The organism is Zhongshania sp., from assembly GCF_047636175.1.
Lineage (GTDB): Bacteria > Pseudomonadota > Gammaproteobacteria > Pseudomonadales > Spongiibacteraceae > Spongiibacter.
Genome location: NZ_JBLIKC010000014.1, coordinates 1 through 105,376 on the forward strand (window position 1 = coordinate 1; position 105,376 = coordinate 105,376).

The 105,376-nt window shown below is 47.1% G+C and carries 84 protein-coding genes and 1 other RNA gene; 52 read left to right on the forward strand and 33 right to left on the reverse strand.

Annotated elements, in window-relative coordinates:
- A partial coding sequence (locus ACI955_RS09775; RefSeq protein WP_415243561.1) for a DUF418 domain-containing protein occupies positions 1-836 on the forward strand: 836 nt, incomplete at its 5' end.
- Positions 837-1,306: 470 nt separating this feature from the next.
- Here ACI955_RS09775 and ACI955_RS09780 read toward each other — a convergent pair.
- From ACI955_RS09780 to ACI955_RS09795, 4 genes are all read right to left on the reverse strand, one after another.
- Positions 1,307-2,542 (reverse strand): type II toxin-antitoxin system HipA family toxin, encoded by a 1,236-nt coding sequence (locus tag ACI955_RS09780; protein WP_415243562.1) that lies wholly within the window; start codon positions 2,540-2,542, stop codon positions 1,307-1,309.
- Positions 2,535-2,777, reverse strand: a complete 243-nt coding sequence (locus tag ACI955_RS09785; protein WP_415243563.1) for a helix-turn-helix domain-containing protein — start codon at positions 2,775-2,777, stop codon at positions 2,535-2,537. Before ACI955_RS09785 ends, ACI955_RS09780 begins: the two co-directional genes overlap by 8 nt.
- An 897-nt stretch (positions 2,778-3,674) precedes the next feature.
- Positions 3,675-3,971: a DUF4258 domain-containing protein gene (locus ACI955_RS09790; RefSeq protein ID WP_415243564.1), complete on the reverse strand. Its 297-nt coding sequence runs from the start codon at positions 3,969-3,971 to the stop codon at positions 3,675-3,677.
- Positions 3,968-4,876, reverse strand: coding sequence for a viperin family antiviral radical SAM protein (locus ACI955_RS09795; RefSeq protein ID WP_415243565.1), 909 nt, complete (start codon positions 4,874-4,876; stop codon positions 3,968-3,970). Before ACI955_RS09795 ends, ACI955_RS09790 begins: the two co-directional genes overlap by 4 nt.
- Positions 4,877-5,045: 169 nt before the next feature.
- Here ACI955_RS09795 and ACI955_RS09800 point away from each other — a divergent pair, with 169 nt between their 5' ends.
- A complete protein-coding gene (locus tag ACI955_RS09800; protein WP_415243566.1) occupies positions 5,046-7,829 on the forward strand; it encodes an ankyrin repeat domain-containing protein in 2,784 nt (927 codons plus the stop codon).
- 194 nt (positions 7,830-8,023) lie between these two features.
- Here the strand turns inward: ACI955_RS09800 and ACI955_RS09805 are convergent, their stop codons facing one another.
- Complete coding sequence (locus ACI955_RS09805; protein ID WP_415243567.1) at positions 8,024-8,236, reverse strand: Wadjet anti-phage system protein JetD domain-containing protein; 213 nt, start codon at positions 8,234-8,236, stop codon at positions 8,024-8,026.
- A gap of 554 nt (positions 8,237-8,790) precedes the next feature.
- On the opposite strand from ACI955_RS09805, the gene ACI955_RS09810 reads away from it, so the two are divergent.
- The 8 genes from ACI955_RS09810 (at position 8,791) to ACI955_RS09845 (ending at position 17,262) form a co-directional block, all read left to right on the forward strand.
- The gene (locus ACI955_RS09810) at positions 8,791-9,489 is read left to right on the forward strand and encodes a hypothetical protein (RefSeq protein WP_415243568.1); all 699 of its coding nucleotides are present in this window, start codon (positions 8,791-8,793) and stop codon (positions 9,487-9,489) included.
- A 126-nt stretch (positions 9,490-9,615) separates the two neighbouring features.
- Positions 9,616-10,704 carry a toll/interleukin-1 receptor domain-containing protein gene (locus ACI955_RS09815; protein ID WP_415243569.1) on the forward strand — a complete coding sequence of 363 codons (1,089 nt, stop codon included), beginning with the start codon at positions 9,616-9,618 and terminating at the stop codon, positions 10,702-10,704.
- Positions 10,705-11,661: 957 nt separating this feature from the next.
- A complete protein-coding gene (locus ACI955_RS09820; protein ID WP_415243570.1) occupies positions 11,662-11,943 on the forward strand; it encodes a hypothetical protein in 282 nt (93 codons plus the stop codon).
- A 3-nt stretch (positions 11,944-11,946) separates the two neighbouring features.
- The gene (locus ACI955_RS09825; RefSeq protein WP_415243571.1) at positions 11,947-13,398 is read left to right on the forward strand and encodes a DUF4041 domain-containing protein; all 1,452 of its coding nucleotides are present in this window, start codon (positions 11,947-11,949) and stop codon (positions 13,396-13,398) included.
- A 439-nt stretch (positions 13,399-13,837) separates the two neighbouring features.
- Positions 13,838-14,947, forward strand: a complete 1,110-nt coding sequence (locus ACI955_RS09830; RefSeq protein ID WP_415243572.1) for a class I SAM-dependent methyltransferase — start codon at positions 13,838-13,840, stop codon at positions 14,945-14,947.
- A 140-nt stretch (positions 14,948-15,087) separates the two neighbouring features.
- Positions 15,088-15,636, forward strand: a complete 549-nt coding sequence (locus ACI955_RS09835) for a hypothetical protein (protein WP_415243573.1) — start codon at positions 15,088-15,090, stop codon at positions 15,634-15,636.
- Positions 15,637-15,797: 161 nt separating this feature from the next.
- Entirely contained in the window at positions 15,798-16,277 is a 480-nt protein-coding gene (locus ACI955_RS09840; RefSeq protein ID WP_415243574.1) for a hypothetical protein, read from the forward strand.
- A gap of 133 nt (positions 16,278-16,410) precedes the next feature.
- Positions 16,411-17,262, forward strand: a complete 852-nt coding sequence (locus tag ACI955_RS09845; RefSeq protein WP_415243575.1) for a hypothetical protein — start codon at positions 16,411-16,413, stop codon at positions 17,260-17,262.
- A 385-nt stretch (positions 17,263-17,647) separates the two neighbouring features.
- Here ACI955_RS09845 and ACI955_RS09850 read toward each other — a convergent pair whose 3' ends face one another.
- The 8 genes from ACI955_RS09850 to ACI955_RS09885 all read right to left on the reverse strand — a co-directional run bounded on the left by ACI955_RS09850 (position 17,648) and on the right by ACI955_RS09885 (position 26,455).
- Entirely contained in the window at positions 17,648-18,466 is an 819-nt protein-coding gene (locus ACI955_RS09850; RefSeq protein WP_415243576.1) for a metallophosphoesterase, read from the reverse strand.
- Positions 18,467-18,498: 32 nt separating this feature from the next.
- Positions 18,499-18,912 carry a DUF6957 family protein gene (locus ACI955_RS09855; RefSeq protein WP_415243577.1) on the reverse strand — a complete coding sequence of 138 codons (414 nt, stop codon included), beginning with the start codon at positions 18,910-18,912 and terminating at the stop codon, positions 18,499-18,501.
- A 282-nt stretch (positions 18,913-19,194) separates the two neighbouring features.
- The gene (locus ACI955_RS09860) at positions 19,195-19,518 is read right to left on the reverse strand and encodes a hypothetical protein (RefSeq protein WP_415243578.1); all 324 of its coding nucleotides are present in this window, start codon (positions 19,516-19,518) and stop codon (positions 19,195-19,197) included.
- Positions 19,519-19,527: 9 nt separating this feature from the next.
- Complete coding sequence (locus ACI955_RS09865) at positions 19,528-21,666, reverse strand: TniQ family protein (protein WP_415243579.1); 2,139 nt, start codon at positions 21,664-21,666, stop codon at positions 19,528-19,530.
- A gap of 2 nt (positions 21,667-21,668) precedes the next feature.
- Positions 21,669-22,643 carry a TniB family NTP-binding protein gene (locus ACI955_RS09870; RefSeq protein ID WP_415243580.1) on the reverse strand — a complete coding sequence of 325 codons (975 nt, stop codon included), beginning with the start codon at positions 22,641-22,643 and terminating at the stop codon, positions 21,669-21,671.
- 10 nt (positions 22,644-22,653) lie between these two features.
- Positions 22,654-24,600, reverse strand: a complete 1,947-nt coding sequence (locus ACI955_RS09875) for a hypothetical protein (RefSeq protein ID WP_415243581.1) — start codon at positions 24,598-24,600, stop codon at positions 22,654-22,656.
- The gene (locus tag ACI955_RS09880) at positions 24,593-25,429 is read right to left on the reverse strand and encodes a hypothetical protein (RefSeq protein ID WP_415243582.1); all 837 of its coding nucleotides are present in this window, start codon (positions 25,427-25,429) and stop codon (positions 24,593-24,595) included. The genes ACI955_RS09875 and ACI955_RS09880 overlap by 8 nt, the downstream gene beginning before the upstream one ends.
- A gap of 396 nt (positions 25,430-25,825) precedes the next feature.
- Positions 25,826-26,455, reverse strand: coding sequence for a hypothetical protein (locus ACI955_RS09885; RefSeq protein WP_415243583.1), 630 nt, complete (start codon positions 26,453-26,455; stop codon positions 25,826-25,828).
- Positions 26,456-27,050: 595 nt separating this feature from the next.
- On the opposite strand from ACI955_RS09885, the gene ACI955_RS09890 reads away from it, so the two are divergent.
- The 6 genes from ACI955_RS09890 to ACI955_RS09915 all read left to right on the forward strand — a co-directional run bounded on the left by ACI955_RS09890 (position 27,051) and on the right by ACI955_RS09915 (position 34,402).
- Complete coding sequence (locus ACI955_RS09890; protein WP_415243584.1) at positions 27,051-27,689, forward strand: hypothetical protein; 639 nt, start codon at positions 27,051-27,053, stop codon at positions 27,687-27,689.
- 634 nt (positions 27,690-28,323) lie between these two features.
- Positions 28,324-29,478: a hypothetical protein gene (locus ACI955_RS09895; RefSeq protein WP_415243585.1), complete on the forward strand. Its 1,155-nt coding sequence runs from the start codon at positions 28,324-28,326 to the stop codon at positions 29,476-29,478.
- 685 nt (positions 29,479-30,163) lie between these two features.
- Positions 30,164-30,544 (forward strand): hypothetical protein, encoded by a 381-nt coding sequence (locus ACI955_RS09900; RefSeq protein WP_415243586.1) that lies wholly within the window; start codon positions 30,164-30,166, stop codon positions 30,542-30,544.
- A gap of 166 nt (positions 30,545-30,710) precedes the next feature.
- Entirely contained in the window at positions 30,711-31,445 is a 735-nt protein-coding gene (locus tag ACI955_RS09905) for a hypothetical protein (RefSeq protein WP_415243587.1), read from the forward strand.
- Between the two features lie 184 nt (positions 31,446-31,629).
- Positions 31,630-33,276, forward strand: coding sequence for an ATP-dependent nuclease (locus ACI955_RS09910; RefSeq protein ID WP_415243588.1), 1,647 nt, complete (start codon positions 31,630-31,632; stop codon positions 33,274-33,276).
- On the forward strand, positions 33,263-34,402 hold the full coding sequence (locus tag ACI955_RS09915) for a UvrD-helicase domain-containing protein (protein ID WP_415243589.1): 1,140 nt from the start codon (positions 33,263-33,265) through the stop codon (positions 34,400-34,402). Before ACI955_RS09910 ends, ACI955_RS09915 begins: the two co-directional genes overlap by 14 nt.
- Positions 34,403-35,190: 788 nt before the next feature.
- Here the strand turns inward: ACI955_RS09915 and ACI955_RS09920 are convergent.
- On the reverse strand, positions 35,191-35,838 hold the full coding sequence (locus tag ACI955_RS09920; RefSeq protein ID WP_415243590.1) for a hypothetical protein: 648 nt from the start codon (positions 35,836-35,838) through the stop codon (positions 35,191-35,193).
- 271 nt (positions 35,839-36,109) lie between these two features.
- The gene (locus ACI955_RS09925; RefSeq protein ID WP_415243591.1) at positions 36,110-36,484 is read right to left on the reverse strand and encodes a hypothetical protein; all 375 of its coding nucleotides are present in this window, start codon (positions 36,482-36,484) and stop codon (positions 36,110-36,112) included.
- Between the two features lie 831 nt (positions 36,485-37,315).
- Here ACI955_RS09925 and ACI955_RS09930 point away from each other — a divergent pair.
- The 5 genes from ACI955_RS09930 to ACI955_RS09950 are packed head-to-tail and all read left to right on the forward strand — an operon-like array spanning position 37,316 to position 47,554.
- The gene (locus ACI955_RS09930) at positions 37,316-39,988 is read left to right on the forward strand and encodes a hypothetical protein (protein WP_415243592.1); all 2,673 of its coding nucleotides are present in this window, start codon (positions 37,316-37,318) and stop codon (positions 39,986-39,988) included.
- A gap of 22 nt (positions 39,989-40,010) precedes the next feature.
- A complete protein-coding gene (locus tag ACI955_RS09935) occupies positions 40,011-41,009 on the forward strand; it encodes a hypothetical protein (protein WP_415243593.1) in 999 nt (332 codons plus the stop codon).
- 39 nt (positions 41,010-41,048) lie between these two features.
- On the forward strand, positions 41,049-44,315 hold the full coding sequence (locus ACI955_RS09940) for a hypothetical protein (RefSeq protein WP_415243594.1): 3,267 nt from the start codon (positions 41,049-41,051) through the stop codon (positions 44,313-44,315).
- On the forward strand, positions 44,312-44,818 hold the full coding sequence (locus ACI955_RS09945; protein WP_415243595.1) for a hypothetical protein: 507 nt from the start codon (positions 44,312-44,314) through the stop codon (positions 44,816-44,818). The genes ACI955_RS09940 and ACI955_RS09945 overlap by 4 nt, the downstream gene beginning before the upstream one ends.
- A 12-nt stretch (positions 44,819-44,830) precedes the next feature.
- On the forward strand, positions 44,831-47,554 hold the full coding sequence (locus ACI955_RS09950; protein WP_415243596.1) for a DEAD/DEAH box helicase: 2,724 nt from the start codon (positions 44,831-44,833) through the stop codon (positions 47,552-47,554).
- 222 nt (positions 47,555-47,776) lie between these two features.
- Here the strand turns inward: ACI955_RS09950 and ACI955_RS09955 are convergent, their stop codons facing one another.
- The 6 genes from ACI955_RS09955 to ACI955_RS09980 all read right to left on the reverse strand — a co-directional run bounded on the left by ACI955_RS09955 (position 47,777) and on the right by ACI955_RS09980 (position 57,304).
- On the reverse strand, positions 47,777-49,015 hold the full coding sequence (locus ACI955_RS09955; protein ID WP_415243597.1) for a ribonucleotide-diphosphate reductase subunit beta: 1,239 nt from the start codon (positions 49,013-49,015) through the stop codon (positions 47,777-47,779).
- A 100-nt stretch (positions 49,016-49,115) separates the two neighbouring features.
- Positions 49,116-52,010 carry a ribonucleoside-diphosphate reductase subunit alpha gene (locus tag ACI955_RS09960; RefSeq protein WP_415243598.1) on the reverse strand — a complete coding sequence of 965 codons (2,895 nt, stop codon included), beginning with the start codon at positions 52,008-52,010 and terminating at the stop codon, positions 49,116-49,118.
- Between the two features lie 413 nt (positions 52,011-52,423).
- Positions 52,424-53,485 carry an ABC transporter ATP-binding protein gene (locus ACI955_RS09965; RefSeq protein WP_415243599.1) on the reverse strand — a complete coding sequence of 354 codons (1,062 nt, stop codon included), beginning with the start codon at positions 53,483-53,485 and terminating at the stop codon, positions 52,424-52,426.
- A gap of 262 nt (positions 53,486-53,747) precedes the next feature.
- On the reverse strand, positions 53,748-54,662 hold the full coding sequence (argF, locus tag ACI955_RS09970; protein WP_415243600.1) for an ornithine carbamoyltransferase: 915 nt from the start codon (positions 54,660-54,662) through the stop codon (positions 53,748-53,750).
- A gap of 27 nt (positions 54,663-54,689) precedes the next feature.
- Positions 54,690-55,880, reverse strand: a complete 1,191-nt coding sequence (locus ACI955_RS09975; RefSeq protein ID WP_415243601.1) for an aspartate aminotransferase family protein — start codon at positions 55,878-55,880, stop codon at positions 54,690-54,692.
- Positions 55,881-56,143: 263 nt separating this feature from the next.
- Positions 56,144-57,304, reverse strand: a complete 1,161-nt coding sequence (locus tag ACI955_RS09980; protein ID WP_415243602.1) for an iron-containing alcohol dehydrogenase — start codon at positions 57,302-57,304, stop codon at positions 56,144-56,146.
- A gap of 231 nt (positions 57,305-57,535) precedes the next feature.
- On the opposite strand from ACI955_RS09980, the gene ACI955_RS09985 reads away from it, so the two are divergent.
- The 7 genes from ACI955_RS09985 to ACI955_RS10015 all read left to right on the forward strand — a co-directional run bounded on the left by ACI955_RS09985 (position 57,536) and on the right by ACI955_RS10015 (position 64,631).
- Positions 57,536-59,932 (forward strand): TonB-dependent receptor, encoded by a 2,397-nt coding sequence (locus ACI955_RS09985; protein WP_415243603.1) that lies wholly within the window; start codon positions 57,536-57,538, stop codon positions 59,930-59,932.
- Positions 59,933-59,995: 63 nt separating this feature from the next.
- The gene (locus ACI955_RS09990; RefSeq protein WP_415243604.1) at positions 59,996-61,603 is read left to right on the forward strand and encodes a hydantoinase B/oxoprolinase family protein; all 1,608 of its coding nucleotides are present in this window, start codon (positions 59,996-59,998) and stop codon (positions 61,601-61,603) included.
- A gap of 113 nt (positions 61,604-61,716) precedes the next feature.
- Positions 61,717-62,049: a Grx4 family monothiol glutaredoxin gene (gene grxD / locus ACI955_RS09995; RefSeq protein ID WP_415243605.1), complete on the forward strand. Its 333-nt coding sequence runs from the start codon at positions 61,717-61,719 to the stop codon at positions 62,047-62,049.
- Between the two features lie 234 nt (positions 62,050-62,283).
- Positions 62,284-62,742, forward strand: coding sequence for a hotdog fold domain-containing protein (locus ACI955_RS10000; protein WP_415243606.1), 459 nt, complete (start codon positions 62,284-62,286; stop codon positions 62,740-62,742).
- Positions 62,743-63,041: 299 nt separating this feature from the next.
- Positions 63,042-63,221, forward strand: coding sequence for a helix-turn-helix domain-containing protein (locus ACI955_RS10005; protein ID WP_415243607.1), 180 nt, complete (start codon positions 63,042-63,044; stop codon positions 63,219-63,221).
- A gap of 23 nt (positions 63,222-63,244) precedes the next feature.
- Positions 63,245-63,949 (forward strand): pirin family protein, encoded by a 705-nt coding sequence (locus ACI955_RS10010; protein WP_415243608.1) that lies wholly within the window; start codon positions 63,245-63,247, stop codon positions 63,947-63,949.
- Between the two features lie 97 nt (positions 63,950-64,046).
- Positions 64,047-64,631, forward strand: a complete 585-nt coding sequence (locus ACI955_RS10015; protein ID WP_415243609.1) for a nitroreductase family protein — start codon at positions 64,047-64,049, stop codon at positions 64,629-64,631.
- A gap of 235 nt (positions 64,632-64,866) precedes the next feature.
- Here ACI955_RS10015 and ACI955_RS10020 read toward each other — a convergent pair whose 3' ends face one another.
- The 4 genes from ACI955_RS10020 to ACI955_RS10035 form a co-directional block, all read right to left on the reverse strand.
- Positions 64,867-66,051: a hypothetical protein gene (locus ACI955_RS10020; RefSeq protein WP_415243610.1), complete on the reverse strand. Its 1,185-nt coding sequence runs from the start codon at positions 66,049-66,051 to the stop codon at positions 64,867-64,869.
- Between the two features lie 260 nt (positions 66,052-66,311).
- On the reverse strand, positions 66,312-66,686 hold the full coding sequence (locus ACI955_RS10025) for a hypothetical protein (RefSeq protein WP_415243611.1): 375 nt from the start codon (positions 66,684-66,686) through the stop codon (positions 66,312-66,314).
- A gap of 3 nt (positions 66,687-66,689) precedes the next feature.
- A complete protein-coding gene (locus tag ACI955_RS10030; RefSeq protein ID WP_415243612.1) occupies positions 66,690-68,906 on the reverse strand; it encodes a peptidase M19 in 2,217 nt (738 codons plus the stop codon).
- A 247-nt stretch (positions 68,907-69,153) separates the two neighbouring features.
- Entirely contained in the window at positions 69,154-69,612 is a 459-nt protein-coding gene (locus ACI955_RS10035; RefSeq protein WP_415243613.1) for a MarR family winged helix-turn-helix transcriptional regulator, read from the reverse strand.
- Positions 69,613-69,733: 121 nt separating this feature from the next.
- On the opposite strand from ACI955_RS10035, the gene ACI955_RS10040 reads away from it, so the two are divergent.
- The 8 genes from ACI955_RS10040 (at position 69,734) to ACI955_RS10075 (ending at position 79,340) form a co-directional block, all read left to right on the forward strand.
- Entirely contained in the window at positions 69,734-70,183 is a 450-nt protein-coding gene (locus ACI955_RS10040; protein ID WP_415243614.1) for a DUF1499 domain-containing protein, read from the forward strand.
- 30 nt (positions 70,184-70,213) lie between these two features.
- Positions 70,214-71,620, forward strand: coding sequence for a dihydrolipoyl dehydrogenase family protein (locus tag ACI955_RS10045; protein ID WP_415243615.1), 1,407 nt, complete (start codon positions 70,214-70,216; stop codon positions 71,618-71,620).
- A 69-nt stretch (positions 71,621-71,689) separates the two neighbouring features.
- Complete coding sequence (locus ACI955_RS10050; RefSeq protein WP_415243616.1) at positions 71,690-72,664, forward strand: zinc-dependent alcohol dehydrogenase family protein; 975 nt, start codon at positions 71,690-71,692, stop codon at positions 72,662-72,664.
- A gap of 134 nt (positions 72,665-72,798) precedes the next feature.
- Positions 72,799-74,601, forward strand: a complete 1,803-nt coding sequence (locus ACI955_RS10055) for an arylsulfatase (protein ID WP_415243617.1) — start codon at positions 72,799-72,801, stop codon at positions 74,599-74,601.
- A gap of 1 nt (position 74,602) precedes the next feature.
- Positions 74,603-75,922, forward strand: coding sequence for a hypothetical protein (locus ACI955_RS10060; protein ID WP_415243618.1), 1,320 nt, complete (start codon positions 74,603-74,605; stop codon positions 75,920-75,922).
- 712 nt (positions 75,923-76,634) lie between these two features.
- Positions 76,635-77,870 (forward strand): iron-containing alcohol dehydrogenase, encoded by a 1,236-nt coding sequence (locus tag ACI955_RS10065; RefSeq protein ID WP_415243619.1) that lies wholly within the window; start codon positions 76,635-76,637, stop codon positions 77,868-77,870.
- A 290-nt stretch (positions 77,871-78,160) separates the two neighbouring features.
- Positions 78,161-78,424, forward strand: a complete 264-nt coding sequence (locus tag ACI955_RS10070; protein WP_415243620.1) for a DUF4124 domain-containing protein — start codon at positions 78,161-78,163, stop codon at positions 78,422-78,424.
- Between the two features lie 187 nt (positions 78,425-78,611).
- Positions 78,612-79,340, forward strand: a complete 729-nt coding sequence (locus tag ACI955_RS10075; protein WP_415243621.1) for an NYN domain-containing protein — start codon at positions 78,612-78,614, stop codon at positions 79,338-79,340.
- Between the two features lie 134 nt (positions 79,341-79,474).
- Here the strand turns inward: ACI955_RS10075 and ssrA are convergent.
- Positions 79,475-79,836: a transfer-messenger RNA gene (gene ssrA, locus ACI955_RS10080) on the reverse strand.
- A gap of 52 nt (positions 79,837-79,888) precedes the next feature.
- Complete coding sequence (locus tag ACI955_RS10085; RefSeq protein ID WP_415243622.1) at positions 79,889-81,388, reverse strand: exopolyphosphatase; 1,500 nt, start codon at positions 81,386-81,388, stop codon at positions 79,889-79,891.
- A 144-nt stretch (positions 81,389-81,532) separates the two neighbouring features.
- Between ACI955_RS10085 and ppk1 the strand changes: the two genes are divergently transcribed.
- The gene (ppk1, locus tag ACI955_RS10090; protein ID WP_415243623.1) at positions 81,533-83,692 is read left to right on the forward strand and encodes a polyphosphate kinase 1; all 2,160 of its coding nucleotides are present in this window, start codon (positions 81,533-81,535) and stop codon (positions 83,690-83,692) included.
- A 9-nt stretch (positions 83,693-83,701) separates the two neighbouring features.
- Here the strand turns inward: ppk1 and ACI955_RS10095 are convergent, their stop codons facing one another.
- From ACI955_RS10095 to smpB, 3 genes are read right to left on the reverse strand one after another with little or no spacing between them, the layout of a single operon-like run.
- Entirely contained in the window at positions 83,702-84,325 is a 624-nt protein-coding gene (locus ACI955_RS10095) for a class I SAM-dependent methyltransferase (RefSeq protein WP_415243624.1), read from the reverse strand.
- A 33-nt stretch (positions 84,326-84,358) separates the two neighbouring features.
- Complete coding sequence (locus tag ACI955_RS10100; protein WP_415243625.1) at positions 84,359-84,856, reverse strand: SixA phosphatase family protein; 498 nt, start codon at positions 84,854-84,856, stop codon at positions 84,359-84,361.
- Positions 84,857-84,879: 23 nt separating this feature from the next.
- Entirely contained in the window at positions 84,880-85,356 is a 477-nt protein-coding gene (smpB, locus tag ACI955_RS10105) for an SsrA-binding protein SmpB (protein ID WP_415243626.1), read from the reverse strand.
- Between the two features lie 88 nt (positions 85,357-85,444).
- Between smpB and ACI955_RS10110 the strand changes: the two genes are divergently transcribed.
- The 3 genes from ACI955_RS10110 to ACI955_RS10120 are packed head-to-tail and all read left to right on the forward strand — an operon-like array spanning position 85,445 to position 87,597.
- Positions 85,445-86,815 carry a sodium-dependent transporter gene (locus ACI955_RS10110; RefSeq protein WP_415243627.1) on the forward strand — a complete coding sequence of 457 codons (1,371 nt, stop codon included), beginning with the start codon at positions 85,445-85,447 and terminating at the stop codon, positions 86,813-86,815.
- Between the two features lie 40 nt (positions 86,816-86,855).
- The gene (locus ACI955_RS10115; protein ID WP_415243628.1) at positions 86,856-87,290 is read left to right on the forward strand and encodes a type II toxin-antitoxin system RatA family toxin; all 435 of its coding nucleotides are present in this window, start codon (positions 86,856-86,858) and stop codon (positions 87,288-87,290) included.
- Positions 87,271-87,597 carry an RnfH family protein gene (locus ACI955_RS10120; protein ID WP_415243629.1) on the forward strand — a complete coding sequence of 109 codons (327 nt, stop codon included), beginning with the start codon at positions 87,271-87,273 and terminating at the stop codon, positions 87,595-87,597. The genes ACI955_RS10115 and ACI955_RS10120 overlap by 20 nt, the downstream gene beginning before the upstream one ends.
- Here ACI955_RS10120 and ACI955_RS10125 read toward each other — a convergent pair whose 3' ends face one another.
- Positions 87,598-87,981 carry an outer membrane protein assembly factor BamE gene (locus tag ACI955_RS10125; protein ID WP_415243630.1) on the reverse strand — a complete coding sequence of 128 codons (384 nt, stop codon included), beginning with the start codon at positions 87,979-87,981 and terminating at the stop codon, positions 87,598-87,600.
- Between the two features lie 75 nt (positions 87,982-88,056).
- Here ACI955_RS10125 and fur point away from each other — a divergent pair, with 75 nt between their 5' ends.
- The gene (fur, locus tag ACI955_RS10130) at positions 88,057-88,476 is read left to right on the forward strand and encodes a ferric iron uptake transcriptional regulator (protein ID WP_415243631.1); all 420 of its coding nucleotides are present in this window, start codon (positions 88,057-88,059) and stop codon (positions 88,474-88,476) included.
- A 67-nt stretch (positions 88,477-88,543) separates the two neighbouring features.
- Here the strand turns inward: fur and recN are convergent, their stop codons facing one another.
- Positions 88,544-90,211: a DNA repair protein RecN gene (gene recN, locus ACI955_RS10135; protein WP_415243632.1), complete on the reverse strand. Its 1,668-nt coding sequence runs from the start codon at positions 90,209-90,211 to the stop codon at positions 88,544-88,546.
- Positions 90,212-90,401: 190 nt separating this feature from the next.
- Here recN and grpE point away from each other — a divergent pair, with 190 nt between their 5' ends.
- The 8 genes from grpE to greA all read left to right on the forward strand — a co-directional run bounded on the left by grpE (position 90,402) and on the right by greA (position 101,959).
- Positions 90,402-90,980 carry a nucleotide exchange factor GrpE gene (grpE, locus tag ACI955_RS10140; protein ID WP_415243633.1) on the forward strand — a complete coding sequence of 193 codons (579 nt, stop codon included), beginning with the start codon at positions 90,402-90,404 and terminating at the stop codon, positions 90,978-90,980.
- A gap of 124 nt (positions 90,981-91,104) precedes the next feature.
- Complete coding sequence (dnaK, locus tag ACI955_RS10145) at positions 91,105-93,030, forward strand: molecular chaperone DnaK (protein ID WP_415243634.1); 1,926 nt, start codon at positions 91,105-91,107, stop codon at positions 93,028-93,030.
- Positions 93,031-93,218: 188 nt separating this feature from the next.
- Positions 93,219-94,346, forward strand: a complete 1,128-nt coding sequence (dnaJ, locus tag ACI955_RS10150) for a molecular chaperone DnaJ (protein ID WP_415243635.1) — start codon at positions 93,219-93,221, stop codon at positions 94,344-94,346.
- Between the two features lie 135 nt (positions 94,347-94,481).
- Positions 94,482-95,888 carry a YihY/virulence factor BrkB family protein gene (locus tag ACI955_RS10155; RefSeq protein ID WP_415243636.1) on the forward strand — a complete coding sequence of 469 codons (1,407 nt, stop codon included), beginning with the start codon at positions 94,482-94,484 and terminating at the stop codon, positions 95,886-95,888.
- A 15-nt stretch (positions 95,889-95,903) separates the two neighbouring features.
- Positions 95,904-96,710 (forward strand): 4-hydroxy-tetrahydrodipicolinate reductase, encoded by an 807-nt coding sequence (dapB, locus tag ACI955_RS10160; protein WP_415243637.1) that lies wholly within the window; start codon positions 95,904-95,906, stop codon positions 96,708-96,710.
- A 278-nt stretch (positions 96,711-96,988) separates the two neighbouring features.
- Entirely contained in the window at positions 96,989-98,128 is a 1,140-nt protein-coding gene (gene carA / locus ACI955_RS10165) for a glutamine-hydrolyzing carbamoyl-phosphate synthase small subunit (RefSeq protein WP_415243638.1), read from the forward strand.
- A 130-nt stretch (positions 98,129-98,258) separates the two neighbouring features.
- The gene (gene carB, locus ACI955_RS10170) at positions 98,259-101,480 is read left to right on the forward strand and encodes a carbamoyl-phosphate synthase large subunit (RefSeq protein ID WP_415243639.1); all 3,222 of its coding nucleotides are present in this window, start codon (positions 98,259-98,261) and stop codon (positions 101,478-101,480) included.
- Positions 101,477-101,959, forward strand: a complete 483-nt coding sequence (gene greA, locus ACI955_RS10175) for a transcription elongation factor GreA (protein WP_415243640.1) — start codon at positions 101,477-101,479, stop codon at positions 101,957-101,959. The genes carB and greA overlap by 4 nt, the downstream gene beginning before the upstream one ends.
- Positions 101,960-101,971: 12 nt before the next feature.
- On the opposite strand, the gene ACI955_RS10180 is transcribed toward greA, so the two are convergent.
- Positions 101,972-102,280 (reverse strand): YhbY family RNA-binding protein, encoded by a 309-nt coding sequence (locus ACI955_RS10180; protein WP_415243641.1) that lies wholly within the window; start codon positions 102,278-102,280, stop codon positions 101,972-101,974.
- Positions 102,281-102,371: 91 nt separating this feature from the next.
- Between ACI955_RS10180 and rlmE the strand changes: the two genes are divergently transcribed.
- From rlmE to ACI955_RS10195, 3 genes are all read left to right on the forward strand, one after another.
- The gene (gene rlmE / locus ACI955_RS10185; protein WP_415243642.1) at positions 102,372-102,995 is read left to right on the forward strand and encodes a 23S rRNA (uridine(2552)-2'-O)-methyltransferase RlmE; all 624 of its coding nucleotides are present in this window, start codon (positions 102,372-102,374) and stop codon (positions 102,993-102,995) included.
- 113 nt (positions 102,996-103,108) lie between these two features.
- On the forward strand, positions 103,109-105,067 hold the full coding sequence (gene ftsH / locus ACI955_RS10190; RefSeq protein WP_415243644.1) for an ATP-dependent zinc metalloprotease FtsH: 1,959 nt from the start codon (positions 103,109-103,111) through the stop codon (positions 105,065-105,067).
- A 7-nt stretch (positions 105,068-105,074) separates the two neighbouring features.
- A partial coding sequence (locus tag ACI955_RS10195) for a dihydropteroate synthase (protein ID WP_415243643.1) occupies positions 105,075-105,376 on the forward strand: 302 nt, incomplete at its 3' end.

Genomic DNA, 105,376 nt, shown 5'->3' on the forward strand with positions numbered 1-105,376 from the left:
CACTTATAAAACGCGGGCTATTACTGATTGCGATCGGTCTTGTATTCACGCCAATATGGGAAGCTGATATCCTCCATTTTTATGGGTTTTATTTTTTAATAGCTGCTGCCATATTTACAGTTAACGAAAAATACTTGTTAGTTATCTCGGCGATTATCATGCTGATATTCCCAGCTTTAATGCTGTTTCTAAATTATGAGCAGAACTGGAATTGGTCAATATTAACCTATGAAAACTTTTGGTCATTTGATGGAATGATTAGGCACATAGTATTTAACGGCTTCCATCCCGTCTTTCCCTGGGCTGCCTTTTTGATATTTGGGATGTGGCTGGGGAGGCAGGATTTATCTCAAAGTTTGATTAGAAACAAGTTGCTTGCTGGGTCACTTATTACTTTGTTTGTCACCGAATGTGGTTTTTATTTGATAAGAGTAACTATTGGAGACGGTAGTGTGCTTGAAATGACATCCGAAGATGTGACATTTCTATTTTCAACATCGATTATACCGCCATTGCCTCAATACATAATCTCTGCTGGTAGCTCCGCCGTTGTTGTGCTGGTTGCTTGCTTATATTTTTCAGAGAGATTTTCTGAAAGTAATATCAACAAGTGGCTGTACCAAACGGGACAATTGTCTTTGACCTTGTATGTTGCTCACGTCATTATTGGTATGGGTATTCTTGAGTCTATCGGTCGGTTAGAAAACCAGACAATAAACTTCTCACTACTTAGCGCATTGATATTTTGTGTTTGCGGGATAGTTTTTAGTGTTGTATGGCTGAAGTTTTTTAAAACTGGGCCGTTAGAATCGATCTTCCGTAAAGTTGCAGGCTAACAAAGCATTGCAGCGGATAAGCGGCTGAATGCGGCGTTAAGGTCGTAGATAGATATACGACTTTCATCAAAATACGTATTTTGGACCGTCCGCTTTTTACCAATATCGGCCCGTGGGAATTAAAAGCAGAAATATTGGTAATACGTTGATATTTAAAAAAAAGGCCGCTAATTAGCGGCCTTTTTTGTTGCTTAGAATATTTTCTCTAGCGATACTTCGGGGCAACTGTAAGTTGACCGTTGACGTCTTGCTCTGTGCTAACAAAATCAATGAGTTAGCGGTTTATTGCCAAGCTAAAATCACTATTTATGACACTTGAAAAGCAATCTCTTTGCTAACACACTGTTAAATATAACTTTTTGTCAGTTATGAAGCTAGCTATGATCTGTCAGCTGCAAGCCCTATTGGCCTATAAGGCATTAAACGAAAATGGGGAAACTGCTTAGGGGCGTCAAAGTAGTGGATATATTTTATATCGAAAGTAGGCGTTTTATTGCAGAGTAATCTGAATCGCTGACTTTGCACTCTGCCGCGAAATTCTCCCATTGCTGAATGGCATCCATAATCTGTTCAGCTATGTTTTTTACCGTGGTTTTGTCTAAACCGAATACTTTTCCTTGGTTAATGGCCTCGCTGGGTTTTGGCGGATAAGGCGAGTATTGATAGCCAGCAACATGATATGCGCCGGTTGTTAGGCTGGGCACTAAGTCGTATGCGGGCGATAAGCGATAACCGCTGCCATCATTGATCATTGAAAAATTGCGTTCGTGATCGTCGGTATTATTGATCGCTCGATTAAACAGCATTTGTCGCAACAGCTGCTTGGCATCCTCGCGAAAATCGACACTGTGTGATTGCAGTAGCTTATGAACGTCGTCATAACGAAATACACCCGCGTCGTCCCGCTGGTAAGCGTCCTTACGTAAACCGTTTATAGAAATAAGATGGCGCCGATTTGATTCAGAAATATCAAAGCGTTGCAGTAACAGCACATCACGGCCGGTTATATCCTCAATCAGTTCGCCGCCATAAACGTTAATTCCCGCCGCTTTTGCCATCTTAAGACAGGCTAGCTCAACGCGAGCGACGTTGAATTGATCACTTCCTAGCCGGTTAAATTTGGCAAGAAAAGCGTCGTCACCACGATAGATCAGTGATTTTGGGCGGGCACCGCCAGCTCCTGATCCTTCGTTGGCGAGATAAATTAAATCGAGAGATTCGTGTGGGATTTCCTCGAATGACAAGGTGTCGATTTGGTGGGCAATTTTTTCTGCTTGAGCGAGCTCTCCCCAGGCGATACCTAATTGGTACAGCGGCCGTTCGTTGTTTGCGGTGAGCTCTAGAGCGCCAATCCGGCTGCGACGTAAGGCGTTTAAGCAAGCAATAGCGCTGTTGGCGTTCATCTTCTCGCCGGTTTGTTTTAGCGCTACATAACTTAATACTCGGCGCCCCCATGTATCGGGTAAATAATCGTCAAGGAATGCGGGGATGCCGCCGCGGCATTCTATAGCGCGCTCTTTGGGTGTCAGCGGCAAGCAGATCGGGTCAATGGCGATGGCGCCGGGCAGCTCAAGGTATTCAGGTCGGTATCGAAAACCGACTCGCTCAACATGCCCGCGATCTTCCACGATCACAACGTCGGCGGCCTGAGTTCGCCCAGTGCTCGGCAGGTCTATATGTAGTGCATAGCGGGCTTTATCAATCATCGAATAAGGACGTCGGCATGACAAATAACAGGTTGAACTGATCCTCTAGGCCCAGCACTCTCGCAGCTTCATGGTAGTTGCCGAGTGACACCGACAATTTACCCTGCTCCATCTTGACGAGCGTTGACACGCTTACGCCAATGCGTGGTGCAAAACCGCGCACACCATCCTTAGGAAAGCGCTCTTTGCGGGCCGCGCATAGGCGCTTGCCGAGTTCGGGTAGTGTGTCAGTCATGTTGTATTATAGTAGAATAAATAGTCAGTAATTAAGTTAATGTTGTAAAATAATAGAACATATTTTGGCTGAGAACAAGTTCTTAGTACTTCTCCGCGGGGCAGGTATCAACTGTGGATAAAGCAATGAGTTGTAACGTGTCTAATTGCACTGAGCGTAGAGCCAGTTATCGTTAATATTTGCAGGATGGGAAGACCCACCTCAAGGCTAAGTACGGGCAAGTTGTTGATTCCCACTTAATACTGACCCAGGATTTGCATCAGTAAATGATGAGCTGAGAGTAGTGCTTTCGCTTGCTTACTAAATACTTGTAGGCAGATAACAGGGTCAGTCTAACTTGCAAATATTTGGTTTAAATGGCTCCAATGTAGATTTACATTCCAAATTGACCAACCAGCTGTACGGGAAGGTGGTCCACCGTTATAACCTTAAGTCATTGAACGCCCCGTCCCTTCAGAGCGTTGAAGTGGGTTTTGTTGACCAGAGCAGTTTGTCCTCTTTGCCAATTCCGGACAATGTAAATAAAAAAGGCCGCTAATTAGCGGCCTTCGGGATCATCACTAGTGACAAAATGTCGCTCTCTAGTGAGAATTGCCGGCCCGCAGTATCGCTAGAGGTGAAACCTCGTCTCCCAGCCTGCGTGCGTTTCCGGCGGTTATACCGTTAGAGAATCCACTGTTATACCATTAGACAGAATACCGTGATAAAAAACAACAAGTTACGGGCGTGTCGCTAACGGCAAAAATAGCTAATATCAGCTAAACAAAAACACCCAGAGTCTAATTAGGCTCTGGGTTTGTGTGCCGTTGAATAGCGTAATCTTCTGCAATTACTTCCCATTTTGCAAGACATACCGGTTGGGCACTTGATTGGTCTGCTTAAGGCCGGGATGAACAATTACCTATTACGCTTGAAGTGTTTTAACTTGCGAGCAACTGTTACAATTGTGTCATTGGCTGCAACACAATAGTAATCAGATACCTCCTGTAGTATTTTTTCCCCGATATCATTTCCATAGTCCTGAATGAGTTTTTTCTTCGACCGCGTTGAAAAGTAGTAACACTCCTTCCCTTGGTGAAAATCTATTTCACCATACTCCAGCAGAGTATCCACAGTGAATTGGCTTATGCATCGTTGCCGCATCCGTTTTTCAGCGTGATAGCTTATAATCAAGTTACCTGCACAGAGTTTCATGCGATAACCTCCTTGTACCGGCTTAGGAACTTCTCCGGCGAAAAGTTAATTTCTTTCAGTGCGCTAATGGCTCCTGTGTCAATGATCGATGAGCTATATATGTAGCCCTTTCCTGAGCTATCAGGTGAATTTTGAAAAAACCTGCCTAGAGGGTCAATCATAATATAAGACTCAGACATCTCATCATTGTCTTCCGCACGCATGATCTCTTTAAGGCTAGAGTGTTTGTTTATAAATTCATTGAACTGACGGTCTGAAATAGCTAAGTCAGAATTAATGACGGGAAGCATTTTTAATACTTTCCAACGGTCTGGATTGAGGAGTTTTACTATTCCAGACATGTCGTCTAGATAGTTGACGCTATTAACTACCGTATTTAGCTTGAGGCGCATCTTTGGGTTAATTTTTCGGCCGGAATTAATGATTCTATGGAGATCGTCGACTATTAGTTGTTGCCCCTTATGATCGGATCTGCCGATGATGCGATTATTGTCAGTATTATCAGAGTCACAACTTAAGCCTAACAGCACCAATTTGGATGCGATTTTATCCATTAGCTCATTACTTAGCAGGCTCCCGTTACTGATGAGTGAAACGCTCATGCCTAGCTCTAGAGCCGATTCGGCAATAAATAAAACCTGATTTGGGTAAAGTAAGGGTTCACCGCCAGCAATATTTAGCCGGATTGATGACCATCGCATATAAGGGGTTAATATATTGCTGCTTTCTGGCTTGAGACTGTCGTACAGTTCTTTAAGTAGTTGTTTTGTCTGTTGTTTGTTGTGGATAAGTTCCTTTTGTCGAGACTTGCACCAGTGGGCATAGCAATACTGGCATGAGTAGTTGCAGGCTTCAGTTATGTGCCAATTAATAACTAGCTCGGTGGTGGGTATAATTGTATTCATTTGGGGTTCCTCTAAGTTAGTTCAAAGAGTTTCCCCACTTACGTCGCTGGTTTGTATGAATTGGACTTGCTACCCCCTCTCCACTTCTATCTGAGGGGCATTCATATTTCAGTGAATGATATGAACGTCCATGGCATATTCACCATAATCCAACAAGGGAGCAATTTAGATGGCCCAAGTGCCTACCTTTGAACAAGTTGTGCTTGCGGTTAGCAGTTGCCTTTTAGGATCGAAAATTGCCACCAAGAAGAAGAATAAGCTAAATGGGGTAATGGGAGGCGTTGAAGAGCATGTGGAACAGGTGCGGCTTATCCTTGGTGAAATATTAGATTTCCTTGAGCTGGATGAGCTTGAGACACTAGATGTCATTAAAAATATCGTTGAGTTTGGGTCTTTTAATGATGCGGTTCGCCAGAAGGTATGGACTTATGGGGCGGACGTGAGGCAAGTGCTCTGGTATACGGCGGGATACATATATATGCCTGGTCTTGGTCGAAGGGTTGCTTTTTGGCAGCTTGAACAGCCTTTGGATATAGGGATGCCAGGCGGCCATTTCTGGTATCTGCCAGAAGTACAGAAAGTAGACGATCAGCCAGTGCTGAAAATGCCTGTTGCACAAGTGGTTGAGTGGTTGCTAGATCTTCTTGGTGAGTCGATCACAACGATTACGACAGAGTTGGGCGGCGGAATAGTTGCAGGCGAGAACTTCGGCAGAGAATCCGGAGTCGAGGTTGAAAGCATGCAGCGGACTTTACATTTATGGTTGAACGGCCAAACTCCTACTGTAAAAACGATTAACAAGTACTTTCCGGATTCGACAAAATTGAAATTTTTGGGTGCGCTAAAGATTGATGAATCTGGCGAGCTCAATGAGAGGTTTCAACAAGCTAGAGATTTTGTGCTGAAAAAGAAGATTACTGTTAAGGAGATGGCGCTCCAGATACCTATTTCAGAGATTGCCATAATTGAAAATATTTTAAACTCTCCGATTGATGCTATAGATTGCACGCTTAAAGAGCGCTTTTTGAATCTGCTTAAAGATAGATATTCCGCCCCTACGCTACAGACTATTAGACGGCGTCTGTTGATTGCGCGAGCAGTGCAGGATGGGTATCGCAGTTTAGTTACTGCGCTTCTGGGGAGTGATTTTGATTATAAATGCGCAGATCAGAATGAAAATAAAGTGCTGCAGCTTATAGCAATTTTCCGACAAAGCCATAACCTAACGATTCAGGCTTTTGAAATAGACCCAAGTACTATCGGTGAAGAGGAGGCTTTCTCTATTTTAATACCGGAGTTATACCGGTCGAGTGTTTTTTCATCGGTTGATCCATCGCAGCGTGATAATTCTATTGATTACATGGCAGAGTTACTAACTCGTGACTTTTTGCAAATGAGCTTCAGCGAAAATTTACCAATGCTGGTTCATAAAGATGGAGAGGACTTGAGGGTTATAGCTGAAGAAAAAAAGAAGTTTATTGAGCAGTGGAAATATGAAGAGAATGAAGCCACATTATTAGAAGATCGGCTTAGAAGAAAGTCGCCATGGCGAGTGCTGCAGCCAGTCACGAATTATTGGCTAATAGGTAGAATGATCAATATACCGTCACTGCCTTATAAGGCGCGTTTTTCAGCGTCTAGAAGAATGTATGAGTTGGCGTCAAACCCTTTGGAAAAAACGAATTCCATTTGCGTTCAGTTAGCTCTTATTTTGCATAATGACGACAGGAAAAAACAAAGTAAAGATAGTAAGGACTTGGTTGAGGATTTGTTGATTGAAGCGAAAGCAACTGAGGGCTATAGAGTTTTGGAAGCGCCTTTATTAAATTATGAGGCAAAGCATCTTCTTTCTATGAATGATTTTAGTGGTGCAAGGAAAAAATTTGACGAAGCTTTACAAGCATGCGCGACTAGAAACTTTGGATCTGTTCATGGGGAGATCGCACGAGATGCGCTTGCCCTTGTAATAGGTTATCAAGATGTTGGGTACCATCTAAAAAACTACCAACACTATTATCGAAACATGATTTCTGCGGGTTGCATAGAACTGAGATCTATTCATATTCCACCCATGGAGGACGTTGCGGTTGAAATGGGGGAATACTTTTGGGACGATTTATACAAGCCATACCCAGGCCAAGAAAAACTAACTGGGGCCGTGCGTATGGACGCTGACTTTGTAAAGGAAGGAATAAAGTATTCACTGCAAGGTGATTGGAATGGTTTTTCTAAATGGCTAAAAAATAATAAGAAGAACAGTGGGAAAACGCTCAGGCACTCTCGGGGTGGCACTATTCTAGGTCTGTGGCAAAAAAACCTTTATACATGGGAAGATGATTTTAGAGCTATTTCTACCCTACAGTCAGCTTCTTCTGAAAAGGTTGAGGCTGTGATTAGAAATTTAAGGCATAGCTTACATGAAATTATTAAAGAATGGCCTAGATCCGTATCACGGGCTGATTATAAAGGACAGACACCGCTAATGATGGCAGCAAACAGGGGAGACCATCACTCACTAATCAAACTTATGGAGGGTAAGGCCGACCTTTCTGCGCAAGATTATAATGGACGCACAGTTCTGCATGCGGCTATTGCTAGTGGTGACGATCAGTGCGTAGAGGCAATTCTTTCTCATCCTGAGGTTGAGAAGTTATATGGATTGAAAGCCATAGATGGCTCGTCTTGCTTGCATACGGCTGTCCGACTTGGAAATTTAGGGTTCGTTACTAAATTGGTTTCTAAATGTCCACGGCTCTTGTTTGAACACGATAATAATGGAAGAAGGCCAGTTGATCTGGCTGTTTTGATATCGACTGATAAATCCTGCTATGAAAGTCTTGCGACTAATTTACGCCGTGAGAAGCGGCTGCATGGCTCTCACTCAGACTACGCAAGAGTTTCAGCGTTTCTGGGAAATGTAATGTCGAATTTTATATCTGAAAATATTCAATAAGGTATCTGTGGAATGATCAGAGTTTACTTGCGAAAATCGCCAATATCAGTCAAACAAAAATCCAGAATCTAGTTAGGCTCTGGGTGTTTAATTGCATTGAATTTTCAGCCATTCCAAGAAGATATTTGCACGATAGACTGATCATCTGCATTGTTTATTTCTTGTCTTGCGAATTCAGGTGCAGTAGCTAACTGTTAGTGGTCGTTGATCCATTGTTGGATGCTGGAGTTGATGTGATCCTGTGAAATCCTCTCCTGTTCCAGCCGGCGTTTTTCGTTTGGTTGTTCGAGCATATATCGGAACAATTTCATCTCTTCGGAGGATAGGTTTTCTGGTTCAGCTTCACAGGAGCGCTTCTCGGCTACCACCGCCCACGAAAAAGTATCGAGAGTCTCTCGATTCATCATACACGAATGGGGTCAGGTCTGTGATTTATGATTTAGGCAGCGTAGTGGCAAAGTGAATTTGGTCATGTGATTAAAGGTGAGATGATCGCCTCTACAACAACACAGACGCTTAATAACTGGCTGTATAAAAATCAATAACCTTCAGTGTATTAGGTGTTTTTGACCGTCCGCTTATTACCAGTCCAGGACATGCGGCATGAACAGCTATTACGAAAGGCTCCTGCGTCACAGTAGTGGTCAGTCGCTGAATAGCGCTGAGTACTTGGGGAAGTCCAGTCAAACTCGTATTCAGCAGCATTGCGCTCACTAATCCCGATATGATTCACTTAAGTAATTGATTTTTATTTAGAAGTGATTATGATCAGAGCCAAGGGATTCCATATCAAATGCAGGATGCACGCAGATGAAAAAACCATCTCAGGCTTGCTATCACTCTGATTTAAATAGAATTATCCTGCTTAATCATCTCAAGGCTTAGACTCGCTATGTTAACGGGTTATAAAGCGCAACGCATTAGAATTTACTGTTATGCGCCCAAAGGAACATAGAGAGCTATGAACGATATATTACAAATTATAGGCTCAGTAGCTTCTATATTAGGGGTGCCTTTAGCCGTTTACCTTTACCTGAAAAGTCAGGTTCAAAAGTATGCAACGGTACGAAGAGAAATTGTTAAACGCCTTTCTCATCAAATCGGAGAAGGTAGAACTGTTGGGTTGTTCGAACTAAATGCTGTAATAGATTCATTGGTTAGGGAGAATAGATTACGCTTGGGTGCTATAACCGGAAACTCTGTAATTGAAGATTTAATTGCAGAAACAGTGTCTTCACCATTGCTTGATAGTGGTAGAAAAGAACAGCTAATTACCGAGTTATCAGAAGTGCATTCTATGGGGAAAGTGTTTCATGCTATTCAAAGCGATAACTCTATCTTTGAAAAGTTCTTACAGCATCTAAAGGTTGAGTCGGGGAGCGTAGATGAAACCGAAAAAATCAGAGAAGTGATTAAAAACACAACTAACAAATCGAGCGAGACCTCAAAGACACCAGAATTATTTGGAGCAATTGCCAGCATCATTGCACTTGTAACTGCTACGCTTTCTGTTGCTGGAATTACGGAAGGTCCGAATATTCTACCCAAAATATTAGATAGCAATCTCATAACTAGTATCTCGCTAGGTGTTGCTGGATCAGTGTTAGCGGCTGTTTTGGTTGCCGTAATATCTAAAATAAACACAGATAAAAAGGCATAACAAAATCATCAATTTGACCGCCTACGCTTCGCTTCAGTCGGCAAATTATGGTGGCGTTAGGCTGAATAATGGAAAACTCGAAGTCCTACGAATACAATTTGGATTGCACCGATTTGAGACCGCATAATGACAAGCAAGTATATTATTCCATCAAAGATAATTATTTATCTCAAACGAATTGCCACGGAATATCAGACGACGGGGCAGGATTTACAGGCGCGGGTTGTAAATTCATCAGTCATCTTCGTTCATGAAGAAATCGGTTATGATAACTGGAATGGCGGCATGGATGGGCATGACGTAATTTTATTTTTACCTCCTGAGATTTTCGGCGAAGTAACGCTGGCCAGAAAGAGTGACTTTGAGTCTGACCTACTTTCAAAACTTAGGCTGTGTTGTCAATCCATCGAAAACGAATTTATTCATGCAGTTAGATTTGAGGATGAAGATCAAAATGATCCTCATTTTCAAAATGCCATATCAATACATGATCGCCCCCAAATCAACCCAAATACTTTGTCTATTTGGAATCCTGATCATGTCAGGTTATTTATAAGCCACAGAGACGTTCATAAAGGCGAAGCAAAAGCTCTTGCCAATTCCTTAGAGGAATATGGTGTTTCTTCCTTTGTAGCACATGACACGATTGAGCCAATGAGTACATGGCAAAATGAAATTGTCAAAGGCTTAGAAACAATGGAAATTATGCTAGTTTATTTAACCGAAGATTTTCATGAAAGCGTATGGACAAATCAGGAAGTGGGCTTTGCTCTTGGACGTAATATTCCCGTTATCTCTCTTAAGCTTGGTGCAACTGATCCGAGGGGATTTATAGGAGAGCGACAAGCACTGAAAAATAATCCGCATGATACGCTGCAAACAGCACTAGATATATACAATGTGATTGCAGAAAAGCTAGGTAATAAACACCGTTTGCAAACAGCGATGATAAACGCATTTTGTGTTTCCCCTGATTTTGCAGAAACAAAAAAGCGATTTGACCGCATGAACAGAGTTGTCGAGACGTTAACCGATGATGAAGTTACGGTGATAACAAAAGCCTTTCATGAAAATAGCCAGCTATACAATGCGGGGCATTTGGTCAGCCGCAATAACAGGCTCATTCGGTTTCTTAACCGTGTATCAGATAAAGCTTATGAAAGGTCAGGGAGAGATATAAGTCCAATACGCATTGATGATGAAACGCCATTCTAGGAGAGATTAAAAGTATCATGGGTGTTTCTAGTATCTCAAATAAATGCCTAACAAAACGTGTCAGTCGGACAGTTTGTTTCGTGGCTATATTTTTTGCTTACCGCTTATGCGAGCACAAACAGCCTCTGCACTGTGCGTTGAGGCTATAGAAAAACCTACCAACTTCCATCAGTTTCGGTTTTTTAACTGTCTGCTTTTTACCAATTGTAGCCCTTCGTTCGATAGCTAAGCATTAGTCACAAGCGCATCAAATAACAAGTTCTTAATGCCGTCAATTGAAGAGCGCCTCTTTTTTTTGCCTTTGCTATACCGGTGAGGTTATCGGCAGATAGCCGCACGGCCTTTGCAATTTGTGGGGTTGTTTAGGTCTTGGTAATCGGGCGGGGGTTTATTAACTCGTAGAAATTTAATAAAAAAGCCGCGATATGCGGCTTTTTTATTAATTAAGAATATTTTCTCTAGTGATAGAATATTCTCTCTAGCGATACTTCGGGGATGCCCGAAGTATCGCTAGAGGTCAAACCTCGTCTCCCAGCCTGCAAGCGTTTCCGGCGGTCGTACCATTAGAGAATCCACTGATATACCGTTAGACAGAATACCGTGATAAAAATCAATAAGTTACGGACGTGTAGCAAACTGCAAAAATAGCCAATATCAGCCAAACAAAAATATCCAGAGTCTAGTTACGCTCTGGGTTTGTGTGGCCGCCGATAGTCTAATCTTCCGCAATTACTTCCCTTTTTGCAAGACCTACCGTTTGGTGCTTAATCCATGAAAAGCCGGCGTTTTTGCCATCAATCAGTCTGCACCTCAATCATGACCTTGATGAATGGAGATCAGTCTGTGGGAGCATATCCTATGCTTCCAGAGTTGGAACTACCTTTGTATGGGGGAGATTCATGCTAATGTTAGATTTAAGGGAATGCTTAGAATAAACACTCGAAATGGAATCGAACGATGGCAAGGCGATCGAGCGGATTAAAGACCGCGTTCAAGGTAATTAAAGCAATAGACCGAGCAGCCAAGCAGTCCGATCGCGACCGTCAACGCCGAGAGCGTGAGCGGGACAGAGCTGAAAAGGCTGCTGCGCGACAAGAACTGCAGAGGGACAGGCAGAATGCTCGAGCAGAAGCGCAAGCGTTAAAAGATGAGTTCCAAACAGCTCAGGAAATCTACGAAGATCGCGTAGTGGAGCGTCGTATAGTCAAAGAAGAAGTCATTAATCAATATATGAGGTGATGCATGGATAGCCAAATTATCTTAGTCGCGGCGGTCGTCTATTTTGTCTCTGTTGCAATGGCATACTTTCTTACCAAGCGCAGTTCAGATAAAAAAATACAACATTTCAAATCTTTGCGGGAGGCTATCAAAGAAACCCTCGAAAAGAAGAAAAAGTCAGATGTGATTCTTGCTGCTGTTACAGAAAAGCTTGAGACGGCTAAGGCTTCATACCGACATATAGATTCTCAGACCAAAGATTTGCAGGAGTTGCGAGCTAATGCGGGTTCAATAACAAAGCAGCTAGAAATAGACTCTGGAAAATTGCGTGATATCAGCGCGAAGATAGAAGATGGGCAAGGAGCGTTGACTAAAAAGGAGTCGGATTTACAAGCGGTCATGTCAAAAATTGATTTGTACTCAAGGGTGGACGAATTCGTCGAGTATGGCCATTTCGAAAACCCTGATTATCTGTATGAAACGAGTGAGCGCTTCGCTGCTGAAATTAAGTTAATGCGGGATAGGCAAAAAGAGCTAATCAAAGACAGCAGCGCATTTGTTCAGGAAGGAGAAGTTTCACTGACGGGCGATAAGAAGATAGATAAGAAAATTATTGACGGGCAGATGAAGATGATCATGAGAACTTTCAATATCGAAGCCGACCAGCTCATTGGGAAAGTGTCGCCATCAAATATGGATCGGACTCTCGGTAGGATAGAAAAGCTTGCAAATGATCTGGAAAAGCTCGTTGCGTCACTGCGGTGTGGTATCAGTATAGAATATGTGACTTCTAAATATGAAGAGTGCGGTATCCAATACCAATACACGCTTAAGAAGAGGGATGAACAAGAAGAGCAAAAATTAATCCGAGAGCAAATGCGTGAAGAGGCCCGTGCAGAGAAGGATTACCGGGATGCATTGGCAGCAGCAGAAAAAGAAGAGCGTATGTATGAAGGGCTGTTGGAAAAAGCGCGTGAAGAGCTCACTAAGGTAAATGACGAAGAGCGAGCGATCGCATTGATCAAAATTGCGGAGTTAGAGTCGCAGCTGGCTGAAGCCCAGGCTAAGGAGGCGAGGGCTAAAAGTCTCGCACAACAAACGCGTCGTGGTCACGTCTACGTTATTAGTAATGTCGGGTCGTTTGGTGAAAATGTTTATAAGATAGGTATGACTAGGCGACTTGATCCCATGGATCGAGTTAAAGAGCTTGGTGATGCAAGCGTCCCTTTTTCGTTTGATGTTCATGCAATCATTTTTACTGATGACGCCCCTGCATTAGAGACTGCACTACACCGAGAGTTTAGCCACTTTCGGGTAAATGCTGTAAATGTCCGAAAAGAGTTTTTTCGTGTCAATCTCGGAAAAATTCGCGATGCCGTCGATCGCTTAGGCGATGATGAGGTGGAATTTCGAACGACAATTGCGGCAGAGGAATACTATGAGACTCTAAGGCTTCGAGAGCGAAGTGTCGCATAGGGATACGGAAGGATTTGTGGCCCTTGGTGTCCGCTTTTTTACCAGACTAGATCAGGGCATACCGCATGAAAAGCTAGTACGAAAGGCTCCTGTGTCACAAGAGCGGTCAGTCGCTATTTCCGCGCTATCGAGGCATGTGAACAAGAGAACACTTCCCATTAACACATTCGGAAATCACTTAACCCATTGAAATTTATAAAAAACGCGATATGATCAAGGGAAAGGAATATTTGGCAGAAATAAAAGGAATTAGTCTTCGTTTGACTGGCACTCGCTAATAGCTAGGCCGTCATCTCATTGAATTCCCTGATATTTTTTAATCCATACTGAAGCTCCAACTTTAATAAGGGGGCCGAAGTGATAGAGGGGCGCGAGTCTTTATAACTAACTGTTAGAGTTTTAAACGGGTTAGAGTATTGAATAGAAAAAAGGTTAAGTTATGAGTTTTAAGTCAGTAGGAAGCTTTAAGCGAGTTGATGCACCTCCGCAATTAATAAACAGCATATTTTTAATTCTGTTTATCCTCACTGTATCACCTTACATCAGTGGCGTAGATTTTGGGGTTGTAAAAATTCCCACTTTGTCAGCGACAATTGAGTCTATATTGAAATGGTTAGGGCCTTTGCTTTCTATATTTTTTATATTTATGTTCATCCCTATTTGGAAAACAAGTGATAAATTTGACAAGTTAACTACCCTTATTATGGGTGAAAGTTCTAAATATGTTCTTCAAAGTACTCCAGATATAATTATTAACGAAATTCAAAAAAATGGTTTAAATATTTCAGAAACTTGTATTTCTTATGGCTTTAATGTTAATGACCTGAAAAAAAGGCTGTCAACTTTGAATGAAGATATTCCTATTTCAAAAATTATTGATTGCGTAGAGAAAGCAAGAGCTATTGCCTTTACCTCAAAATATGCAGAACCCAAAGAGGATGAAAAATTAGTTCCCGTCAAAGAGTTGAACGTAGAGGGTTGCCAAGATTGGAATATGTACCTCATCGACTTTTTGAAACGGCTGGGCGTTTCAGATTACACAAAGCTTAAAACTATTGATGTCGGTATAGGTAATGCATGGGCATCTAAGCGATTTCATGAAGACATACATGATATTACTGGGGTAGATGTCTCAGAAAAAGCTTTAGATTATGCAAGAACAAAATTACCTCATTCAAAGTTAGTTATTGGGTCAGCTGAAGATCTGAATTCAATAAGTTCATTTTCTGTTGATCTTTATATTTCTTTAAGAACTTACCAGTCAACTTTATTTGATATTAAGCAATCTATTCATGAAGCATACAGAGTATTAACTAAAGGTGGTGCTATAGCAGTGTCAATACCAACTATGTTCCTAGTTAAGGGAGACGATGGACAAATTACTGGAGTGCTGAATGGATTAATCCCCTCAGGTTCTAAGGAGCCAAGCATAGAGTATGCTCTCGAGATAGCAGATAGAATAAAATGGTATTTTGATCTTCTAGGTTTTCATAATTCTGAAATATACAGAGCCTCCCCATTTGAAATATTTATTGGTGCAAGAAAATAAAACTCTAACAAGACGCTTAAACGGAACTAAAACAGTTGCTTAGGTTTCGCTTCGCTACACATTATAACCAACTATTTTAGTCCGCGTAGCGTGGCGTTATGCAACTAAACGATAATTATTTGATTACTAAGAGTTTTAATATGAAAAGGATTTTAGGTCTCGCACTGGTAGCAGTGATTCAGGGTTGTGCAAATCAATCAGTAACCACAGAAACGTTAGTGGAAGAGTCGTGTATAGGTACTACAGCTATCAGTAGTGAATTAAGTGATAAATTGAAGTCAATCCAAGACTCATCGCTGCTTGCTCAAACTCTCGGAGAGCCGTTACAAGGCAAGTTGTGTCAAGGTGCTGTATATCAAAACACACAAGATGTGACTCTATATCGAGCGTGGAATAGTACAAATCCTAATAGCCAATTTGGTGAATGGTGGGCATTTGAATTACCCTCGGGTAAGACAGCGGATTATAGGAAGAACTATGAGATTTGCTATCAATGGTCACCCTTGGATAAGCTATCGAAGTGCACATTGAAAGCTGGAACCAAAGTAGTCGTAGGTAATGGTCAAAGTGCTCAATGTTCAGAGTATTTAACCTATCCGGTATCGGAAGTGCAGCAAATATTCATTGCAGATTCAGTTAATTCAGTCGCTGATTGTCAGGTCTATGATAGCGTAATTTCTTGGGAATAAGATTCTACCTTGAGTCGCTGTATAACAAAGCGTTCAAGAGGGATTCGCAACGCATAGCATTTTTGTTATGCGTTGATTTTATTAGTTTTTCGTGCAGTGCGGTGGCTTCGTAGTTACGTTGCTCACCCCTTAACGCGGCGTTATATGCAAAGGAAAAGTTTATGCAAGATCCAATAGTTAATGTGTATCAGGGCGATTATTTAGTGGGTTATGGAATGCCTACAGTAATTATTACTGCTGATACAGCTCCGAGCGAAGAGCTAAAAAGTGAGTTTTTTGTATTTGTAGAAGGAGAAAGCTCTTTCTTTCGCGGAGGACAGATTTCGATAAAAACAAACGGCGCACCTGAGCATGTAATTAGCTCAACTTTAAGTACTGCAGTAGATGAGGCACTGATGCAGGCAAATAGAGTTATATCTTTTGCGCAGCATGAATATTTCACGAAACATAAGAACGAGTATTGGCTAAGGTCAAATATTTTTTTGACTCAAGTTGATAAATCTAAAATATTTAGTGTATGGCGAACAGGAAAGTTTGAAAAAAACATTCAAGATATAAAATCCAAGACTACCAGTGCCTCTTTAAAAGCCTACTTGGAGCTTGTAACTGCTCTAGAAATTAGTGAATACAAGGAATTCTAAGTTTGCATATAACAAGCGCCACCAGTCCGACATTTATTCCGGTGCTTGTTTTGTGCTACCGCTACGCTATAACACAAAACAATCCCCTCCATAAATTCGGCTGTGGCGAGCGTTATGTGTATTAGGAGATATCGTGGATCAAGATAAAATATTTGCTTTTGTTTTAATGCCGTTTGATAAAGCATTTGATGATACGTACAAAATGGGAATCAAGGAGACTGCCGCACAATTAGATATTGATGCAGAGCGAGTTGATGAACAAATATTTCAGGAAGGAATGCTAGAACGTATATACCGGCAAATAGAAGTTGCGGATATCATTATTGCTGATATGTCAGGTCAAAATCCAAATGTCTTTTATGAAGTAGGGTATGCGCATGCCCAAGAAAAAATATGCATTCTTCTGACTAGAGATGCAGATGATATACCTTTTGACTTAAAGCATCATAGGCATATCGTTTATGGTGACTCAATAACAAACCTTCGATCAACCCTTACCGATGAGCTGGTATGGGCAAAAAAACAAATTGAGAACGAGCGAGAAAGTCATATAAAAGTTAATTTAAAAAGATTGTATGGCTCACTCGATACAAGTAAATATAGTGCTAGAGGCACCGTTAATTTTGAAATTGATTTATTAAATGAATCGAACAAGACCTCCGCAGAAATAGAAGCAGTATATTTTTATACAACTAAAAAATGGGCTTTGATGCAAGACGAGAAAGAATGTCCGTCCACGGAATCCGATATTACCGACTTTGAGCTTCGCCATTTTTTGACTCCACCAATAAGAAAACTACATAAAAATTCATGGGCACAACTAAAATTCAAAAGTAGTAAGCTATTAGCATTCTCGCCAAAAGGCGAAGAAATCAAGGATAGTTACAAAGTGGCGGGTAGAAGCATTGTGCGTTTGGTAACTTCTGAAGGCAATTTTGATTATGAAATTTCAATTGACACAACATGTGATGAATTTCCGTTTTAGAAAACACATAATAAGAACCCAAAGTAGGCCTGCGGCGGGACGCGCATAAGACGCGCGCCCCTTTGCTTGGCGTTGAGGCTGTAGAAGAACATGCAACCTTGCATCTAGGGCACTGTTTTGACTGTCCGCTTTTTACCAGAAGGCGACCGCCACGTCGTTCATCGCATGCGATCGCTACAGATTTCTTGGGATCTATGCGAAAGCCCTGTACGGGGCGATTATCAAGATTTGAAGTCTGATGCCCCTCTTTTGCGGGCTTCTTGTGGCTGGTTTGCTTAGAAAATACAGGGAAAGCTGTTCAGTATTCTGGCCTGCTTAACTTCTATTTTGAGTATCAGTTAAAAATAGAGTGATTACCCGATCCCTGACGGTATTTGGCATTGCATTAAATAATTTCGATAAGCAGGTTTTTGTTGAAGTCGTTGATCTCGTTACTTGGGTAGTATCCGTAAGGGTTGCAAACAACATGAGTTCCAAAAACTTCGTAGTCAAAAGTCCAATGAGTGTGACCGTGAATCCATAAATCGATATCGTATTTTTCCAATATGTCCGATAAGTCTGATGCGAAGCAGGCGTTTACCGGGCCGGTTCCAATGTACATCCGGTGAACGGAGTTTATGTGCGGTGCGTGGTGAGTGACGACTATTGTTGGGCCGTCATGGGGTTTTGAGAGTTCCCTTTCCAACCACTCTCTAGATCGGTAATGCACTTTTTGCGCATCCTCTGCCATAAAGAACCTGCGACGCGGCCCGCCGGCTATTGTTGTAATAACGCGATGATCCATAAGTAGGCCGTTGGCGTCTGATATAGCCTGCTGTTCATCGTGCTCGAGACGGTAGTCCGTCCATAACGTCGTACCAAGTATTCGAATATTTTTGTAGTCGTAGCGGTCATTGTTCAGAAATGTGACATGCTGACTTTCCTTAGCGTGCCGACGTAGCGCGAGCTCAGTTTCTTCGATATTGCGTCGATAATACTCATGGTTTCCAGCGACGTAGACCGCTGGCTTTCCAAACTTGTCCACCCAATCAATGCCATCAACGCCTTCCATGGTATCACCGGCGACGATGATTAAATCCGTTTCGTCTGGCGGGGTGAAATCAATTGCTTCTACGTCACTGTGTAAGTAATGCGCACGAACATCTAAATGCTGATCACTGTGTATCCAAATCGATGTCGATTGATTGTGCTTTGTCTTCATCATGGCTACTCGGAATTTCTCAGGGAGTGTGTTTTCTAAGAGATGTCCGTATTTTCTGGGTAAACAAGGACGCTTTCAGAATCATCAATTTTTAGCCCTTTTGCGTCTGACAGTAGCAGTATTGTTTTACCTACCTCAAGGTCATAGCGCTCCGGTTTTGCCGTTGACATTCGACCAGGGCCAGTTAGCTTATAAATAGTATTCTTTGTTTCAATAAGAAGACTTTCCTCATCAAAATTGGCGATGATAGTTGTTTGCATTGCATCCCCTGGCTTCCAACGCAGTAGTTTGTCTTCTACTACTTGGCCTGTAACAATTTCTGCTGAAAAATTTGGGTCTTCGGCCCGCTTTTGCTCAAGGAAATCTTTCGGAAGATGCTCTGTAAAGATATGCCGGCACCAACACTCTATAGTTCCGCCAAAGGGCTTCATATTGTCAGATTCGGTCATTAGTGTTCTCACATGGAGCCGGCTGTTAATTGATGAGTTTTAGGTTTTAGTGTTTTATGTAGTTCTAATTATTTACCTACTATTTGTGTGATTACCTTACAGAGTTAATTTCAATGTCGCAAGGTATATATAAATTAAGTCTTGTTAAATCAATGGTTTACGGTATAATAAATATCACGACTAAATATTTTAGTATGAATAAATATTGCTAGTAAGTTCTTAATAACTAGAGGTAAATTGGCTTTATCGGTGTGTAAAGTGCCGGCATATTTATGCATTCACCTACCGATATGTAGGCAATCGGTTCGCACTTTCCTCGGCGGCTTCTATCAGTCTGTCCACGCCATCGCTGCCACCATCATAATGAATCGACAAATATCCCCGCTTAGATTTGAGGTCGCGGAAAACAGGCGCATCAGTAGGGTCATCCCTACATAACGCGTCGATATCATTGAGCAGGCGTTCAATGATGTCGATCCATGCATCGTCGATATAAATGCCGGCGTAGAGAATTTCATCCGTAACGCTATGGCGCCACGAGAGGTATTCTGGGTAGGTATTACGAAGTTCAGCAATACGCTGGTCAATATTGTTTTTGTTTGTCATGGCTATTTCCTATTTGGCTTCTACCAAGTCATTGTTAGGTAAGCCACGGGCCGGCTTATTGGTTGCTAAGGTCTGAGTTGATTGGATTGGTGGGGTAAACATTTCGACGTCAGAACGATGAAAAAGGTGCAGGTTCTGTAGGGCATCTGTATCGGAGGCCGGCAGCGCATTTAAATGTCCAAGTTTGCGCCAGTTGTGAATATTGTGACGGTTGCATTGTAAGTAAGACGCCGCAACCTCCGCACACCAGTATGTCGCGCAATGTCGCAATACATAGTCAGCATTTTCGGGTTCGAGTAATTGATGGTCATGTAGCGTAATAATCGCATCTTTAAGTAGTAAGTTGACGCGCCTGATCAGCTTTAGACGACTCAGACCTGATTTCTCTGAAAGTGTTGAAATTGGAATCAGCCTATCAATGTATAGTTTGGCTTTGAGTACTGATGACTTATCAAAATGTCGTTGCGTGGCTACGCCATTGTCGTCAAGCTCGACTTCGACGAGCGGTGTAATCCGCGTTAGGTACTTTAGTTGCTGTTGCGGAAAACCTAGCGCTTTCTCGACATAGCTGGCAATTACCGTAGTCGCACTGGCGTCACTTTTGGGCCCCGACTTTCGTCCTGTATCGGAATAGTTTTGTGTAATCGCCTGTAATTGAAAGATAGAAACGTCTTTTACGTCCTCAGTTGCAAAGAAGTAAATCGTTGTGCCGTCGATCTGCGGGCCAGAGATAGGATGAATACCCATATACTTTAGTTTTGCTTTCAGTACTTTCTCTGAAGTCTTGAGACCTTTGGAGAGCATGCCAGCTGTGACGTATTTCTTTCGAAATACGTCTAGGTCGGCGCATCTGTATAGGTATCTGTTGAATTGTTGGCGCTGTGGAAGAGCGCTGATAAGCTTTGCTTCTCGAGCTGAGGTTAATGCTGCGCCGTATAAGCCGCAATAGCCTGTGGCTTGCTTGTGCGTCATTGTTGATGACGGCATGCTTTCATCCCTAGCTGGGCAATGATTGATGCAAATATCAGAAAGCCCGTTTAGGTCTTCAAGACCCCGGGTGACGTTGTATTTGCCGATTAGGATATCGTCTACCCAGTCTGCAATAGATCGCCCGGTTCTAGCATGGAGTTCACGCAAACTAGTGCTAGGTTCATCAGTTGATACCGCAGAGCTCTGAGTTAGTACTCCGAATACCGCTTCAATCTCAGATAGCGCAAACTGAAATTTACCGCGATCGATCGCTTTGCTTGAGAAATATTGCTCGCGTAGTGCTTCCATGCTTTTGGGCGTGCAGCCCAATGCAAATCGCATCTCGTAATTTGTGAGTGCAAATCCTTCTGGTAGCGGCCGTGGCGTGACGCTTTTGTGGCTGTGAACGATCTCGCGCATGATATCCGCCGGAACATAAGCCATATTTCCAAGCGTCTTAACGATTGGAGCAAGAATGACCGCGTGCGGTAAAGCCGAGTGATAGCGCTGAAAGCCAGCCAATGCGAGGGATAATGGTTTGCTTTCCTTTCTGATCAGCGCTAATGCGACGGTTTTTGCGTGATTGAGTCCGTAACGATCTTCCAGCAATGTGGTGAGGCGCGTTAGTCGCGACAGCCCCTTGGAGTCTTGCTTGCTTACAAGCTCTTCAATGGCTTCGCAATATTCAATGTCTTCTGTAGATGCCGACTTTTGCTCTGTCAGCGCTTCAAAGCATTTACAGTGGTTCAGGTTGGGGCGTGACCAAGTAATCCGCTGAGAGCACGTTTGGCAGCGCGTTAAGAGCTGCAGTTTGTGTCGCGTGCAGGTATTAACGCAAAGCAAATCATGGATAGCAGGGAGATAGCCCTCTTCTGCGCAGATCGGGCAGACTTTAGCCGATCTCGAGTTGAACCAATTACGGTTATTTCGACAAACTGCGAGGGATACCAGAAATGCGCTTTGATGCCAGTTTGATAGGTCAGCAACATTATCAAGAATCTCAGTATCGCCGCGATAGCATTTGCTAAGCAGGGACGCTAAGTCCCGCGCAGGAAAGCCATAAAGCTTTAGGATATGGATCGGTTGCTCGAAATGAGCTCCGGAAAACCGAAGAAGGATACTGCCGGGGCTTTCTCCTGGTCTAGCCCGCGGGATAGACGTTGTATGATTAATATCCATAATCATACGTGATCCTCCATAGATTCGTATTTGATCATGAGCCCGGATAAATCCTCCGGTAATACCTTGAATGCCTCGGTTGAAGGTTTAATTAATGGGAATGGCGCTCGGTAGCGCTTGAGGACTTTTAAGCAATCGTCTATATCGAAGGTGGTTTTCGTGGAGCCTGATTTCTCCTGATCTTTGATATATTGTGCTAAGAAATCATAAATACACCCAATACGGCCACCCGAAACGATAAACAAGCGCTGAGTAAATTCCAGTCTATCGATGCTTTTGCAAAGCGTGCGACCGGTCACTACTTGTAAATTCTCTAGCATTCCTTCGCTTGTCCGATAGAACAGCGTTTGATCGTGGATAGGTGAGTCCATAATTTTGAGGTGATGACTGGTTTTCACCCGTCGACTCATGTCATCCGCCGCGTACACAAAATCCTCGTAGCAAGGGGTTCCCATTAGAATTAGGGGGATCTTAATTGCGTCAGCTAGGCTTCTGATAAATGACACGACTGATTTAACGCCGCTTCGGTTCGAATTGTTTAGAAATTCTTGAGCTTCGTCGATAGCAAGTGCTACCGCCCCAACATCCTTTAGCGCTTCGATGGCTTTTCTTTTGAGATAAGCTGCATTAGCAGAGGTAGTAGTCGACTTGCCTGCAGCGTGACACAAGCTATCGACCACCTTCCTAACCGAACAATTTTCTTCCGCGGAGATAGTGGGTACGGGGATGATAAGTCTATTCGCGTCATTATCTTTTTTAATGTACGAAGGGTTTCGTGCTTGTAGGTCAAGGAGAAGAGTCGACTTACCAAGCCCTGGGTGAGCAAAAAACGTCACGATATATGCATTCTGTAATTTCGGGGATAGCTTGAGCAGATCATCAAGCAGTTCTTCCCCCTCTGAGAAGTCAGGGTGCAGTACTCGTCGATTTTCAAACTCAACGAGCATGTCTAAATTTAAAATTTTAGATGAGGTCATGATAACTTCCTTATCGAGTTTTGAATGGGTGCGAAATAGGCTCGCTTTGCGAACTTGAATCTTCCTGCGGCGCGGATTCCTCCGGGATGGCTTCGGCTAGCATATTCATGCGATAGAGATCACTCTCGGTGAAATCTCGGCGACGCTTAGCTGTTTTTCCGTCAATTTTTTCCATGATTTTCGCGGCGTCCTCGCGGAGTTTTCGGTAAAAAATACCTAGCATCATTCGTGATTTGGCTTTGTCTTGATAAGATTCGTTAAAGTCCTCAAACATTTCACAAATCCGCTGGTGGTCGTCGAGACAGAGATCATCTTGGTAAGCAGGGTTGACTGCATACCCTGGAATTTTATTGTGCGGATCAAGTGGGTGGGCAAGGTAGATCATGCCTAGATTTGTAGGGTCGATAAAAATTTTGGCTTGGCGCTTCTGTCCTCTTAGTGTTTTGTCGAGAGTGCTCGAATTGGGTGACTTCCACTGAATACCAAATGCCGTCACTTTTCCGTCATTAATACAACGATCAAGCGAAATTAATCCCAATGAAGTCGCAAATTCTGGTGTGATCGTTTCGGGGAGGTGAAGTCGATCTTCTAATGCTAAATCCCAGCGTTGGTATGGCGTCATATTATGAATTCCTGAGTGGGGTAGGTTATGGTAGATTTCGATGTATTCCTCAACACGACTTCGGAGTGTGGCCAAATCGTATACGGGGTGTTTTTCGGATGCGTACGGCCTGTCTTGGCCTAGTTTCCCAAAAGTTGTTCCACCCATCAGGTGGAATAAGCGCGATTCCATTGAACTGAAATTCGATTCAATGAATGCTTGGTGGTTTGGGTAGTGCGGTGCTCCAGGTTGTAGATCGAAGCCGATATCAGACGAAAGTTGCGAAATAACACTGTTGCAGTGTTCTGACCCGTTGTCATGATAGATGGTAATGGCAATGGTGCGGCGCGCGCTGACATGCTCAGTAGCGGACATCAAAATGACTTTAGATACCGCTAGAGATGAAGGTGGCGATAAGGAAATATACCAACCCGTAATTACTCGTGTGTATACATCAATAAGAACGGTTAGCCATGGTCGATAGCCCATTTTAACGCCATCTACCTTAATGTGGACGTTGATACGAGTAGAGTCGACTTGCATCACTCCGCCGATGATTTCCGGAAACTCGGTAGCGCCACCGTTCGAAATACTTTTTCTGTGCTGCTCTGAATTGCAGCGAGACTTTGATTCTTGGTACCCGTCGTAGGCTTTTACTGCCCGGTAGTACGTCATTCGGGAAGGCATCTTCCTTTCAACTTGGCGGGGGGTTAAATTAGGCCATTCTTCTTGAAATCGTAAAGTCAGCTCTACATACTCAGATGCGACAGAGGAACAGGCTCGAGAGTTGTGGATATCTCGAATGGTCTCTTCCATGATCTCGCGTTTACGTTCATCTAGCCGTGGTTTTCGCGAGTTTTGCCTGTGATCGATTACGAGTAGTTTCGTATTGTTGGAGCGCTCAACGTGTTCCCGTTGCCAGGTTTTAGCTGCTTCGTATTGCGGTGCTTCTGGCGGTGTGAATCCGCGTTTATGTGCTTTTGCACAATACTGCTTTGTGATTTCGTGGATAGCTTCCATCTGGATTAATTTCGCAGTGCCGTAGATAAACGTCTTTAAATCGCGGGCGATTGCTTTGCGGTATTGGTAGTAGAAGCGTTCTTGCGCTGATGAATCAGCGATACGAAGTTCGATCGTTTGCTCATTTAAGGGTTTGTTCATCAGCGCTACTTGTCCGATTTCGAACATACGTTCTAGCAGAGCTGGACTGCGAGTCACGACCTGACTTCCGTCAATTTGAATGAGGCGAATTTGAGTTTGCTTGCCCGTCGGCATGCGATCGATTGCGAAAATGGTGCCTGTTTCCCACCGGATACGATCTCCGACGCGCAAGTTATTTACCGTAGGATTAATCATGAGTGTTCTCCAGTTTGATGCGAAAGTCGCTACCGTATGCGGTTTTGTGGTCGACAGAAATTTGTCCGGTATAGAGCCCATAAGCAGTGCCCCACTTAACTGTTTTTGCTGGTAAATGTGTAAAAGCGTCTAGATACGCTTCGCCGCCCACCGAAAGCAGCGCTTCTTTTAGCGATTTGGTTGCACGCTTTAATACTTTGGGGTCGCGATTTAAACAGCTGTAAAGTCGAATAATATTTGAGCTTTTCGGCTCTACTTTCAGATCGACTTCCGTGTATGTTTTGAGTACAAACCCGTGATCGAGAAAAGCCCGCTTTCGCGTCTCGACAAGTAGCTTGTACTTAGCGCTATTTAGCGCGGCTTCATTCTTTACATCGACGGCGTACGGCTTCCCGAAATGGGGGTAGCAAGCAAAGTCCATTGTGAATTGACCAAGTCCGAGGTATCCCTCGAAGTCGACGATAAAGGGTTGCGCGAGTGTCTTTTCGATTTTGGCGTCGAGCTCGCACTGCTTTAGGAAAATGGGTTCGAGTGAGCCCTCTACCGTAACCACATGGCTGAAGCTATCGTCACAAAGGTCTCTAATTCGCTGGGTTGGAATCGTCGTAGACTTGGAGCGACTCCAGCAAGTCTTCGGAACACGTACTTGCGGCGTTCGTGCGGCGATCCGGAATCCCTTTGCTAAGTCCCTAATACTGAAAACACGCTCGTTGGCGTCAGCAATTAAGCGCAACGCCTCGTCTAAGCGCCGTTGTGGTTTTAGATCCCAGATTGAGGTCTTTGTACTTTCTTTAGGCCGAGCGGGCCCATTAGATGTAATTTTAGTCATCATCGACGTCCTTTAGGTTGGGCGCCGAGGTGTCTAGGCGCCGTTTTAGTTCATTTGAGCTATTTTTCGATTCATCTTCGTATTCGCATCGGCTTCCTCTCTAAGTTTTAAAACAGTTGTTATTTCCTGATCGGAACAGCAGTTCTTTGCGACAGGGTCATATTTCCTCATTCAGTTGAAATCGTGGGCTACTGATTAAGATAGACGATAATTCAACAGAATCAAGGTTAAGTCATTGATATTAAAGGAGTTAATTAACGGTATAATAATTCAACACCTCCCCTATACATCCTTTAACCATCCTTAGCGGGAAACCGGACAAATGTTTTTCAGAAATATTGATTACTTCACGTCTGACGTTTCTTGAGAAAATTTTGCTGAGACGCATGGCGTATTTCATGCCGTTTTCCTCAGCACTTTAGGTGGGGATTTAAAGTGGGTGTAAATCTGAATGACTTTGCAGCGTGAGGTCTGCGCTGAAAAGTTGTCTTCAGTGAACGCTTTGAGCTCATAGCCAACGTCTTTAAACGCCTGCTTGCGAGCCTCAAAGAATGGCGCGCATGTCCGGGTTGTTAAGGCGGTTTTTTCACTGACGTCAACTACCCAAGGTTTGCTGCGATATGGGTAGCAGACGAAACTGGGGATGTAACTCCCAAGTCCTAGATACCCCTCGAAATCCACAATAAACGGCTGAGCCAAGACCTTAAGAATTAAGATGTCCTGCTCGCACTGCTTGAGAAAAAGTGGTTTCAGATTGTTCTCAATAATCCTTGGGTGATTAGAGGCAAATTCAGTTAAATCACGAACGCGATGACTCGGTGTAATCGGCGATTTGGTTCTTGCTTGGGGTGTCAAACTGGCGTCTTTGAACGCTTTCTTAAGTTCGGTGAATGAGTAAATCGCAAGCTTTCTGCCACACACAGATTTTGTGGGCCTTGCCGATTCGGCAATGGCCCGGCGCAGCTTTTCACTTGGGCGATAGATTTCTTGGGCACGAGCTGGTCTTGATGATGGCTTTTTAAGCATCGTCGGCGTCCTTATGGTTGTAGGTTGGGCGCCGAGGGTGTCTAGGCGCCTAGTTACTCTTCATCTGTGTTCAATGGCGTATTCGCATGGTGGTCTCCCGAATTCGTAATCTGCTCATATTTTGTTCACTTATTGATCGATATCATTTCCTTAGTGGGTGACTACTAAGGGTGTGTGGAGCTGTTTAAAAAACTTAACTACCTGATTTAAAATAATATTTAGTTGTTGTCATAATATTCCCTATGCTTTTCCTACTACCTTTAACTATCCATAAGGCAAAACCGGACAAAATTTTTCGTTTTATATTTGAATCATCAGTTCCGTTCTTTGATCACTGTTCGTGCCTGTGCCCGGTACGTACAGACGTATAACCAGCAAAGACCAAAAACCGGACAACATTTGTGATCAAATTTTTGTCCCGTTACCTGCATCAACGCCCGCTCTAAGAGGGTGCGTATTGACCTTGCCTTTGTTCTCTAACCATCCAGAGTTAAAAACCGGACAAACTTGTTGTAAAAAATTAGTGTTATTGCTTGAGTGGGGTAGTATGTCGCCAAGTCACTATTTGATAACGCGTGAGAACAGGAGTCAGGAATTGGATAAGGAAAGGCAGGCGCGGGTTAAAGAGTTAACGGCTCTTGTTACAAAAGTAGCCATTTCGGACAAGATGAAAGAAAAAAGCACAAGCACGGTAAGCTACAAACTGGGTGGATTTTTCAAAGGAAATGAGCTCGTTGAGATTGAAGAAGATGCGTTCGGTAGGTGTATTGCGCTTTTGCTCGGAAGTATTCAACGTAGTTCGATGGAGCGTCTAAGTCAGCTTTTTTCTACGGATGATCCAGATAAGGAAATGCGGCAATACATTAACAGGAGCGTGACTAATTATTGTAATTCTCGGTTGCGCAGGTGGTCGTTGGAAACTGAGGAAGGAAAATATGGCTACGCCGCCCGATTCACCGTCCCATCTGTGGACTCAAATCAGGCTGAGAGCCTAACTGGCGAAGATATATGGGATGAATTTAGCTCCACGAAATTTAGCAGTGATAAGATCGAGCTTGATGCAATTATTCAGCGGATGCTTAATTCTGGCATAAGTGAAGAGGATATGGGGTATGTCGAGGCCCGGTATCGGGGTGTTACGTGGGAGGAACTTGCTGCGAAGCCTGGCGAAAAACCTGATAAATATAGAAAGCGGGTGCGACGAATCTTTGACAAGTTGGCAGCGGGTTTCTAGGGTGTAAATATTATCTTCGATTTGATGATTGCGCGACGCAATGGAATGTATTAAATAAATTATTAGTCGTCAAAGGAATGAAATGAACGAGTCGCCCCTTGTGTGCCAAAAATGTAAACTTGAGAAATGTTTGACCGAGATGGACAGACCTTGTCTTCGCTGCTGCTGGAATGTCTTCGAGATCGGCTTCCACGACACAGACGACACGCCCACCGATCATGCATCGGGCGCAGGAATCAACCGATACTCAGGTCGGCAGGCTCCCGTTTTCGACACGCGGGAGGACGTCCCTTTTCAAGAAGCGCAGCGGCTGGTTGAGCTCGTGCACAATAGCGGTCAGTCGCCGAATTTCTAATCATCAACTTAAACACTCAAGAAAATAGGCTATCTGCCGGGCTAAAAACGCATTTCCCGCCTTGAGCGCCAGTGGTTAAGAACCCCAAATGCATACTGTATCTGTACCTTTAAGCGATGTGAATAGTAGAGTCATCTCAATTAACACATTGGCGAGTTTTTTAACTCATTGAAATTTATAAAAAACTCGATATGATCAAGGGGCCAAAGTGATAGAGCGCGCCAGTCGTTATAATGAATTGTTAGTCATCAAATAATTTGAAATACTGAGAGAATGAGAATGGAAAGCGAATCTCTAAATGACTCACTTAAAGAAATTGACCGAATAGTAACGCAAGCAGATAAATACGTAAGCGAACTCAAAGAAACTCTACAAGGAACAAAGGTCACTGCTAAAATTCAAGAACACATACAAAAATTTGATGCTCGATATAACGATTATATAAAAGCATTGGAGTCTGGAGCTGATTATGATCGACTTATAACGTCAGCCTCCCATTTAGCTACATATTTGAATGCAATATGGCTTGGCTTAAAAAATAGTTCATCTATAGATAACAATGTCAAAAAGAATATTGATAGGCTATCTGCATTGTCTAAATCACTAAAGATGTGTATTGAGGGCCTTGAAGTAATATTTACACAGTCTGATAGCAATGGAGGTGATAACCCTAAAAATCCCTCAAATCTGAAATCTTCAAACGCCCGCGATCAATTTAACAATGTCAAGATGCTACTGAACCAACTCAAAGACTCTGAAGATCGGCATGAAAAAAGACAATCGGCTCTATCCAAAAGGTTAGAGAGCATTGAATCTTCACTAGACACGATGGAAGGAGATATTAAGTCGCGACTAGAGACAGTAGATTCACTGTATTCTAGTGCTATAGAAGAGCTCGATAAGAAACAAAAAGGTGTAGACGGCCTACTGGGAACTATTTCAGCGAGTGTTATTGCTGGTGACTACGACATGAGTGCAACCTCAGAGAAGAACATAGCGGACTGGCTGCGGTGGGGGTCTTTAGGGTGCATGGTTGTTATTGCAGTAGCTGTTGGTTTTTCTTTATATGAAACAACAACTGATGCTTTTAAATGGGAAAATTCACTTTTCCGCTTAGTTTTTACGGTTCTTTTGTCTGTTCCTGCTGCATATTTAGCGCGCGAATCCGCAAAGCATCGTCAACAGCAGTATACCCACCTGCAAACGTCACTAGACTTAAAGGCTATTACTCCTTATTTGGCCTCACTACCTATTGAGGAGCAGCATAGACTTAAATCAGAAATTGCTAATAGACTGTTTGCTCCAAAAAGTTACTCATCAGGCACTAACGATGCATACCCAATAAATATTCAAGAAATACTAATGAAATTACTAGATAAAGTAGACTTCAAATCCAATAGTAAGCCAGAATCTGGTGCCAGTAAAAATGGCTAATAAGGCGTTAAAGCGTCGTTCCAACGCAAAAAGACGCGGCGCCACTGGGCAGCCAAAGTGTCAGATTTTTGTGAATTCGCTACGAAAATTATCGCCCAAAAACCTCTGCCACTTTGTCTGCTGCTTAACTTGGCGTTATTAGTCAAGGAGGAGCGACGCATGGTGTTCTGGTCAACAAAACCGGACACATTATTTTTCTGATTTCTCATACTGAACCAGCGATAGATCATTGTTCGATGAATGCAGTTGATTCAGGTTGTAGTATTTGACTCCTGCGTCACAATTGCGGTCAGTCGCTTTGCTTAAGGAATCAAGAAAAGAGGCGGTCAGCCATGCTTAAAGCGCCTTTCTCGCCTCCAGTTTCGCTGGTTAAACATCCGGTATATCTGCTAATTCAGCGCCGTCAAGGCGTGTGAACAATAGAGTCATTACCACTCTCGTCTCTGGCCCGATACTTAATGCATTGAAATTCATAAAAAATGCGATATGATCAGAAAAAGGATATTTGAAAAAATAAAGTAAATTTGTATTCGTTCGACCGGTGATCGCTAATAGTGGAGCTCCCACTTCATTGAATTTACCTATATTTGCTTCAATCAATGCTGAAGACTTTTCTTTGTTAAGGGTGCCAAAGAGATATAAGGCGCAAGTCTTCTGAATAAACTGTTAGGCATGAGAGGTGATTATGCCGAAAACTCGGAAATCCATACCCCAAGAATTTTTTGATTACGCCGATCGTATTAATGCTCTTGATTATGAAGGCTTTGCTGGAGAGGTAATAGACGCTGAGACTGTGATCGAGGCTTTTTTGGATTCGATACGTCGGACTAGTACTGAGCTTCCACCTCGTAATGAGCTAGCAATGGCTTGTATGTGTCTCGCTATCTCAACCCGACAAGAGGATATTGTTAAAGGGTCATGGGATGTTGTACGGAAGCTCTCAAATGAAGAAATTGGTGTTTCCTATTACTCAATCGCGCCGACAATTGAGGAAATGCATAAAGCGGCCGTCTATTCTTGGGAGCAGCAATTGAAGCCTTGCGATAATTACGACGTACCGTTTTGACCAGACCAGACCAGACCAGTTTCGAGTTGTTTCCTAATAAGCCAGGCACGGCGACGTCTACTACATTTTAGATACACATACATTTCGTAGCCGCGCATCCTGGCGGAGTTATAACTTAATACTATCGTAGAAGAAATATATGAATTCGAGATTGTCAGGGTATCAATTGCTCCAGTTAAAAAATTCAGTTGTTGCCGATTTTGATGCTTCTAATTGGAGAGAACTAGGTGCGCTAACAAATAAACTTGATGAAGTTGAGGGGCATGACCGGTTGCTAAGGAGCTTAAGTTGGAAGGATCCAGATTATGAAGGATTAGCGCTAACTTTTATTCGAAAAATGATTGGCTCTAACGACGAAAATCTTTCTTTAGTTCAAGACTATATTTCAAAGAAATGTAAGATTTCAGGCGAAGATATCTCTAGTGAACAATCTGATAGCAAGAAGGTAATATTTAGTCCTAGTATTTTTAATGTCCCATCAGATCCGGTGGATTCAAACTTGGTTTCAGTAATGATGCCTTTTTCTACAAATTTATCACCTGTGTATAGCTCTATTCAGTTAGCTGCAACTAACGCGGGATTGACCTGCACTAGAGCTGACGACATATGGGATCACTCGACGGTTATTCAGGATATATTTTCTTTAATATTTCGTTCTTTTATTGTGGTTTGTGACTTTACTGGAAAGAACCCCAATGTTTTCTATGAGGCAGGTATAGCTCATACTCTTGGTAAACACGTAATCCCGATTACTCAAGTCGAGCAAGATGTGCCTTTTGATTTACAGCATCATAGATACATAAAATACCTAAATAATACAGAGGGTGTAGGAGTTTTGAAGTCAGCCTTGGAGTCACGTTTCTTGACTCTATCTCAAAAAAGAAATCCAAAATGGTTATAACAAGCCCGTCAATTACGGGAGCGTGATGTCTTTCTAGAGAGCGGCGTTTGTCCGAAGGAGAGATTTTTAAGTTCAGAGTCTTGTCAAATACTGCTTTTCTTATCGCCGTAGTGCCTGTTTTTAATTGAGTTGAGAGTTTGTGGAACACGCGATTAGATAAAGTGCCAACGGAAAAGGAAGTGATGTGGTTATTGATAAGATAGTTATAGATAATTTTAAAGGGTTTAATGGATGCTTTACACTGCCATTAAATAGTGGTCTAAATATTATAGTTGGTGACAATGAGGCTGGGAAATCCACCATCCTTGAAGCTATCAATCTAGCCCTCACAGGTCTGTATAATGGACGTTATTTACGAAATGAATTAAGCCAGTATTTGTTTAACAATATTGCAGTCGAAGAATATTTAGCTAGCCTTGCAACGAATAAACCCTTACTTCCGCCAAGTATACTAATAGAGCTATATCTCAAGGGAGAGGAAAGACCGTTTTTAAAAGGAACTAAAAATACAAGTGGTCTTGATTGTAGCGGTGTATTTTTAAAAGTTGAGTTTGATGATTCATACAAGCCTGTTTATGAAGAACTTATTAAATCTGGTGATCTAAAAACTCTTCCGATTGAGTATTACCATATTGTTTGGAAAGGATTTTCAAGAGATCCAATTACTGCAAGGAATATCCCTCTAAAATCTGCTTTCATCGACTCATCAAGCACCAAGTTTTCTAATGGCTCCGATGCCTATATCAACAGAATTGTAAAAGAGCTTTTAACTTTAGAAGAAATAGTCAATATATCTCAGTCACACAGAGAGATGAAAGAAAGCTTTATGGACAATCAGTCCATTCAAGCAATAAATAATAAGCTAACCACCGCCTCAAAGGTGACAGACAAAAAAGTCACTATATCAGTCGACCTGTCATCCAGAAATGCTTGGGAGAGTAGTTTAACTACCTACATCGAAGACATACCATTTCATTATGTAGGTAAAGGTGAGCAAAGCATTATAAAAACAAATCTAGCTCTAGCGCACAATAAATCCAAAGAAGCCAATGTGATCCTGTTAGAGGAACCTGAGAATCATCTGTCTCACAGTAAGTTAAATCAATTAATTATGTTGGTTAAAGATAGTTGTACTGAAAAGCAAATTATCGTGACAACTCATAGTAGTTTTGTAGCAAATAAACTAGGACTGAACTGTCTTACTTTGCTAAATGATAGAAAAGCTGTGCAAATGAATGGTTTGTCCCTGGCAACAAAAGCATTCTTTGAAAAAATACAGGGGTATGACACTCTCAGGCTAATTTTATGTGATAAAGCAATTTTGGTTGAAGGCGACTCTGACGAGCTTGTTGTTCAAAAAGCTTATATGGCTGCTAATGGCGGGAGATTGCCCATTGAAGACCGCGTTGATGTGATTTCTGTTGGAGTGTCATTTTTACGGTTCCTTGAGATAGCTGAGAAGATATCTCAAAGGGTTTGTGTTGTCACAGACAATGACGGAGATATCGGCGCTCTCTTGAAAAAATATAAAGCCTATTTAGGCGACAATGCGAAGCCTGAAATAACAATACATTATGATGACGTGGTTGATGCTGGGGAGTTGATGATTGGAGATAGCAAATTCAACTACAACACCCTTGAGCCAAAATTTCTAAAAGCAAATGGGCTTGACCTGACGAAAGAAATACTAGGTGTTGAATATGCTTGTATTGATGACCTTCACAGGTACATGAAGTCAAACAAAACAGATTGTGCATTAAAGATTTATGACAGCGCTAAAGAAATAACTTACCCCGGCTACATTATTGAGGCTATTTATGATGGCGAATGATTTAATCATAGCCTCTGCTGGATCGGGCAAGACGACCGCTCTTGTTAAAAAAGCAATCGGAAAAGCCAATGCTGGTGAGACAGTGCTTATCACCACTTTCACAGAAGCTTGTGAAGCGGAAATAAAAAATAAACTGGTTGAAAATAGTAATGGCTATATTTCTGACAATATTACAATTCAGACTTGGTTTTCTTTTCTAATCAAACACGGAGCTAAGCCTTATCAAGATTATGTCATTGATAATGAGATTACAGGTTTAATTCTAGTAAGCGGTAAATCAGGTTTACGACATGAAACAGAAGGCGGAAAAAAGTTTTATTGGGGTGAAGCTAAAAACCTCTATGAGTTCTATTTTTCGAAAAGCGGAAAAATATACTCCGACAAGTTAGCTAAGTTTGTAATTCGGTGTAACAAAGATTCAGGTGGGAAAGTTATTGAGAGATTGTCACAATGTTTTGACAATATCTTTATTGACGAAGTCCAAGACTTGGCTGGGTTCGACTTAGAAATACTGAAATATCTATTCACTTGTCAGTCAAATATATTGCTAGTTGGCGACCCTCGACAAGCAACTTACTCTACCAATAATGCGCAAAAACACTCAAAATTCAGAAAGTCCGAGATAGTTAATTTCTTTTCCGACGACACTATCAATATAGACACGGACGATAAACTATTGACGGTTAATCATCGTTGCTCACCACAGATATGTGAATATTCAAATACACTTTATCCTGAATTGCCAAAATCTACATCAGGAAACGACACTGTGACAGGTCACGATGGAATCATTATCATTGATAAACTCAATGTCGACTCATATCTGGAAGAATACCAACCGGTACAGCTTAGGTACTCTATTAAGACGCCGGTAAATACAGACTACCCTGTATACACCTTTGGTAAATCAAAAGGGTTAACTTTTGATAGAGTCTTAATCTATCCTACTGGGCCTATATTTAATTGGCTGGTAAGCTCAGAAAATGGACTTAAAGGAATATCAAGAGCTGGGTTCTATGTGGCGCTTACGAGAGCAAGGTTTAGTGTAGGTGTTGTTCTCGAGTCAAAGCAATACAATGAGATCAAAGGTATTTCCGTGTATCGAAACAGGTATTATCAGAAATAGTAAGGGAGCAACCACATAAAAAATCAATGCACTCGGGCTTGGTATGGCTGTCACATTTGTTGTCCCAAAAAATACGCCAACTCCACCAGTCCAGTGATTGAGGCTTTATGTTTTAGAAGAAGGTCAGCTTTGATTTTCGCTATTTTAGTAGCTAGCCCCGAAAAGCATAATCGTATTGATCCTGACCATTTGAACCCACAACCAGACTTGGACATGCGGTATGAAAGGCTGTTGCGTCATGTGGATTCAAATGGTCAACGCAACACTCTAATCTGTAGAAGCAGAACAGGAGTGTCGTCCATGAAACAAAGAAAACGAATCTACTACTCAGAAGTGCAGAAAGCCGAAATGTGGGATCGCTGGCAAAGGGGTGATTCTATGCACGCTATAGCCAGAGCGTTTGATTAGAAAAGTACCCTTCATATTTTTCGCGATAGTCGCCGGAGTGTGCGGTGTTAATTTAGGCTTAATACGGATCAGAACAACGGCCATCACTGCTTGTATGTGATCTCTGGATTTTGGTGGAGCTAAGGGTAAGGCCAGTAATGTTTTCATGCTCTCTTTGCAGGGCGATTCTCAAGGTTCTAAATCAGATTCCCCACTTTTGCTTAACCCCTTGGTAATTAGCTGTCTTTTTTTGTTGTTTAGAACATTTTCTTTACTGCTAAAATATTCTCTCTAGCGCAAACTTGGGTTTGCGTCGCGACTTCCCATTTCAAGTACGGGCTCATGCCATTCAGACCCGTGTGGGGCTGGTGATGATAAACGTCGATATATTCCTCGATAAGCTAGTGAAGCTCATTTAGGGAATAAACCGGATACTTCTCCGCTTGATAGGGTCGGTTTTGGCCTAGTTTGCCAAAAGTGGTGCCACCCATTAGGTGGAAGCACCGTTTTTCCATCGAGTCGAAATTAGACTCTACGACGGCATAGTGATTGGGGTAATAGGGCGCGCCGGGTTGCAAGTCAAAGCATAATTCCGAAGCGATATGACGAACAGCGCTGTTGCTGTTTTCAGAGCCATTGTCATGCTGCAGAACGATAGGGATAACCCGCGTTGCTTGGGGATCGTCAGCGCACGACATGAGAATCGCACTAATCGTCGATGACGAAATTGGCAGATTTAAAGATAAGCGCCAACCAGTCATAACCCTTGTGCACACATCAATGAGAATGGTTAGCCATGGACGGATACTCGTATTAACGCCATCCACCTTGACGAAAACGTTCAGGTTGGTGGCGTCAATTTGCATTGCTCCGCCGATGATCTCGGGATGTTTCAGTTTGCCTCCGTGGGTGGAGGACTTGCGGTGCTGGGTGGTGCTGGATCGAGCTTTGGATCTCTGGTAGGTATCATATTCCTTCACCCTGCTTACGTAGGTGGTGAAGTGCGGAATAATGCGATCAGCTTGTGTTGTGGTAAGTTCGGGGTGCAATAGCTCCTGGCATCGAAGGCGAAATTCCCCGTATTCTGATGTAGCCGTCGGGTTAGCCTTGGAGTTGTGAAGCTCCCTGATTGTTGATTCCATTAAGACTTCATACTGCTCATTGATTCGTTTTTTACGCGGATTGCCGCGGTCGTCGATAATGAGCAGTTTTGAGCTGTGTGTTCCCTTCTCTTTGGTCTTCCTTTGCCATGCTTTCGCAGTTTCGTAGGTGCATGTTTGGCGGTGTTAGATTACGCTTGGCCGCCTTGCGGGCGAACTCCTACGTAATATCTCTGACGACGCTCATTTGCAGTGCCTTTGGAGCGCCTCTCACAAAAGGGTCAATTTCGCGGCCGACGGTTTTACGGTACCGGTAGTCAAAGCGAGTGTCTTCAGATGCATCGCCGAGGCGCAGTTCGATATTTTGCTCAGTTAGCGGAGGGTCGAGTAGAGACGCTTCACTGCATGTGAGCATCCTCGCAAGCTGATCTGGGCTGCAATGAGTGACTTCGTTGCCGTCAATTTGCATCAGTCGGATCATTGTTTGCTGACCTGTTGGAATGCGGTCGATGGCGTACATTCGGCCATTACGCCAACGAATTCGGTCGCGAACGCTAAGCATGTCTACTGGTGATGGGAAGTTTGTATTAGTCATTGTAATTCTCCATTGAGATGACGAAATTACTCCCGAAGGGAGTCGAGTGATCCGCAAAAAAACGTCCGGTATATAAGCCGTAGGCTGTACCTCGTTGAACGGTCTGCGGGGGAATGAGAGTGAAAGCACGAAGCGGTGCTTCCCCTCCAAAGGCGATCAATGCGTCTTCAACGATTGATGCCGTTTTTTTGAGAACTTTTGTTTCGGATTCCAGGTGGGCGTATAGTTGAAAAATATTCGCGCACACGGGCTGTGATTTGATGTGTTCTTCGGTGAAGGTCTTGAGTTGTTTGCACGCTAATTTATGTGTGAATTCGGGTGTTCTCCGTGTGAAAAATTACCAATAAATAGCAGATTAGATCTGCATTTATTTTCCAACGGATACCGCTTATCACTCCAAAATAAAGTCTCCCACACGCAGAATGCGGAAGTGGAATTCGCAAATTGACGCCAAGATGGTGGTCAAATTGAGAGTTAGGGGTGGGGATTGAGCAAAGTGTATGCGTAATTTTTTGATAGGTTTGATGCTAAAATCCGCCATTGTTAACCTGTTGTTTTAGTTAGTAATAAATTGTAGTGTGGTTCATCAGTATTCGCTGCTTTTGTAGGTGTATTGAGTTAGCGGTTTGTCGGTATCGGGTAGCCTTTGTCCCATCATATTTGCGTAACCCTGATCTGCTTAATTGCGATCGGGTGGTCTGGTGGTAATGAGGCAGACTTTACTATTCAGTTAAGCAAATATATGCACGTTAGTGTGTACGTTGTGGCGATTATAAGCAGCGTTGCACTCTAATAAAGCAAATGTCAGGCACAAATAGGGAATGTTAATCCATGCTTGGACTTCAATTACGAGAAGAATTTAGCGGGAAGCGATTGAGCGGCACAATGATTGAGCTGCACAACCGTAAGGGAACGGGAGCGCTTGATAAATCTGCAAGCGATTTCCTGAAAATTACCTACCCTTCCATAGATATGCTTAAAACTGTCGAAGCAGTGCAGGCTGGGCGCGCCGAGCCTGTTGTTATTATAGGTGCTCGGGGACAAGGTAAATCTCACTTGATGGCAGCGCTTTCGCACATGCATCAAGACCCGACGGCTACCAAAAATTGGTTAAGCGATTGGGCCGCGAGGCTAGATAACCCTGCGATAGCTGATCTTGAATTGCAATACGGTATGCATGTCATTACTGAAAGCCTTCACTTGCAGAACTATAAATATCTGTGGGATGTGCTGTTCGAGAACCACCCACACGGCACATTTGCACGGGGTAAATGGGCTGGGGGCGGTGAAAATAAAACCGAAGTCCCAAGTTTTGACTTGATCCTTGAAATGGCTGAAAAGCAGCCTTTCGTGCTTATTCTTGATGAGTTTCAAACGTGGTTCGAGGGGCTGACGAATACCAAGCAGTACCCTTGGCGTAACTGGGCATTTAACTTCATTCAAATCCTTTCTGAAATCTCCGAAAGATACCCTGAATTACTCACGCTGGTTGTTTCAGTGCGTGAAGGCGGCTCAGATGCGGCTCAACAGATATTCCGGGTAAACCCCGTACGCATCGATTTCAAAGGGCCGGAGGCGAAGCGAGATCGGCAGCGTCTACTTCTCTACCGCATCTTTGAAAATCGCATGAATATTTCAGATGTGGATGTTCATGGACTAATTCATACCCACATCGAAGAATCTTTACGCTTAAACCATATTTCTGGATCGGAGCATGAGAAGCATCGCGCTGAATACGTGGAGGCTTGGCCATACTCCCCAAAGCTCTTACGATTGCTCGACGACCAGATTCTTATTGCTACGGCAACTCAGGAAACCCGCGACCTACTGCGAATTCTGGTTGATGTGTTTAAGGCTGCGGGAGACAGTGCGTCCATTTTGACAGCCGCTGACTTTAAGTTAACGAGCGAAAAGGCGGGTGTTACCTCGTTACTTGATTCGGTGGCAAATCAATTGCTTCGTGATTTGCGAGAAAATGCCCTTCGGAATTTGGAGGCAGTGCAAAACGGAGTGTCACAAGAACAGGTTCCTCATTTGGAGGCGATTCTCTCGGCGTTATGGCTTAGATCCATGTCCCTGGAAAATCGTGCCGGAGCGGAGCCTGCTGAATTACAGCTCGATATCACCGACGTCGTTGCCATTGATGACAATCAGTTTTCCGCAGAATTAGCGATCATTGAGGACAATAGTTTCAATATTCATCGCCAAGCTAATCGGCTTGTCTTTAAAAATGAGGTCAACCCTCAGGCAAAGCTCTTGGCGCATGCCAGAAACGAAAAGCTTTTCCAGAACGACGAAGATGTGGATCACCTTGCGAAAGAAATTCGCTACGCCTTAGTTGGCGAAAACAGTCAAGCAAACCTTTATCGAACGATCGTTTTAAAAAAGCTCTGGAGAACAAACCCTTGGGCAGAAGTTGAGGAAAGGGATTTACCCATTAACTGGGATAACCGTATCCCCGTTGTTATATTGCCAAAAGCCAGCGTCGATAATAAAGAGCTCGGCGAATGGGTAAAAAATTACGTACCTAAATCACGAAATACGGTTCGCTTTCTGGTTCCTCGGGCTGGGACGGACGATGTCTTTTTTGATAAGTCGCTACTTGTTTTAGCCCGTGCAGTTTATCTGGCGAGTGATTGGAAAAACTCCGAGCGAGAGTACACACCGCTTCATTTAAGGTATCAAAAGGAGCTACGTGAGCAGCTTCAATCGCGCTTTGACCGCTTTGCGATCTTGGTCGTTTGGAATTTTGCAGACTCTTCGCAATGTGAGTTTGAGATCTCGCAGCACGGTGCCGAAGGAGACAAAATTCTCGATAAAGTCGATAAGAAAATTCGCACTGAGTTGTTCATTCCTGAAGATTTCAATGAAATGCTTATCGATGCAGCGACTGCCAGTCGTAGTGTATCGGATTTAATTGAACAGCTTAAAGAGCCGGCGCCAAAAGGAGCTGAAAGCATTCCATGGTTGGGAGAAACTGAAGTAAAAGAGCGGATTGGACGGGCTTGTGCAGATGGGAAGATTGCAATCAACTCGAAAGGTAGTTTGTACGAGAAGAAGCCCGCAGAGCCAACTGAGGATGCTTGGCTGCGGGTTCGAGGAAAATTAGGCACGGGAAAGGAGCTGCAAGAAGCCACGCTGCATTTACCGGGTGGGTCTGTTGGCTCTGGTGGCGCTATCCCTATCGAGTCTGTGGTTCCAGGGGCTATATCCGGGCCGGTAACGACCGGAGTTACTGGTGGTGGAAAAAGTTTAACTCCGCATCCTGGCTCTTTGTTTGGTGGCTCAGATTCCGTCGCTAGGGTGCGTCACAGTGCTGAGAATACGTCGACACTGAGTTTGCTTGGCAAATTGGAGCAATGGGGCATTAATAAAGGCAGTAAAGTTTCTGAGGTGAAACTGTCAACTGTTCAGCTAACTGGAGCGCAACTGGAGCAATTGCTTAAGCATTTACCTGAAGGCGTTACATATACATTGGATTTAGAAAAAGAGCAGCAATCGTAATACCAAAAACGGAAGGTAGCACATGGATAAGTCACTGATTGCCGATATGCATAAACTACCAGCTTCAGAGGTATGGCCCAAGGTGTTTTCAGCGCTATGGCCGATATTTTCTCCGGCGATACGGAAGGATTTGGCGGACGCTAAAACCAATGAGCGAGATCGCGCGATTAAGCCATTAGATGATGTTTTAGCGGGTAGTGCGTGGGGTTTGTGGGCCGAGTTTGAAAGCTCAGCTCCGAAAACCGTTCGCGCGCTCAAGGAGTTTTGGCTTCGTCAGACGACACCTAAAGCGATACTTATTCTTGACGCCCTGTCACTTCGAGAAGTTCCTTGGATACTTGAGGGGGCTCAGCAGCGCGGTTATAGTATTCATGTTGCGGGCGCGACGGCGTCCGAAATACCTGGCGATACTACCCCTTTCGCAAAAGCCTTAGGTTTTGGTCAGCGTACCAAATTGCAAAATAATGCGGGTAAGAGCACTGCATTTCCGGATGCATTTACCGAATCCACTGATTTACCTTGGCAAGATTGTGCCAGTTTAATAAAAGCGGATTCGAATATTATATTTTGGCATCATTGGCCTGATACGCGGATGCATCATCTTGCGGACAAGGGCGATGGTTATAAAATCTTAGCAAAAGAAGCCGCTGAGATACTAACCGGTGATGATTTTTGGGGCTTTGTTGATAAATTGGCTACCGGGCGTCGTTTGGTAATAACTGCTGATCACGGCTACTCGAACACTGCTTTATTCCCGGATATATATCCACTGGATCAAAAAGAATATTTGAAAGAACAGTTTAAGTCTGGCCGAAATCAAAAGCTAAAAAACGACGCAGTTAATCAACACTGGGTGCCGCCATTGGCGCAGTCGTTGAATACAACGCATGGTAATTGGAATCTCGTATTGGGCCGAAAAAAATGGCGTAGCCAAGGTGGGTACCCCAGCTTAGCTCACGGCGGTCTCAGCTTGCTTGAAGTAGCTGTGCCATATATTGAATTGTCAAAAACGAATGTTTAATGGTGAGAGTTCCTCATCCTTTCTTGGATAAAATACCTCATGGCACTAGCAAAGAAAACCAAAGCTGAAATTACTGAAGAATTAGTTGCCGAAGCCGTTGGCGCGGGCAAAAAAGCGCATTTAGAAACGGTCGATTTCTCCGATCCAAATCGCCCACTCACCTGTCTTGAAGTGGACTTCCCAATTATCCCCATCAATCAGATTGCTCAGATAGAGGGTAATGCAGGAAAGCCGATTTACCAAATGTCGAAGTGGTGGGCGCGCCGTCGCTCAAGTGTGTTTCGCTCAATGTTGATAGCTGCTGCAACGAAAGCTCCTGATGAGCCTTCGGAGGCTGCTAAATTGGTTTGGGAAAATTACTATGCCAATCATCAGGATAATGAAGGTTTTAAAAAGTTAAAAGTAGCTGATGTATTTATGGGCGGTGGAACAACACTGGTGGAAGGCGCCCGTCTTGGCATGCAAATGACAGGTAATGATTTAAGTCCGGTAGCATGGTTAGTGGTGAAGAATGAATTGGCGGATGTTGATTTAGATGAGATTAATAAACTTTTTGATCACGTTGAAAAAGAAGTAAAGCCACAGATAATGCCCTTTTATGCATGTGATGGGCCGAACGGTGAAAAAGGTAGGTGGACAAAGGTTTCAACTGGAATGGTCATGGGTAAAGACTTTGACCCATTGATGTTATCTCCTGAAGACAGGAATGATTTCGAATATCTCGGCCCTGAAGTGATTTATACTTTCTGGGCGAAGCACGGGCCGTGTTCAGGAGCAAACTGTGGTCATCGTACACCCTTGCTTAGCTCACCAGTAGTAGCTGTTAAAACGCTTTCGGTTAAAAGTTGGCAAGGTGTTGAGTGTCAAGCATGCAAAAAAGTGTTTGATATCGAACGTTACGAAGCACGTATGGCCCCGGATGTGCCTCTAGTGGTAAGTGAATCAGAGCAACCTTATGCAATTATGGATGATGCAGGTGTATATCAATGCCCGCATTGCGATAAAGAGCACTGTGATGAAGCTGCTGCGCGGAAGGGGGAGTCTTCTCGCTTACTCAAAAAAAGTAGTAAAAATAAAAAAGTGGAATTGACGCTTTTAGCACATCCGGAATGGCTTAAAGGTTCACCAGAGAGCGATGAATTCGGGATGTTGGGTGGAACATCGCTTAGCAGTGTAGATGCTACTCAGCGTTGGAATACCTTGAGGACAAAGACTCTAAAGCTGATTGAGGTTCGAGGAGTGTTACCGCAAAAAATTATCTGTCCAGATTCGGGGGAAATAATAGATACAGCTGAAGGTACAATACCTAGAAAATCGAAATTTACATGCCAAGAGAGTACATGTGGTCGCCAGCAGGATGTGCTTGATAGTATTAGAAATTCAAAACAAACGGGCCCTATGGCCTCTTACGTATTACAGTGCTATTCGCCGCTCAGAGGAACAACAGGGGCGCCCTACAATGGACGATACTTTGCACCAGCGGACATGAATTCAGCTAAAAGGCAGAACCTTTCGGTATCGGAATGGGAGGAAAGGAAAAACTCCGATTTAAAAGGTTATTGGCCTGACTCTGAGCTGCCATACGGGTTTATGACTCATCATTTGCAGGGTGGCGTACCGAATCATGGATTTACTCATTGGAATACGATGTTTAATCCAATGCAGCTTTTAATCCACGCCCAAATTCTTAAAGCGATAGATACATCACATGGATTTAGCGAAACCAGTAAGGAAATTGTGCTAGGTGCTTTTCAGCAGTATTTACGTAACCAGAATATGTTTTGTTTTTGGAATACAAAAGCAGACAAGATGGAACCAATGTTCAGCAATAATAACTATCATCCGAAATCAACAGTAATTGAAAATGCAGTTTTTGCTAATTTAGGAAGAGGTAATTGGGCTTCGTGCAGAGCAAATACACTTAAAGGTTTGGCGTGGTGCAAGACCCCGTGGGAAACCGTGTCTAATCAGATGTTGGAGAATATATCGCCAGATTTTGGCAAGCTTGTTAGCGGTAAAAGTTCCAAAGCCCTTGCTAAGGATCCAGTGCTGCCGGGAACTTTAGTTACATGTGGGTCATCAACCGAATTAACGCAATATACAGATCAATCATATGATCTAGTTATTACCGACCCGCCCTTCGGCGGTTTACTGCATTATGCGGAATTGGCTGATTTCTTTTACGTTTGGTTGCGGATACTGTTAAAAGACAAATATCCTGATATTTATGGTGGGGAATATACGCCGAAGACTTTGGAGGCAGTCTCGAACAAGGCGCGTCATCCGGATGATCCGGATGCGTTTTATAAACGCCTTTTGACGGAGTGCTGGCGTGAAGCGAATCGCTTACTGAAACCCGGTGGTATATTGGCATTTACTTTCCACCATAGTGAAGATGAACCATGGGTTGATGTATTGGAGAGCCTTTTTGATGCAGGATACTATTTGGAGGCAACTTATCCTATTCGAAGTGATGAAACTAAAGGTAAAGGTGAATTCGGTTCTAAGACCATTGAGTATGACATTATTCATGTTTGTCGAAAAAGGGTTGATGAACCTAAAAAAATTAGCTGGGCTCGATTACGTCGCAAAATTTTAGCTGATGTGCGCCAATTGCAGCAAATGTTAGAACATCATCAGTCTGAAGGTTTACCAATAGCTGATATTGAAGTTATTAAACGTGGGAAGGCGCTTGAGTATTTTTCACGTCATTACGGCCAAGTATACGTCGAGGAAGGACGGGAATTCACAGTGAATGAAGCATTGGTCGGTATTAATCAAATTTTAGATGACCAGTCAGAATCGGAATCGGGCGGTACGCCGGTGCTGTGTGAGCCAAATACTAGGCAGTTTTTACGAATTTTTGCAAAACAAGCCTTAGTTGAGCGAGATCAGATGCAAAAATTTCTACGTGGAAGTGGTATAGGGCCGTCGACCTTTGTCTCTTTAGGCTGGGCAACTGAAACGGCGCGTCCCAAAGCGTTTCACTGGCGTTCGCCAATAGAGGTATCGCAGGAAAGAATGGCTAGTAGTCGCTCGGTTAGTCGTGACTTTGATCAGGCTATGCTGTTGGTTGGTGCATGTTATGCGGACAGTGGAATCAATACTAAAAAGATACTTGATGGCGAATTTAAGCCTCACCCCGCCTTGGGTCATTTACTTGATTGGCTTCAACATAACGGTGCAGACAGCGCTATGCGACAAGCTAGTACTATTGCTCGTCAGCTTTATACCCGCTGGGAAGCAGATCATCAGGCAGTCGTGCAGCAGCAAATCGCTCTATTTGGCATGGAGGATGAGATGTGAGTGGTGTGCTAACGGATGATAAATGGAAGCGTCGAGGTGTCTCGGTGCTTTGGTGTGGAAATACGTTGGCTAAATTAAAGGCCGCAAATCGAGTGGTTAGCTTGCGCCAGTTTGTGGGCTTTTACGAAGCAGGTTGGCCCGAGGATATGCCATTACTTAATGACGATGGTTTGTATGTTGCAGGATTGGACGTAGCTGTGGATGCATTGTCACCGGAGGATGCCATCGAATGGCTGGAGTCTGAGATATACGAAATGATCTATGATTTTCAAAATCATGCGGAGGCTGCATTAGTTTTTTGGATGCCAGACTCGGGCCGGTGGAAAGAGGATGTTTTTAGCAATAGTTATCAATGGTGCTTGGCGGGGAAATATGATGCGCAGTTGTTTCCGTTGGGAAATTGTATTTGGAATGGCGCTCAAAAAGACGTCCGTCGTATAGAGTCTCCCGTGGCAGGAAAAAATAATGAATGGCTTGGGTTGTACCTTGAAAGGATTAGCTAGTAGGGATTGCGCATGAATTTTCAACCCGGTGAGCGCGTTAGGCACCTTGAGTTTGGGCAAGGCGTCGTCATATCGCTTGCTGGTGGTTATGCACGAGTTTTTTTCCCGCTAGGTGAGCGACAAGTTCCGATTAGCACCTTGGTGGAAGCGCTTAGTCATAATGAACGCGTCGTAGCAAATATCAGTTATGGAGTGGATAGTGCGGTCAAGGCATGGCTATCTTGGAAGGCTCATGAACTGCCCTTACAGGATACTGCAAGTTCGCTAACCTCGGCCAAAATCGATCTTCTACCTCATCAGGTAGTGTTAACTCACCGTATTGCCTGCGCTAGCCCTCGCCGATTTTTAATTGCGGATGAAGTGGGGCTAGGAAAAACTATTGAAACGGCTCTTGTCCTCCGAGAATTGGCGAGCCGCGGAGAGTTGAATCGTGCATTGATGATTGTGCCGGCTGGGTTGGTTAATAATTGGCACAGGGAACTCAATGAAGTCTTTAATCTGAATTTTGAAGTATTTGGCCGGGAGGGTGATGTCAGTGATCGGCGCAGCAATGCCTTTGCTAAGCATAATTTGCTGATAGCCAGTATCGACACCTTAAAGCGGCCTGTAAGAATTAAAAAGCTACAGGAGGCGCCGCGTTGGGATTTAGTTGTATTTGATGAAGCTCATCATTGTACTGCTAATAAGCAGGGTGGGAAAACGCGAAAGACTCAAAATTACAAGCTCGCCGAAGCGCTTCGAGATCATACTCGAGATATGATTCTACTTACGGCCACGCCGCATCAAGGCGATCATTTTCGGTTCTGGAAGCTGATAGATTTATTGGATCCAACCCTTTTCTCTAATGAGATGGAAATGCTGGAGGAACGTCATAGATTAAACCCTTATATATTTAGGCGCACTAAGGCAGATGCTTGTAAAGCAGATGGTTCCACCCTTTTCGCGCGGCGTTGGGTGCATACCGAGGCGTTTACCATGTCGGATGGTGAGCGAGAGTTTTATCAGGCCCTCAACGAGTATCTGCGTGATGGTTTTGCTTTAGCCAAAAAGCAAGGCGGAAAAGGCACCGCGTTGGGTTTTGTGATGACTATTTTCCAGAAAATCGCTGCCTCTAGTTTTGCGGCTGTTCATCGTACTTTGCGTCGTCGGTTGCTGGCGCTGACAGTGCATGAGGGCTTGATGCATGATGAAAATTTGGATATCGATGCGCGAGATATGGCTTTTCATGAAGCTTGTGAGCAAATACGTCAGGAATACGGGCTTGGTAAGGATCGGTTTGACGAGCTAGAAGTAGACCGGATACTAAATGACATCAAGCGCCGGCTGTTGAAAAAAATCAGTGAAGAGCAGCTTGCTGTTGCGTCTGATGCCTTCTCGGATGAGTTGGAAATAGCTGCCGCTGAAGATGCGGCTATGGATGCCGTTGCGTATGCGCTGCCGGAAGAACGCTTTCGGATTAAAGAATTATTGATGTTATTCCCTGCCGCTCGAGAAACGAAAGTAGATAAATTGATTGGCGCATTGGGAGTACTTTGGCAGCAAAATTCCAAAGAGCGGATTGTTATCTTTGCAACTTATCTAGGCACCGTCGAGATGCTAGGTGAGCAAATTGAAAAGGCGTACCCTGGGCAGGGAGTTGTAGTGCTGAAAGGTGGAGACCATGGCGCTAAGCTCGCCGCTGAGCGGCGATTTAAGCAGGCAAACGGGCCTAGAGTGATGATATGTACTGCTGCTGGACGGGAGGGAATAAACCTTCAGCATGCTCGCATACTTTTTAATTTCGACTTGCCTTGGAACCCGATGGATATGGAACAGCGTATTGGCCGAATTCATCGCTATGGTCAAACAGACACCGCTCAGGTTTATAACTTGGTACTCGGTGACACAATCGAGGGCCGTATTTTCTTATTGCTGGATGAAAAATTAGAAGAAATAGTAAAAGCTCTCGGTAAGGTTGATGAAAAAGGAGTTGTCGAGGAGGATCTGCGTTCTCAAATTTTAGGGCAGCTTTCTGAACAGATAAACTATCAGCAGTTATACTCACAGGCATTGCAAGACCCAGAACTAAAGCGAACCAAGCTAGAGCTAGAGGCTGCAATGGATAATGCTAAGCATGCGAAAGATGCCGTTTTTGAACTATTTCAAGATTTAGACGGTTTCAGTCTAGATGAATATGCGCCGCTGGCAAACACACAAGAGTCGATGGATGACTTGGTGAGATTTTTGCAAAAGGCGCTTCCTTATCAGGGCGAAGAAATAGAGGTAAGGGGTGGCAAACAATTTGCTTTGATCAAAGGTGGCGTGGAGCAGATGCTATTTACTACTGACCGGGATGAGGCTACTAATTCAGAAAAGTTGCATCTAATTGGTTTGGATCATCCAGCAATATCAGAATTGTTGGATCAATATCGAAACCTTGAACCTGAATTACTAGGTTTCAGCTCGGATGAAATTGGGGGCGGTGAATCTATTTCGATTTGGCAAGTTAGGGCTGAGAATGAAAAAGGACATTCAGTACATTCGGTAATGAAGCTTGCAGTTGATATAGATGGGAATCGATTGCCGCACCTTGAGAAGAAAATTGATGGCATATTTCAGTCAAGTTCTCGTAAAGCTGTGTCAGTAATTGATGTCCATAAGATTGAAGCGGTTTTAGAGCGTGAATTACATCACCGTAATATAGTAAAGCCTGAGCAAGCATATTCTGCCAAGTTGATTGGAATTGCTTGTGGGTGATGTGTATGCGGTGGGCCAGCCAAATCTGGAAGTGTATTTCCTCTAATCTCTTATTGGTGTAATTTCTATGGAAAGTGTTGATTTTGCGCCTAGGCTACTTTTTTAACTTATTGAAAAATATAATAAAAAAGCCGCGATATGCGGCTTTTTTATTAATTAAGAATATTTTCTCTAGTGATAGAATATTCTCTCTAGCGATACTTCGGGGGATGACAGCCTAAGCTACCAGCTCAATGCCCCACCGGTTTGATATTCAATCACTCGCGTTTCAAAGAAGTTCTTCTCTTTACGCAAATCCATGATTTCGCTCATCCATGGGAATGGGTTTTGCGAGCCGGGGAATTGTTCTTTAAGACCGAGCTGGCACAGACGACGGTTGGCAATGAACTGGAGATATTCTTCCATCATGCCAGCGTTCATGCCGAGTACACCGCGTGGCATTGAATCTATGGCGTATTCGATTTCTAGCTGCATGCCCTCAAGTATCATTTGGGTTACTTCGCCTTGGAACTTTTCGCTCCAGAGGTGTGGGTTTTCCAGTTTGATCTGATTGATCATGTCGATGCCAAAGTTCAGGTGCATAGACTCGTCGCGGAGTATGTACTGGAACTGTTCAGCAATGCCGGTCATCTTGTTGCGACGGCCCATAGACAGTATTTGGGTGAAGCCACAGTAGAAGAAGATGCCTTCGGTGACGGCATAGAAGCCGATCAGGTTACGCAGCAGTTCTTGGTCTGTTTCTGGGGTGCCGGTGTGGAAGTTCGGGTCGCCCAAGGCTTTGGTGTGCTGCAGGCTCCACGCCGCTTTTTTAGCGATAGAGGGCAGCTCGCGGTACATATTGAAGACTTCGGCCTCGTCCATGCCCAGTGACTCTACACAATACTGGTAGGCGTGGGTGTGAATGGCTTCTTCAAAGGCTTGACGCAGCAGGTACTGACGACACTCTGGGTTGGTAATATGGCGATAGACTGCCAGTACCAGGTTGTTGGCAACGAGTGAGTCGGCGGTTGAGAAGTAACCTAGTGAACGCATGATGATGCGGCGTTCGTCGTCGGTCAGACCTTCTGGATTTTTCCAGCAGGCGATATCGGCGGTCATATTAACTTCTTGCGGCATCCAGTGGTTGGCGCAGCCGTCGAGATATTTCTGCCAAGCCCAGTCGTATTTAAACGGCACTAGCTGGTTTAGATCGAGATGGCAGTTGATGATGCGCTTATCTTCTACGCGTAAACGCGCGGCGCCCATGTCTAGCTCTTCTAAGCCTGCTGCAAGGTCTAGTTTGGAGATGGCAGTATTGGCTTTATCGAGCACAGATTGATCGGCAGTGCTAAGCACTTCTTCGTTGTTTATGGTGGTTAGTGCCGCACTAACAACTGGCTCGGCTACTTTTGGTTCTTGTGGTTTTGCAACCGGCATAGTGGCAGGCGCTTCGTCTGTATCGAACTCGTCCCAACTTAGCATTTTGTAACCTCAATATTTCTAGTGTATTTCAGCGCTAATGTATGAGCACTGTAGATCTTGCTAGCGCCCTTACTCGTTATAGAGGGGGCGCCAATTTTGCCTATTGGCAGGCTTCGCAATCTGGCTCGTCAATTGAGCAGGCATTTGGTACTGGCGCTGCTTCTGGTTGAGCGGCAGACGCGGTGGCGGCTGCTTTGGGTGCTGCTTGCGACGACACCTTATTCATTGAGCCTTGAGAAACCGTTGATTTCTCAGTGGAGCTGGCGGCCAGTGCGCGGAGGTAGTAAGTGGTTTTTAGGCCACGGTACCATGCCATGCGATAGGTGATGTCGAGCTTTTTGCCCGATGCGCCAGCTATGTATAGGTTCAATGATTGAGCTTGGTCTAACCACTTTTGACGGCGGCTTGCGGCGTCGACTAACCAGCGCGGCTCTACTTCAAACGCGGTGGCATACAGTGCTTTAAGATCATCTGGAACACGGTCGATTTTACTGACCGAGCCCTCGTAGTATTTCAGGTCGTTGACCATAACCGCGTCCCAAAGACCGCGTGCCTTCAGGTCTCTAAGAAGGTAGGGATTAACGACGGTGAATTCGCCTGACAGATTCGATTTCACGTACAGGTTCTGATACGTGGGTTCGATAGACTGTGACACGCCAGTGATGTTGGCGATGGTGGCGGTGGGCGCAATTGCCATGACGTTAGAGTTACGCATACCCTGCGCTTTTACAACGGCGCGTAGGCTGTTCCAGTCTAGCGTTTGGCTTTGGTCCACTTCAATGTAGTCGGCACCGCGCTGGTCGATAAGCAGTTGCACAGAGTCGATAGGCAGAATGCCACGGCTCCATAACGATCCTTCATAGCTCTGGTAAGAGCCGCGTTCCACTGCCAAGTCGCTTGACGATTTGATGGCGTAGTAGCTGATGGCTTCCATTGAGCGGTCGGCAAATTCCACGGCTTCGTCAGACGAGTAGGGAATGTGCTGCTTGTATAGTGCGTCTTGGAAACCCATCAAACCCAGACCGACAGGACGGTGTTTGAAGTTGGAGTTCTTGGCCTGTGGCACGCTGTAATAGTTAATATCGATAACATTATCTAACATACGTACAGCAGTGGTAACGGTTTTCTCTAGTTTGACTAAATCTAAGCCATTCTCACCGATATGTTGGGCAAGGTTAACCGAGCCCAGGTTGCAGACTGCGATTTCATCTTTGCTAGTGTTCAGGGTGATTTCTGTGCACAAGTTTGATGAGTGAACCACGCCGACGTGTTGCTGTGGGCTGCGCAGGTTGCACGGATCTTTAAAGGTGATCCATGGGTGGCCTGTTTCAAATAACATAGACAGAATTTTGCGCCACAGATCGGCCGCTTTTACGCGCTTAAATAATTTTAAGTCGCCGCTGCGGGTCATCGCTTCGTATTCTTCAAAGCGGGTCTCAAAGGCTTTGCCGTACAGATCATGCAGATCTGGCACATTATTGGGTGAGAACAACGTCCACTCACCGTCTTGGAAAACCCGCTTCATGAACAAATCAGGAATCCAGTTGGCGGTGTTCATGTCGTGGGTACGACGACGGTCATCACCAGTGTTTTTACGCAATTCGAGGAATTCTTCAACGTCGATGTGCCAGCTCTCTAAATAAGCACATACCGCGCCTTTGCGTTTGCCGCCTTGGTTTACGGCAACAGCGGTGTCGTTAACCACTTTCAGAAAGGGTACAACACCTTGCGATTTACCATTGGTGCCCTTGATGTAAGCGCCTAGGCCGCGAACGGGTGTCCAGTCGTTACCCAAGCCGCCGGCATATTTAGACAGCATGGCGTTGTCTTGAATGGCGCCGTAAATACCGTGTAGATCATCTGGCACGGTAGTGAGGTAGCAAGACGACAGCTGTGGGCGCAGGGTGCCGGCGTTGAATAGCGTCGGTGTAGAGCTCATGTAGTCGAAGGAGCTGAGCAGGTCGTAGAACTCGATGGCGCGGGCATTGCGATTTTCTTCGTTCATTGCCAAGCCCATAGCAACACGCATAAAGAAGATCTGTGGCAATTCAATACGCACTTCATTGCTGTGAATAAAGTAGCGGTCATACAAGGTTTGCAGGCCCAAATAATGGAACTGCATGTCGCGCTCTGGCTTGATGGCAGCGGCTAATGCAGCCACGTCGTATTCAGACTCTAGGCGTGGATCTAACAGCTCTAGCTCAGCGCCTTTGCGCAAATAAATAGGCAGCGCTTGGGGGTAGTAAATGGTCATGTCGTGCTGAGTTGCGCTCTTGGCAACACCTAAGAAGGTTAGTGATTCAGCACGTAATTTGTCTAACAGCAGGCGGGCGGTGACCAAGCTGTAGTTGTGTTCTTGTTCAACCATGGCGCGGGCGGTGATGACCAGCGAGGTGTTGACCTCATCTTCTGGTACGCCGTTGTACAAGCTTTTCAGGGCTTCTTTTTGAACGGCGGCAGCCGAGACATCTTTCAGGCCTTCGCAGGCTTCTTGAACGATGAATTCTAGGCGACCTAAATCGAGTGGCGATTCGCTGCCATCGGCGTGCTTAACACGAATGCTGGGGTGAACATTTTCGCCAGTAGGGGCCAGTTGACGGCGTTCTTCGGTGCGGGCCGCGCGATACAAAACATAGCCGCGGGCGATTTTGTGTTCGCCGCTGCGCATTAAAGCCAGCTCAACTTGGTCTTGAATGTCTTCAATGTGCATTGTGCCGCCAGAGGGCATGCGGCGCTTGAACGTGGCGCTGACTTGATCGGTCAGTTTGGCAACGGTTTCATGAATGCGGGTAGAGGCGGCGGCATTGCCACCTTCTACTGCTAAAAAGGCCTTGGTGATAGCGACACTGATTTTGTCGTCGGTGTAAGCCACTACCGAACCGTTGCGTTTAATAACTCGCAATTGACCTGGCGCGGTGGCTTTTAGCTCAGTGTCATTATTGTTTTGTGGGGGAACGCCACTGGCATTGGTGCTGCTGTCTTGTTGGGTTTGCATGATATCTCCGGGCCCTTGCTGATGTCCTTGAAACTGCGCTGCGGCAATCTTTTTACGTAGCCTCTTTTTTTATCACCCGATGGTGGGTAGAGGGTTTGATTATGAGCTGCAATAACTTTGAAACGGGGTTTCAATGTGGATTGGTCATCCATTGTTATTTTGTCGGGCCAAAACCCTATATATGGGGTTTAGCTAAAGCTGGGATACAAGATAATGCGGTTTGCCTAAGTTGGCAAGCACTAGATGCTGTGTGTTTTCTGTGGATAAAGTGTCGATAAGTGGTGTGTAAAAGGTGTGCAAGCTGGCAGGCGCCCGCGACACGTGGGTTTCAGCTAGAGTGGGGGTTGCCACTGAGCTACCGCTGGTTAGTAGACGGATTGTGAATAAAAACGGTTTTTTTATACTCGAAAAAATTACGCGCTACCCTGTAGTAATTCTTCGCGGCTGAAGGCGATGAGGTGGTCGGCTTCGGTGTTGATTTGTACGGTTTCATTTATGGCGTAATTACGGTGGCTTGGCAGTAGTGCTTCCACGCGACTGCCCGTGGGCAGGCTTAATGTATAGAGGGTGGCGCTGCCGGAGAATACCTTTTCTACGACGGTGGCGGTAATGCCGCCAAAATCACTGAGCACAATATCGTCGGGTCGCAGTAGGATCTCAACCGGGGTGCCTGGTGGCCAGCGGTAGGCGCGATTTCCCATTAGGGTGCCAAACTCGGTGGTGACGGTGTTAGTTTCGCTGCCGATGACTCCGGGTAAAAAGCAGCCTTCGCCGATAAAGTCTGCAACGGAGCGATTACAGGGTTCGTGATAGAGGTTGAAGGGAATGTCCCACTGTTGCAGTTTGCCGCCATGGAGCAGGCCAATGTGGTCGCTAAAGGCAAAGGCTTCCTGTTGGTCGTGGGTCACTAATATGGCGCTGATACGAAGCTCTTTGAGTATGTCGCGCACTTCAAGGCTGAGGCGCTTGCGCAGCTCAGTATCTAAATTTGAGAAGGGTTCATCTAATAGCAGTAGATCTGGGCTCGGGGCTAGGGCTCGCGCCAGAGCCACGCGCTGTTGCTGTCCGCCAGATAATTCGTGTGGGTAGCGGTGGGCAACACCTTCTAGTCTCACCAGTTCCAGCAAGCGTTTTACGGTGCCGTTTTGCTCGCGATCATTTTGTTTGCGCAGGCCAAAGCGAATATTTTCCTTAACGCTAAGATGGGGGAATAAGGCGTAGTCTTGAAACACCATGCCAATATTACGCTGTTCGGGACCGACTAATTTACCGGGCTTGCTCAGGCAGTGATTGCGCAAAATAACCTTGCCGTGCGTCAGTGGCTGAAAGCCGGCTATGGCCCTAAGAATAGTGGTTTTACCGCAGCCGCTGGGGCCGAGTAAGCTACAAATGTCGCCATCATTGACGTGAAAGCTCACCTTATCGACGACGATATCGCTTTGATACTGGCATTGAATTTCTTGAACTTGCAGCAATGTAAGGGCCTTGATAGTGAGGTCAGTGGCTATGGCTAGCCGATAGCTTAAGCGATATTACAGTGGTTGTGCATGCTAAAGCTTATCATTTCTATTCGCAAAATGGCGGGATTTTCTTGTGCGAAGCCAGTAGAGTTTGGGGCTGGGGCGCTAGTTTTGATGCAACTTGGGTGCGGCTTAGCTCCGGTAAGTGTTGGCTTTAGAAAAGGTATCGGCAAACCATCCAGAGAATGAGACCAGGTGGATTGCCGCCAGCGCGGACTTAGGCTGCCGCGTGATTAAGTAAGAATTCGAGCAGGGCTTTTTGGGCGTGCAGGCGATTCTCGGCTTCATCCCAAATAACGGTGTTGGGATCGTCCATTAAGTCTGCACTGATTTCCTCGCCGCGCTTGGCGGGCAGGCAGTGCATATACAGTGCGTCGGGGTTGGCTAAATCTACAAGCGTGCGATTGAGCTGGTAGCCAGAGAGCTTGCGACGGCGCTCAGCTTTTTCTTCTTCTTGGCCCATAGACGCCCACACGTCTGTCACTAGAAGGTCTGAGTTGCGAGCAGCATCTATGGGGTCACGCACTATTTCAACGTGGTCACCGGCGGCGGCGACTAGGTCGGCGCGGGGTTCAAAGCCCTCTGGGCAGGCAATCATTAATTTAAAGTCGAGCATCATGGCGGCTTTGATATAGGACTGGCACATATTGTTGCCGTCGCCAATCCAAGCCACTTGTTTGCCCTTCATGTTGCCGCGATGTTCAACAAAGGTTTGAATGTCGGCCAGTAACTGGCAGGGGTGGTAGTCGTCGGTTAGAGCGTTAATAACCGGCACGCTGGAGTTAGCCGCAAAGCGTTCAATGATTTCGTGCTTAGAGGTGCGGATCATGACGATATCGCACATTGACGAAATAACCTTGCCGCTGTCTTCGATCGGCTCGCCGCGGCCGAGCTGGGTGTCGCGTGGCGAGAGGAAAATCGCGTGGCCACCCAAATGCGCCATACCGGCTTCGAAGGAAATACGTGTACGGGTAGAGGCCTTTTCAAACACCATGCCTAAAACGTAATTAGGAAACTGAACGCTGGTTTTGCGGGCTTTATGCTCTTTTTTGAGTTCGATGGCGCGCTGAATTAGCTGCTCCAGTTCGGCTGTACTCAAATCCGTGAGAGTTAAAAAATGTCTTAAGGCCATTCGGCTACCTATACTGCTGAACCGGCGTCACGCCGCGCTGCTCTGCTCTGCCCACGCTAAAATAAGCGGGCAAAGAATAGAGAGCAATTCATCAATTTCCTGTTGGTTAATAATTAGTGGTGGTAGTAAGCGTACCACCCGCTCTGACGTTACGTTGATCAGTAGACCTTTCTCCAGCGCTTGACCAACAAGTGCGGCGCAGGGGGTAGTTAACTCTATGCCAACCATAAAGCCTTGGCCGCGCACTTCTTTCACGTGCGGCGCGTTGGCGAGCTGTTTTTTAAGACCGTCGATTAAATAGCGGCCGTTTTCGGCAATCTGATCCATCATATTGTTGCTGGTCAATGTGTTGACCACCGCGAGCCCTGCGGCGCAAACCAAGGGGTTGCCGCCAAACGTTGAGCCGTGATTGCCAGGCTGAAATAACGACGCGGCTTTACCGCGGGCGAGGCAGGCGCCAATAGGGACGCCGTTACCTAAACCTTTTGCCGTAATTACCACGTCGGGCATGATGCTACTGTGTTGATAAGCAAAATATTTGCCGGTACGGCCATTGCCGCTTTGTACTTCGTCTAGCATTAGCAGCCAGTCGTATTTGTCACACAGTGCCCGAAGCTGGGAAAGATATTCTGGTGGCAAGGTGTGAATGCCGCCTTCGCCTTGAATGGGCTCAATTAAAACGGCGACAACGCTACTGTTGTTGTGGGCGATAGTTTCCAGCGCCTCAATATCGCCAAACGGCGCGCGGATAAAGCCTCGTACAAGGGGTTCAAAGCCCACTTGAATTTTACGGTTGCTAGATGCGGTTAGCGTTGCCAGAGTCCGGCCATGAAAGGCTTGCTCCATCACCACAACATGGGGGATTTCAATATTGCGATTATGACCATGCTTACGAGCGAGCTTGATAGCTGCTTCGTTAGCCTCGGCGCCAGAGTTTGCGAAAAACACATTGTCCATGCCGCTGGCGGCGCACAGAGCTTCTGCCAACTGCTGTTGTTTTTCCACGGAGTATAAATTGGAGGTGTGCAAAAGCTGGCCGGCCTGCGTTTGAATCGCTTCGGTGACGGCGGGATGTGAGTGACCCAATGCATTTACGCCAATGCCACTAATGCTATCTAGGTAGCGTTTACCGTCGGTATCGAACAGGCGCACACCTTCACCCCGGACAAAAGTGACCGGTAGACGTCCATAGGTGTTCATTATAGCCGGGTGAGCCATCAATAGATCTCCGTGCGCTGCAATATCACTAAAGTGCGATAACGACGCAAAAAAACAGTACAAAGGATTTAAAACGCAAAAGGGCAGCTAGAGCCGCCCAGACAGACCCTCAATAATATAAGGAACGCCGCTCGAATTCTAGGCCTTGGGGTGGGAAAAGCGCCTATCGCGATAATTTCTGTTCGCAAGATTTAGCTCACTGTTCAGCCCCAGCATTAAAGGCCAGAGGTCAGAGAGATGTTAATAACAGCTGGAGCGACGACTTAGTTGCCCCAAACAGTGTCATACAGCGCGGTGATTTGCTCGGCATTTGGAATAAGTGGGTTGTTTGCTGGTGAGCCGGAGCCTAGTGCTTGCTGCGCCATAGTGGGTATGGCCTGCTGCCATTGGGCCTTGCTAATACCAAAACTGGCGGGTGTGGGCACCTGTAAATCACTGCACAGTTGGCGCAGTGCGATGATCAGTTTTTGATTTGCCACCTCGTCGCTATCGCTGCTGTTGGCGAATTGCATGGTGCGGGCGCAGCAGGCATAGCGTGCCGGCGCGCCGCTAATTGACCACGCGGTAATGTCGGGCAGCAGCATAGCGTTGCTCATACCGTGGGGCACATGAAACAGCGCGCCAATGGGCCGACTCATACCGTGAATAAGAGTGACTGATGCGTTTGAGAATGCAATGCCGCCTTGGGTTGCGGCCAGCATCATGGCTTCTCTCGCTTCGCGATTATCGGGTTCTTGGCATGCGGTGCGTAAATGTTTGGCGATGGCTGCCATGGAAGCCAGCGCGATAGTGTCGGTAAAGGGGTTGGCGTGGCGGCTCACATAGGCTTCCAGTGCATGACAGAGGCTATCGATACCGGTGTCGGCTGTTAGCCTTAAGGGCATGGTCATGGTGAGTTCAAAATCTACTAATGCCGCCACCGGCATAAGGCCGAGGCCCATGCACAGCATTTTCTCTTGGGTTTCGGTGTCGGTGATCACGGCCGCGCGGGTGGCTTCTGAGCCGGTGCCAGCGGTGGTGGGAATGGCAATAATAGGAAGGCCATCATCCAGGGTTTGCGGCACTTTATAGCAGCGTATTGCCTGATCGCGGTTTGCCATGGCGGCAATGGCTTTGGCGGTGTCTATGGAACTGCCGCCACCTAGGGCGACGACGCAGTCGTGTTGTCCCTGTTTCAATACCGTCAATCCCGCAGCAATGGCGTCTGTGGTTGGGTCGGGCACCACACCGGTAAAGCGATTGTGAGTGAAGCCTTTTTCATTGAGCTGGGCCTCTAAGTTGTCTAGCCAGCCCAGACTGACAATAAAGTCATCGCTTATCAAAAGAGGGTCTTTCAGGCCGAGTTCGTCTAGCACCTCGGGCAGCAGGCGGCTGACGCCAGCGCCAATACGCAGTATTCGAGGTAGGTTGATGTTGGCTGACATAGTCGGATTCTCTTTTTAATTAGTAGGATAGTTAAGCTTGAGTCGCTGCAAAATACAAATCGGGCCTTAATTGCCGAAAACGTATGCATTAATTCGGTGCTTTATCCGTCTGATCTGTTATATAGGAGTGGCACTATTTCGGAACGCTGTTTGGTTTTGGCTTGTGATGTCGGCGTTCAGGCTGTGTGAATCAACATATTTAAGAAGAAAAACAAAAACAGGGAGCAGGCAATGATAAGTAAACCCAAGTTCAAATGTACTTTGCTCGGGATTTCGGTGGCGATGAGTTTTGCTGTTAGTGCGCCGCTTAGCCAAGCAGAGTCTAGCCGTGTTATTGAAGAAGTGCTGGTTACCGCGCGTAAGCAGTCTGAGACCTTGCAAGATGTACCGTTCTCTGTTGCGGCAATGACCGAGGACAAGTTGCAGCGAAGTGGCGCAACAGATATCGAGTCCATGGCCGCGAATGTGGCGGGCATTACAATTCAGAACCTTGGTCCGGGTCAGAGTCAGGTCTCTATTCGCGGCATTTCGGCAGGGCAAATTGTTCGTGACCAACCAGGCGTAAAAGAGCAGGTTGGTGTGTATATGGATGAGTCAGTGATTTCGATGTCGCTGTTCACGCCTGACTTGGATTTTTACGATATGAATCGCGTAGAAGTGTTGCGCGGACCGCAGGGAACCTTGTTTGGTTCGGGTTCCTTGTCTGGGACAATCCGTTATATCACCCAGCAGCCTAATTTTGATGGCGTTAGCGGTTCTATTCAGGGCGATGCAGAAACCATTAGTCACGGCAGCGATGGAGGCAGCTTGAAAGCGCATTTAAACGTGCCCTTGAGCGATAAGGTCGCCCTGCGTATGGTGCGTTATTATCAGGAATTCGGCGGATTTATTGACGCCTTGCAGCCCGACGGCAGTGTCAATGAAGACGTAAATGAAGGCGTGCGCGAAGGTGGGCGTTTGGCGGTGTTGTTTCAGCCAAACGATGCTTTGAGTATTACCCCGAAGGTGGTGTTTCAAAAAATTGATATAGACGGCTTCAACCGTGAGGACGACTACCACCTTTTAGCTAACCCCTACACCACTACTCGTCCGGCAATAACTTTGGGTGATTATGAGCAGTACACTCAATTAGAGGAGAGTTTTGAGGACGATTTCGCGCTGTTCGATCTCACCGTGAATTACGATTTTAACGACCAATTGAGCTTGACCTCTGTGAGCTCTTACACCGATCGCGATGTATTGGTGGTTAGGGACGCAACCGCCCTGAACTCCAGTATTACTGGTGGTTCCTACGGCGAGGCCCCCTCAGTCTATTTGCTGGACGCGCCCTTATACGATCGAACCTCGGCAGAGGTGCTTACCCAAGAGTTCCGTTTGAGCGGTTTCGACGGCCCGATGCAGTGGGTTGCCGGGGTGTTTTATAGTGAAGTGGAACGGCACTATAGCCAGTCTTTACTTGTTGACGGCTTTGAAGCCAGCAATCCCCAGAACCCGGATCTCTCGGGCTCAACAGCAGGCCAGAGGGCGAGCACGGATGAGCTTTACTACTCTGATATTCCCTATCAATTGGATCAATATGCGATCTTTGGTGAGGTGTCTTATGACCTAACTGATAAAACCATGTTGGTGGTGGGCGCGCGCTATTTTGATTATGAAGAAACCCGCGTGCTTAGCTTTGACGGGATCTACACGGCGGCGATTATCGACGACCGCAGTGTGGTGAGTTCTAACGGAGTTTCGCCGCGTGTTATTGTGCGCCATGCTTTTAACGACAATGTCATGTTAAATGCTCAGGTGTCCCAGGGCTTTCGCTTAGGCGGCAATAACGACCCACTTAACGTGCCACTGTGTAGCTCGACCAATAATGACGAGCAAATTTACGGCAACAACCGAGACTTTGATGACGAGACCGTTACCAATTATGAAGTTGGCGCAAAAACCAATTTCATGGGCGGCGCAGGTACGTTTAATGTTTCGGCCTTCCATGCCCAAATCAAAGATCTGCAAGTTACCGTCGATGCCGGCTCGTGTTCTTCGCGCTTAATTTACAACGCAGATGAAGCTCACAGCAGTGGTGTTGAGATGGAACTGTTCATGCGGCCACTGAGCAATCTGGAGTTTGGCTTGTCGGCGAGCTTTGTGGAAGCCGAGCTGGACTCCGATGTGGAGTCAGAGGGTTCAGTGTTGGCGGTTGTCGGCGGTCAAGATGGCGATGATTTGCCGACTGCACCGGGCTTTGAACTCGCGGCATCGGTGACCTATTACTTCCCCGTTTTTAATAGCTGGGAAGGTTTTGCCAATGCGACCTATCAAAATGTGGGTGAGCGCTATACCAAGATCTCTGACCAAAATAATAATGGTCAGGGCGTGGCGACCTTGTATCCCAATGTAGGTGGTCCGCTAACTCAGGCGACTTATGGTTATGACCGAGAGATGGATAGCTACGAAATTGTGAACCTGCGCTTGGGTGTTCGTAACGAAAACTGGGATACTGCGCTGTTTGTTCGCAATGCGACCAATGAAAAGGCGGAGCTGTCAATTGATACCGAACGCGGCGGTAATGCGCGGGTTGGTCATCATGTTAATCAACCGCGTACCATTGGTCTGAGTGCGCGCTACAGTTTCTAACGCCACTGTTTGCTTTTTTTGTTGACGGCCCTTCGGGGCCGTTTTTGTTTGTGGATGATTGGTATGTTTGGGAATATTCGTGATAATGAGATCTTTTTGCCGCGCTGGAATTCCATTATGGACGCATCACCTACTGAGCTCGATGCCGTTAAACTCGGTTTGTTTGTTAGCCGCCTAGAGTCGGTATGTGAAGAGATGGGCGCAGTCCTGCAGCGCGCGGCGTTCTCGCCAAATATAAAAGACCGCTTGGATTTCTCCTGTGCCATTTTTGATGCCCGCGGCGAGCTGTGCGCGCAGGCTGCGCATATTCCTGTGCACCTTGGCAGTATGGCCTATGCGATGGCAGACATCGTCAGCGCCTGCGAGTGGCATGCGGGTGATATGGTCGTCGTTAATGACCCCTTTCTTGGTGGCACGCATTTGCCCGACGTTACCGTGATTGCCCCCGTTTTTGGTGACGAGGGCGACTTGCTGGCGTTTGTAGTAAACCGCGCCCACCATGCCGACATTGGCTCATCCACGCCGGGTTCTATGCCCTTGTCGCAACATCTTGATGAAGAGGGCGTGGTTATTCCGCCGAGCTACTTGGTGCGCAATGGCGTATTAGATTATGGGCTTTTGAATAGCTGGTTTGGCGAAGGCCAACACGGCGACTTTATTGCTCAAGTCAGTGCCAATCGCAGTGGCTTGTTGCGACTAATTGAGGTGATTTCGGCGCTGCCGCTGCCTTTTGGCGCCGCGGTAAATCAAGTTCAGAATTACGCCGAGGGCATTGCTCGGCGGCGTTTGGCAGAGTTGCCACACGGCCGGTATCACTTTACGGATTACATGGATGACGATGGCTTTGGCAATAGTCATCTTGCCATCGCCGTTAGTATTGAGCTCGGGGCTGGCGGTGTTGTCGTCGATTTTGCCGGCACCTCGGCGCAGGTCGCCGGCAATATTAACTGCCCGTTATCGGTGGCGGCCGCTGCGGTGTATTACGTGTTTCGCTGTTTAATGCCCGATGAAGTGCCGGTGTGTATGGGCTTGTTTCGGCCGATAACATTATCGGCCCCGGAAGGCTGCTTAGTGAATGCGCAGCGCCCGGCCGCAGTGGCGGCGGGCAACGTGGAAACGTCAATGCGGATTACTGATGCAGTGCTGGGCGCTTTGGCGCAGGCGGTTCCCGAACTCATTCCCGCCGCTAGTCAGGGCAGTATGAATAATGTTGCGATGGGCGGTGTGCTGAATGCCTTAAACGAGCATGAGGTCTGGAATTACTACGAGACAATCGCCGGCGGAATGGGTGCGCACGCCAACGGCCATGGCCTGAGTGCGGTGCAGAGCCATATGACCAACACCCTAAATACCCCGATAGAAAGTTTGGAAATGCACTACCCCTTAAGAGTGCGGCGCTATGCTGTGCGCACTCACTCAGGGGGCGGCGGTCGGTATTGCGGCGGCGAGGGCGTGGTGCGTGAATTTGAGTTTTTGGCACCCACCCAATTCACCTTGCTCACCGAACGCCGGTCCTTAGCGCCCTGGGGCCTTGCCGGTGGCGATGCTGCTGCGCCGGGCCGAAACCTCTTTAATGGTGAGGGTCTGCCGGCCAAGGTTAGTATGCGCGCCGGTAGCGGCGATGTTTTAACCATTGAAACACCCGGTGGCGGCGGCTGGGGAAAGGTTTAAAAATAGGCGGACATTACTTTTGCAGCTGATATTGCTAGAATGGCTGCAACATTCCCCGGATAAGCGCCACCCTAATCAGGCCTTATCAACGTTATCAGACCAGCAGGTGATCCATGGACACTATCGAAGCAATCAAGCAGCAAATTTCATCTAACCCTATTATCCTTTATATGAAAGGTTCTCCTAGCCAACCTCAGTGTGGTTTTTCTGCTCGTACGTCGCAGGCCCTAATGGAATGTGGCGAGCGTTTTGCGTTTGTTGATGTTTTGTCTAATCCAGACATTCGCGCAAAAATGCCAGAATTCGCTAATTGGCCAACGTTTCCACAGTTATGGGTTGCCGGCGAGTTAGTGGGCGGCTGTGATATTATTTGTGAAATGCATGAAAGTGGCGAGCTAAAAACATTGGTACAAGAGACTTCAGCGGCCCAACCTAGCGCCGAATAGTTTTATACGCTTAACTTAAAAAGTAGTACCCAGGGCTAATACCTCTGGGTTTTTTTTATTAAAAATAATAAATCTTTGGGTTTATACCCGCGCTATTTTTATTACTAATGGCTGTGAGTGAAGCGTTGGCGTAGTCGCCGACTGACCTTTGGCCTTGTCGCTTTTATTTAATGATTAATGGTGTGCACTCAGCGCCGTGTTACTGTTTGTCAATAATTGATCGAGAGCAGCAATATGAATCCGACACTTAAACTTTGGCGTAAGCTGTCTGCTTATCCCGCCGGTAAGCAATTATTTTCTAAGGGTGTATGTTTTAAAGCCCCTTACTTTGCCACCATTAAACCGGTTTTTGAAGAGCTGGAAACTGGCTACGCCGTGGTGAGAATTAAAGAGCACCGTTCCATTCATAACCATATTGGCAGTGTTCACGCCATTGCCATGTGCAACCTAGCTGAGATCGCCGCTGGTGTTGTTAGTGAGGCCTCAATGCCATCTGGCATGCGTTGGATTCCTGCAGGCATGACAGTGCGCTATCTGGGTTCAGCAAAAGGCATACTTCGAGGCTATGCAACAATGCGGGAAATTGTCCCTGGTGAAAAAGGCGCCGTCCCCGTTAAAGTTGAAGTAAAGAATGCGGTGGGCAACGTTGTCTTCGATGCGGAAATATCCATGTATATTTCGCCTAAAAAATAATACCCTTAGCCTTCTGCATAAATAATGAGGTGCTCACAGGCCACCACTCACTATAGCTTTGACTGCCGTCGGAGCCAGTGTGAAGCTGTTATCCCCGGCGTTGATTCCGCCGCGTTTTAAATTTCATCTCCGGCCACCGTCGTTCTGTCTACCCTCGGCTTATGTTCATCCTTAAAAAAAGCGATACTCTAGGTTTTGCACAAGCTTAGCTTTTGTCCGCGCCTCGCGTTTGGGCAGAATTTTTCGCGGTGTTAAGGAGAACGGCATGGGTCTGAAAACGACCATTCGAACAATGGCGTATGTTTAAAGCTGTCGTCGATTGCGGCAGACTTAATCAAGCGTCGCAAATGGGCCACCAAAGCGAACCTACCATCCACCACGCAGTCCATAAGTCGGAAGAATCGCTGGGTTTACCCTTATTGAAGGTGCCGGCTCGTAAAGGGGTGCTACCGCAGCGGGCGAGCACTGTTTGTCAGTGAAATAAAGTGAGCAGGAGAACAGTATGAGCTACTACAGAGCAGCAGAGCAGCGCGGCCATGCGAGTTTTGGCTGGCTAGACAGTCACCACAGTTTTTCCTTTGATAATTACTACGATTCCGAGCATATGGGCGTGTCTGTCCTCCGGGTGATTAATGATGACACAGTGGCCGAGGGCGCTGGCTTTGATACCCACGGGCATCGCGACATGGAAATCATCTCCTATGTCCTAGAAGGCAGTATCGCCCATGTTGATAGCATGGGCCACCGACGCACTGTTTCCGCTGGCGAGGTTCAGCGCATGAGCGCCGGTAGCGGTGTCTCTCATTCTGAGTTCAATGCATCGGCGACGGAGAGATTACGTTTCTTACAAATATGGCTGCGGCCTAATGTTAAGGGTATAAAACCTGAGTATGAGCAGGCGCACATACCGCAAAGTAAGGCCTTAACTCTACTGGTAAGCTCCGATGGTCGCGACGGCTCATTAATGGTGCATCAAGACGCGTCGATTTATCGCCTGCGTTTACAGCACAATGAGGGTGCGCCACTATTGGTGAGCAAGGGACGTGTTGGGTATTTGCATGTCGTTTCTGGTAGCGCCGAACTCGACGATAGCCTGTTGTCGGCCGGTGATGGTTTCGGTGTTTACCAAGTAAGACGGTTTGAGGTTTTAGCCAAGAGTGATAACTTTGAAGCGTTGTGGTTTGACCTGCCGCCAGAGGAAAAATAGTAATAATAAGGATTTATTGCCTGAGAATAACTTCTCTGGCGCTGCTAAATAAAGCAGTAAGAGTGAAACTGTTTTTACTTAATTAAGGAGTTGATGTATGTCTCATCCACCATTAGGCCGCGATCCTAAAGACGGTGTATCCGCACTATTTTATGAGCGTTGGTCGCCACGAGCATTTGCCAATGCGGCCCTAGATAACGCTACAGTAGCGCGCTTGATCGACGCCGCTCGCTGGTCGCCCTCTTGCTTCAACGCGCAGCCTTGGCGCTTTTATACCGCCAATGCGGGCAGCAATGCCGACCGTTTTGCAGAATTCCTTAATTTGCTATTGGAAGGCAATCAGACCTGGGCGAAAGATGCCTCTGTTCTTGGCTTTGTTGTTGGTAAAAAACACTTTGAACATAATGGTAAACCTAACGCGAGTTATGCATTAGATTGCGGTGCCGCGTGGATGGCGATGACCTTTCAAGCGCGCCAAGAAGGTTTATACACCCACGGTATGGCGGGTATAAAGCACGCTGACATTTTGGGACACCTTGGCTTAGATGCCGAGCAATATGAAGCGGTTATGGGTTTTGCGATAGGCAAAAAAGGCGAAGTTTCTCAGCTTGATGACGGCTTGCAAGAAAAAGAATTTCCATCGCCACGTAAGTCTTTAGATGAAATTTGGCTAGATAAATAAAAGTCGGCCTGGAGAGTTTTTCACTTTAAATCGTCGGGCATCTAGATTGATGCTCGATTATCCCCGCGCTAAAAATTCACATTAAAATACTATTGATTCTGCGCTCTTAAATACTTAGCTAACTGATTGCGTCAATGGCGAGTTTAAAAGTAAGGATGCTTGACTCGGCTTTACGGATTGAGGGGCCGGCGCGCTGGTGTTCTGAATTCTATTTGTTAGATATCAGGTAAAGTATTTAACCTTGTAAAGGCTGGGCAAGAATCCAAAGACCAACGCCGGTAAAAATCACCATCAGTAAGAGCATGGGTAATTGACTAATACTCGCCTGTCTTTGGTTTGGAAAACTGCGTAGCGCTTCGGCGTGAGCCAAATAAACACTGGCAACGTGACCAATTAAAATCAGCCAGACCTGACTATTCCAGATCAATCCCATGTCCGGCAGGATTGGCAGTCTGCCGCTAATAGCCGTGCCAAATAAATCCCAACCCCAGCCAAAGGGGTCTGAGAATAAACCCCGAATTTTCACACCTTGGCTTAGCACCAGCGTGTAGTAATGGGTGATGTGGTAAACCAAGGCAATCGGCAGCAAGCTATAACCAAAGCGCAGCGATAATTCGGTCACGCTTAGGTCGCTGCGCGTTAGACATTTCCCTAGCCATAAAAAGAATAAAAATAAGCCCAAGTAAATAAAGGGTGATAGTAGTAAGCACACCGTCTCAAAGCCGATATACCACGGGCGCAGTGTGGTGTAGGCGTGAAGTGGGTGTTGGCCGAGTAAGGGCTCGATAATGTTTAGCGGATCTCGCCAGAAAATATTAAACCATAAACTGGTTTCACGGAGACCGTCGTAGGCGGTAGACGACAGCATAAATAATAAAAAGATTAGCAGGCTGCGGTGCTCTATTCGCTCATGCAGTAAGCCACTGAACGGGAAGCGTAGGGTGATTTTAAATCGACTTTCGGCGTCAGTTTGATAGTGAACTGGTGACATTTTGGCGATAAGCCTAAACATCACCGAGAATAACTCGCCATAGTGAAACCACGCCTTGCTGCCGACCAAATACACCGCCAGCATATTAATCGCGCTGTAAGTGATTAAAATTATGGATAGGGATAATGGCCGCGTATTGCCAAACAGCTCAAGAGTAATAAACCCCATATATAAAATAACTGCTGGCCAGTAAGCAAGTTGGGCGGGGTAGGTGTAGCGGCCACGGCTGATATTTTTGGAGGCACAGCAGACCACTTTCCAGGGATTGAGATAGTCGTACCAGTTACCGAATACGGCGCTGAGGTAGCTGGCACCCAAGGCAAAACTAATCCAGAAAAAGGTCATATTGAAATTGCGATAAGGGTCTTGATTGCCAATCAGGCCGCTAATAATGGCGAGGCAAAAACACAATAGTAGACTGGCTTTCATTATGCTCGCCAGCCTAAGCCTGCGGGCAATTTCCCTTAGGCGGGGGCGGTCAATTGTAATTTGTCTGGAGGCTCGATTTGCGTGTTCTGCGCTGTAGAAAAATCCGAGCACTAAAAAAGACAAAATAAGCGCCGCCATGGCCCCGTAGATATACATCCAGTAGGGCATAGGCAGTTTATAGGGCTCGCCGAATGAGTGCGCAAAGCAGTTATTCGATAGCGCGAGGGTGGCGAATAAGACGAGGTGAAATTTACCCCGCATCAGCGCGGATAGACTTCAATAGCGCCAAGCTGCATTTCGGTATCGTGTACCTCAAGGGCGAATCGGCCCGCTTGGGTGGCGTTGAATTTAACTTGTTGCGCCATCCCCGCGCTTAAGACGATGTGCATATCTACGCCATGAATATGAACAGCAGCGTCTCTGTCGCTCACAAAATTGAGTTGTGCCGTGTCGCCAATTTTGAGTTGAAGCACTTGTGAGTCAGGGGTGCTGCCATGGTGAATAGCGAAGAGAATCTCTTTCGGATCGGCTATCGCGCCGCTGCTTGGCAGCGACCCGGAATCTGGCTTCATCACCAGCCAAAGGCCGGTGAGAAGCAGTATTGCGCAAGTTAAAAATAGGAGCTTTTGGCGCATGGCTTAGTTTCCGTTGCGGTTGTAGGCGCGCTCCCACATTTGTACATAGCCTTCAGCAGAATTGTACAAAGCGTCGAGTGCTTCTTTGCCGCCTTCTAGTCTAACTTCTTCGACAAAGTCGGCAACCAAGCCGTAGTGAGACATACCGGTTTCGTCAATATGCCAGTACTTGCCACTTTCCGGGATCACTAACATATCGACAGTGACGGGCTTGAAGTTAGCAAATTGCGGCCCCCAGTCGTCGCCGCTAAACAGCACGATGGGATATTGAACCGGCTCTGAGTCGCCGCCGCGGGGGCCGGGATGACCACCAAAGCCATTAGCGTCAGCGCCGTAACCCAATGCTAAGGGTTGGTCGACATCGCTGATGCCGGCTTTGTTACGCCAGAATTTTAATTTTTCCAAAAATTCTTTGTGCTTTATGCCGTTGCCTTTATAGGGGTAAACCGTGCCGCCGTTTTTCAACATGCGTACCACTTGGTCGCTGGTTAAACCGCCGTGGGCATCATGAGATGAGGACAAGGGATAGGCCGGTGTTTGCTCATCGGCAATATCTAGCATAACGTCTTTGCTGTGGTAGGCGGCGTGGTCAATATCAATCACCATGCCGCGTGTCATTAATGCGCGCAGTGCATATTCGCCCAAGTCGGTTACCGTGCGCGAATTGCATCTCTTGCCCGCAGGATAAAACGGTATAATCCCCGCGGTGGCTTCAAAGAAAGCTTGAGATATTGGATCGCTACCGCTACCTGGAATGGCGGTGGCCATCTCCGTGCCGGGGGTCCGAACCGAGGGTTCATCTACTGGGTAGTCTCGGCACTCGGTGGTTTTAAAGAAGGCTTTGGTGTCTAGGAAGTTGAGCAGGTTCATGGAGTCGCCATTAAATATACCGGCGCCGCCCAAGGAAGTATTTATGTCATGAAAGGGGTAGACGTGGCGAACACCAAGATCCCATAAGCGTTGTATTTCGCTGTTTATTTGGCCTTCGTCACAATTGGCCTGCTCAGTTCCGTCCGGTAATACAGTCATGCCGCAGTCAAAGACCTGCGCAACCTCTACCCCAAGAACTACCGCCATTTTGCCATCGTTAATGACTTCGCGCGCTTCTTGTGGGCTTTTAACAATGCGATACCAGCCTTTGCCCGGCCCGCCACTTTGGGCGTCCACATAATCTTGCACGTCGTAAAGGTATTCAACCTGCTTTACGGCCACGCTCATGTCGTTGCAGTCGGCGTCAGGATTACCAGAAATCGTTTTGCCGACATCGCACAGCGCTTTGATATTGGTGCCGTGGTTTACCATCAAACGCAGACCAGATAAGTAGGCGCGCTCTACCCATTTGTAGTACATCACTTGGTGGGTTAAATAGTCTCGGCGCGGCCAGCCTACAAACGACGGCCAACCTATAGTTTCGTGGGTGTCGGTGGGATTAAGGCTAATAACATTATTGCCGTCGCGAATCCCGTTAGGACCGTGAAAGTCTTCGCAGTTTTCCAGTGCGTGATCAACACCAAAGCGGTTAATGACTTCGCCGTATAGCGCGCCACCGGCAGAGGGGCCGACATTGCCTGCATAAGACATCTCGCTAGACATGCCCATATGGGTGTGAACATCTGCAAAGCCAATAATGGGTTTGTCGATGCCGTTGCCTTTAAAGGTTTCGGCAGAAACGCCGGTGGGCATTTCAGGGTAGCTAGTGCAATTTCGGGTTGGCGCAAACTTAAACTCTGAGCTGGGCCCGTTGGTCTCTGGGCCAGCAATTAACAGCCCGCTATCATCAAGCTGCATTGTTTGTGATGTGCTGTCCGACACAATGGTGAAGCTGCCACCGCCAGGCACTAGATCAATCGTCCAAATTGCGGCATCACTGGCGGTGCTCTCTGCGCTGACCGCGCCATCGCCAGCCGTCAGTAGCTCTTGGTTGGCAGTGTAAAACAGGTATTTACCTAAAGTGGCCGGTTGCATGAAGAGTGCATCGCCCGCGCTAGCTGAACTGGCGCTGCTGGTAAAGCTGCCATCTTCGCCCGCGACAAGATATTTATTTGTCTGCACCGACTGTAATGCATAGCAGCTATTGGCCATGTCGAATCTGGTGACCGGGGTTTCGGTGTTTGGTGGATTGCTGTCTTGGCCCCCTCGCGAACTAGAGGAGCTGGACCCGCCGCAGCCGGTCACTAAGGCGCTGGATAAGAGAGCTAGAATCAATAGACGAGTATTCATAAGTCTTTCCGTGAGTCAGAATTTCACGCTCGCAAACAATGCCTTATTTCAGGGAATATGGCGATTTGGGCAGTCAATTATGTAGTTATTGCCGACAGGTTACCGCAAAACAATAAAAGCACAAAGTGGTGGTGGAGTGAAATAGTGGTGTTATTTCTTAAATTTGAGATATGGGCCGCTCTGCGTTCCAGTAATTGGCGGCAAACGGAGTGGTCGCAGATCAGTAGGTCGCGCTAATGCTGCCTTACTAATTAGCGCCATCTTCAATGTGGCTGCTGCTAACAAGGGAGTATAACTCCTCGGCCAGGGCCTTGAGTTGCCGTGCATCTTCCGGCGCCATCTTGATTTGGCAACTAATATTGTCGGGGGTTTGCTTGGCTCTATGGGCTAGCTCCCTGCCAATATCGGTAAGCAATACGAGCTTTTGGCGGGAATCTTTATCGGCTTTAATCGTGCTAACGAGTTGCTTACTCTCTAGTCGTTTAAGAATTGGGGTGAGAGTGCCCGCGTCGAAGCGAGTGCGCTGGACAAGATCTTTTATGATGACTTTATCTTGATCCCACAGGGCTAACATCACCAGATATTGGGGATAGGTTAGGCCAAGCTGCTCTAGTAGCGGGCGATATGCGCGAATTAAGGCATTGGTTGCCGAATAGAGCGAGTGGCAAATTTGATTTTTAAGCTTAAGTTGGGGGATGTCGGTCAATGCTGTTCTCCAGAGTCGAAACTATTTTGCGCACAAATCATTGACAGGTCAATACTAGCCTGTCATTATTTTGCGCACAAAGTATTTTTCATCTGTCGAGGTATTCATGAGGAATAGAGTCGTGCAAATTGTTTTGGGTGTTATCGGGATTCTTGTCATCGCCTTTCTAGCTCGGGTGATCATTGAGGGTAATCGTGTGCCTGAGCTGGGTGTGCAGGATGGCAAGTTGGCTGCAATCAGCAGCAAGCCAAATAATGTGTCTTCACAGGTCGACGACGCCAACAAAAAAGTGGCTACGCTGGCATTTAAAGATTCAGCGCCCGAAACCCTGGCTGCCTTAAAGGCGGCGGTTGCGGTCTATGGCGGTGGCAGTATTGCAGCGGAGTCTGAAGATTATTTGTATGTGATCTTTACCACCTCGTTGATGCGCTATCGCGATGACGTTGAATTCTGGCTCGATGTCGATAACAAGGTTGTTCATTATCGATCTTCAAGCCGCGCCGGCCATTCCGATATGGGCCTGAATCGCAAGCGTTACGACCAGATTGCCGAACTATATCAGGGTCTTTAGTTTTATCATCACCACCAAATGGAGGCCAATATGAAGGTGTTCGATCTTATTGTTATCGGCTCTGGTGCGGCGGGATTGACCTCGGCGTTTACAGCACTGGGCTTTGGTAAAAAAGTTCTTATTGTTGAAAAGCACCGCAGCGGTGGTGAGTGTACTTGGTCTGGGTGTATCCCCAGCAAAGGCCTGATCAATGAGGCCAGCGATGTGCATATTGCCCGTCAGTTTGCCGATATCAAGGTAGATACAGCGGCGATTCTCAAACGAATTCGCCTTATTAGTGAAGGTATCTACGAGCACGAAACGCCAGAGGTGCTGGAAAAAGCCGGCGCGGTATTTGTGCAAGGTGCCGCGCAGTTTGTTTCTCCTCGTGTTATCTCGGTAAACGGCGAACAGTTCCAGGCTAAGAAGATTATGATCGCCACCGGATCGTCGCCGTTGGTGCCACCCATACCGGGTTTGGATACCGTGCCGTTTCTGACCAACGATAATTTCTTTGAGCAGGACAGCTTGCCGGCTTCCATGGTCGTATTGGGAGCGGGCGCCATCGGTATGGAATTGTCCCAAGCGATGTGCAGGCTGGGTGTGAAGGTCACGGTTGTTGAAATGACCCCTGAGGTTATGTTTCGAGAAGAGCCGGAATTTTCAGCCATTATTCGCGACAAGCTAGCTGCCGAGGGTGTGAACTTTTATCTGGGGGCCAAGGCTAGCAAGTTCGAGCGCAGTGAGCTCGGCGTCAAGGTGTATGCCGAGCAGGATGGCAAAGAAATTGTTGTTGAGGCCGAAGCCTTATTAGTGGCTTTGGGGCGCTCGCCAAATACCGCTGACCTAAACCTAGACGCGGCCGGCATTGAGACTGATCGCGGTGTAAAGGTCGATGCCTATTTGCAGACCACGGCCAAGGGCGTTTACGCCTGCGGCGATGTGGCAGGTCCGTATTTATTGAGTCACATGGCTAATTTTCAGGGCAAGATTGCCACTATGAATGCGGTATTGCCTATCAGACGAAAAGCCAATTACCAGCATGTGTCGTGGGCGACGTTTACCGATCCCGAATTTGCTCGTGCCGGTTTAACCGAGGTCGAAGCTCGCGAGCAGTGCGGAGATTCGATTCGGGTCTATAACTATGATTTTGATAAGCTTGACCGCGCCAAAACCAAGGCCGGTGATATGGGCCGCATAAAGCTAATTACCAGTCGAAAAGGCAAGGTGCTGGGTGCCCATATTATTGGCAAACGGGCGGGTGAACTTATTTCAGAAGTGCAGGTGATGAAAACTCTTGGACTCAACTTTGCAAAATTACAGGGTGTGATTCATCCCTATCCCACCTATGCAGATGCACTCCGTCAAATTGCTCAGCAAGTATTTTTAGATAATTTATTAAACCACCCGGTGGTGCGATTTTTCCGCTGGTTTGGTGGTGTCTTTAAATCAAAATAAACCCACGCTAAATGATTTTTACGTGTTGCCCGGGTTTTATATGGCAGCGCCGATTATAAGGAGAAAAACATGTTAAGAGCACAGTATAAGGTCCGTGGGAAAATCCCCCAGGACGTCATTGAAGCGGTTGAATTTGAAGTGGCAGAGCTGGCAGAAGATGAGGCTTTGGTGGAATTGATCGCATCGCCGATCAACCCTTCTGACGTGCTTACCTTAACCGGTGAATACGGCATATTGCCGCCCTTGCCAGCCATTGGTGGTAATGAAGGTGTGGGCAAAATCGTTAAACTTGGCGGTAAAGGTCCTGCGATTGGCCAAACCGTGATGCTGCCCGTGGGTATGGGTACTTGGTCTACGCACATGGTGTGTAAAACGGCGCAGCTTATTCCGGTTCCTAACGAAGCGGATCCAAAGCAATTGGCGATGATGACCATCAACCCGCCAACCGCTCTGCTGATGCTTGAAGAGTTTGTTGATTTAAAGCCTGGCGACTGGGTGATTCAAAACGCCGCTAACTCTGGTGTGGGCAGCTACCTAATTCAGCTGGCCAAGATTAAAGGCTTGAAGACCGTCAATGTGGTGCGTCGTGAGTCTGCTGTTGAAGGCGTTAAAGCACTGGGTGCAGATGTCGTCCTAGTCGACGGTCCTAACCTCGCGAAAGAAGTGGCCAGCGCCACCGGTGACAATTTGCCCAAGTTAGCCATTGATGCCATAGGCGGCGCCGCTACAGACAGATTGGCAGCCTCGGTTGCAATGGGCGGTACGCTGGTCAATTACGGTTTAATGAGCGGTGAGCCCTGTCAGATTTCGGCAACATCCTTTGTGTTCCGCGATGTGACCCTAAAAGGCTTTTGGTTGGCCCGCTGGTTCCGCAATGCCAAGCCAGAACAGCAAATGGCAGTATTTGGTCAAATCACCAAGTACATTGTGGAAGGCAAGCTGCAAACTAAAATACATGCTGAATACCCGGTGAGTGATATTAAGCATGCTATTGCCGCGGCGGCCGAGGGTGGCCGAGATGGGAAAATATTAGTGACTGGCTGATTTTTATCTAGTTAAGAAAAGGGCGAGCTGTACTCAGTTCGCCCTTTTTTTTGCTTAAAGGGGCGGGCTATCAATCAGCTAAGAGATTGGATATATTGGCATATGCTAAGTCAATTCTTTTAGTGAGAGTCGCAATGAGTACCCATTCTGAAAATAATAAGATGAATAACAGGCTGTGTTTGCCGGTATTTGCCGTCGCGCTGTTTGGCCTGCTACTAGCGACTACCCCGGTACTTGCGCAGACCTCACCGAATATTGTGGTGATTCTTGTTGATGATGCCGGCCTGATGGACTTTGAGCCCTATGGCGGTGAAGCGCGTATGCCTAGCATTCAACGCTTAGCAGATCAGGGTGTGCGTTTCAGTAATTACCGAACATCGCCGCTTTGCGCGCCGTCGCGCGCTATGTTGCTGACGGGTGTTGATAATCATCTCACCGGTGTGGCGACAATCCCCGAAGTGATACCCAAAGAACATGAAGGTAAGCCCGGTTATTCGCTAGCCCTTGAGCCGGGGGTAAAAACCATTGCGGATCATTTGCGGGCGGCGGGCTACCGAACGTATATGACCGGTAAATGGCATATGGGACGGCGAGTTCAAGACTTGCCCGTCAGCCACGGCTTCGACCGCTCCTTTGCTTTAGATGCCTCTGGTGCAGATAACTGGGAACAAAAGCCGTATATGGCGTATTACACTTCGGCGCCGTGGTATGAAGATGATCAGCCCGCCACCTTACCGGACGATTTTTACTCTTCGGCTTTTATCGTCGATAAAATGATCGACTATATTGATGCCGACAACAAAATTGCAGATAAAAGCGCGCAACCCTTCTTAGCTTATTTAGCCTTCCAAGCCATTCATATTCCCATTCAAGCGCCAAGAGAATTCACTGAGCACTACAACGGTGTTTATGACCAAGGCTGGCATGTATTGCGCGAGCAGCGTTGGCAAAAAGCTCAACAGCTTGGTCTCATTCCCGCTGGTGCCGCCTTGGCCGCCATGCCGGAAGGGCTGCGCGATTGGCAAAAGCTAAGTGATGAAGAGCGGCGTTTTTATGCCAAAGCCATGGAAGTTAATGCCGGTATGCTCGAAGCCATGGATCATCATATCGGGCGTCTTATCAATTGGCTTGAACAGAGCGGTCAATTGGAAAATACCCTGTTCGTGGTAACGTCCGACAACGGCCCCGAATTTAACGATATTGTTCATACCCCCGGCATAGACTTGTGGAAGGCAGTCAGTGGCTACAATAGTGATATTGATACCATGGGTGAAAAGGGCAGCTTAGTTTCGATAGGCCCAGAGTGGGCATCTGCGGCGGCATCGCCTAATAAAATGTTTAAGTTTTATAGCAGTGATGGTGGTATTCGGGTTCCGCTAATTATTGCAGGACCGACGATCCCCCAAGGCATAATGCGGTCGTCGCTGGCTATGGTCACCGATATCACCCCGACCATATTGGACTATCTCGGTCTGCCTGCATCGCTAAGCGAAAATGATATCGGCATCACTGGTCGCAGCTTAAAGCCGGTGTTAAACGGCAGCAGTGAGCAGACCTATGGGCCCAACGAAGCCGTGGGTCTGGAAGTGGCGGGTAATGCCGCGCTCTTTAAAGATCAGTATAAATTGGCGCGTAATCTGCCTCCCCACGGCGACGGTATTTGGCGCTTGTACAATCTGCATAAAGACCCCGGTGAAACCAGTGATCTAGCCGACGCCGAGCCTGTCGTCTTTAGCACTTTGCTCGCCGACTACCAGCAGTACGCAGTGACGCACGGCGTGCAGGCGATGCCCGAAGGCTATGACGCCCTTGAACAAATTATGCGCAACACCTACAAAAAACTCTTTAGCGCGTATTGGTTCTATTTAGTCGTGCCACCGCTGTTATTGCTGGCAGTGTTGGTTTGGTTTATCAGGCGCCGGCGGCGAGGACAATAGCGTGGCTGCTAATATCACCAACCGCAATGCGGTTGCCAGCGGATACTACAATAGTCCCTGGTCATGTGAAGATGGCGGCCCTGAGCGCTCGCAAATGCCAACGGCTACTAAGGGATTAAATATTCTAGCCACTGATCGGGTGAAGCTAGTGAGCCGGCGCTTGTTAATAGGTAACATGGTGCTGTTGCGAGACCCTGGCGAAGTGTATCTCATGCACCACGATACTCTGCGAAGAGGCCTGGGTTTTGACTGCCACTCTTACATTGAAAAAATTGACCCGCAAACATTGGCACCCCTTAAAAAGTCTCCCAAGCTTGCCGGCGGTCCATTTTGGCCGGGTGGTTTTGCCATTCATCGTAACGGCGATCTTTATGTGACATTTGGCCGTTACATGCATCGCTTGAACCCCGACTGCGAATGCATCAACAGCTTAAAGCTGCCGCAAAACTTACCGTATAACTCCCACGTTATTTTGGATAGCGGCCATCTCGTTACCAAGCCGATTGCCGAGAACGGCCAAACCCAATTACTGCTCATTGATCCCGATACCCTCACCATAAGTCATGCCATCGAGATGCCAGAGCCGTCAATCTCGAGGTTAAGCGCGGTGGGGAACACCGTGTATGTCACCGGCGTTACCACCATTTATCGGTATCACTTTAATACTTCCAGCAAAACATTAGAGCGCGATAGCCACTGGGCGTTTAACTATATTAACAATGCCCTCCAAAATTCGGGACAAAGCTACGGCTGGGACCCCGTCATTGATCAGCACAATATTTGGTTTATGGACAACGGCAAGCATACCGCCAATAAAGCCGTATCTATGCTGAATGAGGGCGTGGCGACCAGCCCTAATAATATTATTCGTGTCAGTGTTAGTGACAGCAGTGATTTCAGTATTACGCCTGTTAGCGGCATGAGTGGTGGCAGCATAAGTAACCCGCCACTGTACTGCAGTCAGCGTCGTATTTTAGTGGCCTACGATTCGGCCAATGCATTCGTAAAGGCGTGGCGGCATGATCTTAAAACCAATGAACTGACCGCCCTATGGCAGCGTGAAGACTTTGGCATGGCCGGTCACGGGCTCTATTTTGCAGATACCGGTGAATTGGTAACCGAAGACTACCGCAGCCTGAAAACCTGGCGAGGTTTAAAAAACGGCGAAGAGGGCGTTATTCTCGATATTGAAACCGGCGAGGAAAAAGCCCGTTTTGCGATGAATAACTATGTGCAGTCTTTGTGTTTCTCCGCGCCCGGTTTTGCGCGTGATTATTACTGGCTAGGTTTAGACAAACTGACGCATGTGACTTTTGAGTAAGTTCTGCTGTCGCCAATAATAACAAAAACTAAGCCTTCCCCTTTACACTGATGTCGCTTGGCCACGCAGTTGGCATTATAAAACCGACTGCCGCCGGTAGATCCTCGGCTGCTACATTACAATAAAGTAATATTGGCGATTGCTGGTGCCTTTGGGGTCGCCCGCCGCCAAGATGAGGCGCCTGAGGACTAACCGCTTCAGCGGCGACCCTGATAGCCTAAGAACATGTTTAAGATCATCGATCAATAATAAGTATTTAAGTAGTGCGCAGTTTTACCCCAAGCGATTGTTTTAAAAAGAGTTATTGCTGAGTCCTGGTAGCGGTCATTTTTTCGGCGGTCTTGGCGATACAATTGCCCTTGGCATTCATGACGCTGTGCTTTTTCTTCGCGATAATTACTTAACACCTGTAAATATGTTTAGAATGGGGCTTGGCTGATATATAGCCGCCGATGTTCAAACTAGGTTTATGATTGAGCCCTTAAAGTGTCGCAAGTCACCGGCTGGTTTCAAAATACCCAAGCACTTCGCGTAACTAAGCGTGCTGCTTAGGCATTGCAGTACTAAGATGCTGAATAAAGAATAGTGGCTAAATACTGTTCCCAAATATCAAGGCGAAACGGCGTAGCTGCCGAAGATTCGCAGCTGTAGGCTGCGGTGTGTGTCGCAATATTTGACGTGATTTTTCTGTGATCGACTAGTGGAGTTTAGAATGAGTAAGTTTTTTAGAACCTTATTGCAGCGCACCTACTTAGCGTTGATTACGATCCCCTTTAAATTAATGCCGTCGTTGGCCTACATGGCGTTTACTGGCCAAGGCAGCACCGCGCAACTGTGTCGCCACATTGCGCGGCAGGGTATTCAGAGAGTGTTAGTAGTCAGCGATAAGCCCCTAGTGAACTTGGGTATTGTTGCCCGTGCGGTGGATGTCCTGACCGAGGAAGGGGTTAGCTGCACAATTTATGATGGCACCTTGCCTGACCCAACTTTTGCCATGGTCGACGACGGGCTAGCACTGCAGGCGCAATACAATTGCGACGCGGTACTGGCGATTGGCGGCGGCTCATCTATCGACTGCGCTAAAACCATTGCATCGGCAGCAACCAACGGCAGAGATGCCACTAAATTGGTTGGCTATTTCAAAGTGAAGAAGGCGCCCTTGCCGCTGTTCGCCTTACCAACAACCTCCGGTACTGGCTCAGAGGCGACTATTGCTGCGGTTATCTCTGATCACCACAGCCATGAGAAATTCTTTATTGCCGATCCCAAAATGCTGCCAAGCGCGGTTGCCCTAGATGCCGATTTACTACTTGGTATGCCAGCGGCGATCACAGCCGCAACTGGAATGGATGCCTTAACCCACGCTATCGAAACTTACATCAGCCTATGGGGCACAGACAGCAGTAACGCCTATGGTTATGCCGCTGTAAAAATGGTTTTTGAATATTTGCCCCGCGCCTATAAAGACGGTAACGATGCGGTAGCTAGAGAGCAAATGTCGATTGCCGCCTACTATGCTGGCATGGCAATTAACGATGCTGGCGTGGGTAATGTGCATGCGATTGCTCACCAGTTGGGTCGCCACTATGGCACGCCTCACGGCTTAGCTAATGCCTTGGTTATGCCAGAAGTACTGCGTTTTATGGCCAAAACGTCGCAGCAGCCACTGGCTAAGCTAGGACGGCTTATTGAAGTCGCCACTAGCAGTGATAGCGATCTGCAAGCAACTGAAAAATTCATTGATGCAGTTGCAGATTTAAATAAACGCTTAGGTGTGCCCGCTCAACTGGATCGTTTAAACGAAGCCGATATTCCAGAAATTGCCATCGCAGCGGTGAAGGAATGCTCAGGCTACCCAGTCCCTATTTTGATGAGCCATGCCGATTGCCAAGCTATCTTACGTACTTTACTAATCAGTACCGAAGGTGCGGCGGCATTAGCCTCATGATTGAGTAGCGATTTCGTGTAAACATAAAAAAGCCGGCAATTGCCGGCTTTTTTATGTCCGAATACTTCTAGTCGCGCTAGTTTAGGGAGATCTTGCTAGGCCATGGTAGACGAGCAGAGGCATGCAGCTGGGAGTGAGTCTTGATTTTCTGTAGTGGATGATTGATTCTTTGAATGCGAAGGCGGCCTGCTTAGGTATGGCGAGCTAATTTATAATAAAGATTTTGTTAGTTGAGCGTGTGCAAAGATAGTCTCGGCTCATCTAATGCGTTTCAGTTTCACGGATGAAATATGCAGATTGTTAAATTTGCGTTTGCGATAGTTGCGAGAGTTTCGACTTTTCTTAGTTCGGCGGTATCGGCAGAAGTCTATCAATGGACGGATTCAAATGGACGTGTGCAGTACTCCGACGTCAAACCCGGCAATGGCAAGCCATACAAGTTACGTCATGAGTTTGACTTGCCCTACGTTCATCGCGCCGATCCAGTAAAGCCTCAGGGGTATTCCCAGCCCACAAAACCCAAAACATCTAGGGCCGCAAGCAACAATGATTGAGCGAGCACGCATCGGGCGCTCTAGGGATGATTCTTACCCGTGCAAAGGGTACTTGGAAACTTTGGACCAAATACAAGACAGGATGCGTCGAGGTTACAATGTGCGCCAGAGCAATTACTATCGTAAGAAAAAAACGTGATATCTCAGACCGGTATTACAAAGAGTGCCGTTAGGGCCAAGGAGATACATGCCAGAGCATAAAAGAATAGCGCTTCTTATCGATTGCGATAACGTAAGCCATAATTCTATTGAAGGTGTACTAAAAGAATTAGCCAAGTATGGGATGGTTAATGTTCGTCATGCTCATGGAGATTGGAATAACCCATCCTTATCTGGTTGGATTGAGCGACTGCATCCACATGCAATAAGACCAATGCAGCAGTTTGCTTATACGAAAGGGAAGAATGCCACCGATTCAGCGATGATCATTGACGCCATGGATCTTCTATACAGTAACAATGTTGATGCATTTGCTCTAATGACGAGCGATAGTGATTTTACTCCTCTAGTACTTCGGATTCTTGAGAGCGGTTTACCCGTATACGGATTTGGCGAAAAGAAGACACCGAAGCCCTTTGTCGACGCATGCTCCCCGTTTATATACACAGAAAATCTTGTTACCGAAGACGATGACAAGGCGAACAATGGATCTACTATTGAAAGGCAAGATAGAAATAAATTAAGGTCAAATACGTCGCTCGTAAAGCTACTTAGAACAGCGGTAGAGCAGTCATCAGAAGATGATCATTGGGCGCACATGAGTAGAGTTGGTCACTATATTTCAAATAATAGTTCATTTTCTGCAATAAATTATGGTTACTCAAAGCTTGGCGACTTAATTCGAGCAACAGAGCTGTTTGAGGTTCAAATGCGAAACAATGGCTCCGCCATGTATATCAAAGACGCTCGCAAATAAATTTAACACGGGTGTGAGCGGTTGGTTTTTTCGCTTGGCTCAACGCCTCGAGTAATTGGCGTGTTATTAACGAGGCGTAACCCACATTGAAGGCAATAAAAAACCCCAGCCCTTTCAGGCTGAGGTTTGATATTTGGTGGAGCCGGCGGGAATTGAACCCGCGTCCGTCAGTCCGCCACTCAGGGCTCTTCACATGCTTGGTTTCCGTCAATTAATTTAACCGCAAACAGCCCGACGGGCAGGACGTTATTGGCGATTCCGATAAGTGTTTCGCGGTTCGGTCTCAGACATACTTCACTCGCTAGCTTGTTCTATATGACAGTCGCGTCCCATTTACAAGCATCTGGTAGCGACCGCTAACCGGGGTTTAAGCGGCTAGAGCGTAGTTGTCGTCGTTGGCAACTATTAGGTTTACAGCTTTGGATTTACGTGATTGGCTGTCATCACGGCATGCACCACAGAGCGTTGTAACCGGCGTCGAATCCAAATCGGCCCCAGAGCGGTAAGTGTAACGCTTTGCGTTGCCTGCGGCCAGTGTGTTGCTTCGCTTAGTTTTTACGTTCGATGCTTAGTTTGATGTTTAGTGACTTATTGAGTAGATCTGCTTCGTCGTCAAGATCTGCGGCAATGAGTGGGTTGATGCTTAGCCAGTCTTCGGGAATGGAGAGGGTAAGCTCCTCTGCTCCGGTGCTACTTAGGCTTATGCCCTCTGGGAGTTTTTTGGGCTGCCGGCGTCGATATAAAATACAGGCTAAGCGGAGTACGCAAATTAAGGGCCAGTCAGCAGTCACTCCGTAAGTTAGGGTGCTGGGCTGTTTGGGTTTACGACGATGGTTGGCCACTAAAAAGCTGAGTCGCGCTTGTTCTTGCCGCGAGAATCCGGGCATATCGGCATTGCCAATAATATAAGCACCATGCTTATGATAGCCGCCATGTGCTACGGCAAGACCGAGTTCATGAAGTTGTGCTGCCCAGCGCAGTAGCGGCTCTGCCTCGTGTTGCGGTGTGCTTATGTACGCGGTAACGCTGGGAAGGAGTCTTGCGCACAAATCTGCAATGCGGCCGCCTTGGGCGCTGTCGATACCGTATTGAATAATAAACTGCTTAATGGTGTCTTCGCGTCTGTCACGGTGATTCAGTCGGCCGGCGAGGTCGTGGATAATACCTTCCCTGATGGCGTAGGCCGAGACGTGCAAGCCTTGCATGTCTAATTCTTGGAAGATGGCGTAAAGCACCGCAAAACCGCCAATGAAGACTTCTTTGCGGTCATCGCCGAGGCCGGGAATAGCAAGGTTGCGACTGGTGTCAGTGGCGAGCAATTGATCTTTAAGTTTTTCTAAGCCCTCTGCCGAAATATAACCAGCGTCGCTGAACTTTTGCTCTGTAAGTATTTTGCCTATGCTACGAATTGTGCCTGAAGAGCCGACTGCTTCGTCCCATTGGTCGCGAAAGGGTTCTACGTAGGGGCCAATCATTTGCCTGGCGGCGTTAACGGCCTTTTTAAAGGCTTTTTCGCTGATGTCGCCGTTTTTGAAATAGCGCATACTGAAGCTGACGCAGCCCATGGGAAGGCTTTCGAGCTGGCGCGGCGTGTTGGTGCCAATGACCAGTTCGGTGGAACCGCCACCAATATCAATGACTAAGCGACGCTGTTTTTCTGGCGAGAAGTCATTGGCGACACCAAGGTATACAAGGCGAGCTTCCTCGGTGCCAGATATAATGTTGATAGGCAGTCCCAGGACCGCTTCGGCTTTGGCCATAAATTCGTTGGCGTTGGAAGCCGCGCGCAGGGTGTTGGTACCTACAATGCGAATTTGCCTGCGCGGCACGCCCCGCAGGCGGTCCGCCATTTTGGTGAGACTCTCGATCGCGCGAATTTGCGCATCTTCGCTTAGGCAGCCATCATCATCTAAGCCAGCCGCGAGCCTAACTATGTCTTTATGGCGGTCTATGACGCGGAGTTTACCGTCTTGAAAACTGGCAATAAGAAGATGGAAACTGTTGGAGCCTAGGTCTAGGGCCGCGTAAGAGTCGCAATTTTGAGCCATTTAATAAAAGTTCCTTGGTGGGGCGTTAGTGTATCGGCTGGGCAGATCAAAATCGACAGCTTAAAGATGTCATATTAATGACATCATAATTTATTAAGCTAGTGGGTTGTTTTTATTAGACTTATAAAGAGACAAGGGTTGGTGATGAGCGGGCAGAGCGAAGTAACATCATGGATTGCTAAAGAGTTGAGTTGGCTGTCGTTTAATGAGCGAGTTTTACAGGAGGCAGAAGATCCTGAAGTGCCGATTATTCAGCGTATTCGCTATTTAGGTATTTTCTCAAATAATCTTGATGAGTTTTTCCGCGTGCGGGTTGCTGACGTGCGGCGCTTGGCGGCGTTCTCGCCACCGTCAAAACAAGATGAGTACAAAGCACTGTTAGAAGAAATTCGACAGATGGTGATGAAGTTGCAGCACCGTTTTGATGCTGTGTACCAAGAAAATTTAAAAGAGTTGCGGCGCCGCAAGATTTATTTGGTCAGTGAGCGTCAGTTAGATGAAACCCAAACTAAGTTTGTGCGAGAGTATTTTCATTCGCATATTCAGCAAGAGTTAGTGCCGATCATTTTAGATGATGCTAACCCGATTCCAGAGCTCAATGATGCCTCAATATATTTGGCTATTAAGTTGAGTCGCGAGCAGCAAACTCGCTTCGCGCTGCTTGAAATTCCCACTGTTAGATTAGACCGCTTTATTCGTATTCCCGGCCGTAAAGGCAAGCATGGCAAGGTGCTTATCGCCCTAGAAAATATGATTCGGGTGTGTTTGCCGGAGGTCTTCCGCGGCATTTTCCCCCTGGATGAGACCGCAGCATATACTCTAAAGCTAACACGAGACGCAGACTTAGAGTTGGGTGAAGAGGTCACGCACACCTTTGTAGAGAAAATGACCCAAAGCCTGAAGCGCCGGAAGAAGGGCGATCCGGTGCGCTTTGTTTACGACGGCGCCATGCCTAAGGATCTGCTCGACTATTTGGTGAAGCGGTTGGGCTTAGGGCGCTTGGATTCTATGATTCCCGGCGGGCGTTACCATAACTCTAAAGACTTTATGAGTTTCCCAAATTTAGGGCCCGCGTATCTGGATAGTAAGCAGTTGCCTGTGATTCCGTTGCCGGCAATTGATCAGGCGGAAAATATTCTTAGCTGCTTGCGTGAGCAAGATATATTGCTGCATTACCCCTACCACAGTTTTAATTATCTAACCGACCTGCTCAAGACTGCGGCGATTGATCCCGCAGTAAAAACCATTAAGGCTAGTCTTTATCGCGTCGCCTCTAACTCGCATGTGGTCGATGCCTTATTGAATGCGGTGGCTAATCACAAAGAAGTGACGGTGGTCGTTGAATTGCAGGCACGGTTTGACGAGGCCGCAAATATCGCCCTGTCGCAACGTCTTACTGATGGTGGCGTGAATGTCATACTGGGTGTGCCTGGGCTAAAAGTGCACAGCAAGTTGATTTCGATTGTGCGTCAGGAAGGCAGTGTTCAAAAATACTACTCCCATATTGGCACCGGTAATTTTAACGAGAAGACGGCTAAGGTTTACACTGATTTTAGTTTGTTGACCTATGATCAGGCCTTGGGCGATGAGGTTGCAAAAGTATTTGATTTTATTGCCTACAATTATAAGCGTCATGAGTTTAAACATCTTGGGGTGTCGCCGCTTAATAGCCGTGAACGTTTGCTGGGCTTAGTTGAAACCGAGATTCGCAATGCTAAAAAAGGGCGTGAATGCGGTATTACGCTGAAATGTAATAATTTGGTTGATCGTGAACTGATTGATAAATTGTATATGGCTAGCTCGGTTGGCGTGCCAGTGCGCTTGATTGTTCGGGGCATGTGTTCATTAGTGCCGGGGGTCAAAGGGCTAAGTGACAATATTGAAGCTATTAGTATTGTGGATGGGTTCTTAGAGCATCCCCGTGTCTATATATTTCGCAACGCCGGTGAGCCGCGCTACTTTATTTCATCTGCAGACTTAATGACCCGCAACATTGATTTTAGGGTTGAAGTGACTTGCCCAGTGTATAGCAAGGCCTTGCAGCACACCTTGCAGTCTATTATAGATTTGCAGTGGGCTGATAATATGAAGGCGAGAATACTTGATGCTTCGCAGAGCAATGTCTTTAGGCCTAGAAAGAAAAGTGCGGCTAGAATTCGCTCGCAGCTATTAACGCACAAGTTTTTGAGTACGGGTAAATTACCGCGCATGGCAAAGCTTGAATACCGGCCGCGATTGAAGACGAAACCGGTGAAGGTAAAAACCAAGACAAAGACAAAGACAAAGACAAAGACAAAGAAATAGCGGGTTTACTTACTGAGAAATAATCAGCAGTTCGCCGCTTAGCTTTTTAGGGCTGCTGATTTCGCGTGATACCACGGTCGCACCAAAGGCTTTTTGGCAGCGTTTTGCCAATTTGTGAAACGGCGGTCTGCCCGGATCGGCAATGATGATGGTGCTAACACCGGCATCGCGAGCTGCCGTTATCGCTGAAAACAAAGGCTTTACCAAACTATCCCAAAAACAGATGTCGCCACCTAGCATATGGCTATGGCCTTTTAGGTCTGCCGGCTTTAGGTGTTCGTAGCGCGCCGTTCGGGTGGAAATTTTAACGTCGTTTAGCAATGCGTGAGCATCTAGATAGGGAAAGACATGTTCGTCGGCGTCTACGGCGGTGACTTTTGCTTTAAATTGCTGCGCGCAAGAAACGCCTAGAATTCCCCACCCACAGCCAATCTCAGTGATCTTAGCTTTTTTCTTGGGCGGATTTTCTAGCAGGTAATCCATGATTAGAAACGATGATCCCCAGACTTGATAGCCATGTATCTCTGGCCCGGGTAGCGCTCTTTGCATGCGGCGAATAAGTTTATGGTTTTTCTTTAGAATGAGTACGTCGTTAACAATGCTAATATCTTTTAATGCCGGATGCGCGGTCATTGTCGGCTAGTATCCTGTGTCGCAGATGACGATTTAACGGAATTGCTTGGGGCGAATAATGTCGGAGAGTTTTGCGCTGTCGGCTCTGAGTTGATCCCAGTACTCGATGTTGATTTCGAGCTCTAAAAAAGTACAAGTGCCAACATTGCCAATCTTGCCGTCATATAAATAATTTGCCAAATCTGCGAGGGCAGGATTGTGACCAATAATGAAGGCGCTGTCTTTTGACTGCGGAAGCTCTTTTAACCAGGCGAGTAATTTTGCCGCTTCAAAGGTGTAAAGGGCATTTTCATGAACGATTTCAGCGTCGTCAAATACATCGGACTCTACCTGAAAACGCTTTAGGGTTTCCTGGGCGCGCTTCGCCGTGCTGCAATACACATGACCAATGTGTTTGCCGTTGCGTTGCATTTCTGCTGCAACTAGCTGGCAGTCGCGCTTCCCGCGCTTGCTTATGGGGCGGTCCGCGTCGCTGAGTTTGTCGTCATCCCAGGTGGATTTGGCGTGGCGCAGCAAATAGAGAGTTTTCATGATTGAAGGGCGGCTAGCTCGTATTAGTTATGGTCGCGCACAATGCGCATTTTTTGTCGTTCCCAATCGCGGTTCTTCTCAGTCTCACGTTTGTCGTGATCCTGCTTGCCTTTGGCTAAACAAATCTCAGCCTTAATCAAATGCTTTTTCCAGTACAGCGCTGTGCATATACAGGTATAGCCTTTTTGTTGAACCGCTTCCTGTAGTCTGCTTAGTTCTTTTGCGTGTAGCAAGAGTTTACGAGTGCGGGTGGGGTCAGTCACATAATGGGTGGAGGCACTGAGTAGTGGAGTGATGTTGCAGCCCAGTAAAAAAGCCTCGCCGTCTTTAAGTATGACGTAGGTGTCCGTAATTTGGATTTTACCTTGGCGTAGACTTTTAACCTCCCATCCGCGCAGCACAAGGCCTGCTTCAAATTTGTCAGTGAGGCTGTAGTCGTGACGTGCCTTTTTGTTTTGGGCGATGTTGCCACTGGTGTTTTTTGATTTGTTTTTGCTCATGGCAGCGATTATAGAGGGAGTTGCTGGCAAAACCTATTGCGGTCAGGTAAAAAGATGGCTGATTTTCAGAAATTAATGTTGTTGGTGTATGACCTTAAAAAAACGGAAAATACAAGGTATCTGGTCTAGCCGTTGGACTTTCCTTGCTGCAGCCACTGGTTTGGTGGTCAGTCTGGGAAATTTCTGGAGGACGCCACAGGAGCTTGGTCAGAATGGCGGTGGTGCTTACCTCATTGTGTATGTGGCGTGCTTATTTCTTGTCATGCTACCGATCGCGATAGCTGAAGTACGCATTGCAGTGCGCGCTCGGGGCAACCCAGTGCATGCAATGGATCAGTTGGCGCATTACGCTAAGGCGAGTAAGCACTGGTCTTTGGTGACTCAAATAGCGTGTATTGCCGCTTTGTTGCTAGCGGTTAATTATTCGATTATATCTGGTTGGCTGCTCGCCTATGTGGCGAAGATGTCATCTGGAGTGATGGATGCCGCTAGTGTGGATGTGGTTGCTAAAGAATTTCAGGACTTGTTGGCGTCACCTGAGCTTATGCGGTTTTGGCAGCGCTTGTTCCTAGTAATGGCCGTCAGTCTATCGGCGTTAAATGTGGTGTGGGGCATGGCGGCGGTGTTGCGCGTTATTCTGCCGGTGTTGTTGCTAGTACTGTTGGGTCTGCTTTATTACGGCTATGCCTTGGGAGACTTTAATTCGGCCTTGCGTTGGATGTTTGAATTGCGGCTGGAGGATCTGACGTGGCGAGGCGGATTTTCGGCCTTGCAGCACGCCTTCTATACCCTAAGTATAGGTACTGGCGCACTGATGGCCTACGGCGCGTATTTTCCCTCGGGCCGATCGGTTACCCGTCAGCTGATTGCCTTAGCGGTGTTTGACACGGCGGTGGTGATTATTGCGGGTGTCGCTATTTTGGCCTTGGTGTTTGACCAGCACATTGTGTCTGGCTCTGGGCCTGCGTTATTGTTTATTAGCCTGCCATTCTCTTTTGGTAATTTGGTTTTTGGTGATATTGCCGGCACGGCGTTTTATCTGCTGCTGTTTATTCTATCTTTGACCACGGTGGTGGCATTGATGGAGCCGGTGGTTGCCTACTTGGTTGAGCGCTGGGCTTTTATGCGTTGGCTTGCGGCCATGCTGGTAGGCGGCATGGTGTTTTTGATGGGTGATTTGTCGATTTCGTCGATGATGGCAGATTCTGGAATGCGCTGGTGGTCACGTAGTTTGATGGAGTGGTTAGATATTCTTGCGGCTAATGTGCTGCTGCCCTTGTGTGCTTGGTGTTTTGTTTTGTTTGCCGGTTGGCGGGTGCCTAAACTGGTGTATGGGGTTCGAGAAGGATGGTTTGAAGGGGTGTTTTTTTGGCTTTGGCAGGCCTTGTTGCGTTATATTGCGCCCCCGGCCGTGTTGGCTGTACTAGTTGTTGGTTTGTATTTGCGTGTTGTTGCATAAATTATAGGCCTAGTGCTTTTGAATGATTTAGGACCCCCGAATGAGCGAGATTCGACGCAGTGCTTTACTGCCGTATTCTGCGGATGTTATTTATCTGCTGATCAATGATATTGAAGCTTATCCTCAATATATGGATGGCTGTGTTGGTGCGCAGATATTAGCGCAGACAGCTGAAACCATGGATGCGCGTTTAGATTTGTCCCGCGCCGGGATTCGTCTTAGTTTTGTCACTCGCAACACCTTGACGCCCGGTCGCAGTGTGAAATTAACCTTAATTGATGGCCCTTTTGAAAATCTCACTGGCGAATGGGCGCTACTGCCCTTGGGTGTCGGCGCCTGTAAGCTTAGTTTACATTTGGAGTTTGCCTTGACCAATAATGTGGTTGGTGCAGCAACGCGGCAGCTATTTAATTCGGTGGCTAATAACTTGGTCGATGCCCTTGTGAAGAGAGCGAATGAGCAATATGGAAAATAACAGTAATACGATTCATGTTGAGGTGGCGTATGCCCTGCCCGATAGGCAGCGCATTGTTGCATTGGAGGTGCCTGAGGGTTGCACGGTGCGTGCGGCGGCAATGCAATCAGGCTTAGATAAGCAATTTTCGGGCTTGGATCTAAGCACGGTCGATTTAGGGATTTTTGGTAAATCGGTGAATGCGCCAGATACCCAAGCGATTAAAGTGGGCGAACGCGTAGAGATTTACCGGCCGCTGCTTGCCGATCCCAAAGAGGTCCGCAAGCAGCGAGCCGCAAAAGTAAAGGCTCGCAAAGACGTTAAGTAATTATTGCTCGTCGGTCGCTTCTGCGGCGTCGGGCGCAGTTTCTGCTGCCTGTTCTGGACTCAATTTGATGTCAGTGTCGAATTCACTGAGTTTGCCGTCCACAAAAAATGCTGTCAGGTGGTGGCGCTCTTGTTTCTCGTTGTTCTGATCGTTTAGGGAGTAGATATAGTCCCAGCGATCGGGGCTAAATGTGTCGCGCACTAGTGGCGTGCCCATAACGTATTCAACCTGGCTGCGAGTCATGCCGATTTTGAGCTTATCTACCATTTCCTGGGTGATAACGTTGCCTTGATCGATGGGCAGCCGGTAAACACCAGGGAATTCCAAAGAGCTGCAGGCGGCCAAAGAGACGAGTAGGCAGGCTGTGGCAAGGAGTTTATACATTCTAAGGGTTCCAATCGCTTATAAAGGCGTGGGATAATAGCGCAAACCTAATCGCAACGCTAAGGTCCAGGGCATATGTCTATAGAAAATCAAGAGCTTCGTAAGGCCGGGCTCAAAGTTACTTTGCCGAGAGTGAAGATTTTGCAGCTGCTAGAGCAGGCTGAAAGCGATAATCAACACTTTAGCGCTGAAGATGTTTACCGCGCCTTGATGGAGTCGGGCGAGGATGTGGGTTTAGCCACGGTTTACCGGGTGCTGACCCAGTTTGAGGCCGCTGGCTTGGTAACGCGACATAACTTTGAGACCGGTCATTCGGTGTTTGAGTTAGAGAAAGGTGATCACCACGACCATATTGTATGTATGGAAACGGGTGAGGTTATTGAGTTTTACGATGATGTTATTGAGACGCGCCAGCGTCAATTAGTTGAAGATCGCGGTTTCGATTTGGTTGATCATAGTCTTGTTCTGTACGTGCGCCCTAAAAAGAGCAAGTGATACATGATTGCCTGCTAAGGGCGATAATAGCTCGCCCTAGTGCTGTGTCGATGCCCGACTGTTTCTGTTAGTGGCGTATTCCTAGCATTTCTCTAGCATGGGCGAGGGTGTTTTCAGTAATGGCGATCCCGCCTAACATCCGCGCAATTTCTTCAATCTTTTGATTCTCTTCCAGCGGCTCCAGGCTTGTTGTTAGCTTGGTTTTGTTGCCGACCTTCTGCACCCTGATGTGATGATCGCCTTGGCTAGCGACTTGAGCTTGGTGGGTAACGCACAGCACTTGGCTGCGTTGTCCCAAGGACTTGAGCATTTGGCCAACAATTTCTGCCGTAGCGCCGCCAATGCCGACATCAATTTCGTCAAAGATCACGGTAGGTATCGCGGCAACTTGGGCGGTAATCACTTGAATGGCAAGACTAATGCGCGATAGCTCGCCACCCGAGGCGATCTTGTTAAGCGGGCCCTTGGCGCTAGCGGGGTTAGTGCTAATTAATATCTCAATGTCTTCTTGGCCGTAGCTGTGAGGCTCATTACTGCTTAGCGGATGCATGGCAAATTCGATTTCGCAGTGTTTCATCGCCAGTGCTTGAAGTTGTTCTTCTATCCCTTGCTTCATAAGCTTGGCGGCTTTGGCGCGCTTTTTACTCAAGCTTACCGAGGTGCTCTGATACGCTTTTAGAGCCTGATCTTGCTCACTGCGCAGCTGGTCAATTTTTTCGTCGCCGGCATCCAGTTCCTCGAGCTGGGTTTCTAGCGAGGCTTGTAACGCCGCGAGTTCATCGGCCTGGATGCGATGTTTGCGCGCGGTTTGGTAGATGGCGTCTAGCCTGGCTTCGGTTTCGATTAGGCGCTCCGGGTCGAGCTCTGTGCTATCGATGACTTGTTGAAGTTCGCCGGCGGCCTCTTCGATTTGAATGCGGGCGCTTTCAATAAGTTGCGCGGCGTTATCCTGCGCAAGACTGCTGTGTTGGCTACTTTGAAGAGACGATATTGCCTGATGCAGAATACCCATAGCGTTAACTTCGCCGTCTCGGCAGAGGTTTAAGCTGTGGTGATTGGCGGCCAATATTTGTTCTGCATTGGCGAGTTGCTTTTGTAGGTTTTCAAGTTCCTCGACTTCACCTGCCTTGAGGTCGAGTCGATGTAATTCTTCAAGCTGGTAGCGCAGCAGCTGTTCCTGAGCATTTTGCTCGGCGAGATTGGTTTCTAGTTTCGCTAAAGTTTTTACGCAGTGCTGGTATTGGTGGCAGTGCTCGCTTACTTGCTTGGCTAGCTTGGTGGTGCCGGCATAGGCGTCTAATAGTTCGCGCTGGTAGGGCTTTTGCAGCAGAGATTGGTGTGCGTGCTGGCTGTGAATGTCGATGAGTAATTTGCCGAGTTCACGAACATCTTGCAGTGTGGCAGGTTGTCCATTGATGTAGGCGCGCGAGCGACCATCGGCAGAAATTACTCGCCTAAGCATGCATTCATCGCTGTCGTCCAAGTCCCGTTGCTGTAGCCAAGTGTGAGCTGCTGGGATGCCACTGATATCGAATAGGGCATGAATGTCTGCGCGATCGGCGCCGATACGAACAATATTGCTGTCTGCGCGGTCGCCCAGCGCCAGCCCGAGTGCGTCGAGCATGATGGACTTGCCTGCCCCGGTTTCGCCGGTGAGCACGGTCATGCCTGGGTTGAGTTCAATGTCGAGGTGTTCAGCAATGGCGTAATTGCTGATATTAAGATTGCTCAGCATGATGATCTCTCGCGATTATTAAAAATTAGACTGTATATGTATACAGTAAAATACTGCTGGTGAGGTCAATCGTCAATAACTAGTGGTAAAAATATTGGTCATTGCCTTGAATTACCTATGGTGAACCCCATATACGCGACAACGCGGCAATTGTCCGCAAGACCGAATACGTGTGACGGAGAGTGGATACGTGACAGAGGAACAAGATAAAGCGGCACAGCCAGATGAAGAACTTCAATCTGAGGAGCTGAAGCAGGACGAAGCAGTTGAGCTGGATGTAGAGCTTAGCGGTGAGTTAGAGCCTAGCCTTGAAGAGCAGCTAGAGGCGGCAAAACAGACCGTTGTTGATGCGCGTGAGCAGTCATTGCGCGCCGCTGCGGAGGCGCAAAATATTCGTCGCCGAGCCGAAAAGGATGCCGAGAATGCGCGTAAGTTCGCGCTTGAGAAGTTTGCCGGCGATATGCTGCCGGTTGTCGATAACCTAGATCGTGCATTGGCTTCTGCAGATGTCGAAGACGAAGCCTTAAAGTCGATCTTGGAAGGTGTTGAGTTAACTCGCAAAACACTGATAGATGCCTTGGCGCGTCACAATGTTGAGCAGTTGAATCCGGTAGGCGAACCGTTTAATCCCGAGTATCACGAGGCGATGGCGATGGTGCCGAACCCTGACGTTGAGCCAAATTCAGTAATGGATGTTATGCAAAAGGGTTACACCCTTAACGGCCGTTTGTTGCGTGCGGCAATGGTTGTGATTGCTAAAGCGCCATAATTGGTAATTGTATTAAAAACGGCCTATGCCCCCTTGAAATGTGTGGATAAGGGCCAATATATGTCAACAAGACAAAAGAATTTTCGCCGCAAGTGGCGACAGTTAGATTACGTGGAGAATGATGATGGGAAAAATTATTGGTATTGACTTGGGTACTACTAACTCTTGTGTTGCGGTAATGGACGGAGGCAAGGTTAGGGTAATCGAGAATTCAGAAGGTACGCGTACTACACCTTCTATTGTTGCTTATACCGACGACAAAGAAGTGTTAGTGGGTCAAAGCGCTAAGCGTCAGGCTGTTACTAACCCGCACAATACGCTTTACGCAGTAAAGCGTTTGATCGGCCGTCGCTTTAAAGATGACGTCGTTCAAAAAGACATCAAAATGGTGCCATACGCTATCTGCGAAGCAGATAATGGTGATGCTTGGATAGAAGTGAAGGGCGAGAAAATGGCCCCTCCACAGATTTCTGCTGAAGTGCTGAAGAAAATGAAGAAGACGGCAGAGGACTACCTCGGTGAAAAAGTAACCGAAGCGGTTATCACTGTACCGGCTTACTTTAATGATTCTCAGCGTCAGGCGACGAAAGACGCTGGCCGCATCGCGGGTCTAGAAGTAAAGCGTATTATCAACGAGCCTACTGCAGCGGCCCTGGCCTACGGTATGGACAAATCCAAGGGCGATCGCACTATTGCGGTATACGATTTGGGTGGCGGTACTTTTGACATCTCGATTATTGAAATTGCTGAAGTAGATGGCGAGCACCAGTTTGAAGTGTTGTCGACTAACGGCGACACCTTCTTAGGTGGTGAAGATTTCGATATGCGCCTGATTGATTATTTGGCGGAAGAGTTCAAGAAAGAAAGCAGCATTGATCTGAAAGGCGACTCTCTTGCCGTTCAGCGTTTGAAAGAAGCGGCTGAGAAAGCCAAGATCGAGCTATCTTCTAGCCAGCAGACTGAGATTAACCTGCCTTACATCACGGCGGATGCAACTGGTCCTAAGCATTTGGTAGTAAAGCTAAGCCGTGCGAAGCTCGAAGCTTTAGTGGGTGATCTAGTGGCGCGTTCATTAGAGCCAATGAAAGTTGCCTTGAAAGATGCCGGTTTGTCGGTCTCTGAAGTAGACGAAATTATTTTGGTCGGTGGTCAGACTCGTATGCCTTTGGTGCAAGCTAAAGTGACTGAGTTCTTTGGCAAAGATGCGCGTCGCGATGTTAATCCTGATGAAGCGGTTGCCATGGGCGCGGCATTGCAAGGCGCGGTGCTGTCTGGCGAAGTAAAAGACGTATTGTTACTTGACGTTACTCCGCTGAGCTTGGGTATTGAAACCATGGGCGGCGTTTCTACAGCACTGATCGAGAAAAACACCACGATTCCTACTAAGAAATCTCAGGTGTTCTCGACCGCTGATGACAACCAAACTGCGGTAACTATTCATGTTGTCCAGGGTGAGCGCAAGCAGGCATCAGCCAACAAATCATTGGGCCGTTTTGATTTAGCAGACATTCCACCAGCACCACGTGGTTTGCCACAGATTGAAGTAACCTTCGATATTGATGCCAACGGTATTTTGCATGTGTCGGCCAAAGATAAGGCGACGGGCAAAGAGCAGTCTATCCGTATTACTGCTTCTAGTGGTTTGAAGGAAGACGAAATCGAGCAAATGGTGCGCGATGCTGAAGCCAATGCTGAAGCGGATAAGAAGTTTGAAGCACTGGTTGTGGCTCGTAATACTGCTGAGGGAATGGCTAACGCGACCCGCAAAACAGTAGAAGAAGCTGGCGACAAAGCGACCGACGAAGAGAAGGCTGCAATTGAAGCCGCCTTGGTTGAAGTTGATGAAGCGGTTAAGGGTGACGATGTCGAGAAAATCGAAGAAGCCACTAAGAAACTAACTGAAGCATCTGGTGGTCTCGCTCAGAAAATGTACGCCGACCAAGCGGCTCAAGCGGAAGCAGCTGGTGGCGGTGAAGAGCAGCCTCAGTCTGGCGCTGACGATGTTGTCGATGCCGAGTTTGAAGAAGTGAAAGACGACGATAAGAAGTAAAGCGCGGGGCCTAGCGGCCCCAAACTTATATTCTGCTTAACGGGAGACGTGAGACGCTGGAGCTATTAAGTTCTTTAAGTGTTCTAGCGATTTCCCGTTTGGCGTTTAACAACAGTCATCAATTTATCTGGTAGAGCGGCACGGCGGTTTGATTGCCTTCACTCTCCTGAACAGTGTAAAGCGAAGCTATGTCAAAACGAGATTACTACGAAATTTTGGGTGTGTCGCGAGACACGGATAGTAAGGAAGTTAAAAAAGCTTACCGTCGTATTGCGATGAAAAATCATCCTGACCGCAATCCAGATGACCCTAAAGCAGAAGATATTTTTAAAGAGGCGACGGAAGCCTACGAAGTGCTTGCCGATGAAGAAAAGCGCGCTAATTACGACCGCTTCGGTCATGAAGGGGTCAATGCAGGCGGCGGCGGTGGTGGCGCCGCCGGTGGTTTCAGCGACATTTTTGGTGACGTCTTTGGCGACATCTTTGGTGGCGGCGGCGGTGGTGGTGGTCGTCAGCGCGGTCCACAGCGCGGCTCAGATTTGCGTTATACGCTTGAAATTGAGCTTGAGCAGGCGGTTCACGGTTCAACGGCGAAAATTCGTATCCCTACCTTGGTGGCGTGTAAGCCCTGTGACGGTAGCGGCGCCAAAAAAGGCTCTAAGCCGATTACCTGTGCTACTTGTAACGGTATAGGTCAGGTGCGTATGCAGCAGGGCTTTTTTGCCGTGCAGCAGGCCTGCCCGAATTGCCGTGGCAAAGGTAGCACTATTTCTAATCCGTGCTCAGAGTGTCACGGTCAGGGTTTGAATGAAGAGACCAAAACCTTGTCGGTGAAAGTGCCCGCTGGTGTTGATACCGGTGATCGTATTCGTCTTACCGGTGAAGGTGAGGCCAGTCCTAATGGCGGTCCAACGGGCGATCTGTACGTGCAGATGTCTGTGCGTCCGCATGGGATCTTTAAGCGCGACGGTAAGAACTTGTACTGTGATGTGCCGATCAGCTTTGCTGATGCCGCGCTGGGTGGAGAGTTGGATGTACCGACCTTAGGCGGACGCGTAAAGCTCAAAATTCCGGTTGAAACCCAAACGGGTAAATCTTTCCGCTTGCGTGGCAAGGGTATTACACCGGTTCGCGGTGGCAGCACCGGCGACTTAATTTGTAAAGTCACTTTGGAAACGCCGGTCTCACTGACTAAGCGTCAAAAAGAGTTATTGCAAGAGTTGCAGGCGAGTATGGAAGGCGATGATAAGCAGTCACCGCGGAAAAAAACCTGGTTTGACGGCGTAAAAACGTTTTTCGACGATATGAAAATCTAATTTATTAGCACTTCTTTCGAAGGATTCCACCTTCTGGTGGAATCCAGTCTCGACTTCCCCTGATTTTTTCTCCATTCTTTGCGGCATACGAATTCGGCTCTTTTACGCTCCGAGCGCTTCAGAGGCACCCAAATAATGGATAAAACCCTCAATAAGTTTGTAGCCGATTATCTGTGGTCAGATAAAGTGGTGCATTACAGTGGCTGGCAACGAAAGTTAATAGATGCTTTGCGCTTGCTGTATGTCGTGCTAGATGATTTGAGCAAGGGCGAGTTAACCCTGCGCGCGATGAGTTTGGTGTACACCACGTTGTTGTCGCTGGTGCCAATAATGGCGGTGAGTTTCTCTGTGCTCAAAGCTTTTGGCATGCACAACAGGGAGCTGGAGCCCATTATGCTGCAATTTCTTGAGCCAATGGGGACGCAGGGTATTGAGATTACCGACAAAATAATTGGCTTCATCGATAATGTGAAAATTGGGGTGCTGGGCACGTTTGGTGTCGCCTTATTATTTTACACTGCGATTTCACTGATTCAAAAAGTCGAAGCAACCTTTAATTATGTTTGGCGCCTTGATCAGCATCGCAGCATTGGTCGGCGGTTTGCGGACTACGGCAGCGTGATGTTAATTGGGCCGCTGCTGGTGTTTTCAGCTATTGGTTTGTCTGCGAGTGTACTGAGTGGCGGCTTTGTGCAAACCATCAGTACGCATGTGCCGTTCATGCAGCACTTAATTGCCTTTGCAACCGAAGCGGCGCCGTATTTAATGATTATTGCCGCGTTCACCTTTTTCTATATGTTTATTCCAAACACCGGCGTCACCTTGCGCGCGGGCTTAGTGGCGGGCGTGGTATCTGGGGTGCTATTTCAAACTGTGGGTTGGGGCTTTGGCAGTGTGGTGGTCTCTGCCAGCGGGAGTGGGACGTACGCGATTTATTCCGGCTTTGCGATTTTGATTTTATTTATGATGTGGATGTATATTAGCTGGCTGATTTTATTGGTTGGCAGCAGTATTGCATTTTATGTGCAGCATCCCGAATATATTGCGCCGGTCCACCGCAGTGGCGATTTAAGCATTCGTCAGCGCGAAACGTTGGCCTTGCAGGTGATGGCGATTATTGCCCAGCGTTATTATCAGGCGCGTAAACCTTTTTCGGCAAGCGATTTTGTGTATCGCTTACGAGTGCAGATTCAGGGCGTAACGCGGGTGTTACTGGCCTTAAAGCACGCGGGCTTAGTGACTGAGAATCATGAGGACCCGCCGCGCTATTTGCCAAGTGCGCCGCTAGAGAAAATGTCTTTAAAGACGGTCCTAGATGCGGTGCGCAATGAAGGTAGTATTCAAGTTGTGTTGCTGAGTGGGCAGCGCAAGCCAGTTCAGGGCGTGGCTGAGGTGGCGGCGGTAATTGACGCAGCCCTGGAGGCGGCACTGGCATCTATTACGGTGCGAGAGATGGCGCTGGGCGAAGCCGATGAAGAACTAGATGGCGCGGCGCGTAGAGGCGCGATAGGCTTTGGTGAAAAAATAAATACAGACTCTTAAATATTGGAAATTGATATGACAGTTCGGATAGCAGTTACCGGTGCCGCCGGCAGAATGGGGCGGATTTTGATCGAAGCCGTTTCTCTCAATGAAGGCTGCAAATTGACGGCAGCAATTGAGCGCCCAGAGAGTTCGTTGATTGGCGCCGATGCCGGTGAATTAGCGGGCTTGGGTATGAATGGCGTCGCCATTGTGGGCGATGTTAATACTGTGTTGAATGATTTTGATGTGCTCATCGATTTTACCGTGCCTGCGGCAACTCTAGCGAATGCCAGGGCCTGTGGTTTGGCTGGCAAGGGCATGGTGATTGGCACTACTGGCTTTAGCAGCGAGCAAAAAGCGGAGCTAGAGATCGCGATTGCGCCGATAGCTATTTGCCAGGCCTCAAACTTTAGCACCGGCGTTAATGTGTGCTTTAAGTTGTTGGAAATGGCGGCGCGAGTGCTGGGCGATGATGTTGATATAGAAATTGTTGAAGCTCATCACCGCCACAAACTTGATGCGCCATCGGGCACGGCACTGAGTATGGGGCAGGTGGTAGCCGACGCGCTGGGTCGCGATTTAGAAAAAGTGGCGGTGTATGGGCGCGAAGGCCAGACAGGTGCGCGTAAGCGTGAAACCATTGGTTTTGCCACCGTGCGCGCTGGCGATATCGTTGGCGATCACACCGTGATGTTCTGTGCGGATGGTGAGCGAGTTGAAATTACCCACAAGGCCAGTTCGCGCATGTCTTTTGCTCGGGGTGCGGTGCGCGCAGCGACATGGGTAAATGCGCAGGCAGCGGGTCGCTACGATATGCAGGATGTTCTCGAATTAAAGTGATTTAGCCCTTGAATTAGACCGAAATAGTGACTGATTGCCGGCTAAGGCCGCATTAGCGGTATTTATTGAGGTGGACGCGCGGGGGGCACTTCGCGTAAAATCGCGCATCAGATTAGGGTGCTGAGCTAAATAGGCTCTGCGGCCCCGCAAAAGGCGAGGTGAGGTAATCTTCATCTCGCTTTTTTGCACGCGTATTTTCCTCTGTGGTCCCTTGGTTGTCGTTCTGGCGTTTATGTCGGCGGTGGCTCTCGGCCGCAAGTTTGATCTAGGAGGTAGTCTTGACGGTTCCAGCCATACTTGCCCTTGAAGACGGCAGCATTTTTCGGGGCATTGCCATTGGTGCTGAAGGGCACTCGGTTGGTGAGGTCGTTTTTAATACGGCAATGACCGGTTATCAAGAAATCTTAACCGATCCCTCATATGCTCGCCAAATAGTGACATTGACCTATCCCCATATCGGCAATACCGGTGTGAACAGCGAAGACGAAGAAGCAGACACCATCTGGTCTGCGGGCTTGGTCATTCGGGATCTGCCTATTTTGGCATCGAGTTTCCGCAGCGAACAAAGCCTGTCTGATTACCTGAAAGCGCGCAATATTGTTGGTATTGCTGATATCGATACCCGTCGCTTAACGCGTATTTTGCGCGATAAAGGTGCTCAAGGCGGCTGCTTAATGGCTGGCGATATCGATGAGGCCAAGGCCTTGGTCATGGCAAAGGAATTTGCCGGATTAAAGGGTATGGATTTGGCCAAAGAAGTCACCACTTCCAAGAGCTATCAGTGGCGCGAAGGTAGCTGGGCACTGGGTGCCGGCCATAAAACCTTTAGCGATGCCGAGCTCCCTCACCATGTTGTTGCCTACGACTTTGGTGTGAAGCGCAATATTTTGCGGATGTTGACCGATCGGGGCTGTCGTTTGACAGTAGTGCCGGCAGAGACATCGGCTGCCGATGTGATGGCGATGAATCCCGATGGCGTATTTTTATCAAACGGCCCCGGTGATCCAGAGCCATGCGATTACGCGATCAACGCTATAAAGGAAATTCTGAAAACCGGTGTGCCGGTGTTTGGTATTTGCTTAGGGCATCAGTTGTTAGGCTTGGCGTCTGGTGCTAAAACCCTGAAAATGAAGTTTGGTCATCACGGTGCCAATCATCCGGTTCAGGATTTGAAGACTAAGGTGGTGCATATCACCAGTCAAAACCACGGTTTTGCAGTTGATGAAAGCTCCCTGCCTGCTAACTTAGTAATAAGCCACAAGTCGCTGTTTGATGGTTCCTTGCAAGGCTTTGAGCGCACAGATACACCGGCGTTCGGGTTTCAAGGGCATCCAGAGGCCAGTCCTGGTCCGCATGATATCGCGCCTCTGTTCAATCAGTTTATCGATATGATTGTGGCTGCTAAGCAGGCCAAATAAAGATTATGCCCAGCGGGCTGCCGGTATATTGGCAGTCCGCGGTAAAAGAACGACATTAGCGAGTGTCTGTGGCCCAGCTTCCGGTGGCAGACGTTTTATTACGAAGCACAGAGTTAGATGATTAGTACTTATGCCAAAAAGAACTGATATCCAAAGCATCCTCATCCTTGGAGCTGGCCCAATTGTCATTGGTCAGGCTTGTGAGTTTGATTATTCCGGTGCCCAGGCTTGTAAGGCCCTGCGGGAAGAAGGTTACCGAGTCATATTGGTGAACTCCAACCCCGCGACCATCATGACCGATCCGTCGATGGCGGATGCCACTTATATAGAACCCGTGGTGTGGCAAACGGTTGCCAAGATTATTGAAAAAGAACGTCCAGATGCGGTGCTTCCCACGATGGGTGGCCAGACGGCGCTAAATTGCGCATTAGATTTGGATCGCGAAGGCGTGCTGGCAAAGTACGGCGTTGAAATGATCGGCGCGACTAAAGATTCAATCGACATGGCAGAGGATCGCCAGCTGTTCGACAAGGCCATGAAGCGGATTGGTCTGGAAACCCCGAACTCGGCTATTGCCCACAGTTTGGAGGAGGCCTTGCAAGTACTGGATGCCATCGGTTTCCCCGCTATTATTCGGCCTAGTTTTACTATGGGTGGTTCCGGCGGCGGTATTGCTTATAACAAAGAAGAATTTATCGAAATTTGTACTCGTGGTCTCGATTTGTCGCCCACCAGTGAGCTCTTGATTGACGAGAGCTTGATTGGCTGGAAAGAGTTTGAAATGGAAGTTGTGCGTGATAAAAACGACAACTGTATTATTGTTTGCGCCATTGAAAACTTTGACCCCATGGGCGTGCATACCGGCGACTCAATCACCGTTGCGCCAGCTCAAACGCTGACCGACAAAGAATATCAAATCATGCGTAATGCCTCTTGCGCAGTACTACGTGAGATCGGTGTCGAAACTGGCGGCTCTAACGTTCAGTTTGGTATGGAGCCGCACACCGGCCGTTTGGTCGTTATTGAAATGAATCCGCGGGTGAGTCGCTCATCGGCGCTGGCGTCAAAAGCAACCGGCTTTCCTATTGCGAGAGTGGCGGCTAAATTGGCAGTCGGCTTCACTTTAGACGAATTACAAAACGATATTACCGGCGGTGCAACTCCGGCCTCTTTCGAGCCTGCCATCGACTATGTGGTAACTAAAATACCGCGTTTCACCTTTGAAAAATTTGGCGAAGCGCAAACTCGTCTGCACACTCAGATGAAGTCCGTTGGCGAAGTGATGGCGATTGGTCGGACTTTCCAAGAATCTTTGCAAAAAGCCCTTCGTGGTCTTGAGGTTGGCTCTGCTGGTTTTGAGCATCAGATTGATGTTGATCGCGACGATGCCCGGGATGTGTTAATTGCCGAGCTGACCAATCCTGGCCCAGAGCGGATATGGTTTGTGGCCGATGCTTTTCGCGCCGGAATGAGTGTTGATGAGGTATTTGAGCATTCTTGGATTGATCCTTGGTTCCTTGTTCAAATTGAAGACATCGTTAAAACTGAAAATTCATTGAAAACTGTGGCTTTTGCCGATATCACTAAAGATATGATGTGGCGTTTGAAGCGTAAAGGCTTTTCAGATCAGCGCTTGGCGGTATTGTTGGCAGTTAGCGAAAAGCAGTTGCGTGAACTGCGCCACAGTTTAGATATTCGCCCAGTCTACAAGCGTGTAGATACCTGTGCGGCGGAGTTTTCTACGTCGACCGCGTATATGTATTCTACCTATGAAGAAGAGTGCGAATCGCTGCCGTCTGACCGTGAGAAAATCTTGGTCATTGGTGGTGGCCCCAATCGTATTGGTCAGGGTATTGAGTTTGATTATTGCTGCGTACACGCCGCATTGGCGATGCGCGAAGACGGTTACGAAACCATTATGGTCAACTGTAACCCTGAGACTGTGTCGACGGATTATGATATTTCAGACCGTTTGTATTTTGAGTCGGTTACTCTCGAAGACGTCTTGGAAATTGTTGCCAAAGAAAAACCTAAGGGCGTCATTGTGCAGTTTGGCGGTCAGACGCCGCTGAAATTAGCGCGTGATCTTGAGGCGGCGGGTGTACCTATTATTGGTACCTCTCCAGACGCGATCGATCGCGCTGAAGATCGCGAGCGTTTCCAGCAGATGATTGAGTTTTTAAAGCTGAAGCAGCCACCAAATACCACCGTTCGCTCAGAAGAGGCGGCGTTGGTTGCGGCTGCAAAAATTGGCTACCCCCTAGTTGTGCGGCCATCTTATGTGCTGGGCGGTCGGGCGATGGAGATCGTTTACAAGGACGATGAGCTGAAGCGTTATATGCGTGAGGCGGTTCGGGTTTCCAATGAATCACCAGTGCTATTAGACCATTTCTTGGACGCCGCGGTTGAGGTTGATCTCGATGCGGTATCCGATGGCAAGCAAGTGGTTATTGGCGCGATCATGCAGCATATTGAGCAAGCGGGTGTTCACTCCGGTGACTCTGCCTGTTCATTGCCGCCCTATTCGTTGTCGGCGGAAGTTCAGGATCGCATGCGCGAGATCGTCAAGGCCATGGCGATCGAATTGGGTGTTATCGGTTTGATGAACGTGCAGCTGGCAGTGCAAGATGGTGAAGTATATGTGATCGAGGTAAATCCGAGAGCATCAAGGACTGTGCCGTTTGTATCGAAATGTATTGGTGTGTCGCTGGCTAAGATCGCAGCGCGCTGTATGGCCGGCATCAGTCTGGAAGATCAGAATTTTACTACTGAGATTGTTCCCACCTATTTCTCAGTAAAAGAAGCGGTTTTCCCCTTTGCCAAGTTCCCTGGCGTTGACCCCATTCTTGGCCCAGAAATGAAATCGACGGGTGAAGTGATGGGCTTGGGTGAAACTTTCGCCGAAGCCTTCGCGAAGGCGGCGGTAGGGGCGGGCGAAGTGTTCCCAACTAGCGGCCGTGCCTTTATCAGTGTGCGTGATCCCGATAAGGAAGGCGCGATTGCAGTGGCGACTCAGCTGGTTGCGCAAGGTTTTACCCTGTGTGCGACGCGGGGTACTCACAAGGTGTTAACGGCAGCTGGACTTACCTGCAAGCGCGTAAATAAGGTGTTGGAAGGGCGTCCGCATATTGTTGATATGGTTAAAAATGGTGATATTGATTTAATTATAAATACCACCGAAGGCAAGCAGGCTATTGCCGATTCTTCACTGATTCGTCGCAGTGCCTTGGTTAACAAGGTAAGTTACACCACAACACTTGCTGGAGCCGAGGCAATTTGTCAGGCTATAGCCTTTGGTGAAGAGCGAACAGTGCGGCGTTTACAGGACGTACACGAGGGTATGATGCAATGAATCTTGTGCCAATGACGGTTGCTGGCGAAAAAGCGCTGCGCGATGAATTAAAAAAACTGAAAACAGTGGATCGTCCGCGTATTACCCAGGCAATTGCTGAGGCGCGCGCCCATGGCGACCTAAAAGAAAACGCTGAATATCACGCCGCTCGTGAGCAGCAAGGATTTTGCGAAGGTCGCCTTCAGGAAATTGAAAGCAAGCTGGCCGGTGTGCGCGTGATTGACATTACGACTATCCCGTATAGCGGCAAAGTCATTTTTGGGTCCACAGTAAGCCTGATCAATTGTGAAACTGATGAAGAAGTCACTTATCGGATTGTTGGTGAAGATGAGGCCAGCGTGAAGTTGGGGAAAATTTCTGTGACTTCACCGATAGCTCGCGCCCTAATCGGCAAAGAACAGGGCGACGTTGCCCTGGTAACCGCGCCGGGCGGTAACATCGAGTATGAAATCGACAAGGTGCAACACCTCGCCGAATAAACCAGTTTAGGCTTATGCCCGAAGCAGATTTGAGAGCTTCGGGTTAGGCTTTTTAGCTGGCCGGTAAATCAGTGCGATTTTACCGATAGCCTGCACCAAATGCGCCTTATGGGCGGCACAAAATTGATCAATTAAGGCGCGGCGCTCGATTGGCTCAGCTATATTTACCTTAACCTTGATGAGTTCGTGATCGTCTAGCGCGCGTTCAATTTCGGTATTCACGCCCTCGCTTAATCCGCGATCACCAATCATCACGACGGGGCTGAGTTTGTGGCCGATACTGCGGAGGTGTTTTTTATCACTAGCGCTGAATTTGGACATAATATTACTAAACCGAAAAAGGCGTGGCCTATCATTTTACTCGAAAGGCGCTTGCGCTGAAATGTGAATTCTCGCTATTAATGGAGTTGGCGTGGTTAAACGTACAGGATCTAGTGGCGCATGGCTGAAGGAACATTTTGACGATCACTACGTCAAATTGGCCCAGAGAGAGGGCTATCGTTCGCGGGCGTGTTATAAGTTGCTCGAAATTCAGGAAAAAGACCGCCTTTTTAAGCCTGGTATGAGTGTTGTCGACTTGGGTAGTGCGCCGGGTGGCTGGTCGCAGGTGGCTGCTATGCTGGTTGGGCACCATGGCCAAGTGTTGGCCTCAGATATTCTGGAGATGGATACCGTCGCCGGCGTTGAATTTATTCGGGGTGATTTTACTGAAGAATCTGTGTTCAATGAGTTGATGGCTTTTCTAGGAAATCAGAAGGCAGATCTTGTAATTTCAGATATGGCCCCCAATATGACTGGTATGAGGGATGTTGATCAGCCTCAGTCGATGTACTTGTGCGAGTTGGCGCTGGACATGGCTGATTTGGTGCTTCGCCCCGGCGGCAGCTTTGTCACCAAGATATTTCAGGGGGAGGGTTTTGAAGAATATATGCGCCTTCTTCGCGAACGTTTTAGCAAGGTAGTTACCCGTAAACCGGCTGCATCTAGGCCGCGATCGCGGGAGGTTTATCTAGTGTCCACTGGTCTGCGCGGCTAATTATTGCGTAGAGGGTACTCAATTAATGTAGTAATGTACGTAGAGCTTGGGGCTAAATTCCCGTTTTATTAGCTTTGCGAACATAGCAGCGTGAGGATCAGTTTTTGAACGATATGGCAAAGAACTTACTATTGTGGCTTGTTATAGGTGCTGTCCTGTTGACGGTTTTTAATAACTTCAGCGCCCAGTCGCCTACTGAGCAACTTAACTACTCGCAGTTCATTAGTGAAGTGCAGGGTGAGCGTGTGCGTGAAGTCGTTATTGACGGCTTAGTGATTAGTGGTGAGCGCAATGACGGCAGTCGCTTTGAGAGCGTGCGGCCCTTGCTCGATGATCCCAAGTTAATTGACGATTTGCTGCAGCACAATGTGGTCGTTGTGGGTACGAAGCCCGAGCGTCAGAGTCTGTGGACGCAATTGTTAGTGGCTAGCTTCCCTATTTTGATTATTCTTGCGATCTTCATGTTTTTCATGCGGCAAATGCAAGGTGGCGCTGGTGGCGGCAAAGGCGGTCCCATGTCCTTTGGCAAAAGTAAGGCGCGGCTGTTAAGCGAAGATCAAATTAAAACCACCTTCGCCGATGTGGCGGGGGTTGATGAAGCCAAAGAAGACGTTCGTGAGCTGGTTGAGTTCTTGCAAGACCCAGGTAAATTCCAGCGTTTGGGTGGCCGTATCCCTCGCGGTGTGCTGATGGTGGGTCCGCCAGGTACGGGTAAAACACTGCTCGCAAAAGCGATTGCAGGGGAAGCTAAAGTCCCGTTTTTCTCTATCTCTGGTTCCGACTTTGTTGAAATGTTTGTGGGTGTTGGCGCATCGCGTGTGCGTGACATGTTCGAGCAGGCTAAAAAACAGGCGCCATGCATTATTTTTATTGATGAGATTGATGCTGTAGGTCGTCACCGCGGTGGGGGAATGGGCGGTGGTAATGACGAACGAGAGCAAACATTGAATCAGTTGCTGGTTGAGATGGACGGCTTTGAAGCCAATGACGGCGTTATTGTTATTGCTGCGACTAACCGCCCAGACGTACTCGACCCCGCGCTGCTACGTCCTGGCCGTTTTGATCGTCAGGTTATGGTGGGTTTACCCGATATTCGCGGCCGTGAACAGATTTTAAAAGTACATATGCGTAAATTACCCCTAGGTGATGATGTTGAAGCATCGATCATTGCGCGTGGTACGCCTGGCTTCTCGGGTGCAGATCTTGCCAATCTTACTAATGAGGCGGCGCTGTTCGCCGCTCGCGGTAACTCGCGCTTGGTGAGTATGGAGCAATTTAATTTGGCAAAAGACAAAATTATGATGGGCGCTGAGCGCAAATCAATGGTTATGTCAGAGAAAGAAAAATTAAATACCGCCTATCATGAGTCGGGTCACGCCATAGTTGGTCGCGAAGTACCTGAGCACGATCCCGTGTATAAGGTCAGTATCATTCCGCGTGGTCGGGCCTTGGGTGTGACCATGTTCCTGCCTGAAGAAGATCGCTACAGTCTGAGTCGTCGTCATATTATTAGTCAGATTTGTGCATTGTTTGGCGGTCGAATTGCCGAAGAAATGACCCTTGGCCCTGATGGTGTAACGACAGGGGCTTCTAATGATATCGAGCGCGCTACCGATATTGCTCGTAAGATGGTCACCAAGTGGGGCTTGTCAGATAAGATGGGGCCGCTGATGTATGAGGATCCTGCTGATGAGACTTATGGTCGCTCTGCAGGGCAAGGTAAGGGTTTTTCTGGTGAGACCGCGCGTCAAATCGACGAGGAAGTGCGTCGTATTATTGATGAATGCTATGTTACTGCTACGAAGATTTTAGAGGCTAATCGCGACAAGCTAGACATGATGGCTGACGCATTGATGACGTATGAAACCATCGACGCCAAGCAAATCGATGACATTATGTCAGGCCGTAAGCCGCGTAAGCCTGCTGGTTGGGACGACGATGGCAGCGCCGGTGGTCACAAGGCGAAAACAGAGGCGGCAGAAGCGGCAGAAGTTGAGCCGGATGCTGACGCCAATGATAATAAGAAAAACCGGCCTGAAGATCCATTCGTCGGCTCGGTAAGTGATCACTGAGTTTGTATTGAGCTCCTTAGTAAGTCCATCGCCACCGCAGCTTCGCTGCGGTGTTCGCTTATTGAACATAAGCGTGCCTCAGGTCATGGCAATTATTAATGTTACCCCTGATTCCTTTTCAGATGGCGGTGAATTTCACGCCGGCGGCGTCTTGCTTGAAAAAGTGCTGCGGCGGGTCGAGGAAGTTTGTGAGCAGGGCGCAACGCTCATCGATGTTGGCGGCGAGTCCACACGTCCTGGCGCATTGCCGGTTACCGCTGAGCGCGAGTGCGAGCGGGTGCTGCCCGTTGTTGAGGCTATTGCCCAGCG

Excerpts from the sequence above, each read along its gene's own strand:
- ACI955_RS09930 (WP_415243592.1), top strand. The coding sequence starts at position 37,316 with ATGCTTGGACTTCAATTACGAGAAGAATTTAGCGGGAAGCGATTGAGC.
- ACI955_RS10030 (WP_415243612.1), bottom strand. The coding sequence starts at position 68,906 with ATGAATACTCGTCTATTGATTCTAGCTCTCTTATCCAGCGCCTTAGTG.
- ACI955_RS09810 (WP_415243568.1), top strand. The coding sequence starts at position 8,791 with ATGAACGATATATTACAAATTATAGGCTCAGTAGCTTCTATATTAGGG.
- ACI955_RS10100 (WP_415243625.1), bottom strand. The coding sequence starts at position 84,856 with ATGAAAACTCTCTATTTGCTGCGCCACGCCAAATCCACCTGGGATGAC.
- ACI955_RS09780 (WP_415243562.1), bottom strand. The coding sequence starts at position 2,542 with ATGATTGATAAAGCCCGCTATGCACTACATATAGACCTGCCGAGCACT.
- recN (WP_415243632.1), bottom strand. The coding sequence starts at position 90,211 with ATGCTGAGCAATCTTAATATCAGCAATTACGCCATTGCTGAACACCTC.
- ACI955_RS10015 (WP_415243609.1), top strand. The coding sequence starts at position 64,047 with ATGTCTCATCCACCATTAGGCCGCGATCCTAAAGACGGTGTATCCGCA.
- ACI955_RS10065 (WP_415243619.1), top strand. The coding sequence starts at position 76,635 with ATGAGTAAGTTTTTTAGAACCTTATTGCAGCGCACCTACTTAGCGTTG.
- ACI955_RS09865 (WP_415243579.1), bottom strand. The coding sequence starts at position 21,666 with ATGGATATTAATCATACAACGTCTATCCCGCGGGCTAGACCAGGAGAA.
- ACI955_RS10155 (WP_415243636.1), top strand. The coding sequence starts at position 94,482 with ATGGATAAAACCCTCAATAAGTTTGTAGCCGATTATCTGTGGTCAGAT.
- ACI955_RS09950 (WP_415243596.1), top strand. The coding sequence starts at position 44,831 with ATGAATTTTCAACCCGGTGAGCGCGTTAGGCACCTTGAGTTTGGGCAA.
- dnaK (WP_415243634.1), top strand. The coding sequence starts at position 91,105 with ATGGGAAAAATTATTGGTATTGACTTGGGTACTACTAACTCTTGTGTT.
- ACI955_RS10005 (WP_415243607.1), top strand. The coding sequence starts at position 63,042 with ATGTTTAAAGCTGTCGTCGATTGCGGCAGACTTAATCAAGCGTCGCAA.
- fur (WP_415243631.1), top strand. The coding sequence starts at position 88,057 with ATGTCTATAGAAAATCAAGAGCTTCGTAAGGCCGGGCTCAAAGTTACT.
- ACI955_RS09985 (WP_415243603.1), top strand. The coding sequence starts at position 57,536 with ATGATAAGTAAACCCAAGTTCAAATGTACTTTGCTCGGGATTTCGGTG.
- grxD (WP_415243605.1), top strand. The coding sequence starts at position 61,717 with ATGGACACTATCGAAGCAATCAAGCAGCAAATTTCATCTAACCCTATT.
- ACI955_RS09940 (WP_415243594.1), top strand. The coding sequence starts at position 41,049 with ATGGCACTAGCAAAGAAAACCAAAGCTGAAATTACTGAAGAATTAGTT.
- ACI955_RS09975 (WP_415243601.1), bottom strand. The coding sequence starts at position 55,880 with ATGGCTCACCCGGCTATAATGAACACCTATGGACGTCTACCGGTCACT.
- ACI955_RS09785 (WP_415243563.1), bottom strand. The coding sequence starts at position 2,777 with ATGACTGACACACTACCCGAACTCGGCAAGCGCCTATGCGCGGCCCGC.
- ACI955_RS09915 (WP_415243589.1), top strand. The coding sequence starts at position 33,263 with ATGATGGCGAATGATTTAATCATAGCCTCTGCTGGATCGGGCAAGACG.
- ACI955_RS10025 (WP_415243611.1), bottom strand. The coding sequence starts at position 66,686 with ATGCGCCAAAAGCTCCTATTTTTAACTTGCGCAATACTGCTTCTCACC.
- ACI955_RS09800 (WP_415243566.1), top strand. The coding sequence starts at position 5,046 with ATGGCCCAAGTGCCTACCTTTGAACAAGTTGTGCTTGCGGTTAGCAGT.
- ACI955_RS10120 (WP_415243629.1), top strand. The coding sequence starts at position 87,271 with ATGAGCAATATGGAAAATAACAGTAATACGATTCATGTTGAGGTGGCG.
- ACI955_RS10055 (WP_415243617.1), top strand. The coding sequence starts at position 72,799 with ATGAGTACCCATTCTGAAAATAATAAGATGAATAACAGGCTGTGTTTG.
- ACI955_RS09875 (WP_415243581.1), bottom strand. The coding sequence starts at position 24,600 with ATGATTAATCCTACGGTAAATAACTTGCGCGTCGGAGATCGTATCCGG.
- ACI955_RS09990 (WP_415243604.1), top strand. The coding sequence starts at position 59,996 with ATGTTTGGGAATATTCGTGATAATGAGATCTTTTTGCCGCGCTGGAAT.
- ftsH (WP_415243644.1), top strand. The coding sequence starts at position 103,109 with ATGGCAAAGAACTTACTATTGTGGCTTGTTATAGGTGCTGTCCTGTTG.
- ACI955_RS09830 (WP_415243572.1), top strand. The coding sequence starts at position 13,838 with ATGAGTTTTAAGTCAGTAGGAAGCTTTAAGCGAGTTGATGCACCTCCG.
- ACI955_RS09820 (WP_415243570.1), top strand. The coding sequence starts at position 11,662 with ATGGCAAGGCGATCGAGCGGATTAAAGACCGCGTTCAAGGTAATTAAA.
- dnaJ (WP_415243635.1), top strand. The coding sequence starts at position 93,219 with ATGTCAAAACGAGATTACTACGAAATTTTGGGTGTGTCGCGAGACACG.
- ACI955_RS10045 (WP_415243615.1), top strand. The coding sequence starts at position 70,214 with ATGAAGGTGTTCGATCTTATTGTTATCGGCTCTGGTGCGGCGGGATTG.
- ppk1 (WP_415243623.1), top strand. The coding sequence starts at position 81,533 with ATGAGCGGGCAGAGCGAAGTAACATCATGGATTGCTAAAGAGTTGAGT.
- carB (WP_415243639.1), top strand. The coding sequence starts at position 98,259 with ATGCCAAAAAGAACTGATATCCAAAGCATCCTCATCCTTGGAGCTGGC.
- ACI955_RS09925 (WP_415243591.1), bottom strand. The coding sequence starts at position 36,484 with ATGACTAATACAAACTTCCCATCACCAGTAGACATGCTTAGCGTTCGC.
- ACI955_RS10075 (WP_415243621.1), top strand. The coding sequence starts at position 78,612 with ATGCCAGAGCATAAAAGAATAGCGCTTCTTATCGATTGCGATAACGTA.
- argF (WP_415243600.1), bottom strand. The coding sequence starts at position 54,662 with ATGGCCTTAAGACATTTTTTAACTCTCACGGATTTGAGTACAGCCGAA.
- ACI955_RS09895 (WP_415243585.1), top strand. The coding sequence starts at position 28,324 with ATGGAAAGCGAATCTCTAAATGACTCACTTAAAGAAATTGACCGAATA.
- ACI955_RS10020 (WP_415243610.1), bottom strand. The coding sequence starts at position 66,051 with ATGAAAGCCAGTCTACTATTGTGTTTTTGCCTCGCCATTATTAGCGGC.
- ACI955_RS09955 (WP_415243597.1), bottom strand. The coding sequence starts at position 49,015 with ATGCTAAGTTGGGACGAGTTCGATACAGACGAAGCGCCTGCCACTATG.
- ACI955_RS09835 (WP_415243573.1), top strand. The coding sequence starts at position 15,088 with ATGAAAAGGATTTTAGGTCTCGCACTGGTAGCAGTGATTCAGGGTTGT.
- ACI955_RS09900 (WP_415243586.1), top strand. The coding sequence starts at position 30,164 with ATGCCGAAAACTCGGAAATCCATACCCCAAGAATTTTTTGATTACGCC.
- ACI955_RS10125 (WP_415243630.1), bottom strand. The coding sequence starts at position 87,981 with ATGTATAAACTCCTTGCCACAGCCTGCCTACTCGTCTCTTTGGCCGCC.
- ACI955_RS10180 (WP_415243641.1), bottom strand. The coding sequence starts at position 102,280 with ATGTCCAAATTCAGCGCTAGTGATAAAAAACACCTCCGCAGTATCGGC.
- ACI955_RS09855 (WP_415243577.1), bottom strand. The coding sequence starts at position 18,912 with ATGACCGAATCTGACAATATGAAGCCCTTTGGCGGAACTATAGAGTGT.
- smpB (WP_415243626.1), bottom strand. The coding sequence starts at position 85,356 with ATGAGCAAAAACAAATCAAAAAACACCAGTGGCAACATCGCCCAAAAC.
- ACI955_RS09870 (WP_415243580.1), bottom strand. The coding sequence starts at position 22,643 with ATGACCTCATCTAAAATTTTAAATTTAGACATGCTCGTTGAGTTTGAA.
- ACI955_RS09840 (WP_415243574.1), top strand. The coding sequence starts at position 15,798 with ATGCAAGATCCAATAGTTAATGTGTATCAGGGCGATTATTTAGTGGGT.
- ACI955_RS10095 (WP_415243624.1), bottom strand. The coding sequence starts at position 84,325 with ATGACCGCGCATCCGGCATTAAAAGATATTAGCATTGTTAACGACGTA.
- dapB (WP_415243637.1), top strand. The coding sequence starts at position 95,904 with ATGACAGTTCGGATAGCAGTTACCGGTGCCGCCGGCAGAATGGGGCGG.
- ACI955_RS10050 (WP_415243616.1), top strand. The coding sequence starts at position 71,690 with ATGTTAAGAGCACAGTATAAGGTCCGTGGGAAAATCCCCCAGGACGTC.
- ACI955_RS10010 (WP_415243608.1), top strand. The coding sequence starts at position 63,245 with ATGAGCTACTACAGAGCAGCAGAGCAGCGCGGCCATGCGAGTTTTGGC.
- ACI955_RS10000 (WP_415243606.1), top strand. The coding sequence starts at position 62,284 with ATGAATCCGACACTTAAACTTTGGCGTAAGCTGTCTGCTTATCCCGCC.
- greA (WP_415243640.1), top strand. The coding sequence starts at position 101,477 with ATGAATCTTGTGCCAATGACGGTTGCTGGCGAAAAAGCGCTGCGCGAT.
- ACI955_RS09960 (WP_415243598.1), bottom strand. The coding sequence starts at position 52,010 with ATGCAAACCCAACAAGACAGCAGCACCAATGCCAGTGGCGTTCCCCCA.
- ACI955_RS09880 (WP_415243582.1), bottom strand. The coding sequence starts at position 25,429 with ATGACTAAAATTACATCTAATGGGCCCGCTCGGCCTAAAGAAAGTACA.
- ACI955_RS09795 (WP_415243565.1), bottom strand. The coding sequence starts at position 4,876 with ATGAATACAATTATACCCACCACCGAGCTAGTTATTAATTGGCACATA.
- ACI955_RS09825 (WP_415243571.1), top strand. The coding sequence starts at position 11,947 with ATGGATAGCCAAATTATCTTAGTCGCGGCGGTCGTCTATTTTGTCTCT.
- ACI955_RS10085 (WP_415243622.1), bottom strand. The coding sequence starts at position 81,388 with ATGGCTCAAAATTGCGACTCTTACGCGGCCCTAGACCTAGGCTCCAAC.
- ACI955_RS10115 (WP_415243628.1), top strand. The coding sequence starts at position 86,856 with ATGAGCGAGATTCGACGCAGTGCTTTACTGCCGTATTCTGCGGATGTT.
- ACI955_RS09815 (WP_415243569.1), top strand. The coding sequence starts at position 9,616 with ATGACAAGCAAGTATATTATTCCATCAAAGATAATTATTTATCTCAAA.
- ACI955_RS09790 (WP_415243564.1), bottom strand. The coding sequence starts at position 3,971 with ATGAAACTCTGTGCAGGTAACTTGATTATAAGCTATCACGCTGAAAAA.
- ACI955_RS10110 (WP_415243627.1), top strand. The coding sequence starts at position 85,445 with ATGACCTTAAAAAAACGGAAAATACAAGGTATCTGGTCTAGCCGTTGG.
- ACI955_RS09980 (WP_415243602.1), bottom strand. The coding sequence starts at position 57,304 with ATGTCAGCCAACATCAACCTACCTCGAATACTGCGTATTGGCGCTGGC.
- ACI955_RS09860 (WP_415243578.1), bottom strand. The coding sequence starts at position 19,518 with ATGACAAACAAAAACAATATTGACCAGCGTATTGCTGAACTTCGTAAT.
- ACI955_RS09805 (WP_415243567.1), bottom strand. The coding sequence starts at position 8,236 with ATGATGAATCGAGAGACTCTCGATACTTTTTCGTGGGCGGTGGTAGCC.
- ACI955_RS09935 (WP_415243593.1), top strand. The coding sequence starts at position 40,011 with ATGGATAAGTCACTGATTGCCGATATGCATAAACTACCAGCTTCAGAG.
- ACI955_RS09885 (WP_415243583.1), bottom strand. The coding sequence starts at position 26,455 with ATGCTTAAAAAGCCATCATCAAGACCAGCTCGTGCCCAAGAAATCTAT.
- ACI955_RS09850 (WP_415243576.1), bottom strand. The coding sequence starts at position 18,466 with ATGATGAAGACAAAGCACAATCAATCGACATCGATTTGGATACACAGT.
- ACI955_RS10070 (WP_415243620.1), top strand. The coding sequence starts at position 78,161 with ATGCAGATTGTTAAATTTGCGTTTGCGATAGTTGCGAGAGTTTCGACT.